General features: G+C 62.5%; 92 protein-coding genes and 1 riboswitch (1 of these 93 only partly in view). Of the genes, 50 read left to right on the top strand and 42 right to left on the bottom strand.

Annotated elements, in window-relative coordinates:
* The first annotated feature begins 90 nt into the window (after positions 1-90).
* Positions 91-348 carry a hypothetical protein gene (locus ISS99_RS16835; protein ID WP_204632792.1) on the top strand — a complete coding sequence of 86 codons (258 nt, stop codon included), beginning with the start codon at positions 91-93 and terminating at the stop codon, positions 346-348.
* A gap of 90 nt (positions 349-438) precedes the next feature.
* Here ISS99_RS16835 and ISS99_RS16830 read toward each other — a convergent pair whose 3' ends face one another.
* The 3 genes from ISS99_RS16830 to ISS99_RS16820 all read right to left on the bottom strand — a co-directional run bounded on the left by ISS99_RS16830 (position 439) and on the right by ISS99_RS16820 (position 3,798).
* A complete protein-coding gene (locus ISS99_RS16830) occupies positions 439-1,446 on the bottom strand; it encodes an NAD(P)H-quinone oxidoreductase (protein ID WP_239538135.1) in 1,008 nt (335 codons plus the stop codon).
* A gap of 91 nt (positions 1,447-1,537) precedes the next feature.
* Positions 1,538-2,239, bottom strand: a complete 702-nt coding sequence (locus tag ISS99_RS16825) for a pirin family protein (RefSeq protein ID WP_204632791.1) — start codon at positions 2,237-2,239, stop codon at positions 1,538-1,540.
* A 116-nt stretch (positions 2,240-2,355) separates the two neighbouring features.
* Positions 2,356-3,798, bottom strand: a complete 1,443-nt coding sequence (locus ISS99_RS16820; protein WP_284343801.1) for a DHA2 family efflux MFS transporter permease subunit — start codon at positions 3,796-3,798, stop codon at positions 2,356-2,358.
* A 315-nt stretch (positions 3,799-4,113) separates the two neighbouring features.
* Between ISS99_RS16820 and ISS99_RS16815 the strand changes: the two genes are divergently transcribed.
* A complete protein-coding gene (locus tag ISS99_RS16815; RefSeq protein ID WP_204632790.1) occupies positions 4,114-4,755 on the top strand; it encodes a hypothetical protein in 642 nt (213 codons plus the stop codon).
* Between the two features lie 64 nt (positions 4,756-4,819).
* On the opposite strand, the gene ISS99_RS16810 is transcribed toward ISS99_RS16815, so the two are convergent.
* The 3 genes from ISS99_RS16810 to ISS99_RS16800 form a co-directional block, all read right to left on the bottom strand.
* A complete protein-coding gene (locus tag ISS99_RS16810) occupies positions 4,820-6,025 on the bottom strand; it encodes an acetyl-CoA C-acyltransferase (protein WP_204632789.1) in 1,206 nt (401 codons plus the stop codon).
* A gap of 139 nt (positions 6,026-6,164) precedes the next feature.
* Positions 6,165-8,552, bottom strand: a complete 2,388-nt coding sequence (locus tag ISS99_RS16805; RefSeq protein WP_204632788.1) for a 3-hydroxyacyl-CoA dehydrogenase/enoyl-CoA hydratase family protein — start codon at positions 8,550-8,552, stop codon at positions 6,165-6,167.
* Positions 8,553-8,635: 83 nt separating this feature from the next.
* On the bottom strand, positions 8,636-9,292 hold the full coding sequence (locus ISS99_RS16800) for a TetR/AcrR family transcriptional regulator (RefSeq protein WP_204632787.1): 657 nt from the start codon (positions 9,290-9,292) through the stop codon (positions 8,636-8,638).
* Between the two features lie 231 nt (positions 9,293-9,523).
* Here ISS99_RS16800 and ndk point away from each other — a divergent pair, with 231 nt between their 5' ends.
* The 8 genes from ndk to moeB all read left to right on the top strand — a co-directional run bounded on the left by ndk (position 9,524) and on the right by moeB (position 17,541).
* Entirely contained in the window at positions 9,524-9,949 is a 426-nt protein-coding gene (gene ndk / locus ISS99_RS16795; protein WP_204632786.1) for a nucleoside-diphosphate kinase, read from the top strand.
* Positions 9,950-9,960: 11 nt separating this feature from the next.
* Complete coding sequence (gene rlmN / locus ISS99_RS16790) at positions 9,961-11,079, top strand: dual-specificity RNA methyltransferase RlmN (RefSeq protein ID WP_204632785.1); 1,119 nt, start codon at positions 9,961-9,963, stop codon at positions 11,077-11,079.
* The gene (pilW, locus tag ISS99_RS16785) at positions 11,069-11,863 is read left to right on the top strand and encodes a type IV pilus biogenesis/stability protein PilW (protein ID WP_204632784.1); all 795 of its coding nucleotides are present in this window, start codon (positions 11,069-11,071) and stop codon (positions 11,861-11,863) included. Before rlmN ends, pilW begins: the two co-directional genes overlap by 11 nt.
* The gene (locus ISS99_RS16780) at positions 11,860-12,891 is read left to right on the top strand and encodes a helix-turn-helix domain-containing protein (RefSeq protein ID WP_204632783.1); all 1,032 of its coding nucleotides are present in this window, start codon (positions 11,860-11,862) and stop codon (positions 12,889-12,891) included. Before pilW ends, ISS99_RS16780 begins: the two co-directional genes overlap by 4 nt.
* Before the next feature lie 156 nt (positions 12,892-13,047).
* The gene (locus ISS99_RS16775) at positions 13,048-13,698 is read left to right on the top strand and encodes a YfgM family protein (RefSeq protein ID WP_204632782.1); all 651 of its coding nucleotides are present in this window, start codon (positions 13,048-13,050) and stop codon (positions 13,696-13,698) included.
* On the top strand, positions 13,695-14,894 hold the full coding sequence (gene bamB, locus ISS99_RS16770; protein WP_204632781.1) for an outer membrane protein assembly factor BamB: 1,200 nt from the start codon (positions 13,695-13,697) through the stop codon (positions 14,892-14,894). The genes ISS99_RS16775 and bamB overlap by 4 nt, the downstream gene beginning before the upstream one ends.
* 17 nt (positions 14,895-14,911) lie before the next feature.
* On the top strand, positions 14,912-16,309 hold the full coding sequence (gene der / locus ISS99_RS16765; protein ID WP_204632780.1) for a ribosome biogenesis GTPase Der: 1,398 nt from the start codon (positions 14,912-14,914) through the stop codon (positions 16,307-16,309).
* A gap of 59 nt (positions 16,310-16,368) precedes the next feature.
* A complete protein-coding gene (gene moeB, locus ISS99_RS16760) occupies positions 16,369-17,541 on the top strand; it encodes a molybdopterin-synthase adenylyltransferase MoeB (protein WP_204632779.1) in 1,173 nt (390 codons plus the stop codon).
* Here moeB and ISS99_RS16755 read toward each other — a convergent pair.
* Positions 17,538-18,104, bottom strand: a complete 567-nt coding sequence (locus ISS99_RS16755) for a GNAT family N-acetyltransferase (RefSeq protein ID WP_204632778.1) — start codon at positions 18,102-18,104, stop codon at positions 17,538-17,540. The two genes, moeB and ISS99_RS16755, sit on opposite strands and share 4 nt — an antisense overlap.
* Before the next feature lie 69 nt (positions 18,105-18,173).
* Between ISS99_RS16755 and folD the strand changes: the two genes are divergently transcribed.
* The 5 genes from folD to ISS99_RS16730 all read left to right on the top strand — a co-directional run bounded on the left by folD (position 18,174) and on the right by ISS99_RS16730 (position 24,176).
* Positions 18,174-19,028: a bifunctional methylenetetrahydrofolate dehydrogenase/methenyltetrahydrofolate cyclohydrolase FolD gene (folD, locus tag ISS99_RS16750; protein ID WP_204632777.1), complete on the top strand. Its 855-nt coding sequence runs from the start codon at positions 18,174-18,176 to the stop codon at positions 19,026-19,028.
* 212 nt (positions 19,029-19,240) lie between these two features.
* Positions 19,241-20,698 carry an IMP dehydrogenase gene (gene guaB, locus ISS99_RS16745; RefSeq protein WP_204632776.1) on the top strand — a complete coding sequence of 486 codons (1,458 nt, stop codon included), beginning with the start codon at positions 19,241-19,243 and terminating at the stop codon, positions 20,696-20,698.
* Positions 20,699-20,826: 128 nt separating this feature from the next.
* Complete coding sequence (gene guaA / locus ISS99_RS16740) at positions 20,827-22,410, top strand: glutamine-hydrolyzing GMP synthase (protein WP_204632775.1); 1,584 nt, start codon at positions 20,827-20,829, stop codon at positions 22,408-22,410.
* A gap of 163 nt (positions 22,411-22,573) precedes the next feature.
* Positions 22,574-22,834, top strand: coding sequence for a helix-turn-helix domain-containing protein (locus ISS99_RS16735; protein WP_204632774.1), 261 nt, complete (start codon positions 22,574-22,576; stop codon positions 22,832-22,834).
* Positions 22,734-24,176 (top strand): type II toxin-antitoxin system HipA family toxin, encoded by a 1,443-nt coding sequence (locus ISS99_RS16730; protein ID WP_338081589.1) that lies wholly within the window; start codon positions 22,734-22,736, stop codon positions 24,174-24,176. Before ISS99_RS16735 ends, ISS99_RS16730 begins: the two co-directional genes overlap by 101 nt.
* Here ISS99_RS16730 and ISS99_RS16725 read toward each other — a convergent pair.
* Both ISS99_RS16725 and ISS99_RS16720 read right to left on the bottom strand, forming a co-directional pair.
* On the bottom strand, positions 24,171-24,809 hold the full coding sequence (locus tag ISS99_RS16725) for a Vgb family protein (RefSeq protein ID WP_204632773.1): 639 nt from the start codon (positions 24,807-24,809) through the stop codon (positions 24,171-24,173). The two genes, ISS99_RS16730 and ISS99_RS16725, sit on opposite strands and share 6 nt — an antisense overlap.
* A 33-nt stretch (positions 24,810-24,842) precedes the next feature.
* Positions 24,843-26,063, bottom strand: coding sequence for a helix-turn-helix domain-containing protein (locus tag ISS99_RS16720; protein WP_204632772.1), 1,221 nt, complete (start codon positions 26,061-26,063; stop codon positions 24,843-24,845).
* Positions 26,064-26,184: 121 nt separating this feature from the next.
* On the opposite strand from ISS99_RS16720, the gene ISS99_RS16715 reads away from it, so the two are divergent.
* The 3 genes from ISS99_RS16715 to tadA all read left to right on the top strand — a co-directional run bounded on the left by ISS99_RS16715 (position 26,185) and on the right by tadA (position 28,450).
* Complete coding sequence (locus tag ISS99_RS16715) at positions 26,185-26,961, top strand: DUF899 domain-containing protein (protein WP_204632771.1); 777 nt, start codon at positions 26,185-26,187, stop codon at positions 26,959-26,961.
* 17 nt (positions 26,962-26,978) lie between these two features.
* Positions 26,979-27,782 (top strand): DUF2182 domain-containing protein, encoded by an 804-nt coding sequence (locus tag ISS99_RS16710; protein ID WP_239538131.1) that lies wholly within the window; start codon positions 26,979-26,981, stop codon positions 27,780-27,782.
* 173 nt (positions 27,783-27,955) lie between these two features.
* Positions 27,956-28,450 carry a tRNA adenosine(34) deaminase TadA gene (tadA, locus tag ISS99_RS16705; RefSeq protein ID WP_204632769.1) on the top strand — a complete coding sequence of 165 codons (495 nt, stop codon included), beginning with the start codon at positions 27,956-27,958 and terminating at the stop codon, positions 28,448-28,450.
* Here the strand turns inward: tadA and ISS99_RS16700 are convergent.
* Positions 28,418-29,287, bottom strand: coding sequence for an NAD-dependent protein deacetylase (locus tag ISS99_RS16700; protein ID WP_204632768.1), 870 nt, complete (start codon positions 29,285-29,287; stop codon positions 28,418-28,420). The genes tadA and ISS99_RS16700 overlap by 33 nt on opposite strands.
* Before the next feature lie 340 nt (positions 29,288-29,627).
* On the opposite strand from ISS99_RS16700, the gene ISS99_RS16695 reads away from it, so the two are divergent.
* Complete coding sequence (locus tag ISS99_RS16695) at positions 29,628-30,065, top strand: universal stress protein (RefSeq protein ID WP_204632767.1); 438 nt, start codon at positions 29,628-29,630, stop codon at positions 30,063-30,065.
* A gap of 12 nt (positions 30,066-30,077) precedes the next feature.
* Here ISS99_RS16695 and ISS99_RS16690 read toward each other — a convergent pair whose 3' ends face one another.
* From ISS99_RS16690 to ISS99_RS16670, 5 genes are all read right to left on the bottom strand, one after another.
* Positions 30,078-30,950: a CHAD domain-containing protein gene (locus ISS99_RS16690; protein ID WP_204632766.1), complete on the bottom strand. Its 873-nt coding sequence runs from the start codon at positions 30,948-30,950 to the stop codon at positions 30,078-30,080.
* A gap of 39 nt (positions 30,951-30,989) precedes the next feature.
* Complete coding sequence (locus ISS99_RS16685) at positions 30,990-32,915, bottom strand: glycosyltransferase family 39 protein (protein ID WP_204632765.1); 1,926 nt, start codon at positions 32,913-32,915, stop codon at positions 30,990-30,992.
* Positions 32,912-34,069 carry a glycosyltransferase gene (locus ISS99_RS16680; RefSeq protein ID WP_204632764.1) on the bottom strand — a complete coding sequence of 386 codons (1,158 nt, stop codon included), beginning with the start codon at positions 34,067-34,069 and terminating at the stop codon, positions 32,912-32,914. Before ISS99_RS16680 ends, ISS99_RS16685 begins: the two co-directional genes overlap by 4 nt.
* Positions 34,070-34,415: 346 nt before the next feature.
* Positions 34,416-35,780: an alpha-L-fucosidase gene (locus tag ISS99_RS16675; protein WP_204632763.1), complete on the bottom strand. Its 1,365-nt coding sequence runs from the start codon at positions 35,778-35,780 to the stop codon at positions 34,416-34,418.
* A 49-nt stretch (positions 35,781-35,829) separates the two neighbouring features.
* Positions 35,830-36,606 carry an IclR family transcriptional regulator gene (locus ISS99_RS16670; protein ID WP_204632762.1) on the bottom strand — a complete coding sequence of 259 codons (777 nt, stop codon included), beginning with the start codon at positions 36,604-36,606 and terminating at the stop codon, positions 35,830-35,832.
* Positions 36,607-36,845: 239 nt separating this feature from the next.
* Here ISS99_RS16670 and fucP point away from each other — a divergent pair, with 239 nt between their 5' ends.
* On the top strand, positions 36,846-38,090 hold the full coding sequence (fucP, locus tag ISS99_RS16665) for an L-fucose:H+ symporter permease (RefSeq protein ID WP_204633940.1): 1,245 nt from the start codon (positions 36,846-36,848) through the stop codon (positions 38,088-38,090).
* Positions 38,090-38,425 (top strand): L-rhamnose mutarotase, encoded by a 336-nt coding sequence (locus tag ISS99_RS16660; RefSeq protein WP_204632761.1) that lies wholly within the window; start codon positions 38,090-38,092, stop codon positions 38,423-38,425. Before fucP ends, ISS99_RS16660 begins: the two co-directional genes overlap by 1 nt.
* Before the next feature lie 274 nt (positions 38,426-38,699).
* Here the strand turns inward: ISS99_RS16660 and ISS99_RS16655 are convergent, their stop codons facing one another.
* From ISS99_RS16655 to ISS99_RS16630, 6 genes are read right to left on the bottom strand one after another with little or no spacing between them, the layout of a single operon-like run.
* Positions 38,700-39,902 (bottom strand): alpha-hydroxy acid oxidase, encoded by a 1,203-nt coding sequence (locus ISS99_RS16655; protein WP_204632760.1) that lies wholly within the window; start codon positions 39,900-39,902, stop codon positions 38,700-38,702.
* Positions 39,902-41,218, bottom strand: coding sequence for an L-fuconate dehydratase (locus tag ISS99_RS16650; RefSeq protein ID WP_204632759.1), 1,317 nt, complete (start codon positions 41,216-41,218; stop codon positions 39,902-39,904). Before ISS99_RS16650 ends, ISS99_RS16655 begins: the two co-directional genes overlap by 1 nt.
* Positions 41,215-42,078, bottom strand: a complete 864-nt coding sequence (locus tag ISS99_RS16645; RefSeq protein WP_204632758.1) for a fumarylacetoacetate hydrolase family protein — start codon at positions 42,076-42,078, stop codon at positions 41,215-41,217. The genes ISS99_RS16650 and ISS99_RS16645 overlap by 4 nt, the downstream gene beginning before the upstream one ends.
* Positions 42,079-42,101: 23 nt before the next feature.
* On the bottom strand, positions 42,102-42,848 hold the full coding sequence (locus ISS99_RS16640) for an SDR family oxidoreductase (protein ID WP_204632757.1): 747 nt from the start codon (positions 42,846-42,848) through the stop codon (positions 42,102-42,104).
* A 49-nt stretch (positions 42,849-42,897) separates the two neighbouring features.
* Positions 42,898-43,770, bottom strand: a complete 873-nt coding sequence (locus ISS99_RS16635; protein WP_204632756.1) for an amidohydrolase family protein — start codon at positions 43,768-43,770, stop codon at positions 42,898-42,900.
* Positions 43,767-44,762 carry an aldo/keto reductase gene (locus ISS99_RS16630; protein ID WP_284343794.1) on the bottom strand — a complete coding sequence of 332 codons (996 nt, stop codon included), beginning with the start codon at positions 44,760-44,762 and terminating at the stop codon, positions 43,767-43,769. The genes ISS99_RS16635 and ISS99_RS16630 overlap by 4 nt, the downstream gene beginning before the upstream one ends.
* A gap of 466 nt (positions 44,763-45,228) precedes the next feature.
* Here ISS99_RS16630 and ISS99_RS16625 point away from each other — a divergent pair, with 466 nt between their 5' ends.
* From ISS99_RS16625 to ISS99_RS16565, 13 genes are all read left to right on the top strand, one after another.
* Positions 45,229-46,842, top strand: a complete 1,614-nt coding sequence (locus ISS99_RS16625) for an alpha-L-fucosidase (RefSeq protein ID WP_204632754.1) — start codon at positions 45,229-45,231, stop codon at positions 46,840-46,842.
* A gap of 10 nt (positions 46,843-46,852) precedes the next feature.
* Complete coding sequence (locus ISS99_RS16620; RefSeq protein WP_204632753.1) at positions 46,853-47,902, top strand: glycosyl hydrolase family 18 protein; 1,050 nt, start codon at positions 46,853-46,855, stop codon at positions 47,900-47,902.
* Positions 47,903-47,992: 90 nt separating this feature from the next.
* A complete protein-coding gene (locus ISS99_RS16615) occupies positions 47,993-50,554 on the top strand; it encodes a glycoside hydrolase family 3 protein (protein ID WP_239538341.1) in 2,562 nt (853 codons plus the stop codon).
* 472 nt (positions 50,555-51,026) lie between these two features.
* The gene (locus ISS99_RS16610; RefSeq protein WP_239538125.1) at positions 51,027-52,157 is read left to right on the top strand and encodes a glucokinase; all 1,131 of its coding nucleotides are present in this window, start codon (positions 51,027-51,029) and stop codon (positions 52,155-52,157) included.
* A 2-nt stretch (positions 52,158-52,159) separates the two neighbouring features.
* The gene (locus ISS99_RS16605) at positions 52,160-53,836 is read left to right on the top strand and encodes an alpha-L-fucosidase (RefSeq protein ID WP_239538123.1); all 1,677 of its coding nucleotides are present in this window, start codon (positions 52,160-52,162) and stop codon (positions 53,834-53,836) included.
* 142 nt (positions 53,837-53,978) lie between these two features.
* Positions 53,979-56,933 (top strand): TonB-dependent receptor plug domain-containing protein, encoded by a 2,955-nt coding sequence (locus tag ISS99_RS16600; protein ID WP_204632751.1) that lies wholly within the window; start codon positions 53,979-53,981, stop codon positions 56,931-56,933.
* 79 nt (positions 56,934-57,012) lie between these two features.
* Entirely contained in the window at positions 57,013-59,238 is a 2,226-nt protein-coding gene (locus tag ISS99_RS16595) for a glycoside hydrolase family 20 protein (protein ID WP_204632750.1), read from the top strand.
* A 117-nt stretch (positions 59,239-59,355) separates the two neighbouring features.
* Entirely contained in the window at positions 59,356-60,489 is a 1,134-nt protein-coding gene (locus tag ISS99_RS16590) for a sensor histidine kinase (RefSeq protein WP_204632749.1), read from the top strand.
* Positions 60,486-61,226: a LytR/AlgR family response regulator transcription factor gene (locus ISS99_RS23685; RefSeq protein WP_204632748.1), complete on the top strand. Its 741-nt coding sequence runs from the start codon at positions 60,486-60,488 to the stop codon at positions 61,224-61,226. Before ISS99_RS16590 ends, ISS99_RS23685 begins: the two co-directional genes overlap by 4 nt.
* A gap of 101 nt (positions 61,227-61,327) precedes the next feature.
* The gene (locus ISS99_RS16580) at positions 61,328-62,635 is read left to right on the top strand and encodes an ABC transporter permease (protein ID WP_204632747.1); all 1,308 of its coding nucleotides are present in this window, start codon (positions 61,328-61,330) and stop codon (positions 62,633-62,635) included.
* A 7-nt stretch (positions 62,636-62,642) separates the two neighbouring features.
* Positions 62,643-63,875 carry an ABC transporter permease gene (locus ISS99_RS16575; RefSeq protein ID WP_204632746.1) on the top strand — a complete coding sequence of 411 codons (1,233 nt, stop codon included), beginning with the start codon at positions 62,643-62,645 and terminating at the stop codon, positions 63,873-63,875.
* A 273-nt stretch (positions 63,876-64,148) separates the two neighbouring features.
* Positions 64,149-64,532: a hypothetical protein gene (locus tag ISS99_RS16570; RefSeq protein ID WP_204632745.1), complete on the top strand. Its 384-nt coding sequence runs from the start codon at positions 64,149-64,151 to the stop codon at positions 64,530-64,532.
* 409 nt (positions 64,533-64,941) lie between these two features.
* A complete protein-coding gene (locus ISS99_RS16565; protein WP_204632744.1) occupies positions 64,942-65,484 on the top strand; it encodes a hypothetical protein in 543 nt (180 codons plus the stop codon).
* Positions 65,485-65,567: 83 nt separating this feature from the next.
* On the opposite strand, the gene ISS99_RS16560 is transcribed toward ISS99_RS16565, so the two are convergent.
* On the bottom strand, positions 65,568-65,987 hold the full coding sequence (locus ISS99_RS16560; RefSeq protein WP_204632743.1) for a hypothetical protein: 420 nt from the start codon (positions 65,985-65,987) through the stop codon (positions 65,568-65,570).
* A 119-nt stretch (positions 65,988-66,106) separates the two neighbouring features.
* Between ISS99_RS16560 and ISS99_RS16555 the strand changes: the two genes are divergently transcribed.
* Complete coding sequence (locus ISS99_RS16555) at positions 66,107-66,775, top strand: hypothetical protein (protein WP_204632742.1); 669 nt, start codon at positions 66,107-66,109, stop codon at positions 66,773-66,775.
* 122 nt (positions 66,776-66,897) lie between these two features.
* Here ISS99_RS16555 and ISS99_RS16550 read toward each other — a convergent pair whose 3' ends face one another.
* The gene (locus ISS99_RS16550) at positions 66,898-67,974 is read right to left on the bottom strand and encodes a twin-arginine translocation signal domain-containing protein (RefSeq protein ID WP_204632741.1); all 1,077 of its coding nucleotides are present in this window, start codon (positions 67,972-67,974) and stop codon (positions 66,898-66,900) included.
* Between the two features lie 244 nt (positions 67,975-68,218).
* Here ISS99_RS16550 and ISS99_RS16545 point away from each other — a divergent pair, with 244 nt between their 5' ends.
* Positions 68,219-68,500 (top strand): hypothetical protein, encoded by a 282-nt coding sequence (locus ISS99_RS16545; protein ID WP_204632740.1) that lies wholly within the window; start codon positions 68,219-68,221, stop codon positions 68,498-68,500.
* A 350-nt stretch (positions 68,501-68,850) separates the two neighbouring features.
* Here ISS99_RS16545 and ISS99_RS16540 read toward each other — a convergent pair whose 3' ends face one another.
* The gene (locus ISS99_RS16540; RefSeq protein WP_239538121.1) at positions 68,851-69,399 is read right to left on the bottom strand and encodes a class I SAM-dependent methyltransferase; all 549 of its coding nucleotides are present in this window, start codon (positions 69,397-69,399) and stop codon (positions 68,851-68,853) included.
* A 379-nt stretch (positions 69,400-69,778) separates the two neighbouring features.
* On the opposite strand from ISS99_RS16540, the gene ISS99_RS16535 reads away from it, so the two are divergent.
* The 5 genes from ISS99_RS16535 (at position 69,779) to ISS99_RS16515 (ending at position 80,870) form a co-directional block, all read left to right on the top strand.
* On the top strand, positions 69,779-70,828 hold the full coding sequence (locus ISS99_RS16535) for a hypothetical protein (protein WP_204632738.1): 1,050 nt from the start codon (positions 69,779-69,781) through the stop codon (positions 70,826-70,828).
* A 536-nt stretch (positions 70,829-71,364) separates the two neighbouring features.
* Positions 71,365-74,313, top strand: coding sequence for a TonB-dependent receptor (locus ISS99_RS16530; RefSeq protein ID WP_204633937.1), 2,949 nt, complete (start codon positions 71,365-71,367; stop codon positions 74,311-74,313).
* Between the two features lie 116 nt (positions 74,314-74,429).
* Positions 74,430-76,655 carry a WD40/YVTN/BNR-like repeat-containing protein gene (locus ISS99_RS16525; protein ID WP_425490485.1) on the top strand — a complete coding sequence of 742 codons (2,226 nt, stop codon included), beginning with the start codon at positions 74,430-74,432 and terminating at the stop codon, positions 76,653-76,655.
* Positions 76,652-78,286, top strand: coding sequence for a DUF5597 domain-containing protein (locus tag ISS99_RS16520; protein WP_204632737.1), 1,635 nt, complete (start codon positions 76,652-76,654; stop codon positions 78,284-78,286). The genes ISS99_RS16525 and ISS99_RS16520 overlap by 4 nt, the downstream gene beginning before the upstream one ends.
* Positions 78,287-78,335: 49 nt before the next feature.
* Complete coding sequence (locus ISS99_RS16515; RefSeq protein WP_239538117.1) at positions 78,336-80,870, top strand: glycoside hydrolase family 3 C-terminal domain-containing protein; 2,535 nt, start codon at positions 78,336-78,338, stop codon at positions 80,868-80,870.
* A 46-nt stretch (positions 80,871-80,916) separates the two neighbouring features.
* On the opposite strand, the gene ISS99_RS16510 is transcribed toward ISS99_RS16515, so the two are convergent.
* From ISS99_RS16510 to ISS99_RS16470, 9 genes are all read right to left on the bottom strand, one after another.
* The gene (locus tag ISS99_RS16510) at positions 80,917-83,991 is read right to left on the bottom strand and encodes a TonB-dependent receptor (protein ID WP_204632736.1); all 3,075 of its coding nucleotides are present in this window, start codon (positions 83,989-83,991) and stop codon (positions 80,917-80,919) included.
* Positions 83,992-84,697: 706 nt separating this feature from the next.
* Positions 84,698-86,140: an amino acid permease gene (locus ISS99_RS16505; RefSeq protein WP_204632735.1), complete on the bottom strand. Its 1,443-nt coding sequence runs from the start codon at positions 86,138-86,140 to the stop codon at positions 84,698-84,700.
* Between the two features lie 64 nt (positions 86,141-86,204).
* Positions 86,205-88,001, bottom strand: coding sequence for a DUF885 domain-containing protein (locus tag ISS99_RS16500; protein ID WP_204632734.1), 1,797 nt, complete (start codon positions 87,999-88,001; stop codon positions 86,205-86,207).
* 32 nt (positions 88,002-88,033) lie between these two features.
* On the bottom strand, positions 88,034-89,614 hold the full coding sequence (locus tag ISS99_RS16495; RefSeq protein WP_204632733.1) for an aldehyde dehydrogenase family protein: 1,581 nt from the start codon (positions 89,612-89,614) through the stop codon (positions 88,034-88,036).
* Between the two features lie 132 nt (positions 89,615-89,746).
* Positions 89,747-90,652, bottom strand: a complete 906-nt coding sequence (locus ISS99_RS16490) for a dihydrodipicolinate synthase family protein (RefSeq protein WP_204632732.1) — start codon at positions 90,650-90,652, stop codon at positions 89,747-89,749.
* Positions 90,649-91,935: an NAD(P)/FAD-dependent oxidoreductase gene (locus ISS99_RS16485; RefSeq protein WP_204632731.1), complete on the bottom strand. Its 1,287-nt coding sequence runs from the start codon at positions 91,933-91,935 to the stop codon at positions 90,649-90,651. Before ISS99_RS16485 ends, ISS99_RS16490 begins: the two co-directional genes overlap by 4 nt.
* Entirely contained in the window at positions 91,928-92,176 is a 249-nt protein-coding gene (locus tag ISS99_RS16480; protein WP_284343796.1) for a (2Fe-2S)-binding protein, read from the bottom strand. The genes ISS99_RS16485 and ISS99_RS16480 overlap by 8 nt, the downstream gene beginning before the upstream one ends.
* A complete protein-coding gene (locus ISS99_RS16475) occupies positions 92,173-93,270 on the bottom strand; it encodes an NAD(P)/FAD-dependent oxidoreductase (RefSeq protein WP_204632730.1) in 1,098 nt (365 codons plus the stop codon). The genes ISS99_RS16480 and ISS99_RS16475 overlap by 4 nt, the downstream gene beginning before the upstream one ends.
* A 10-nt stretch (positions 93,271-93,280) precedes the next feature.
* Positions 93,281-94,225, bottom strand: coding sequence for a 4-hydroxyproline epimerase (locus tag ISS99_RS16470; RefSeq protein WP_204632729.1), 945 nt, complete (start codon positions 94,223-94,225; stop codon positions 93,281-93,283).
* A 193-nt stretch (positions 94,226-94,418) separates the two neighbouring features.
* Between ISS99_RS16470 and ISS99_RS16465 the strand changes: the two genes are divergently transcribed.
* From ISS99_RS16465 to ISS99_RS16455, 3 genes are all read left to right on the top strand, one after another.
* Positions 94,419-95,153 (top strand): AraC family transcriptional regulator, encoded by a 735-nt coding sequence (locus ISS99_RS16465; RefSeq protein WP_204632728.1) that lies wholly within the window; start codon positions 94,419-94,421, stop codon positions 95,151-95,153.
* 7 nt (positions 95,154-95,160) lie between these two features.
* Complete coding sequence (locus ISS99_RS16460; protein ID WP_204632727.1) at positions 95,161-95,757, top strand: DNA-3-methyladenine glycosylase; 597 nt, start codon at positions 95,161-95,163, stop codon at positions 95,755-95,757.
* A gap of 154 nt (positions 95,758-95,911) precedes the next feature.
* Positions 95,912-96,082, top strand: a complete 171-nt coding sequence (locus ISS99_RS16455) for a hypothetical protein (RefSeq protein WP_204632726.1) — start codon at positions 95,912-95,914, stop codon at positions 96,080-96,082.
* Positions 96,083-96,168: 86 nt separating this feature from the next.
* Here ISS99_RS16455 and thiE read toward each other — a convergent pair whose 3' ends face one another.
* Entirely contained in the window at positions 96,169-96,798 is a 630-nt protein-coding gene (gene thiE / locus ISS99_RS16450) for a thiamine phosphate synthase (RefSeq protein WP_204632725.1), read from the bottom strand.
* Entirely contained in the window at positions 96,795-97,616 is an 822-nt protein-coding gene (gene thiM / locus ISS99_RS16445; RefSeq protein WP_204632724.1) for a hydroxyethylthiazole kinase, read from the bottom strand. The genes thiE and thiM overlap by 4 nt, the downstream gene beginning before the upstream one ends.
* A 62-nt stretch (positions 97,617-97,678) precedes the next feature.
* Positions 97,679-97,782, bottom strand: a riboswitch (TPP riboswitch).
* A 153-nt stretch (positions 97,783-97,935) separates the two neighbouring features.
* Here thiM and ISS99_RS16440 point away from each other — a divergent pair.
* Together ISS99_RS16440 and ISS99_RS16435 are read left to right on the top strand one after the other, a co-directional pair.
* Positions 97,936-99,864 (top strand): AI-2E family transporter, encoded by a 1,929-nt coding sequence (locus ISS99_RS16440; RefSeq protein WP_204632723.1) that lies wholly within the window; start codon positions 97,936-97,938, stop codon positions 99,862-99,864.
* A 59-nt stretch (positions 99,865-99,923) separates the two neighbouring features.
* A complete protein-coding gene (locus tag ISS99_RS16435; RefSeq protein WP_204632722.1) occupies positions 99,924-100,670 on the top strand; it encodes a 3-keto-disaccharide hydrolase in 747 nt (248 codons plus the stop codon).
* A gap of 122 nt (positions 100,671-100,792) precedes the next feature.
* Here ISS99_RS16435 and ISS99_RS16430 read toward each other — a convergent pair whose 3' ends face one another.
* On the bottom strand, positions 100,793-102,805 hold the full coding sequence (locus ISS99_RS16430; RefSeq protein WP_204632721.1) for a tetratricopeptide repeat-containing sulfotransferase family protein: 2,013 nt from the start codon (positions 102,803-102,805) through the stop codon (positions 100,793-100,795).
* A gap of 408 nt (positions 102,806-103,213) precedes the next feature.
* Between ISS99_RS16430 and ISS99_RS16425 the strand changes: the two genes are divergently transcribed.
* A complete protein-coding gene (locus ISS99_RS16425) occupies positions 103,214-104,911 on the top strand; it encodes a S53 family peptidase (RefSeq protein ID WP_204632720.1) in 1,698 nt (565 codons plus the stop codon).
* Between the two features lie 44 nt (positions 104,912-104,955).
* Here the strand turns inward: ISS99_RS16425 and ISS99_RS16420 are convergent, their stop codons facing one another.
* Positions 104,956-105,276, bottom strand: coding sequence for a hypothetical protein (locus ISS99_RS16420; protein ID WP_204632719.1), 321 nt, complete (start codon positions 105,274-105,276; stop codon positions 104,956-104,958).
* Positions 105,277-105,543: 267 nt separating this feature from the next.
* On the opposite strand from ISS99_RS16420, the gene ISS99_RS16415 reads away from it, so the two are divergent.
* Positions 105,544-106,431 (top strand): hypothetical protein, encoded by an 888-nt coding sequence (locus ISS99_RS16415; RefSeq protein WP_204632718.1) that lies wholly within the window; start codon positions 105,544-105,546, stop codon positions 106,429-106,431.
* Positions 106,432-106,442: 11 nt separating this feature from the next.
* Here the strand turns inward: ISS99_RS16415 and ISS99_RS16410 are convergent, their stop codons facing one another.
* The gene (locus tag ISS99_RS16410; RefSeq protein ID WP_204632717.1) at positions 106,443-106,838 is read right to left on the bottom strand and encodes a VOC family protein; all 396 of its coding nucleotides are present in this window, start codon (positions 106,836-106,838) and stop codon (positions 106,443-106,445) included.
* Positions 106,839-107,095: 257 nt separating this feature from the next.
* On the opposite strand from ISS99_RS16410, the gene ISS99_RS16405 reads away from it, so the two are divergent.
* The gene (locus ISS99_RS16405) at positions 107,096-108,409 is read left to right on the top strand and encodes an ABC transporter permease (protein ID WP_204632716.1); all 1,314 of its coding nucleotides are present in this window, start codon (positions 107,096-107,098) and stop codon (positions 108,407-108,409) included.
* 4 nt (positions 108,410-108,413) lie between these two features.
* A complete protein-coding gene (locus ISS99_RS16400; protein ID WP_204632715.1) occupies positions 108,414-109,646 on the top strand; it encodes an ABC transporter permease in 1,233 nt (410 codons plus the stop codon).
* A gap of 5 nt (positions 109,647-109,651) precedes the next feature.
* Here ISS99_RS16400 and ISS99_RS16395 read toward each other — a convergent pair whose 3' ends face one another.
* The 4 genes from ISS99_RS16395 to ISS99_RS23545 form a co-directional block, all read right to left on the bottom strand.
* On the bottom strand, positions 109,652-110,347 hold the full coding sequence (locus ISS99_RS16395) for a 4'-phosphopantetheinyl transferase family protein (RefSeq protein WP_204632714.1): 696 nt from the start codon (positions 110,345-110,347) through the stop codon (positions 109,652-109,654).
* A gap of 101 nt (positions 110,348-110,448) precedes the next feature.
* Positions 110,449-110,655 carry an MbtH family protein gene (locus ISS99_RS16390; protein ID WP_204632713.1) on the bottom strand — a complete coding sequence of 69 codons (207 nt, stop codon included), beginning with the start codon at positions 110,653-110,655 and terminating at the stop codon, positions 110,449-110,451.
* Positions 110,656-110,695: 40 nt separating this feature from the next.
* On the bottom strand, positions 110,696-112,303 hold the full coding sequence (locus ISS99_RS16385) for an MBL fold metallo-hydrolase (protein ID WP_204632712.1): 1,608 nt from the start codon (positions 112,301-112,303) through the stop codon (positions 110,696-110,698).
* Positions 112,300-115,343, bottom strand: partial view of a non-ribosomal peptide synthase/polyketide synthase gene (locus ISS99_RS23545; RefSeq protein WP_204632711.1) — the 3' end only. 15,004 nt of this gene lie beyond the right edge of the window; 3,044 of the gene's 18,048 nt are visible here — the last part of the coding sequence; the start codon falls outside the window, past its right edge; the stop codon is at positions 112,300-112,302. Before ISS99_RS23545 ends, ISS99_RS16385 begins: the two co-directional genes overlap by 4 nt.

Raw genomic sequence — 115,343 nt, 5'->3', positions numbered from 1 at the left:
AACGTCCTATAGCGGATCGTTCTGTATGTAGATAGCCTTTGTTCAGTCGGGGCCTATCTCCAATTGGCGTTTTACGTACACAAGGGATTTATGGACGAGCCGCAAGACACCGCCGTCTCTACCGTGCTGCTCGGGTACAGCACGCTTAGCAAAACACAGCGCGACGTCTTCATGGATCAGCTCAATGACTTCATGTTCCAGTCGCCGCAACAGCAAAAGCGCACGGCGGAAGGCTGGTTGCGTTCTTGTGAGGGCTCGACTTATCCCTCGGCGCGCGCCGTTGCGGAATCGGCAGCCAAGTACGCAGTGGAGCGTGCCAAAGGCCCTAAAAAGAAGAGCGGTTCCTAGGGCCTTCCTGTGCTATTCGCGCAGCCCGTGCAGCACCGACGAGGCATTGGCCGGTTCGACCATCGGCGACATGCCGCGATGGTCGGCGATCTACCATCGCAGCATGATTTTCCCGATGTGTGTACTGCTTTCCATCAATGCGTGGGCGGCAGCGGCGTCGGCGGCAGGGAAAACTTCGTGGATGACCGGCCGAAGTTTGCGCTCGGCAAATAGCGGCCAGACGCGTTCGTAAAGCTCGTTGGCGATGGCTGCCTTGAAGGCTGTGGAACGCTTGCGCAACGTGGAGCCGGTGACAGTCTGGCGGCGATGCATCAGTTTGGCGGCATCAAAGGAGGCGTTCGCGCCGCCGAGCGTTGCGATGATGACAAGGCGTCCATCTTCGGCGAGCGATTCCAGCTCGCGTCCGATGTAGTCGCCAGCCACCATGTCCAGGATCACGTCTACGCCGCGGCCGTCGGTCCAGTTCTTGATGCGCTCGACAAAGTCTTCGGTGCGATAGTTGATGGCGCGTGCGCCGAGCGTTTCACATGCGCGGCATTTTTCATCGCTGCCGGCGGTGGCGAATACCGGATGCCCCAGAGCACGTGCCAATTGGATGGCCGTAACGCCGATGCCACTGGAGCCGCCCTGCACCAGCAGGCTCTCGGGCGAACCGTCTTCGCTTCGCCCCAGGCCGCCGCGGTCGAACACGTTGCTCCACACCGTAAAGTAGTTTTCCGGCAGCGAAGCCGCTTCAAGCACGCTCAACCCTTGTGGCACGGGCAGGCATTGGCCCAGCGGCACCACGGCGTACTCGGCGTAGCCGCCGCCGGCCAGCAACGCGCATACCGCGTCGCCGCGCTTGAGGCCAAACGGATTGCCGCTGCTGAAATCGCCGTCGATCAGCTCGCCCGCGACTTCCAGGCCGGGCAGGTCGGATGCTCCGGGAGGCGGCGCGTAATGGCCGGCGCGTTGAAATACGTCCGGGCGGTTGATGCCTGAAGCGGCAACCTTGATGAGCACTTCGCCTGGGCCGGGCTGCGGTACCGGCCGTTGCACCAGCCGCAATACTTCGGGTCCGCCGAAGTGGCTGATTTCGATCGCTTGCATGGATGTCATAGTCTTCAGTCCCTCGCAAGCCGCGTGCCGTTCCAGGGCACGCGGCGGATCGCCTGACTATGGGTGCGCACGCACCGAGTACAAGGGGCTGTCAGGGTGCCGTATCGACCAGCACCAGTTCGACGTCTTCCAGTGCTTTCACTTCCAGCACCGGCTCGTCGAGTATGGCGGCACCGTCGCGCTCGTTGATCTTCAAGCCGTTGAGCTCCACCGAGCCCTTGGCCGGCACCAGATACGCATAGCGACGCTTGCCCAAGGCATACGTGGCGGTTTCGCCGGCCTTGAGTGTGGCGCCGAGCACGCGCGCGTTGGTGCGCAAGGGCAGGGCGTCGGCGTCTTCCTTGAATCCGCTGGCCAGCGGTACGAAGCGTCCGGAACGTTCTCCCGTGGGAAAGGGTTTGGCACCCCACGACGGAGCCTGGCCGCGCTCGTCCGGAATGATCCATATCTGGAAGATGCGGGTAGTGTCCGATTCGAGGTTGTACTCGCTGTGCGTGATGCCGCTGCCGGCGCTCATCACCTGTACGTCTCCCGCCTCGGTACGGCCTTCATTGCCCAGGCTGTCGCGATGCGTGATGGCGCCTTCGCGTACATAGGTGATGATTTCCATGTCCGCATGCGGATGCGGCGGAAAGCCGGTGTTCGAGGCGATGCTGTCGTCATTCCACACACGCAGCGCACCCCAGCCCATGCGCAGGCCGTCGTGATAACTGGAAAAGGAAAAATGATGCTTGGCCTTGAGCCAACCGTGGTCGGCGCCGCCAAGGCTGTCGAAAGAGCGTCGTTCGATCATGAGAGCACCTGATGGACAGTTCGGATGCCGTACAAGATAAGCCTGCGCGCGGCGATGCAGAACTCTCGCCAGGGAAACAGTGTGTCCCTGGCCTTACTCCTCAGGCTGCCGCGCTTTTAGTGATCGCCTGCGCGGTGCCGATGTCCGCTCAACTCGTGTCCGGCATCGGGCGCAAAGGACCGGTGCCAGCGCGTGGAGCTGAGCGAAATGGCGGTGACAACCAGAAAGGCCACCGAAAAATTGATGCGACTGGGCTCGCTGTTGTGGCTGGTGGCCATGGCGATTTTTAGGATCAATGCGCCGCAACACACACCGATCGACAGCATCAATTGCTGCAAGGTGGAATAGAAGCTGTTGGCCGCGCTCATGCGATCGGTCGGCACGGCTTCGTAGGCAATGGTGTTGTATGCGGTGAACTGGATCGACATGACGACGCCGCAAATCATCAGCAGCCCGAACATCAGCCAGAACGGCCAGTCGGCCTGGAAAAAAGCGCAAACCGCATAGCTGAGGCTGGCCAGTACGCCGTTGTAGACCATCGCACGGCGAAAGCCGATCCAGCGCAACAGGCGGGTGGTGATGGCACGCGCTAGCAATGCCCCCAGCGAGATCGCCAGGATGAGCTGGCCGCTGTGCAGGGCAGAGAAACCCAGGCCGATTTGCAGCAACAGCGGCAGCAGGAATGGCTGGGCGCCCTGGGTGATGCGCATCAGCGAACCGGAGATGACTGACAACCGAAACGAATCGATCCGCAACAGGGTCAAGTCCACCGCCGGGTGAGCGCGTCGCTTCGCATGCCTGACATAGGCCACGCACGCCGCCGCGCCGATCGCCACGAGCATGAACGCGTTGCGCAGATCGGTGTTTTCGCCAAAGCTCTCCAACCCGAACAGCAGGCATCCCAGCCCGATACTGCACAGGGAAAAACCCAGCCAATCGAACGGCGCAGGCTTGCCGGTGCTGTGCACGACGGGAACGTATCGCCGCACCAGCCAGAAGCCGAGTACGCCGATCGGCAGGTTGATGTAGAAAATCCAGCGCCAGTCGAGGTATTGCACGATGAAGCCGCCAAGCGGCGGCCCGGCCATGGTGCCCAGCACCGCCGGGATCAGCGTCCACATCATGGAAGACACCAGGTGGCGGCGTTCCACCGTGCGCAGGATGATCAGCCGCCCCACCGGCGCCATCATCGCGCCGCCGGTACCTTGCAGCAGGCGTGCAGCCACCATGGCCGGCAGGCTGTGGGTGAGCGAGCACAGGATCGAGCCGATGATGAACACCACCATCGAACTGTTGAACACGCGCTTGGTGCCAAAGCGGTCTGAAATCGTGCCGCTCACCGGAATCAGAATGGCCAGCGCCAGCAGGTAACTGGTTACCGCCACGCTCATGGCCGGCGCGGTAACACCGAAATCGTGCGCCATGGTCGGCAGGGCGGTTGCCAGTACCGTACCGTCCATTTGCTCGAGGAAGATGGCGCAGCCGACGATCAGGGAAATGACGCGGTAATCGGGATACGCCGGTTGGGATGCCACCGGAGCGTCAACCTTTTCCTCGATCGGCACGGACACGCGGATTTCCTGGACGAGCGCAGCTCGCCTGCGTCAGGCTGACGCGAGGATCAACGAGAACGCTCGAAACGGCGGCACACTGGGGTTGTGCGCCGCAACATCTCTATTATTCGCCTGTTAGAAAGTTGTTACAAGAGCAGGTCGGCACGTTTGTCGACATTGATTCATCTGGCCCGGAACGGGAGGCGTGCGGGATAGCTAAAAGCGGCCGTCTTGCGATAATCGTCGACTTCAGGGAATCCGGTTTCCATGGGTGGATAAATGACTTCACGTCGGGTCGTTGGGCACATCGCACGTTTCAGAGTGCCCCTCCGCTTCTTGCTTGGCATATCCCTCGCGGTTTCGCTGTCTTCATGCCTCATCTTTACCAAGGCCATAACCCCTTATCCCAATGACTGGGGAAGCCTGCGCCCGACCTCCGATTGTTCTGAGCTGACGGGCAGATATAGCAATGCCGGAGTTGATGCGATCAAGCCACCCGAAGCGCGCGAGCCCGTCATCCTGTGGGCCGAGCAGCTTGGTCCCACGTTGGCCCGCTGGGCAAAGCACCCGATGCCCGATTCCGGCTCAAAGGGCATTCAATACGTTGAATTGAACGTTCCCAAAGGCGGCCAGGGCGTGGATGTCGCCATCTATTACCAGGATCACGTCGATCGTTTCGTGATGCCCTGGGGGGCGCAATTCCAGTGTGTCCAGGGCGTCGCACGCATGGTGGCCAAGTACAACGATGCCGGCGATCTTCCCGGGCGAAGCACCAATAAAATCGTGCGCGATTTCGCGCGAACTTCTCGCGGTGGGTTGGTTGTTAGCGAGCAAACCTCGACGTTGGAAGCCGGCGCCGTGCTATTCGTCGTCGAGGCGGGGGGGAGCAAGCAAAGCAGCTGGCATGGTTGGCCGGCGTACGGCGACACGCCTTTCCGGGTTACGGATGGACGAAGCTGGTAATGCAGGAAAACAAACGGCGCCTGGAAGCAGGCGCCGTTTTTCGTTACGCATCAGAATGCGCAGATCAGACTGCTTCGAAAATCCCTGCAGCGCCCATGCCGGTACCGATGCACATCGTTACCATGCCGTACTTCTGTTTGCGGCGGCGCAGGCCGTGCAGCAAGGTGGCGACGCGAACCGCACCAGTGGCGCCCAGCGGATGCCCGAGAGCAATGGCGCCACCCAGCGGATTGACCTTGGTCGGATCCAGCTTGAGGTCGCCCATCACGGCCAGTGCCTGCGCGGCAAAGGCCTCGTTGAGTTCGATCCAGTCGAGCTGGTCCTGGGTGATGCCGGTCTGCCTGAGCACCTTCGGAATCGCTTCCTTGGGACCGATGCCCATGATGTCCGGACGCACGCCGGCCACCGAGTAACCGACGAAGCGGGCCAGCGGGGTAAGGTTGTAATCCTTGATCGCCTGCTCGCTGGCCAGCAGCACAGCGCCGGCGCCGTCGGAGGTCTGTGAGGAGTTGCCGGCGGTAACGGTGCCGCCGAACTGGCCGTTGCGGAACACCGTCTTGAGCTTGCCCAGGACATCCGGCGTGCTGCCGGCGCGCGGGCCTTCGTCGGTGTCGATCACGCGGCTGTCGGCCTTGATGCCGCGGGTAGCCAGGTCGGGATAGTGATCGTCGAGCTGGAACGGGGTGATTTCGTCCTTGAACTCGCCGGCCTTGATTGCGGCCAGCGCGCGTTCGTGGCTTTGCGCGGCAAAGGCGTCCTGCGCGTCGCGCGACACCTTCCACTGCTTGGCCACGTTCTCGGCGGTGATGCCCATGCCGTAGGCGATGCCGATGTGCTCGTTGTCGAAGATGGCCGGATTCATCGCCACCTTGTGGCCCATCATCGGCACCATGCTCATGCTCTCGGTACCGCCGGCCAGCATCAGGTCGGCTTCGCCCAGACGGATGCGGTCGGCCGCCATCGCCACGGCCTGCAGGCCGGACGAGCAGAAGCGGTTGACGGTGACGCCGGGCACGGTGTCGGGCAGGCCGGCCAGCAGCAGGCCGATGCGCGCCACGTTCATGCCTTGCTCGGCTTCCGGCATGGCGCAACCGATGATCACGTCGCCGATGCGATGCGGATCGATGCCCGGCGCCTGCGCCATCACGGCGCGGATGACGTGGGCGAGCATGTCGTCGGGACGGGTGTTGCGGAATACGCCGCGCGGCGCTTTGCCTACCGGGGTGCGGGTGGCGGCGACGATGTAGGCGTCTTGCACTTGCTTGGTCATGGTCTTGGCTCCGTGGCGTCGCGCAGAGTGCAGCGACGCCGTTTGGTTTGTTCGTCGTCCCGGCGAAGGCCGGGAACCAGTGTCTTTGTGGTGCGTGCGAAAGTCGCTGGACCCCGGCCTTCGCCGGGGCGACGAGCGTTTAGTTCCTCAAGGGTTTGCCGGTGGTCATCGTGTGAGCGATGCGCGCCTGGGTCTTTTCGGTCTGCGCCAGCTCGACGAAATGCTTGCGCTCCAGTTCCAGCAGCCATTCCTCATCCACCAGCGAACCGCGCTCGATCGCGCCGCCGCACAGGGTGTCGGCGATGCGGGTGGCGATCGCGACGTCGTGTTCGGAAGCGAAATAACCGGCCTGCAAGTTGGCGAGCGATGCCTTGAACGTGGCGGTGCCGACATCGCCGGCCACCGGAACGTTGCGGTTGTACAGCGGCGGGCGGTAACCGCTCTCGGCCAGCGAGAGCGAAACCTTCTTGGCCACATAGAGCAGTTCGTAGGCGTTGAACACCACGATGTCGCTATCGCGCAGCAAGCCGAGCTGCTTGGCTTCCAGTGCGCTGGCGGAAACCTTGGCCATGGCGACCGTTTCGAACACCTTCTTCAGTGATTCGAACGGATCGGCCGGGTTGGCCTGCGCAGCGCGCACGGCCAGTTCATGCAGGCCGCCACCGGCCGGCAGTAGGCCCACGCCCGCTTCGACCAGGCCGATGTAGCTTTCCAGCGCCGCAACCGTGCGAGCCGAATGCATCTGGAATTCGCAGCCGCCACCCAGTGCAAGACCGCGCACCGCCGACACCACCGGTACCAGCGAGTGCTTGATGCACATGCTGGTGCGCTGGAAGTTGGCGACCATGGCTTCGAAGTCCTTGATCTTGCCGGCCTGCAGCAAGCCCAGTGCGCCCTTCAGGTCCGCGCCGGCAGAGAAGGGTTCGCTGTTCTGCCAGATCACCACAGCCTTGAGCTTTTCTTCGGCGATGCCGATGGCGTGCTGGATACCGTCGAGCACCTGGTCGTTGACCGTATTCATCTTGGTCTTGAACGAGATGATGCCGACGCCGTCGTCGCCCAGCGTCCATAGGCGCACGCCGTCGTTCTCCCACACCGTGCTGCCCTGGTCGAACTTCTCGCCGAGGATCGGATCGGGGAACAGCTGGCGCTGGTAGACCGGATGCTGCGAGCGCGGCTTATAGCTGCTGGACGCGGCGGACCAGGAACCTTCCTTGCCGTGCACGCCAGCGCGGCCATCGGTGACCCATGCCGGCAGCGGCGCCTTGCTCATGGCCTTGCCGGCGGCGATGTCTTCGGCGATCCAGCCGGCTACCTGCTGCCAGCCGGCAGCCTGCCAGGTTTCGAACGGGCCGAGCTTCCAGCCGTAGCCCCAGCGAATGGCGAAGTCGACATCGCGCGCGGTGTCGGCAATGTCGGCCAGGTGATAGGCGGTGTAGTGAAACAGGTCGCGGAAGGTCGCCCACAGGAACTGTGCCTGCGGATCGCTGGAAGCGCGCAGCTTGCCGAACTTCTCGGCGGGATCCTTGATGGCGAGGATCGCAGCCACTTCATCCGAAGCCTTCTGCTCGGACGCGCGGTAGTCGCGCTTGGCGACGTCGAGCACGACGATGTCCTTGCCCGCCTTGCGATAGAAGCCGGCGCCGGTCTTCTGGCCCAGCGCGCCCTGTTCGATCAGGCCGCTCAACCAGACCGGAGCTTTGAAGTATGCGTGCCACGGATCATCGGCCAGGGTGTCGGCCATGGTCTTGATCACGTGCGCCATGGTGTCCAGGCCGACCACGTCGGCGGTACGGTAGGTGGCGCTCTTCGGACGGCCCACGGCCGGGCCGGTCAGCGCATCCACCACGTCGAAGCCGAGCTTGAACTGCTCGGTGTGATGCATGGTGGCCAGCATCGAGAACACGCCGATACGGTTGCCGATGAAGTTCGGGGTGTCCTTGGCGTAGACCACGCCCTTGCCGACGGTGGTGGTGAGGAAGGCTTCCAGGCCCGCCAGCACATCTTTATTGGTGAGCCGGGTCGGGATCAGCTCGACCAGGTGCATGTAACGAGGCGGATTGAAGAAATGCACGCCGGTGAAGCGATGGCGCATTTCTTCCGGCAGGGCTTCGGCCAGGCCATTGATCGACAGGCCCGAGGTGTTGCTGGCCAGCACGGCGGTCTTGGAGACGTAGGGAGCGATCTTCTTGTAGAGATCCAGCTTCCAGTCCATCCGTTCGGCGATCGCTTCGATCACCAGATCGACGTCCTTCAGGTGCTCCAGGTCGTCCTCGTAGTTGGCCGGGATGATGGCGGCCGCGCGGGTGCTGTCGGCCAGCGGGGCCGGGGAGAGCTTCTTCAGGTTCTCGATCGCCTTCAGGGCGATGCCGCTCTTGGGGCCGTCCTTCGCGGGCAGGTCGAACAGCACGGTCTCGACGTTGGCGTTGGTCAGGTGCGCGGCGATCTGCGCGCCCATGACGCCGGCACCGAGCACCGCGGCCTTGCGGATGCGTAGCGCTGACGGGGATGAAGATGGAGCGGTCATTGGCTTCTCCGAGTACGAACGAAACAGGTAGGGAAAACAGGTTGCGGGACGACCGTGGCCGGCCGGTGACAGGAATCTGGGGGTCAGGGAGCGCGCAGGCCGGCCGCTGCGAAGCGGATCAGGTGCTCGGCGGTCTGTTCGCGGTGGGTGGTTTCGCTCACGTCGCTTTTGCGCTGGATGATGCCGAAGCCCGACATGGCGTGGGTCAGCGCGCCGGTGACTAGGTCGATCCGCCAGTAAAGCTCTTCTTTACTGAGTCCGGGCAGCAGTTTGGCGAATTCAGTGGTGAACTGGCGCATGACGTGGCCATAGTTGTCGGACAAGAACTTGCGCAGGCTGTCGTCGTGTTCAGCAAAGGCGCGCGCCAGCACGCGCATGAACAGGCCGCCGCCGCCGTCGTGGGAAAGATCCAGGGCAGGGCGGATAAACGCGCCCAGCACGTCTTCGAGGGTGGTCTCGGATTGTGCGGTCACCTGCTTCAGAGCGGCCAGGCGCCGGTTGTTGAGCTGGTCCAGGCGGCGCTTGAAGACCTCCTCGACCAGGTTGTCCTTGGAGCCGAAGTGGTAATTGACCGCAGCCAGGTTCACGCCGGCCGCGGCGGTCAGCTGGCGCAGCGAGGCGGCTTCGAAGCCGCGCTGGGCGAACAGCGCCTCGGCGGCGGTAAGGATGCGTTCCTTGGTGGAAGCGGAGCTGTTCACGGGTAGCGCCCATCCGATCGAATCAAACGATCGTTTGAGCATACGCGGGAGGCTCGGGACCAGTCAAACGATCGTTTTGTTTATCGGGGGTGTGGGCCTGTCGGACCTGTCCGGGCCGCGCTGCCAAGCCATTGGTGGGGTTGCTTATGGGCTAGAATCTGTCAAACTTTCGTGCGCTAAATCCGCATTTCGCGACGCATTTAGTTCTAAATTCACCTGGCTGAATAGTCGGGCCGCCCACCAAAAATAATCCGCATACCCGGAGCAGACCGTATGGCGCTGGAGCGCACCCTTTCCATCATCAAGCCCGATGCCGTCGCCAAGAACGTCGTCGGTGAAATCTACGCCCGCTTCGAAAAGGCCGGGTTGAAAGTCGTTGCCGCAAAGATGAAGCATCTGTCGCGCAAAGAAGCGGAAGGTTTTTACGCAGTGCACCGCGAGCGTCCGTTCTTCAATGCGCTGGTTGAATTCATGATTTCCGGTCCGGTCATGATCCAGGCGCTGCAGGGCGAGAACGCCATTCTGAAGAATCGCGAACTGATGGGCGCCACCAATCCGAAGGATGCCGCTCCGGGCACCATCCGCGCCGACTTCGCCGACTCGATCGATGCGAATGCCGTGCACGGTTCGGATGCCGCCGAAACGGCCGCCGTGGAAATCGCTTATTTCTTCGCTGCAACCGAAGTCTTCCCGCGCTGAGATGTGACGCCGTGAATCAGGTGGAAAAAGTCAATCTGCTCGACTTCGATCGCCAAGGGCTGCGCGACTTCTTCGCGCAGCTCGGCGAGAAGCCGTATCGCGCCGAGCAGGTGATGAAGTGGATCTACCACCACCTGGAAGACAACTTCGAAAACATGACCGACGTGGGCAAGGCGCTGCGCGCCAAGCTCGAAGCCGCGTGCTACATCGGCCCGCCCAAGACGATGTTCGACAAGGGCGCCGCCGACGGCACGCACAAGTGGCTGCTCGGCATGGACGGCGGCAACGCCGTCGAAGCGGTGTATATCCCCGAGCCCACACGCGGCACGTTGTGCGTGTCCTCGCAGGTGGGTTGCGGTTTGAACTGCCAGTTCTGTTCCACCGCCACCCAGGGCTTCAACCGCAATCTGGCCACGTCGGAAATCATCGGCCAGATGTGGGTCGCCGCCAAATACCTCGGCAACGTCACGCACCAGAACCGCCGCATCACCAACGTGGTGATGATGGGCATGGGCGAGCCGCTGCTGAACTTCGACAACGTCGTAAAGGCCATGAGCCTGATGCGCGACGATCTCGGCTTCGGCCTGGCTTCCAAGCGCGTGACCCTGTCGACGGCCGGCCTGGTGCCGATGATCGACAAGCTCTCCGAATCCATCGACGTGTCGCTGGCCGTGTCGCTGCACGCTGCGAACGATGAGCTTCGCACCGAACTGGTGCCGCTCAACAAGCGTTATCCGCTCGCCGAGCTCACCGCTGCCTGCCAGCGCTGGATCGCGCGCAAGCCGCGCACGTCCATTACCTTCGAATACACGCTGATGAAGGGCGTGAACGACCAGCCCGAGCACGCGCGCCAGTTGATCAAGTTCATGCGCCGCCTGCCGACCTGCAAGGTCAATCTGATTCCGTTCAATCCGTTCCCGGGCACGCGCTTCGAGCGCTCGGAAGCGGACGTGATCCGCGCTTTCCAGACGCAATTGCTCAACGCGAACATCCTGACCATGTTGCGCCGCACCCGCGGTGACGATATCGATGCCGCCTGCGGTCAATTGAAGGGGCAGGTGCTCGATCGCACGCGCCGTCAGGCCGAATTCCAGAAACGACTGGCTGAGGATGCAGCTCATGCGGCGTGATCGTGTCTTGGCCGGATTCTGCCTGACGCTCGTTTTGGCCGGATGTCACCGTGGCGCGAACATCCCGCCGCCGCCGAGGGACCCCGGGCTGCCGCCTGAAACCAAGGCGGAGAAAGCACAGAATGCGGCCGACGTGCATACGCGCCTTGCGCAGCATTACATCGATATCGGCAATCTCGGCGGAGCGCTGGACAAGGTGAAGATCGCTGTCAAGGACGATCCGACCTATGTCCCCGCGCAGACCGTGATGGCGTACATCTACGAGCGCATCAACGACCTGCCCAACGCGGAAATGCATTACCGCCGGGCGGTCGAATTGCAGCCGAAAAAGGGCGACACCAACAACAATCTTGGCCAATTCCTGTGTCGCGCGGGCAAGGTGCAGGAGTCGCTGACGTACTTCACCAAGGCACTGGCCGACCCGTTCTACCAGACGCCGGACGTGGCGCTTACCAATCAGGGTATCTGCCAACTGAAGCTCAACGATCGCGTGGCTGCCGAAGCCAGTCTGCGCGAGGCGGTGCACCGCAACCCGAGCAATGCATCGGCGTTGCTGCAGCTGACCAATCTGCTCTACCTCGAACAGCGTTATCTCGACGCCAGTGCGTTCCTGCAGCGTTTCGACATGCAGGGGCAGACCAGCGCCGATTCGCTGAAGCTTGGCTACGACATAGAAACTCGCCTGGGCAATACGGAAGCGGCCCAAAATTACAGTAAACGGCTACTCAGCCAGTTCCCGGATTCGGAACAGGCGCAGGCCCTCAATCAAACCGCACGCCCATGATTTCCGAGCAGTCCAATCCGGCCGGACAGGAGCAGCAAGCCTCCGATGTCCCCGCCGCGACCGCAGCGAACATGGATCAGAACGCTGCCGAATTCCGCTTCAACGAAGCTCCTGGTTTTGGTTCGCGCCTGCGTGCCGTGCGCGAAGCGCGTGGCCTGGACCTGGAGACTTGCGGCCACGCCCTGCGTCTGCCGGTGCGCGTGCTACGTCAGCTCGAGAACAACGAGTTCGATGGTATCGACTACCAGGTTTATATCGGTGGCTACATCCGCAAGTACGCGAGCTATCTGGAGATCGACGACGCCGAAGCCGAAGCGGCCGTTGCCCGCCTGAGGCCAAGCCAGCCGCCTCTGGTGGCAACCGGCGGCATCTCGCATTCGCGCTACCTGCTGGATCGCTACGCCACTGCCGCTACGTATGTGGTGTTGACCCTGGTCATTGCCGTGCCGATCGTTTGGCTCGGCATGCGTGGAACGCTCTCGCACGACATGAGCCATCTGGCGCCGCTCGATGCGGCTCCGGTTGCCCAGCAAGATGCGCCGCCGCAACCGGCGTCATCGGGTAGCGTGGCGGCGAAATTGCCGGCCAGCGCGTTGGCTCAGGCGACTTCGCCAGCTCCCGCTTCTGCTTCGTCGGCGCTACGCACCGCCGAGCAGCCGTTGCTGGCGTCGATGGTGCCGGTGCCGAATCTGGATAGCGATACCAGCATTGCACCGGCAACCGGCAATGCGGCCCAGCCTGCCACGGTGGGAAGCGGCAGCCACAGCCTTACGCTCGATCTGCCCAACAGCAGTTGGGTCGAAGTGGTTGGCAAAGATGGTTCGCGGCTCGAATACGGCCTGCTGCCCGCGGGCACCGCCAAGACCTATCACAGCGACCAGCCGCTGGAAGTGCGCATTGGCAACGCCACCGGGGCACAGGTCAGCCTGGATGGCCAGCCGGTGACGCTGGATCCTTACCGCCGCGCCAACGTGGCGCACTTCCGCGTCGACATTCAGGATGGCAAGGCTGCCCCCGCGGGAGCCTGAAGAGGCGGGGCGTTAGCCCCATCGATCATCCTCGATCGGTTATGCTTGCGCATTGTCCGCCCGATGGGCGGGCAATGCCGTCTGCCGCCGGAACGCGGCGGCTCCAAGAACACCCTTTCTGGCGCCTGATGGCGTCTCTAGCGACACGGTGACTGCATGGCATTTGATGCATACGACGACCACGAACAGAGCGAACGCGTACAAAAATGGCTGCGAGAGAACGGCCTGTCGATCGTCGTAGGCGTGGTTATCGGACTGATCGCCATTTTCGGGTACCAGAAATGGCGCGGTCACCGCACGGAACATCAATTGGCCGCTTCGGGCCTTTACCAGCAATTGCAAACAGTGATCGACACCGGCAACGCCAATGCCAGTGACGTGCTGATCCAGCAGTTGATGAACGATTACGCCGACACGCCGTATGCCATGTTTGCCGTCAGCGATCGCGCCCGCCGTCAGACCGAAGCCAAGCAATACGACAAGGCGCTGGACTCGCTGTCGTGGGCAGAACAGCACGCGACCAGCCCGGAGTTGAAAGCGCTGGTGGATCTGCGTATGGCGCACGTGCAATTGGCCAAGGGCGATGCCCAGGCCACGCTGAGTGCCTTGGATCGCATGCCGGCCGACAGCTACGCCGTCGTGAGCCAGGAACTACGCGGCGATGCGCTGGTCAAGCTTGGACGGCGCGACGATGCCCTCAAGGCCTATCAGGCCGCCGTGAAGGCCATGGGCCCGAATGCGCAGCAGGGCAATGAAGTGCAATTGAAAATCGACGATCTGGCCACGGCCGGGAAGCAGGGTGCATGAAACGTTTTGGGCTGATCGTATTGACCGCTTCGCTGGTGGCCCTGGCGGGCTGTCATTCCTTCAAGAAAGAAAACATCCAGCCGCCCACCCCGCTGGATAAGAACTTCAAGCCCACGGTGCAGGTGACGCGCGTGTGGAACACCCGCGTCGGTCACGGCGCCGGCGTCAGCGGCGTGCGCATGGAGCCGACCGTGGTCGGCAACGTCGTCTACGCCGCCAGCACCGACGGTGTGGTCGGCGCCTACGATGCGGCAACCGGCAAGTCCATCTGGGTGAACAAGTCGCGTACCCACGGCTGGTTCGGCTGGGGCGACAAGGACCGCAAGGACGCTTTCTATTCCGGCGGCCCGGCGGTTTCGGGCGACCTGCTGGTCATCGGTACCCTGGACGGCCACGTCTACGGCCTGAACGTGAAAGACGGCAGCCAGCGCTGGGTCAGCACTTTGCCGGCAGAAGTCATCGATTCTCCGGTCGTCGCCGGCGACCTGACCGTCGTGCGCACGCAGGATGACCGCGTGTACGGTCTGGACAGCAACACCGGTGAGCGTCGCTGGGTGAACGACCAGGGCAACGTGCCGCTGCTCAGCTTGCGCGGAAACGGTCCGCTGCTGGTGGCCAACGGTGTGGTGTTCTTCGGTAGCGACGACGGCAAATTGGTTGCGCTGCGACTGGATAATGGCGAAAAGCTGTGGGAACAGAAGCTCGCTACCGGCGAAGGCCGCACCGACATCGAACGCATGAATGACGCCGATGGCGCCGTTCTGCTCGACGGCAGCACCCTGTATGCCGCTGCCTATCACGGCAATCTCAGCGCCATTGATGGTCCCAGCGGTCGCCCGCTGTGGGCGCGTCCGTTCTCCACCTATACATCCTTGGCCGCCAGCGGCAACAACCTGTTCGGCGCGGACACCGACTCGCAAGTCTGGGCGTTCGACAAGAGCAGCGGCGCCGACGGCTGGAAGAACGCCAACCTCAAGTATCGCTGGGTCACGGCTCCGGCCGTGCAGGGCGATTACGTGGTGGTCGGCGATATCGAAGGCTACGTGCATTGGCTGCAGACCGGTGACGGTGCGTTGGCTGCGCGCGAACGCCTGTCCAAGAAGGCCATCCGCGCGCAACCGGTGGTGGCGGGCGACCTGGTGTACGTCGAAGACGTGCAGGGTCACCTCGCTGCTTATCGCCTCGGCGCCAAGTAACTCTGGAATCATGCTTCGTGCTGCCCGTCATCGCCCTGGTCGGTCGTCCCAACGTCGGTAAATCGACCCTTTTCAATGCAATGACGCGTAGCCGTGACGCTCTGGTAGCCGACATGCCAGGCGTCACTCGCGACCGTCACTATGGCGTTTGCCGTACCGGCGAACGCCCCTTCGTGGTGGTCGATACCGGCGGCTTGTCAGGTGTCGACGAAGGGCTGGATGCGCTGACCGCCCAGCAGGTGCGTCTCGCCATCGACGAGGCGCAGGTGCTGGTGTTCGTGGTCGATGCGCGCGACGGCCTGCTGCCGCAGGATCGCAGCATCCTCGACGAGCTGCGACGCAGCGGCAAGCCGATCATCGTCGCGGTCAACAAGACCGATGGCCTGGATCTGCAGGACGCTCTGGCCGAATTCACCGTCTTCGGCATCAGCCGCACCCTGCCGCTTTCCGCCGCCCACAATCGCGGTACGGAAGAGCTGATTGCCGCCGTCCTGCCGCTGCTGCCTGAAGATGCGCACGAAGAGCTGGGCCCCGAGGGCGACCAAGGTATCCGCGTCGCCATCGTCGGTCGCCCCAACGCCGGCAAATCGACCCTGATCAACCGCCTGCTTGGCGAGGATCGGCTGATCGTTTCCGATGTCGCCGGCACCACGCGCGATCCGATCCGCGTTCCGCTGGAGCGCGACGGCAAGCGCTATACATTGATCGATACGGCAGGCGTGCGGCGCAAGGCGCGCGTGGAAGAAGCCGTCGAGAAATTCAGCGTCATCAAGACGCTGCAGTCGATGGCCGCCGCGCAGGTCGTGGTGGTGATGATCGACGCACGCGAAAACCTGTCCGACCAGGATCTCACGCTCATCGGTCACGTGTTGGACGAGGGCAGGGCGCTGGTGATCGCCATCAACAAGTGGGATGGCATGGATACGTACCAGCGCGAGCAATGCCAGCGTGCGCTGGAACGCCGCCTGGTGTTCGTGGACTGGGCCAAGCAGGTGTTCATTTCCGCCTTGCATGGTTCGGGCCTGCGCGAGCTGATGCGTGCCATCGTGCGCGCACACACCGCGGCTACTCGCGAACTGGGCTCCTCGGATCTCACACGTACGCTCGAGCGTGCCTATGAGGGCTACCAGCCGCCGCTGGTGCGCGGTCATGCGCCCAAGCTGCGCTTCGCGCATCCGGGGGGCAGCAATCCGCCTACCATCGTGATCCACGGCAGCCGCACCAAGCACATTGCCCCGGCCTATCGGCGCTACCTGGAAAACTTTTTCCGCCAGCGCTACAAGCTGGAAGGCACGCCGATCCGCATCGATTTCCGTGATGGCGAAAACCCCTACGCCGGCAAGAAGAACGTGTTGACCGAAGCGCAACAGCGCAAGCGCCAACGCATGATCCGCGAGATGAAGCGCCGCAAGTGACCACGGCTCGTTGATGCAAGCTGGCTTGACGCCAGCTGCGGCGAGCTACACTACGTTGCATGAACAGCCCCCTCGATCGCGATTCCTGGCTGGCCGACCTGCGTCGGCGCGTGCCGGAAATTTCACCTGCCGAAGCGTTCACCCGGCAGGCCCAGGGTGCCCTGCTGATTGACGTGCGCGAAGACAGCGAGCGTGCCGCCGGTTCGCCGGCCGGCGCTTTGGGTTTGTCGCGCGGATTTCTTGAATTGCGCATCGAAGACAATGAGCCCGATCGCGAGCGCGCGATCCTTGCCGTGTGCGCCAGCGGCCGCCGCTCGTTGCTGGCCGCCGAGGCTCTGCAGCGCATGGGCTATCGCAACGTCGCTTCCGTTGCCGGCGGCTTCGAGCGATGGAAGACCGAAGGCCTGCCAGTGAGTGCGGGCAGCAGTCTCGATGCCGATGCCGCCGAACGCTACGCACGACAGTTGCGCCTGCCGCAGGTGGGCGAGGCCGGCCAGCTCAAGCTCGGCCAGGCCAAGGTGGCGTTGCTCGGCGCTGGCGGCCTGGGTGCGCCGGCAGCGCTTTATCTGGCGGCGGCGGGAGTGGGGCAGCTTACGTTGATCGACGACGATCGCGTCGAGCGCTCGAACCTGCATCGCCAAGTGATTCACGCCGATGCGCGTGTGGGCATGCCCAAGACCGAATCGGCACGCATCACGCTGGCGGCACTCAATCCGCGCATCCGCATAGAGTTGCGCCAAGAGCGTTTGCGCGCCGACAACGTCGAAAGTCTGTTGAGCGGACACGACCTGGTGATCGACGGCGCCGACAATTTCCCTGCGCGTTATCTGCTCGCTGCCGCAACCCGCCGCTTGAATGTGCCGATGGTCTACGGCGCGGTGGAACGTTTTACCGGGCAGGTCAGCGTGTTCGATCCCCGGCGTGCCGATTCGCCGTGTTACCGCTGCCTGTTTCCCGAGCCGCCCGATGCCGCCGATGCGCCCAATTGCAGCGAGGCCGGCGTGCTGGGTGTCTTGCCGGGCATGGTGGGTCTCTTGCAGGCCACCGAAGCCTTGAAGTTGATACTGGGCATTGGCGAGCCGTTGATCGGCCGACTGCTGTCCTTCGATGCGCTGGGCATGCACTTTCGCCAGACGCGGCTGCCGCGCGATCCGGCATGTCCCGGCTGCGGGCCGCAGGCAACCTTCAGCGGCTACGAAGACATCGCACAGTGGTGCGCAGCCGCCGGCTAGCCGGCGAGATCGCTGGGAATCAATCCATAGATGACGGCGTCGTGCGACAGCCCCTGCGTGCATATGCGCTGGCGGGCAATACCTTCGCGCCTGGCGCCGATCAGCTCGGCGCAGCGCTGGCTGGCGAGGTTGTTGACCGCGGCGACGATTTCAATGCGGCGCAAAGCCAGTGTTTCGAAGCCGAATGCCGCGGCCGCGCGACCGGCTCGCGCCGCGTAGCCGTTGCCGGTGGCGGAGCTGCGTATCCAATACCCCAGGTTGGCGCGCAGATCGCGCTCGTCGATCTGGTTGAGCCCCACGCCGCCGACCAGTCGATGGCGCGCGTCGAAGACGGCGAACGCATAGCGCTCACCCGTTTCCCAGCTCTGTACACAATGGGTGACGCGCGCGCGTGCGGCGTCCAGATCGTAGCCGGCCGTACACCAAGACAGCCAGCGTCCCAGGCTGTCCAGTGATTCCCGCACCGCTTCGTGCAGGGCCGGCACGTCATCGTCATGCCATGGGCGCAAGGATAAAGGCGGGGCATCTAGATGCTTCGACTCGGAACGGTGGGTAAGCGGCATGGGCGGCAAGGTTTGTGTGCTCAGGTTGGAGTCGGGATAATGTCGCGTTTGGCGGGACAGGAAAACACCATGAGCGCACGTATCCTCGACGGTAAACGCATCGCCCAGGAATTGCTGGAGCGCATCGGCAAACGCGTGAGCGAACGCAAGGCACAGGGCAGGGTCGAGCCCGGCCTGGCCGTGGTGCTGGTAGGGGACGATGCCGCCTCTTCGGTCTATGTGCGCAACAAGCGCAAGGCCTGCCACCAGGTAGGGTTTCGGTCCTTCGACTATGACCTGCCATCCAGCACCACCCAGGAAGAACTGTTTGCGCTGATCGACCGGCTCAACGCCGACCCGGCGGTGCACGGCATTCTGGTGCAGTCGCCATTGCCCGAACACATCAACGAGGATGCGCTGGTCGATCGCATCGATCCGGGCAAGGACGTGGACGGTTTCCAGGCCGTCAATGTCGGCCGCCTGGCGCTGCGCCGCTTTGGCCTGCGGCCGTGCACCCCCAAAGGTGTGATGACCCTGCTGGGCCACACCGATCGTCCCGTACGCGGCCAGCACGCGGTGGTGGTCGGCGTCTCCAATCACGTGGGGCGTCCGCTGGCCCTGGAACTGCTGATTGCCGGTTGCACCACCACGTGTTGCCATCGTTTCACGCGCGATCTGGAGCACTTCGTGCGCCAGGCCGACATTCTGGTGGTTGCCGTCGGCAAGCCGGGCCTGGTGAAGGGTGAATGGATCAAGCCCGGTGCGGTGGTGGTGGATGTTGGCATCAACCGTCTCGATGACGGGCGGCTGGTCGGCGATGTCGACTTCGAAGTGGCCTCGCAGCGTGCAAGCTGGATCACGCCGGTTCCCGGCGGTGTCGGCCCGATGACCGTGGCCACCCTGATGGAAAATACGCTGGAAGCCGCTGAGGCGCGCAAGGCTTGAGTTTTTTCCTCTCCCCTCCGGGGAGAGGGCAGGGTGATGGGACACGCTTGCGATGGAGTCAGTTCAAAGCGAACTTCGATGAACGTTTGCGCAAGCCCCGACCCCTCACCTCAATCCTCTCCCCAGAGGGGAGAGGAGGTGAACGCGAAAAGCAAATTCGCATCGGAACCCACTCCCGCGTATAATCTCCTCTTTGGAGCGAGACTTTTCGCATGCGTATCCTCGCCGAGGCCCTCACCTACGACGATGTCTACCTCGTCCCGGCCCACTCCCAGGTTCTCCCGCGCGACGTGGACACTTCCACGCGACTCACGCGGAATCTCCGGCTGAATATCCCCATCGTGTCCGCCGCCATGGACACCGTTACCGAAGCCCGGCTTGCCATCACCATGGCGCAGAACGGCGGCATCGGCATCATCCACAAGAACATGAGCGCCGAGCAGCAGGCTGCCGAAGTGCGCCTGGTGAAGAAGTTCGAAGCCGGCGTCATTCGCAGCCCGATCACGGTCGGTCCGCACACTTCGATCCGCGACGTGCTCAAGCTCACCCGCGCGCACAACATCTCCGGCGTGCCGGTGGTGGAAGGCGAGCAACTGGTCGGCATCGTCACCAGCCGCGATCTGCGCTTCGAGCGCAAGCACGATGATCCGGTGCGCAACATCATGACGCGCCAGGACAAGCTGGTCACCGTGCGCGAAGGCGCCAGCCAGGACGACGTGCTGCAGCTGCTGCACAAGAACCGCATCGAAAAAGTGCTGGTGGTGAACGACGCGTTTCAGTTGCGCGGCCTGATCACCGTGAAGGACATCCAGAAAGCTCGCGACAATCCTAACGCCGCCAAGGACGCACACGAGCGCCTGGTGGTTGGTGCGGCAGTCGGCGTGGGCGGCGACACCGAGCAACGCGTGGAAGCGCTGGTCGCTGCCGGCGTGGACGTGATCGTGGTCGATACGGCGCACGGCCATTCGCAAGGTGTGATCGAGCGCGCCGCATGGGTGAAGAAGCACTACCCGCAAGTGCAGGTGATCGCCGGCAACATCGTTACCGGCGAAGCCGCGCGTGCATTGCTTCACGCCGGCGTGGACGCGGTAAAGGTTGGCGTAGGCCCCGGTTCGATCTGCACCACGCGCGTGGTGGCAGGCGTAGGCGTACCGCAGATCACGGCGATCGACATGGTGGCAACGGCGCTGAAGGACGAGATCCCGCTGATCGCCGACGGTGGCATCCGTTATTCGGGCGATATCCCCAAGGCATTGGCTGCCGGCGCATCCACCGTGATGCTCGGTTCCATGTTTGCCGGCACTGAAGAATCCCCAGGTGAGGTGGAGCTGTTCCAGGGACGCTCCTACAAGAGCTACCGCGGCATGGGCTCGCTGGGTGCGATGGCCTTGGGTTCCAAGGATCGCTACTTCCAGGACGAAGCCGACGCCGACAAGCTGGTGCCCGAAGGCATCGAAGGTCGCGTGCCGTACCGCGGTCCGCTGCGCAACATCATTCACCAGCTGATCGGCGGCCTGCGCGCCTCGATGGGTTACCTCGGTGCGGCCACCATTGAAGACGTGCGCAACAAGGCGCAGTTCGTCAAGGTGACCTCGGCCGGTGTGACCGAAGCGCATCCGCACGATATCCAGATCACCAAGGAAGCGCCGAATTATCGGCTGAATTCCTGAAGGGCCGGGAATGGAGCATAGCGAATCGGGAATCGTCAATAACGATTCCCGGTTTCGTTTCCAGACCTGAAAAGATCAGAGCTTTTGCTTTTCCGATTCCCGACTTCCCATTCCCGATTCCCGGCTCTATGACCACCAACATCCATAGCGACAAGATTCTCATCCTCGACTTCGGCGCGCAGTACACGCAGCTGATCGCGCGGCGCATTCGCGAGATCGGCGTCTACTGCGAAATCTGGGCCTGGGACCACAACCCGGCCGAGATCGCCGCATTCGGCGCCAAGGGCATCATCCTGTCGGGCGGCCCGGAGTCGACCACGTTGCACGGTGCGCCGAAGGCGCCGCAGGAAGTATTCGATTCGGGTTTGCCGATTCTGGGCATCTGCTACGGCATGCAGACGCTGGCCGCGCAACTGGGCGGCGCCACCGAAGCGGCCGATGCACGCGAGTTCGGGCATGCGCGCGTCCAAATCATTACCTCGGATGCCTTGTTCGCCGGCCTTAGCGATCACGATGCCAGCCACTCGCTGGACGTGTGGATGAGCCATGGCGATCACGTCGCCAAGGCGCCGCCGGGCTTCACCGTTACCGGCGTCACCGACCGTATTCCGGTGGCGGCCATGTCCAACGAGGCCAAGCGCTGGTACGGCGTACAGTTCCATCCGGAAGTAACGCATACCAAGCAGGGCAATGCCTTGCTCAAGCGTTTCGTGGCGGATATCTGCGGCTGCCAGACGCTGTGGACCGCCGCGCACATCATCGACGACCAGATCGCCCGCGTGCGCGAGCAGGTCGGCCAGGATCACGTGCTGCTTGGTCTTTCCGGTGGCGTGGATTCCTCTGTCGTCGCCGCGCTGCTGCACCGTGCGATCGGCGACCAGCTCACCTGCGTGTTCGTCGACACCGGCCTGCTGCGCTGGCAGGAAGGCGACCAGGTGATGGCCACCATGGCCGAGCACATGGGCGTGAAGGTGATTCGCGTCAACGCCGCCGAGCGCTACTTCAAGGCGCTGGAAGGCGTGGCCGATCCGGAGGCCAAGCGCAAGATCATCGGCCGCCTGTTCGTGGAGATCTTCGACGAAGAATCCACCAAGGTCACCGCAGCCGGCCACGGCCAGGTGAAGTGGCTGGCCCAGGGCACCATCTATCCTGACGTGATCGAGTCGGCCGGCAGCAAGACCGGCAAGGCGCACGTCATCAAGAGCCACCACAACGTCGGCGGCCTGCCGGAGCACATGAAGCTCAAGCTGGTCGAACCCCTGCGCGAACTGTTCAAGGACGAAGTGCGCCGCATCGGTGTGGAACTCGGCCTGCCGCGCGAGATGGTCTACCGCCACCCGTTCCCGGGTCCCGGCCTGGGTGTGCGCATCCTGGGCGAAGTGAAGCGCGAATACGCCGAACTCCTGGCCCGCGCCGATGCGATCTTCATCGAAGAGCTGCGCAAGGCCGATCTCTACGATTCCGTCAGCCAGGCCTTTGCGGTGTTCCTGCCGGTGAAATCGGTGGGCGTGGTGGGCGACGCGCGCGCCTACGAATGGGTGATTGCGCTGCGTGCGGTCGAGACCATCGATTTCATGACTGCCCATTGGGCGCACTTGCCGTATGATTTCCTAGGCAGAGTTTCAAATAGAGTTATCAATGAGTTGCGCGGTGTTTCTCGTGTCGTTTATGACATAAGTGGCAAGCCGCCGGCGACGATCGAGTGGGAGTGAAATAGGGTCATCCAGGGCCAACGCCAGCTGTCAAAAACTACCGGTTTACGCTCGCCTTTCATCGAGCCGCTCCTCGGGTTTGCTAAATATCTGAAATTCGAATATTTGACGTATATCTTGTATTCGAATATTATTCGTTTATTCGGATTTCAGGTATTTTGATATGGCCTTGCCATCCCAGGTCCTGGTCACCGCACCGCAACTTGCATTGATGCTGCAGGCCGCCCGCAAGGCTCAGGGGCTTACTCAGGCGGCCTTGGCGGGCCGCATTGGCTTGAGCCAGTCGCGGGTGTCACATTTGGAAATGAATGCGCACGAGTTGAGTGTGGAGCAACTGTTGGCCTGGTGCTCCGCGCTCGGCTTGGAACTCGCTATCGGTCCGCGCTCCGGCAACCATTCGTCCAGCGTGCAAACGGACTGGTGACGTGGGCCGCAAATCGCATAGCCGCAGTCTTTCCATCTGGACCAACGGTATACGCGTGGGTCGATGGACTATACCCGCGCGCGGGGAGATGGCTTTGCACTACGACGCGGACTGGGTGAGCGCCGACGTCGGCCGCCCCCTTTCTCTGTCACTGCCTTTCAACCTGCAGAACCTGCCTTTGAAGGGTGAGAAGGTCGCCAACTATTTCGACAATCTCCTGCCTGACAGCGAAGCGATTCGCAGGCGTGCGGCTGAGCGCTTCAAGACGGGTTCGACTGATCCTTTCGATCTCCTCAAGGCCATCGGTCGCGATTGCGTGGGTGCGGTGCAGATATTGGATGAGGACGAGGCGCCGGAAGGGTTCGACCGTATCGAAGGAACGGTCCTATCCGAGGAGGGCATCGAACGGCATCTGATTGAAGCCACATCGCCGCGTGCCTTCGCACCTAACGGGGATCCGTACGCTGATTTTCGTATTTCGCTAGCGGGTGCCCAGGAAAAAACCGCTTTCCTGCGTTGGGAGGGAAAATGGTGCGTGCCTCATGGGGCGACGCCCACCAGTCACATCTTCAAGCTTCCTCTCGGTTTGGTGGGTGGACGGCAGGCAGATTTCACCACCTCGGTTGATAACGAATGGCTGTGTCTGCGGCTGTTGAAGGCCTACGGGTTTGGCGTTGCCGATGCCAGTATCGAAAGCTTCGGCAAGCAGCGGGTGCTGGTTGTTGAGCGCTTCGACCGGCGTGTCGCACCCAATGGACAATGGATCATGCGACTGCCACAGGAGGATTTCTGCCAGGTAGAAGCTTGCTCGCCGCTGCGCAAATATGAGAACGAAGGTGGACCGGGGCTCAAGGCCCTGTTCGCTACGCTACGGCACTCGGTCAACGCCGAGGCGGATATGAAGACGTTGATGGCCGCACAGGTTTTGTTCTGGCTCCTGCGTGCACCAGACGGACATGCCAAGAACTTCAGTATCCAGTTGCTGCCGCGCGGTCGTTTCCAGTTAACCCGCTTGTATGACGTGATGTCGGCCTACCCCGTGTTGGGTAACGGGCCGCGGCAGTGGTCGTCCCACGACATTAAACTGGCGATGGCCTTGCTAGGCAAGAACAGGCACTACGCCATGCAGCGCATTCAGCGCCGGCATTTCAACAGCACGGCGCAGCAGGTCGGCTACGCACCAACCGCTGAGCCGATCATCGAAGAGATTCTGGCGCGCACGCCGGCAGTCATCGCCGAGGTTCATGCTGATCTGCCGCAGAATTTCTCTCAGGTTGTCGCCGAAACTATTCTTGGCGGCCTAGCGCAGGCCGCCGGTGCGCTTGAGGCGGCGGGTTCATGAAGTACGAGGAGGCCGCCGTACTACCCGCACCTTGCCGCTGCCACCGCCTCCGCAAAAGAATCGCTCTCCGCCATCGGATTCCAGCCCCGACACAAACGTGCCAGTGGGCATCTCCAGGCGCTCCAGCACCTCGCCGTTGTGCGGATCGATGCGCCTGATCTCGCTTTGCTCGTCCTCCCAGGTGGCGTGCCACAGCTCGCCTTCCACCCAGGTGACGCCGGTGACGAAGCGGTTTGATTCGATGGTGCGCAGGATGGCGCCGGTGTCCGGGTCGACCTGATGGATCTTGCGGTTGCGGTACTGGCCCACCCATAGCGAGCCTTCCGCCCAGGCCATGCCGGAGCCGCCGCCCGCGGGTGCCGGAATGGTGGCCAGCACCTGGCCGGTGTTCGGGTCGATTTTGCGGATCTGCTCGTCGGCGAGCTGGTACAGATGCTTACCGTCAAAAGCCGTTCCCGCGTGCGCGGGCACCTGGATCGAGCGCACGCTGCTTCCATTGGCGGGATCGAAGGCTTGCAGTGTTTCGCCTGCGGCAAACCAGACGCGTTCGCCGTCGAAGCTGACGCCGCCGATTTTGTCGACGCCGGGAAATGGGCCGTATTCCCGCAGGATTTCAGCGGTTGAGTGTTTCACGTGGATACCCTGGTATGGGGGGACGCGGTCATCTTAGTCATCCGGCAGTGGTGCAGGGAGTAACAAGGTCGTCGCGAATCCCGGTACGGGCGGCGTCATCCAGCGGCGCGATCTGCCGTGGCCAAACGACTGCACTTTGCCTGCTTCGGCCAAGGCATCGAGTGCGCGCTGCACGCTGCGCTGGCTGGTGCCGAGTGCCAATGCCAGCGCAGAGCTCGCCCATGCTTCGCCGTCGGCAAGAAAGGCGAGCACGCCGGCGTGCTGGTCTTCCATCGGCCGTGTCAGCACCACTACTTCGCGTGCGCAGTGAGGCGCCAGGGTAAACCCTCGCTTGGTCGCTACGATATCGGCCAACGAGTGCAGTATGCGGCGCAGCCTGCCGATCTCCACGCGCAAGCGGGCGCGATGCGATTCGTCGATAAACGTCGTGCCGAATGCGCGGGTGATCAGTTCGTCTCTGGGTACATCGGCGGGCCATGCTTCGCCTAACGCACGCACCAGTGCAAACAATACTGGGCGGGTGACGAGCTCCGCGGTGTTTTGCGCGTCGCGCACGAGATAGCGGCAGGCATCGACGATCAGTTTTCCCGACGCCTGCAAAGCTTCGACGTCCTCCAGCGATACCTCGCGCCGTTGTCCGCGATCGAGCAGTCTTGCAGCTGGCGCCAACAGCACCTGTGTGGCGCTTTCGACTTCTGCGGCGAGTGCGGGAATGCGCGCGGCCAGGGCGGCCTTGGTGGCGCGTTCCAATGCGGCGCGCGCGGTCTTTATTCGCAGGCGGCGCATCGCGATGCCGGCCAGCACCAGTTCGTGGGAAGCCTGCAAGGCGGGAGGCTGGGCGGCAGGGTTCAGTTCGCTCAGCGTCATTTCGGCCTCATCCAGATGGCCGATCAAAAGCAGGCGCCGCGCTTCGAGGTAACGCGCATGTGCGGCGTTGACCCGGTCACCGTGTTGTTCCAGCGTGGTTCGCGCCGCATCGAGCGATTTCGCGGACCAGCCAAGGTCGCGCGAAACGAGTGCCACCTCCGCCTCGGCCACCACGCAGCGCGCCCGAGCAAGCGATTCCTTTGCGCCAAATGCGCGCGCGGCGCTGCGCAGCAAGGTGCGGGCGCGCACCAGGTCGCCAAGCTGGGCCATGGCAATGCCGCGCAGCGCAAGGGCAGGGGCGTCGTCGCGCAACGCCACCCGCTTCAGCGCGCCGAGCGGGTCACCCGCGGCGAGCGAGCGTGCCGCGGCCGTGATCAACGAATCCATCGGAATCCCGCCACATTTGTCACTCCCACCGTTGCGTGCCCGGTACCTAATCTAACCCAGCACCACCCACTAACTGTCGAAACGGGGCGAGCCGAACGTCGCACCCATGGGAGAAAAGGCAATGACTACGCATAGCACCGGAACACGCGAAGACTGGCTGGCCGCGAGAATCGAACTGCTCCAGGCGGAAAAAGCGCTGACTCGCCAGAGCGATGCGCTGGCCCGGCAACGGCAAGCGCTGCCGTGGGTACGGGTGGAAAAGGCCTACGCTTTCGATACCGAGCACGGTCGTGTCGGGCTGGCCGATCTTTTTCAAGGCCGTTCGCAGCTGCTCGTGTATCACTTCATGTACGGGCCTGACTACGAGGCGGGTTGCGCCTCCTGTTCCATGATTGCCGACGGCTTCAACGGGTTCGCCGCGCATCTGCCCCATCACGACGTCATGCTGTGGGCCGTTTCGCGAGCACCACTGCCGACGCTGCAAGCGTACGAGAAGCGCATGGGCTGGAGTTTTCCCTGGGCTTCGTCGTCCGCCAGCGATTTCAACAGTGATTTCGGTGTGTGGTTTACCGATGAGCAGGCGCACGGCGGCAGCGTCGAATACAACTATCGGCGCGAGCCTGCACGTGCATCGTGTTGCGTCGAGGGAGCGCGCGAAGAAGGTCCGGGTGCGCAGATGGCGGCGATGAGCGGCGTCGATCAGCCGACCTATCATCGCGACCGCCCAGGCATGAGTGCTTTCGTGCTCGAAGACGGCGTCATCTATCACACGTATTCCACGTTTTCCCGTGGTCTCGACGTGCTGTGGGGTTCCTACCAATGGCTGGACCGCGCGCCGAAGGGACGCAACGAAACCGGTGTCTGGTGGCGGCATCACGATCGATACGACAAACCTTGAACCACCTGGAGCGCGCCATGTCACGGCTATCCCAACGTGTTTCCAGCCAGGCCTTCTTTGCCGTCTTTGCGTTGCTCTTTGTTTCCAGCGCAGCGATGACGATCGTTTGGGGCGCACCCATGTCGTCGATGGACGAGATGCCGATGCCCGGCGGCTGGAGCATGTCGATGACGTGGATGCGCCTGCCGGGAGAAACCTGGTTCGCCGCCACGGCGTCTTTCGTCGGTATGTGGACCGCCATGATGATAGCGATGATGCTGCCATCACTGGTGCCGATGCTGTGGCGCTATCGCGCCGCTGTGGCCGGTTCCCTCGCGACAACGGCCACGTACTTGAGTGTGATCGCCGGTGCAGGATATTTCCTGGTGTGGGCGTTGCTGGGTGCGGCGATTTTCCCGATCGGTGCTGTGCTGATGGCCCTGGAGATGCAGCATCCTGCGCTGGCTCGCCTGACTCCGGCGGCGACGGGGATGGCGATGCTGGTCGGCGGCGGCCTGCAATTCACACTTTGGAAGGCGCGGCACCTTGCGTGCTGCCGCGCCGGGTCGGCGTGCTGCCGCCGTCTTCCGGCACGTGTCGGCACGGCGTGGCGATACGGCATGAGCCTCGGCATTCATTGTGTGCATTGCTGCGCTGGATTGACCGCCGTACTGCTGATCTCCGGAGTCATGGATCTACGCGCGATGGCGGTGGTGACGGCTGCCATCACGTTGGAGCGTCTCGCATCGGGTGGTGATCGGATGGCGCGCGTCATCGGCGCCGCGATGATCTGTGCAGGGCTGTTCTTGACGATACGGGCGGTCATTGCCGGACTCGCATAGCAAATGCTTCCTCAGGCCCACGCCGGGGCATTCGCCGGCTGATAATAGGCTAGAATTCAGCCTGTTATCATGATGCAAAGGCGGCGGCGAGCAGAAGGTATTCGAGCCCGCCGCGTTTTTCGCATCTTTCTTCATGCCGCCGACTTTCAGGCAGAGCCACCCAGACCGCCGACATGGCTGACGATCCGAACAGCACCACAACCTTGCCTGTATTCAGTGCCGAAGACGAGGCGTACATGCGACGGGCCCTGCAATTGGCTGCGCATGCCCGCGATGCGGAAAACGAAGTGCCGGTGGGCGCGGTACTGGTGCAGGACGACCAGATCGTCGGCCTGGGCTGGAACCGCAACATCACCTTGCACGATCCCACGGCGCATGCCGAAATCATGGCGCTGCGTGCGGCGGGGGAAAAGCTGGCCAACTATCGCATCGTCGGCGCGACGCTGTACGTGGCGCTGGAGCCTTGCGCGATGTGCGCCATGGCGTTGGTGCATGCACGCATCGGGCGTGTCGTCTACGGCACTACCGATCCGAAGACCGGTGCCGCCGGCAGCGTGTTCGATACGTTGATTTCCGACAAGCACAACCATCGCATCCAGGTGCAGGGCGGTTTGCTGGCGGAGGAATCGTCGGTGCTACTGCGCGAGTTCTTCCGCGCCCGTCGCTGAGGTGCCGCGCAGGAACGCCAGCGCCTGCGCGCAGGGTTGCTCAATCTTCAAGCTCAGCAGCGGATCGGCGCGTGTGCGCCCCAGGTTGACCGCGGCGATCGGTTTGCCGGCCTTCGCCGCCGCATGCGCGAAGCGATAGCCCGAAAACACCATCAGCGACGATCCCACCACCAGCATGGCATCGGCCGCTTCCAGTGCGTGCATGGCATGGGCTACCCGTTCGCGCGGCACGTTTTCGCCGAAGAACACCACGTCGGGCTTCAGCAAGCCCCCGCAATGCGGGCAGGGCGGAACGGCAAATGTTGCAAAATCGTGGCCTTCCAGATCGGCATCGCCGTCCGGAGCATCGGCGGCATCAAGCCGACCCCATGCAGGATTGAGCCGCAACAGTTCCTCCTGCAATGCCTGGCGCGGCGAGCGCCGCTCGCAGCCCATGCAGCGCACGGTATCCAGGCGGCCGTGCATGTCCACCACCTGCTGGCTGCCGGCGCGCTGATGCAGGCCGTCCACGTTCTGGGTGAGCAACAACTGCATCCTGCCGTGCCGCTCCAGTTGTGCCAGGGCATGGTGGGTATCGTTGGGTTGTGCAAGGCCAAAGCGGCGCCAACCCACCAGGCTGCGCGCCCAGTAGCGCTTGCGGATGTGTTCTTCGCCCATGAAGGCTTGGTAGGTCACCGGCTGTGCGCGTTTCCAGCTACCGTCGGTATCGCGGTAATCGGGGATGCCCGAGTCGGTGCTGCAACCGGCTCCGGTCAGCACGAACAGGCGGCGATGGCGATTTATGAAATCCTGCAGTGTTTCACTGTTCGCATCTGGAGTAGTCGCTTGGTCAAGCACCACGATTCACCTCTTGCCGACGGGTTTGCCTGCCGGCGGCGCGGCTCCGCTCGGCGGCGTTGAAATGCAAGGCATGCCCCGCCCGACTACCTGCGGAACGGCCGGAGACATCGTGCTATGTGGTGCCGGAATCGCGGTTGGACAAGGTTTGGACGGACCCTGCCAAAGCCGCCCCCTCAGGACACACCGCTCCGGCACGCGGTACCTGCGGTTCGACCTGCCTCGGGTGTAAAATTGCAGCAGATCCGGCAGCGCGAACTCAGGTTTTCGCGCCCGCCACGGACCTGTGACTGAGTGAGTGCGGTGCGTTCGAATGGGTTTGCGGACCTCTGGAGGCATCATGTTCTCGCACATACTGATACCCACCGACGGTTCCGACTATGCCTTGCATGCAGCGGAAATCGGTATCGCGCTGGCACGGAAGATGGAGGCGCGCATTTACGCGTTTCACGTGCTGACCCCGCTCGCCGCGGTCGCCTATTTCGCCGACGTGATCCGGCATATGGAAGACTCCTACACGAACAAGGCCATTGCCCGGGCTCAGGCGCACCTGGACGACATCCGGGCCATGGCCAGCACAGCCGGAGTGGAGGCGGATGCCGGCTACGCGTTTGACCGGCGTCCGTACGTGGCCATCATTGGCGCTGCCAAGCAGCAGCATTGCGATCTGATCGTCATGAGCACGCATGGTTACGCCACGCTCGACCGGATGTTCCTGGGCAGCGAAACGAACCGGGTGCTGAGCTGCTGCGACGTGCCCGTGCTCGTGTGTCATTGAGCGCGTAGCGCGTCAATGCATGGATGAGGGCGTCGCTTCGCGTGAATCGTCGCCGGCTCCGAGGGGCGGTTGCCTCGACGAAGGAACCGCTTTTTTCGCTAGCGCCTCGCGCAGGGTCTGCACGTCGGCGTGCGCCGGCAATTGATCCAACGCTTGCCGGAACACCTGAAAATCCTGGCGCCAGCCCAGGCGGTCGATACTCAGCCCAAGCCGCTTGATGCGCTTGGCGTAATGCCGTGCATAGCTTTTTTTTAAGCCGGCGGCGTGCCGCGCCTTGCGCAGGAATTCGAGTTGATAGCGAACTTCGCGACCGCGCCGTCGCAAACGGTGAAAGGCGTCATCGGTGCGCAGTTCCTGCGCGGCGCGACGGGCCTTCTTCATGCGTGCGATGTTGTGCCTCAAGCTTTGCTTGGCGCTTGCCAGGCTGATTGCCTGCCAGTCCAGCGAATTGATCGTCGAAACGATGTGTTGGGCTTTGTCGCTACGGCGTTGCCATCCGGGATCTTGCTCCAGTGCGGCATCCAGCAGGTTTGCGCAGCGTTGCTCGAGCAATTCCAGCAGGGCGGGCGTAAGGCCCGTTCCATCACTGCCAGCGAGCACTCGCGCGGTGCGTACCGCCACGTGGGCATCGCGCAATGTCGAAAAACTCCGAGTCAGTTTTTTGAGCGACCGGTCGAGTGCTTCAGCCTCGCGCTGCCCCCGTGCAGAGGCAACGAAGGCAAGCAGGCTGCGCAGGCGGCGGGATGCCCGGCGGGTTTCGTGGATACCGCCATGATGGCCCTGGTGCATACCGAGGGCTTGCACCAGCGCGTGACCTTCCTTGGCCGCCAGCGCCGCCAGCGCCGATCCGATGTTCAGTCCGCCGCCGCGCTTGGTTTTCTTCATACGCCCGGGCTACCCGACGTGGGCCTGGAAGTCACCGCATCATAGCTGACCGTCGATGTCGCCTGCGGAGGTGGGCAATGGGCGTTCGGTACAGCCGGGCGATGCCGGATTGGGCCATACCCCCCAGTTGGTCTTGGAGGTCGGCGGATTGCAGGTCAGGCGGTGCACGGCCAGGAAATCCTCCCTGGGCGGCTTGCCAGGGCTCCAGCGCTGAATCGAGTAGAGGTCCACCTGGTAAGGCGGACCGCTGGTGCCGGTGTAGCTGCTCAGGTAGTCCACCACGACGCGGTCGCCCACGGTGGCTGCGTCTTCCTGCGGCAGTTGCACGGCGGGAGACGGGGGCGGTTCGACCTGTGACGTGCCGGAAGCGCGTGGTATCGCAAGGTAGACATAGCCGTCCGCGCCCGGATCCCATTTTGCGTGGTACGGGTGATCGGCGTTGAACTCCTGCATCAGCACGCGGCGCGGCGCAACGCCGGGCTGGCGGGCCAGATCCAGGGCGATTTTCAGTGCGGCCGATTCGTCCAGGTCGTGCACGCCCCACGTCAGCAGGGTGCAACCGCTGCCGGTTTCGGCATGCTCGGCGCGCGCGGCCAGCAACTGCGGCAATCCGTCGACGGGCTTGCGGCCTGCCAGCTCAGCCGGCAGATAGGCCTTCGTCTGGGCATCCGCCGGCAAGTAGTAACCGAAGAAATCGCGCTCGGCGAGGGTGCGGAAGTGGTTGTCGGCATGGCCGAAGCGATAGGGCAGCACCACCGGCAACTCGACGTTGCCGCATCCAGGCAGGCGCTCCACATAGTGGGCCGAGGGGCGCCAGGTTTCGAGGTGCTGCAAATGGCGTCCAGGCAGCAGCCGGAGGTAGGAGCCGACCACCAGCATCACGGCAAGGGCCAGCACGACACTGATGCGCGTATCGCCGCGCGGCCCGGCCGCATCGTAGAGGCGGCCCATCAGGAACCAGGCGAACGGCGCGCAGGTGAGCAGGTTGCGGTCGGAGAACGACGGCGCCACCACGATCGACACGCCAATGCCGCAAAGAATGACGCCAGCCAGCACGAAAGCTGCGAGCTGGGTTGTCCAGCGCGTATCGTTTTCATCGAAAACAAAGAAGCGCTCGCCGGCCAGCCTGCGTTGGATGCCGAAAAGAAGTATCAGGCTGAGGACGGTCTGGATCCGGCCATGGATGAGGTCGCCGATCGCGTGACTGGTTTCCAGCCGGAAGAAATGCACACTGTTGGTGAACCACAGGTTCTGCAGATCCTGCTGGGACGAATGCAGCATCATCTTGTAGTACGCGACGTTGAACGCGAGCACCACCAGGCCTGTTGCGATCAATGCGATGCGCATGCGCCAGGACGGTGCGCCCAGCAGCAGGAACAGCAGCACCATGCCCAGCCCGAGCAACAGGTATGCGTGGGTAAGGCTGGCGATCAGCCCGACGACACTAAGCGCCAGCCAGTGTCCAGTGGGGAAATCCGCTTGCGTGCGCAAACGTCTGCGCAAGGCAATGGCCAGCGACAGCATGCCTGCGGCAAGCAGCATGCACAGGGAATAGCTGCGCGCGTTTTGCGATTGATTGAACCAGAACGTGGACAGGGCACCGGTGGCGCAGGCAAACGCTATTGCGGTGGGGCTGAGCACGCGCCGCGTTCCTGTCGCGAAAACCACGACGGCGAGCACGGCGAACACGGCGCTGGGAAGATGCAGCGCAAAATCCGACAGGCCGGTCAGCCGCGTCCATCCGTACAGGAAGAAATAATAAAGAGGCGGATGGGTGTCGGTCAGTGCGCGACGAAATACCTCGGCAAGACCACCGTTGTGGTGAATCACATATACCGTAAACAGTTCATCGATCCACAGGCCATTGGCCGACAGTCCGACGAAGGCGGCACCGCAGGTAATCAGCGCAATCAGCCCAAATACCCAAGCCTGCCAGCGGGCCGGAGCCCGGAGGGATACATTCACGCGCGAGCTCCTGCCTTGCCTGTCACCGAGTAACGAATCTCGGACAATAGCATTCCAGCCACGGCGGCGAGTAGCCATGGACAATGCCAGGCGCAAAGGATAATCGCCGTTCCCGCGTTCAGCGGCACGTCGCTCCAGCGATGTGCGAAAAACGCGAGCCATCGCCGCACGAATGCACCGGCGGTGCGCGGTCTCTGCGACCGCGAAGTCATCAGGTAGCCGATCCACCAACGCGTGGCGAGACCCAGGCCTACCGCCAGCAACACCGCCATCCACGACGGCACGGAAAATTTCAAAAGCAAGCCCAGCGACAGGCATTGCGCCGCGAGCGCGGTAAATACGGAGATGCCGTGCATCATCGCCTTGGCGGTGACGCGGCCGCGTGTGCGCTTTTCGATCAACAGGGTGATCAAGTCGACCACGACCCGCGTATCCAGTTTGGAGGCTCCGCCCGCGCGTGCGCGCAGCAAGGTGGGAATTTGTGCGGTCTTGGGACGCCGATGGCCGGAGGCGATCACGTCGATGAGGATCTTGAAGCCGAGTCCGGACAATCCGCCGCGCACCTGCGCATACCACTCGCGCGTCATGGCGAAGCAACCACTCAAGGGATCGGCCATGGGCACGCCCAGGGTGGCGTCAGTGAGCCAGGTGCCGGCGCGGCTCAGTCGATGGCGCATGCCGCCGAGCCCTGAGCGCGAATCGTCCAGGTAGCGACTGGCGACCGCGACGTCGGCATCCGATCCGGTCAACTGCTGCAACAGCGCTTTCATCAGCGAAGGATCGTGCTGGCCGTCGCCATCCATGATGGCAAGGATGGATCCGCGGGCGACATCCCAGCCGGCGATGGCGGCCGAAGACAAGCCGCTGGCGTTGTATCGGCGCAACAGGCGGATGCATGGGTCGCCCAGTGCATAGGCGTTGACGGCATCGCCGGTCCTTTCGTCGGCAGAATCGTCCACCACGATGATTTCGTGGGAAATGCCTTGCAGATGTTCGCCGAGCTCGCTCAATACGCCACGGATGGCTTCATGCTCGTCCAGCGTACAGATGACGATGGAAAGAACCGGTGGAGCAAGTGATTGCCCGGCGACGGACGAATCGTCAGCTCGTGGTGTTTCCACCACCCTGACCGCAGAAACTGGTGCTGTGTACACGTGCATTCCGCCATGACAAAAGTCATCCCCCTGCGGCAAACGCGCAGCTCAACCAAATGTTGACCATGCGAAGTCGCCACGCCCCCTGAGCTCCGTTTCACCCTTGCCGGCAGTACGGATTGTTTGTCCGCATTCTAGGGAAAGGCCAAGCGGGCTGCCTGCATCCGTGGCGGCAGCGTCGTCTTATTGTGACCTGGGTGCTTGCTTCGGGGGTGAAGGCTGGCGGTTTTTCACAAAGTATCCTCAATGCGGGCGGGCACTGAGACGCAAGAACATGCGGAAGGACTCCGGTCTCACCGGGCTTCGCGACCGGTTTCCCGGCCAGCGAGCGCCGAAGGGCCGGCGGTCAGGACTTCCCGCCGACCTGGAACAGCTGAAACTCGCGAATGCGTGCCGGGCAGGTGCTGGAAAGAATGTCGAGGCGCACCTTGTCGGTGGCGACCGGGGCAAAGCGATCGATTTTCAGGTGGCCGATCGCTTCGGCGGAGGCCACCGGCGTCCAGGCGCCGTGCGTCCACGCCTCGATGGCGTATTTCTGCACGCACTGGCCTTCGTTGAGCCATTCCATGCTGAGCGCGTGATCGATGGTGACCGGTGCGTTGAAATCCACCTCGAGCGTCGCGTGGTGCGAGCCGTCCGGAGCCGACCAGAAGGTATCGCGATCGCCGTCGAGCGCGGCATTGGTGTTGGCATCCTGGGTGTTGACGTGCTTGCGGGCCAGGTCTTTGTCGACGCCGTAGCGTGCCTGCAATGCTTCACCGAACGCTTTCAGGCGAGCCACGTCGGCATCGGGCAGCAGGCCATGGCGATTCGGTGCAATGCCAAGCATCAACTGGCCGCCGCGGCCCACGCTGTTTTCCCAGATATCGACCAGCTCGTCGACGCTCTTCAAGCTCTGGTCGCTATTGGGATGCCAGAACCATTGCAGTTTGTGTAGCGGCGTATCGACTTCCACCGGGCGCCAGCGCAACTGGCCGTGGCGATCGATCACGTTCCAGTTTTCGCCGCGGATGTGCCCGTCTTCCTCGCCCACCCAGCGGATGTCGCCGTAATCGAACAGGCCGACATCGGCGAAGACCATCGTATTGGATTGATAGGTGCGCAGTTCTTCCACGTATTTCTTGAAATCGTAGACGTGTCCGGCACTGCCGGCGCCATCGAGCCACCATTCCACCAGCGGTCCGTAGCCCTGGACGAGTTCGTCCATTTCCGCCAGATAGTATTTGTCGTACGCAGCGGGATCTTTGTAGCGTGGTTCGTGGCGATCCCACGGCGACAGATAGATGCCGAACCCCATGCCTTCCTTGCGGGTGGCTTCTTCGGTCATTCGCACCAGGTCGCCTTTGCCGCCCATCCACGGGCTTTGTTTCACCGAATAATCCGTTTGCCCGGTCGGCCACAATGCGAAACCGTCGTGATGCTTGGCAACCAGCACCAGGTATTTCGCACCGGCGGATTTGGCGGCACGCGCCCATTGATCCGGATCGACGTGGTCGGGATCGAACACCTTGGGATCGGCCGTGCCGTCACCCCATTCGCGATCGAGGAAGGTGTTGGTGCCGAAGTGCACGATCACGCCGAATTCCAGATCCTGCCAGTGCACTTGCTGCGGCGAAGGCTTCACGTCCACGAAATTCTGTGCCAGGGCGGCGCCGCTGGTCAGTGTGGCGAGCAGGGTGGCGGTACATAGAGCGCGTAGGGAAAAGGACACGTGAAAAGCCTGGCGGTGATGGACGGACGCAGCGCGTCCGATAAAAAAATCAGGGTACGCGAGCGGCCGCGCCGAACTGCAATGCGTCGGAAATCTCCGTCGTAGCCTGGAGCAGGGCGGCAGTGACGTCGTCCATGGTTTGCGTAGCGGTCTGTTGCTCGATATACGGAATGGTCAAGGCGCAGACGGCAATGCCGTGCTGCAGAACCGGTGCGGAGAGATCGGTAACCGCATCCACGACGTGGCTGGGTTCGCTCGAATAACCGCGCTCGCGCAATTGCGTCAGCAACTGGGTGAGCGCCTTTCGATCCAGCGCAGGCTCGTAGCGGGCGATCAGATCCAGCCAGCGTTCGCGTACCTGGTCATCCTGAAACGCCAGCAACACGTGCCCGGAAGTCGACTGCGACATCGGCCGGCGATGGCCCAGGCGCACCACCAGCGCGACTTCCCCCGGAGGGTCCACGCGCGCCACCACCACGATCTGTTCGCCCGAAGGCACCACCAGATGGCAGGCCTGGCCGCTGGTGTCGGCCAGCCGATGCATGATCGGCATGGCCGCTTCGATCATGCCTTTGACGGGAGGTTGTTCCATGCCCAGCCGAAACAGTCGCGGTGTCACGGAATAGCCGGTATCGCCTTCACCGCGCGCGATGTAGTCGCGCTCCTCCAGCACCTGCAACATGCGGAAGATTTCGCCGCGCGAGCGCCCGACACCTTCGGAAATTTCGGCAATGCTCAGCGGCCGCTTGGCGCCGGCCAGCAATTCGAGAATGTCCAGGCCTTTGTCCAGGGCGGGAGCGCGGTATTTGGGCGTGGCAGTGGGCATGGTGTGCGGTTCCCCTTCATGAGCTGATACTCACCGTAGCGGCACGCATAGAGGCCTTGCGTCCCGGCAGGCAGCGATTATGTTGCGGCGCAACTTGTAGTATCCATGAATAACGGTTTCATATTTGCACAATTGGGCGACGCCGTCACGCCCGTATCCGCGCCGGTCGACATCGGGGAAAGAGGGTGAATGTGCAATCCGTAACTGAAGAGCCTGCCACGTACGCCCAGGACGCCACCGTGGCTGAGCGACGCACCCCGTGGTTGCCGCTGGTGCTGATCGTCAGCCTGTTTTTCCTCTGGGGCGGTGCCAACAACCTCAACGACGTGTTGATCGCACAGTTCAAAAAAGCCTTCGTGCTAAGCGACTTCGGCGCGGGCCTGGTGCAAAGTGCGTTTTATCTGGGTTATTTCCTGGTCGCCATGCCCGCCGGCATGTTCATGCGCCGCTTCGGCTACAAGAGCGCGGTGGTGCTCGGCCTCGCGCTCTACGGCGCGGGGGCCTTGTTGTTCTGGCCGGCCGCATCACTGGCTGCGTACGACCTGTTCCTGGTTGCCCTGTTCGTGATCGCCAGCGGCCTCGCTTTCCTGGAAACCTCCGCCAATCCCTTCGTGACCTTGCTGGGGCCTAGAGAGACGGCAACGCGCCGGCTGAACCTGGCGCAGGCATTCAATCCGCTGGGTTCGATTGCCGGCATTTTGATCGGCCAGCATTTCATCTTTACCGGCGTGGAGCGCAGCTCCGCACAGATCGCCGCCATGAGTGCGATGCAGCGCACGGCGTTTTTCGAGAGCGAAACGCACGCGGTCCAATGGCCTTACCTGGTCATCGGCCTGGTGGTGCTCGCATGGGCGCTGCTGATCCTGCTCACGCGTTTCCCTGCCGTCGCCGGAGCAAGGCACGCCGGCACCGCGACCGAAGCCGGCGTGTTGCGACGATTGCTGCGCGACCGCCGTTTTGTCGGCGCTTTGTTTGCCCAGTTTTTCTACGTAGGCGCGCAGGTGGGCGTATGGAGCTACACCATCCGCTACGTGCAGGCGACCATGCCGGGCACCACCGCTCGTGACGCCGCCAATTTCCTCACGGCCGGACTGGTGTGCTTCATGGTCGGGCGTTTCGCCGGTGCCGCGTTGATGAAATACGTCGCACCGGTGCGTTTGCTGTTGACGTTTGCGGCGGTCAATATCGTGCTGACGCTATTTGCCGTGTTTCATCCTGGAAACCATGGCGCTTATGCCCTGGTGGCATCCAGCTTTTTCATGTCGGTGATGTATCCGACGGTCTTTGCGCTGGGTGTCGAAGGCCGCAACGACGACGAACGCAAGCTCGGCTCGGCCCTGCTGGTGATGACCATCATCGGCGGCGCGGTGCTGACCGCCCTGATGGGGGCGGTGTCGGATCATTCGACCATGGCCACGGCGATGAGCGTGCCGGCTTGCTGCTTCGTCATCATCCTGCTGTTCGCGTGGCGGCGCGGCCGCTGATGTCTCGCCACTATTACGCGCTGGACCTGCGCGACGATGCTGCCGCAATGGCCGAATACGAAAGCTGGCATCAGCCGGGGCAGGTGTGGCCTGAAATCATCGCCTCCATTCGCGCCTCGGGTGTCGAGGAGATGGAGATTTTCCGCACGGGCAACCGCCTGGTGATGGTGGTGCAGATGGCGGAAGGGCACGATGCGTCGCGCGAAGATGTGGAAAGTGCGAGGACGCGGGAGTGGGAGGCGTTGATGGATCGTTATCAGCAACGGTTGCCGTGGGCGGAGGTTGGGCAGAAGTGGGTGCCCATGAGACGCATTTTTTCGCTGGCGGAGCAGTAGCGTAGTGGGGCTTGGGTTGGCGCGGCGCAACCAGGCGGGTTTGGTTCTTCGCGTTGATGGTTTTGTCTTCAGTTTTAAGAGCTCAAGAGCGAAGAGCTTTCGGTCCTGAAAGGACCGAGTCACTTTCTCTTGCGTGCCCAAGAGAAAGTAACCAAAGAGAAGTAACTCGGGCCGAAAGGGCCGAAAGCTCTTTGCCTTTAGGCTCTCAAGCTTTGAGAGATATAAATCCAACACCCAGGCACAAAACCAAAACAGTTGAGTTGCGCTACGCAAATCACCGCCGACAAGGCACCCCATCAAACTGCGTGCTGATGATGCTCAGCGCGCCATCGTGCGGCTTGTGCCAGATCACGTCCGTCGACAAATGGCGCACATCCGTCTGCCCAGTCAGCGCCATGCTCACGCTCAACTCCCGACGGATCAATTCGATCGTGCGCGTCACACCTTCCTCGCCAAGGGCGCCCAGGCCATACAGAAAGGCCTTGCCGATCAGGCCTGCGCGGGCGCCGCTCGCCAGCGCCTTGAGCAGATCCTGGCCGCTGAGGATGCCGCCGTCGAACAACACCTCCAACCGGTCTCCCACCGCCTGCACGATCGATGGCAGCACCTCGATGGTGGCGGGTGCGCCATCAAGCTGGCGGCCGCCGTGATTGGATACCACGATCGCATCCACGCCCAGGTCGGCGGCGATGCGCGCGTCGCGCGGGTCGAGAATGCCTTTGATGATCAGCTTGCCGGGCCACAGTTCGCGGATCCATTCCAGGTCTTTCCATTCCAGGGTGGGATCGAACTGGTTGGCGATCCACTGCGCCAACGTGGTCAGGCTGTCGGTGTTGGCAATGCGTCCCTGCAGGTTGCCGAACGAGCGGCTTGGTGCCTGCAGCATGCCCCACGCCCAGCGCGGCTTGCTGGCAATGTCCAGCAGGTTGCGCAAGGTGAGGCGCGGCGGTACCGACAAGCCGTTCTTGATTTCGCGATGGCGCTGGCCTTGCACGGTGAGGTCGGCGGTCAGCATCAAGGCGCTGCATTGGGCGTCTTTTGCGCGCTGGATCAACTCACGGGTAAAGCCGCGGTCGCGCATCACATAGACCTGAAACCAGAACGGCGTTTCCACCGCCGCGCGCACTTGCTCGATCGAGCAGATCGACATGGTGCTCAGGCAGAACGGAATGCCTGCCTTGGCCGCCGCGCGTGCGCCGAGGATTTCGCCGCCGCCGCGCTGCATGCCGGTAAGGCCGGTTGGGGCGATCGCCATCGGCATCGACACCGGCTGCCCCACGATGCTGCTGGCCAGCGAACGATTGTCGACGTTGCACATCACCCGCTGCCGCAAGGCGATGCGTTCGAACGCCGTGCGGTTGGCGCGCAGGGTGGACTCGTCGTACGAGCCGCGATCGGCGTATTCGAAGAACGCACGCGGCACCCGGCGCTTGGCCAGGTTGCGCAGGTCGGCAACGTTGGTGATGGGAGTCGTCATCAGGCCTTCGCCGTATCGGCCGGTTCGCGCCACACCGGGCCATCGGGGTAACGATAACGCTCCACGCTGTCCTGGTGCATCTGGGCGGAAAACCCGGGGGCGCTGGGAGCCACGTAGGTGCCGCCGGAAATGACCACCGGGTCGGTGAAATGCTCGTGCAGGTGGTCGACGAATTCGATCGCGCGATCATCCTTCTTGCCGCTGATCGCGACGAAATCGGCCATCGCCAGGTGTTGCACGAGCTCGCACAGGCCTACGCCGCCGGCATGCGGGAAAACGCGCACGCCGTATTTGGCCGCCAGCAGCAGGATGGCCAGGTTTTCGTTCACGCCGCCAACACGGGCCGCGTCGATCTGCACCAGATCGACCGCGCCGGCCTGGAACAGCTGTTTGAACATGACGCGGTTGTGCGTGTGTTCGCCAGTCGAAATCGGCACCGGCGCCACGGCGCGGCGAATTGCGGCATGGCCGAGAATGTCGTCGGGGCTGGTCGGCTCTTCGACCCAGGCAAGCTGGAAATCCTTCAGGTGACGCAGCCAGCGGATAGCATCGGGCACGTCCCAGCGCTGGTTGGCGTCGACGGCGATGGCCACGCTCGGGCCGACCGCTGCACGCGCGAGCCGGCAGCGGCGCACGTCATCCTCCACGTTCATGCCGACCTTGAGCTTGATGGTGCGAAAGCCTTCGGCGACCGCTTCGCGGGCAAGGCGCTGCATCTTTTCGTCGCTGTAGCCGAGCCAACCGGGCGAGGTGGTGTAGGCGGGGTATCCCTCGGCCAGCAGTTGCGAGGTGCGCCGCAGCTTGGTGGGGGCGGCGGTGTGCAGCATGGTGAGCGCTTCGTCGGGCGTCAGTGCGTCGGTGAGGTAACGGAAGTCGATGGTGGCGACCAGTTGCTCCGGCGACATGTCGGCGATGAAGCGCCACAGCGGCTTGCCGGCGACACGCGCGGCAAGATCCCATGCGGCGTTGATCACGGCGCCGATCGCCATGTGCATCACGCCCTTTTCAGGGCCCAGCCAGCGCAGTTGCGAATCGCCGACCAACCGCTTGGCGAAACCGCCGAGGTCGTCGATGACTTCATCCAGGTCCAGGCCCGCCACGTGGTCGTTCAAGGTATCGATGGCGGCTTTCTGTACGTCGTTGCCGCGACCGATGGTGAAGGCCAGGCCGTAACCGGCCAAGCCCGGCTGGTCGGTGCGCATCACGACATAGGCGGCCGAATAGTCCGGGTCGGGATTCATGGCATCGGAGCCGTCCAACTGGCGCGAAGTCGGAAAGCGGACATCGTAAGTGTCCAGTGCCGCGATCTTGCTCATGCGGCGTTCCCATCGGCGGGATGCGCATGCACTGTCTGCCGTTGTTGCCCGAGTCCTTCGATACCCAGTTCGATCACGTCGCCGGCGCGCAGGTAAATCGGCGGCTTTTGGCCCAGGCCGACACCGGCCGGCGTACCGGTGCTGATCACATCGCCGGGTTGCAGGGTCATGTAGCGACTGATGTGGCTGACCAACTGGGCCACGCCGAAAATCATCGTGCGCGTGTGGCCGTTCTGGTAGCGATGGCCGTTCACTTCCAGCCACAGTCCGAGGTTTTGCGGGTCAGGCACTTCGTCGCGCGTGACCAGCCACGGGCCAAGCGGCCCGAAGGTGTCGCAGCTCTTGCCTTTCACCCATTGCCCGCCGTGCTCGAACTGGAAATCGCGCTCGGAAAGATCGTTCACCACCAGATAACCGGCGACGTGCGAAAGAGCATCTTCCACGCTGACGCTGCGCGCCGTGTCGCCGATCACCACGCCGAGTTCCACTTCCCAGTCGGTCTTGGTGGAACCTTGTGGAATGACCACGTCGTCGTTCGGCCCCATGATGGCGCTGGTGGCCTTCATGAAAAGCACCGGCATCTGCGGTACCGGCGCATTGGTTTCGGCGGCATGTTCGGCATAGTTCATGCCGACGCAGATCATCTTGCCTACGCGTGCTACGGGCGTGCCGTAGCGAGGGTGACCGTCGACCTGCGGCAACTGGCGCGGATCGATCTTGGCAAGCTTGGCCAATGCTTCGCTGACCAGCGTTTGCGAGTCGATGTCGGCAACGACGGAAGAAAGATCGCGAAGTACGCCTGCTCGGTCGATCATGCCGGGCTTTTCCTTGCCCGCGGTGCCGTAACGGACCAGTTTCATGCTTGCTTGCTCCTGCTCATCATTCAGTTGGACCAGCCGCCATCCACAACGTGGGTGGTGCCGGTGGTAAAGGCGGATTCGTCGGAGGCGAGATACAACGCCAAGGCGGCGATCTCTGCGGGCTCGCCCAGCCGGCCCATCGGCTGACGCGCAATGAAGCTCTGCCAGTGGGCGGTTTCGTCGCCGCCCAGTGCGCGCACGCGTTCGCCCAGCGAAGGCGTTTTCACCGTGCCGGGGCAGATGGCATTGCAGCGCACGCCGCGCGCGACGTAGTCGGCGGCGATCGAACGGGTCAGGCCGATCACCGCTGCCTTGGTCACGCTATAGGCGAAACGGTTCGGCACGCCCTTGATGCTCGATGCCACCGAGGACATGTTGATGATGCTGCCCTTGCCGCGCTCGAGCATGCCCGGCAGCACGGCCTTGCAAAGATGGAACATGCCATCGACGTTGATCGAGAACGAGCGCTGCCAGCTGGCATCATCGGTGTCCAGGATGGTGCCTGCATGCACGTAGCCGGCGCAGTTGAACAGCACGTCGAACGGTCCGGCCGCTTTCACCAGCGCCGCGGTCTCGTCGGCGCGCGTGACATCCAGCCGTTGCGTGGCGATCGCGCTGTGTTCGGCAGCAAGGCTGGCCAGCGCGCCTTCGTCGATATCCGTAGCCAGCACCTGCGCGCCTGCATGGGCGAAGGCGAGGGCGGTGGCGCGGCCGATGCCGGCGCCCGCCGCGGTGATCAAGGCCTTTTTGCCGGATAGGCGTTCGCTCATGGGTTACTCCTCGGTAAGCGATCTGAAAAGATGGGCAAGGTCGTTCACGTCACGCTGCCTGTGTAGGCGCGGCCCTGGTGCCGTCGATGCTCAGCGCGTAAAAACGCGCGGCATTGCCGGCAAAGACCTGCGCTCGCGATCCGGGCGCGTAGCGATCGGTAAGCTTCAGTGCCAGCGCCAGCCATTGGGCGAAGCTGGCGTGGGTGGTAAGCACCGGCCAGTCGCTACCCCACATCAGGCGTTCGGCGCCGAAGCGTGCGAAAAGGTGCGCGACATAGGGTTCGATGGCGTTTTCGTCCAGCGGTCGCTCGAGCAAGGTCAGCAGGCCGGACAACTTGCAATGCAAGACGGGGTGTTGCGACAGCTCGTCGATCCACGCCGCCCATGGGGCGAAACCCTTGCTCGCGATGGCCGGCTTGCCGGCGTGATCGAGGACCACGCGCAAATGCGGGTGCCGCTGCAAACGGCGTTCGAGCGCCGACCGATGCGCCATGCCGACGAGTGCGTCGAAGCTCAGTCCACGATCCTGGATGTGATCGAAAGCGCGATCGAGCGACGTGCGGGATAGCCAGTCGGGATCGGCAAGGTCCTGCACCATGGGGCGCAGGCCGCGCAGCAAGCCGCCACCGTCGCGAATCAGGGCATCGATGCGCTGGCCGACGTCATCGGCCTCCATATCCACCCAGCCGACCACGCCCACGGCGGTGTCATCCTGCCGCGCCAATTCGAACAGATAGTGCGTTTCGGCTTCGCTGGGGGCCGCTTGCACCAATACGCTGAAATCGACGCCGGCTGCTTTCCGTTCTGCGCCGAGATCCGTTGGCAGGAACGCACGGCGCAGGGATTCGGGCGCTTGCGCGAGCCAGCCGTAATCGCCGCGCGCCGGCTGCCAATAGTGCTGGTGCGCGTCGATGATGATCATGGCGTGGGAGTGCCTTCTTGCAGCAGTCCGGCCTCGCGCAAATGGCGCCAGGCGCCGGCGGGAATCTTTGCTTGCATGCGCTCGCTGGCCGCTTCCACTTCGGCGACGGAGCGCAAGCCGCAGACCACGCTCGCCACCGCAGGATGCGCCAGCGGAAATTGCAGTGCCGCCGCGCCGACATCGGTATGCGTCCGCGCCAGCGCGTCATAAAAGCGCTGCGCGCGTTGCAATACGGCATCGTCGGCGGGTGCGTAATTATAGAAACGTCCCGGCCCTTCCTTGGCGCCAAGCAGGCCGGAGTTGTAGGGGCCGGCGGCGAGAATGGCGACGTTGCGCAACTGCGCCTGCGCCATCACCGACGTGCTGTGTTGCTGCTCGAACAGCGTGTAGCGTCCCGCCAGCATGATTGCGTCGAGCGAAAACTTCGGCATCACGTCGAGACAGACGGCCTCCTCGTTGACCCCGAGCCCGATGGCGCGGCACACGCCTTGCGAGCGCAATGCCTCCATCGCCGGCAGGGCTTCGTCCAGGGCCTGTTTCAACGCCTCGGCGTGGCGGGCACCATGCGTCAGCGCACCGATGTCGTGCAACAGCAAGACATCCACGTAGTCGGTACGCAGGCGCCGCAGGCTCGCTTCGACCGAGCGCAGAACACCGTCGCGACTGTAATCGAAGCGGGCGCGATGGCCGTCGACGATAAAGCCGTCGGCATGCCGGGTTTGCTGCGCATCCGTCTCGATCAGCCGGCCCACTTTGGTCGAGAGGCTGTAGCTGTCGCGTGGCAGTTCGCTGAGGGTGGCGCCGAGTCGGCTTTCGCTGAGGCCGTAGCCGTAATAGGGCGCGGTATCGAAGTGGCGGATGCCGCGTTGCCACGCGCACGAGAGCGCGAGCGCGACGGTGTCTTCGTCCACCGATTCATACAGATTGCCGATCGGCGCGCCGCCAAAAGCCAACCGCGAGCGCAGCCAAGGGTGAGGCTGCTTGGAATCCACTGGCTTCGATCCCGGTTGGCTGGTCGCGGAAGTCATGCGTCCCCGTAATGGTTTTCTTCTTTCGGCGGGGCGGATAGCGCCGGCGCCATGGCTCCAGAGCATGATCGCGCATTCCCTGATCCGTGTATATATGAACTACAAATTTACAGGTGTTTTGGTGTCTGGGTGCCAGGAATGAAAAAAAGGGGTTGCATTTCGAATTAGCGCGATCTAAAACATATATAAATTCATGTTTCGCTAATGAACATATGCCCGCGTGGGGCGCTGTTCGCTCAAGGGAGCGGGGAGGCCATGCGGTTTTTGGGAGAAATGGTCGAGAAGTCGCTGTCTTGGCGCGCACGAGGCGCTGGCGCGACGAGCAGTACCCGTTTTTTCGCACCGGTCGCGGCCGTAAGACCTCCCCAGGACGGTCGCGACCGGTCTTTTCAAGGCAGCCGCTCGCGGTTGCCCAAAAGGGAAACCAGGCATGAAGCGAGCTTTCATTGCGGTCGGTCTTTGGACGGTCGGCACCCTGTTTGCCGTAGCGGGTGCGGTGCCGCCGACGGCACCGACCGCCACCACGCTGTCGCCGGAACAGGCCGACCTGGCGTGGCAAAAGGCGACGGCGAAATTCGAACCGGAGCGCAAGGCGATCCTGGCCCGCGTAGCGACGGGCATGGACCAGGGGCCGTTCCGCCCCGACTGGGTGTCATTGCAGCAATACCGTTCGCCGGCGTGGTACGACGACGCCAAGTTCGGCATCTTCATTCATTGGGGCGTGTATTCGGTGCCGGCCTTCGGCAGCGAGTGGTACTCGCGCCTGATGTATCAGCAGGGCACGCCGGAATTCAAACACCACGTGGCGACTTACGGGCCGCAGTCGAAGTTCGGCTACAAGGATTTCATTCCGCTGTTCAAGGCCGAGCACTTCGATCCCCAAGCCTGGGCCAAGCTGTTCCGCCAGGCTGGCGCGCGCTACGTGGTACCGGTGGCCGAGCATCACGACGGCTTCGCCATGTACGACTCCAAGTTGTCGGAATGGACGGCCGTGAAAATGGGGCCGCATCGTGACGTGATCGGCGAGCTGTCCAAGGCGATCCGCGCGCAGGGCATGCATTTTGGCGTGTCCTCGCACCGTGCCGAGCACGACTGGTTCTTCGACGGTGGGCGGAAGTTCGATTCCGACGTCAACGATCCCCGCTATGCCAGTCTTTACGGTCCGGCCGAAGCGCATCTGGCCAAGGACGACCAGGATCTCTACAACGACTGGACCTATGTTTCCCAGGCCTGGCTGGACGATTGGCTGGCGCGCACGGCCGAATTGATCGATGACTATCATCCCGACCTGATTTACTTCGACTGGTGGATTGGTCATCCCGCTTTCCGCACAACCCTGCCCAAGATGCTGGCCTACTACTACAACGAGGGCGCCAGCCGCGGCGGCGTGGTGGTCAACTACAAGATCGGCGACTTCGACGAGGGCGCCGGCACACTGGATGTCGAACGCGGTCAGCTCACCGGCATTCATCCCACGCATTGGCAGACCGACACCTCGATCAGCAACGCCTCGTGGGGTTATGTCGAGCACGACACCTACAAGACACCGAAGGAACTCATCCACCTGCTGGTGGACGTGGTCAGCAAAAACGGCAACCTGATGCTCAATGTCGGCCCGCGTGCCGATGGCACCATTCCCGAACCGGCGCAGCAGATATTGCTGGCCATGGGCGGGTGGTTGAAGGCCAACGGCGATGCGATCTATTCGACCCGGCCTTGGCGCGTTTATGGCGAAGGCCCCACCGAAGTCGTGGGCGGAACGTTCCAGGACACCAAAACCAAGCCCTATACGGCGCAAGATTTTCGCTTCACCACCAAGGATGGCGTGCTGTACGCCATCGAGCTTGGCTGGCCTGCTGACGGCAAGGCCATCATCCATTCGATCAAGCCCGGCGATCACGTACGTGCGGTAAGCCTGCTCGCCAACGGTCAACGCATCAACTGGCAGCAACAGGCCGACGGTTTGCATCTTTCGTTGCCGGCGCAACCGGTAGGCGACTATGCCTACGTCTATCGCATCGAATTGTCCCCATCTGCACCCTGATGAGATTGTCATGAAACGATTTGTTTGCCTGATCGCGGCCTTGTTTGCATGCAGCAGCGTGCTGGCCAAGCAGCCCGATGCGCTGTTCTATTTGATGGGGTCGCAGAAGTCGGTCCAGTCGTTCGAGACCCACGTCGACAAAATCGGCTTGCTGGTACCTACCTGGTATGGCGTGGACAACCAGGGACTGGTCAACGGTGCGCCCAATCTCTACGTGTTGAATATCGCCAGGCAACACGGTCTGCCGGTGGAGCCGATCATTTCCATGTCCGCCGGCCGCAATGGGTTTCACCAGTTGCTGCATGACGAGACCGCCAAGCAGCAGATGATCGCGTCGATGTTGCAGCAGGCGTCGGAGTACCGCTACGCGGGCTTCCAGTTCGATTTCGAAAGCATCTCCTGGACGGATCGCGACGCTTATACGTTGCTGGTCAAGCAGACGGCCGAAGCCTTGCACAAGCATGGCCTGAAGCTATCGATCGCCGTGGTCCCGAACGCGCCGGGCCACGCCGGGGAAGGGCGTTTCTCCAAATGGATGTGGCAATACTGGCGCGGCGTGTACGACCTTGCCGCGCTGGGCAAATACGCCGACCTGATCTGCCTGATGACCTACGACCAGCACACCCGCTGGACCACGCCGGGCCCGGTCGACGGTTTGCCGTGGATGCTTTCGCAACTGAAATACGCGCTGACCCTGGTGCCCAAGGAGAAGCTGTCGCTGGGCATCGCCTTGTACGGCTATCACTGGTACACCGGCGATCCGGTGCGCGATGACGGCACCGAAGCTTCCAATATCAAGGCCGACTACATCGACGCGGACGAGTCGATACCACTGGCGCAGCAACAGCAGGCCACCGTGCAATGGGATTCGGTGGAGCACGAATCCTGGTATTACTTCTATCGCGACGACATGCGCGAATGGGTGTTCATGCCCGACGCGCACAGCTTTCGCGACCGCTATGCACTGGTGAAACAATACGATCTGGAGGGCTTCTGTTCCTGGGTGCTTGGTGCGGAAGATCCCAAGGTGTGGGACGAGTTGCCCATCGTGCAACGCTGAACCTATTGTCAAAAGAAGCGATCGGACCTGATGAAGCTGTTTCGCTCGTGCTCGAACCCTGGCGTCTTGCTCGCGGCTATTGCGTTTGCGATGGCCGGCTCGGCCCGCACCCTGGCCGCCGAGCCGGATGGCCAGGCACAGTCCGCCGCCCTGGTGGCAAAGATGAGCCTTACCGAAAAGGTGGCGCAGCTCCAGAGCGGCGCACCTGCCGATCCACGGCTCGGTATCGCCGCGTATGACTGGTGGAGCGAAGGCCTGCATGGCATAGCGCGCAACGGCTACGCCACGGTGTTTCCGCAGGCGATCGGCCTTGCCGCAAGCTGGGATACCGCGCTGTTGCAGCAGGTTGGTACTGCGGTGTCGACCGAGGCGCGTGCGAAGTTCAATGCGATCGGCGCCGGCAAGGATCACCCACGTTACGCGGGGCTGAGCATCTGGTCGCCGAACATCAACATCTTCCGTGACCCTCGCTGGGGGCGCGGGCAGGAAACCTACGGAGAGGATCCGTATCTCACCGGGCGGCTGGCCGTAGGTTTTATCCAGGGCATTCAGGGCGACGATCCGGCGCATCCGCGCGCGATAGCCACGCCCAAGCATTTCGTGGTGCACAGCGGCCCGGAACCCGGTCGCCACGGTTTTGACGTGGATGTTTCTCCGCACGACCTGGAGGCCACCTATCTGCCGGCCTTCCGCGCCGCCATCACCGAAGGAAAGGCGGGCTCCGTCATGTGTGCCTACAACGCGCTGCACGGCACGCCGGTGTGTGCGGATGACGCGTTGCTGACCACGCTGCTGCGGCACGATTGGGGCTTTCAGGGCTATGTCGTTTCCGATTGCGATGCGATCGACGACATGACCCGGTTTCACTATTTCAAGTCGGACAACGCCCAATCGTCCGCGGCGGCCGTCCGCGCCGGCACGGACCTCGATTGCGGCACGGCCTATGCCGATCTGATCGATGCCGTGCACAAGGGCTATGTTGACGAGCCGGTACTCGATACCTCGTTGACGCGCTTGTTCGCGGCACGCTATCGGCTGGGCGAATGGGGCGGTGCAACGGACGCTTACGCGCGCATCGGCATGGATCAGGTAGACAGCCCGGCGCACCAGCAACTCGCCTTGCAGGCAGCCATCGAATCGATGGTGCTGTTGAAGAACGACCACGACGTGTTGCCTCTGCACAAAGGCATGCGGCTGGCGGTGATTGGCCCGAATGCCGACACGGTGGAAACGCTGGAAGCCAATTATCACGGCACCGCCAGTGCGCCCATCACTCCCTTGCAGGGCCTGCGCGAACGTTTCGGTGCGCAGTACATCAGTTATGCGCAAGGTGCACCGATTGCGCAGGGCGTACCGGTGCCGATTCCGGAAACGGCCTTGCGCAACGATGCTTCATCGCTAGCCGGTTTGCGTGGCGAATACTTCGATCGCACCGACTTCAACGGATCTCCGGCCGCCACCCGCACCGATCGCGTCATCGATTTCGACTGGGATAGCGTACCGCCCATCCATGGTCTGACCGCCAACAAGTACGCCGTGCGGTGGACCGGACAACTGGTGCCGCCCGGGCCGGGTGATTACACCCTCGCCATACACGTGGATCGCTGTTTCGATTGCGCCGGCCATGATCCGGTTCGCTTGTATGTCGACGGCCGCAAGGTGATCGACGATAGCGGCGACGACACGCATCTGCAGGCATCCCTACATTTTGCCGATACGCATCCACGTGCCATCCGGCTGGAGCTCGTGCACAGCGGGCAGGACCAGGGCATACGCTTGCAATGGCTGGCGCCGTCTCAGGCGCAATGGGCGGCCGCCGATGCCGCGGCGAAGCAGGCCGATGCGATCGTCGCTTTTGTCGGTTTGTCGCCTGATGTCGAAGGCGAAGAGCTGAAGGTGGAGGTGCCCGGCTTCAACGGCGGCGATCGCACCGATATCGGCCTGCCGTCGACGCAGCAGGCGCTGCTCGAACATCTGGCCGGCGGCGGCAAGCCGCTGATCGTGGTGTTGATGTCCGGCAGTGCGGTGGCGCTGAACTGGGCGCACGATCACGCCGATGCGATTCTCGCCGCGTGGTATCCGGGGCAGTCCGGCGGCGAAGCCATCGCGCGCGTGCTGGCCGGCGACGACGATCCAGGTGGCCGCCTGCCGGTCACCTTTTATCATTCCGTGCGGGACCTGCCGCCGTTCGTCAGCTACGCGATGCAAGGTCGCACCTACCGCTACTTTGCCGGAACGCCGCTGTATGCCTTCGGCTACGGCATGAGCTACACCCACTTCGCTTATGCCGATCCAGCCTTGTCGTCTACCCAGATCAAAGCGGGCGACCCGCTGCAAATCAGCGCGACCGTTCGCAACGACGGCAAGCGCGACGGCGATGAGGTGGTGCAGGTCTATCTCGATGCACCCGGTCAGCCGCTTGCCCCGTGTCACGCATTGGTGGGTTTTCAACGCGTGCACCTGGCTGCGGGCGAAAGCAGGCGCGTCCGCTTCGAGCTGTCGCCGCGCTTGCTCAGCAGTGTGGATGCGCAAGGGCAGCGAGCCGTCGAGGCGGGACATTACCGTCTGTTTGTCGGTGGTGGCCAGCCCGGATACGGCGTCGGCGTCAACGCGGACTTCACCGTCACGGGCCATCAGGCATTGCCGCGCTGACCATGATTACGCTCATGGCCATCCACGGATTCTTCGCGATGACAGTCATGGTGACCGGTTCGTTTCAAGCGTCCTGGGTGGCTGGCTTGAGTAGTGCTGTCTTTCCAAAACACGGACAGCGAAATCAGCTTCGGCCCACGCGTTGGCGGCCGGACGCGCCGAGCCTTCTTTGCAAACTGAACTACCGCCTCGGCAGGTGGTTTCAGGCAGGCCCATAAAACAACCACTTACGGAGGCCCGTCGTGACCTGGCGGCAAATGCAAAAAATCTGTTGCGGTGCGACTTGCCTCGATCTAAATTCGGCCTATAAGCTTTTACGCGTAAATATAAATTTGAAGTTCGCATGTGAAATGCGGCGCCATTTCCACCAACGATCTGGCGCAATGGTCGCAACCACCGGAGGGGAGATGCAGGGCTCGATCCAGTTGGCTGGCGGTGTAACGACGTCACTGATCGCGCTTGCGTGTTGCCTATGAAAGCCGAATTCCAAATTTACGGGGCTGCGGAAAGTACCGGCGAGTCGCCGGATACGCCACACGCCCACCCGTTGCAGGAAGATGCCATGCCGTCCGGAGCAGTGAGCACGCTTTCCGCGGAGCAGAGCACGTTTCTTGCCGCCGATGTTGGCGGCACGCATGCGCGCATCGGATTGGTCGCCTTCCGGGCTGGCCAGAACATTCCCACCGTGCTGGCGTACCGCGTATATAAGTGCGCGGAATACGCCGGCCTGGACGCGATCCTCCGCGCGTTCTGCGACAGCTTCGCCGTAAGGCCGCGCCGGCTGGCCTTGGCCTGCGCCGGCTTCCTGCTCGAAGGCCGGGTGGTCAACAACAATTTGCTGTGGCCGGTGGTGCCGGCCGACCTGAAGCACTCGGCCGGGCTGGACGACGTCGAAGTGCTGAATGATTTCGAGGCGCTGGCCTACGGCACTGCCTATCTCGATGCGGACAACGTGCATCTGCTGCATCGTCCTGCTTCGCACGGTACCGCCGGCAAAGAACCTGCGGCATCACGCGGACCTGTCGTCATCGTCGGTCCCGGTACCGGGCTTGGCGTTGCCGTGCGACTGCCGGATGCGCAGCCCAAGGTACTCGCCACCGAAGCGGGGCACATCCAGTTGGCCGCGAGGGTTGGGCGCGAGCAGCAAGTGCTGGGCGAATTGGCGCCTGCCGACACGCACGTTCCTTATGACTACATCCTGTCGGGTCCCGGCTTGTTGCGGCTGTATCAGGCGGTCTGCCGGTTGGAAAAGGTCTCGCCCGAGTTGCAGGACCCGGCCGCGATCACCGCCGCCGCGTGTGCAGGCACGAATGCGCAAGCGCTGGAAACCCTGCAACTGTTCTGCGGCTGGCTGGGCTCCTACACCGGCGACCTGGCGATGCTGTACGGCGCCACCGGCGGCGTCTATCTCGCCGGCGGCTTCCTTTCGCGCATCACTGATTTCATGGCGCGCAGCCGTTTTATCGAGCGCTTCCTCGACAAGGGCGTGGTGCGCCCGTTCCAGCAGACCGTTCCCGTCTACGTGGTCGATCACGCCCAACTGGCCGTCATCGGCGCGGCGAGCTGGCTGATGGATCGCCCACCTTCGCGCGTGCAACCGTAACGATGGCGACACTGGCCTCCACGCTACGGCATACCGGTGTTTGGATCGTGACGATGATCGCGCTGCACGGCGCGTGCGCCGTTGCGGCCGACACCACGCACAGCGTCACCCCTCCCGACCCCGGCACCATCGAACAGCAATGGGTGGCTGCCAACAAACCCTATGACGCGGCGCGCAAGGCGATTCTGGCGCAGACCGAGAAAACCGCCTGGCACGGCCCGTTCCAGCCGGATTGGCAAAGTCTTACCGGCTACACCACGCCGGAGTGGTACCGGGATGCCAAGTTCGGCATCTTCATTCATTGGGGCGTGTATTCCGTCGCCGCCTACAAGGGCGAATGGTATCCGCGCCACGCGTATGAGCGCACCGGGCAATACGCCAATTACTACCAGCATCAGATCGCCACGTACGGCCCGATGCCGCAGGTCGGATACAAAGACCTGATCCCGCTGTTCAAGGCCGAGCACTTCGATCCGAATGCGTGGGCGGCGTTGTTCCGTGAAGCGGGCGCACGTTATGTGGTGCCAGTGGCCGAGCATCACGACGGCTTTGCCATGTACGACTCGAAGCTGTCGGACTGGACGGCGGTGAAGATGGGGCCGCATCGCGACGTGATCGGCGAGCTGGCCAAGGCGATTCGTGCGCAAGGCATGAAGCTCGGCCTGTCTTCGCATCGCGCCGAGCACGACTGGTTCTACGAATACGGCCGCACTTTCAATTCCGACGTCAACGATCCGCGTTATGCCGCCTTCTATGGGCCGGCGCATCCGTCGATCTCTGCCAAGGGCGAAGACGGCCAGGAAGTAGATTGGACCTTCGTCTCCGATGCCTATCTCAACGACTGGCTCGCGCGTTCCTCCGAAATCGTCGACGACTACCACCCCGACCTGATGTATTTCGACTGGTGGGTAGGGCAGCCGCGCTTCCGCCAGGCCTTGGCCGATTTTGCCGCGTTCTACTACAACCAGGCCGCGCCGCGCGGGCAGGGCGTGGTGCTCAACTACAAGTTGAACGACATGCGACCCGGCACCGGCACCATGAATATCGAGCGCGGCCAGGCTGCCGATATCCGCACGCAGCCCTGGCAGACCGAAACCTCGATCAGCCCCGACTCGTGGGGTTATGCCGAAGGCGACACCTACAAGTCGCCGGATGAAATCGTGCAACTGCTTGCCGACGTAGTGAGCAAGAACGGCAACCTGCTGCTCAACATCGGCCCCAAGGCCGATGGCACCATTCCCGACCAGGCGCAAAGCATCCTCAAGGCTATCGGGCAGTGGATGCACGCCAACGGCGAGGCTATCTACGGCACGCGTCCGTGGCACCGTTTCGGCGAAGGTCCCACCCAGGTCGCCGCCGGCACCATGCAGGACACCAAGACCAAGCCTTACACCCCGGAAGATTTTCGTTTCACCACCAAGGACGGTCAGCTTTACGCGATCGAAATGGCGTGGCCCGCGTCCGGGCACGCGCTGATCCATTCGATCGAACCGTCCACGAAGGTGACTGCCGTAACGCAGCTGGCAAGCGGCAAGGCCGTTGCGTTCAAGCAGGGACCTGATGGCCTGCATCTCACTTTGCCTGCGCAGCCTGCAGGCGTGCACGTGTATGCCTATCGCATCGCCATGACACAGGGTCCGACGAAAACGACAGAGGAGGGCAGTTCGCCTAAACCATAAATCGTTGCCGGTCTAGAAAAGCAAAAACACCGGTTCGTGACATCCAGCGAATCGGAAACAGGCAAGCCAAAAAAACGTCGTTCCGACTTAATAGGGGGTCGGGCACGACAACTACACCGACTTTCACCGGGAGGGGAGAAACATGAAAACCATCCAAGTTCGCCGTGGCGTACTGGCCAGTTCGCTGGCTCTTGCGCTGTTTGCGCCTTGTGCTTTTGCGCAGACGTCCACCACGTCTTCAAACGGCCAGCAGACCGCTCCGCAGGGCGCAGCTGCGGCCAATCAGCAAGCTCCGGCTGCGCAGAACGCGCAGACCCTGCAAAAGATCGTCGTTACCGGTTCGCGTATTCCGCGTTCCACCATCGAAGGTCCGGCACCGGTCGAAATCGTCACCGGCGCGCAGATCAAGGCACAGGGTTTCACCACGCTGTGGGAATTCCTCAATTCGATGCCGGAAATGTCCGCGCCGGACTTCCAGAACCGCATCTCCACCTGGGGCAATAGCGCCGTCAATGCGCGCGTCGTGAACCTGCGCAACCTCGGTCCCGATCACACCCTGCTGCTGGTCGACGGTCACCGCGTGACCGACTACCCGATGCCAGGCAACGGCGGCACGACGTCCTTCCAGAACTACAACAACATTCCGGTTGGCATGGTCGACCACGTTGAAGTGCTGGGTTCGGGCGCATCCTCGATCTACGGTTCGGATGCCGTGGCCGGCGTGATCAACGTGATCCTCAAGAAGAACTATGTCGGCGACGAGATCAGTGTAACCGCCGGCGGCGCAACCCGCGGTGGCCGCCGCTATGGCGACTTCCTCTACAAGGGTGGCCGTTCGGGCGACAAGTGGCACCTGATGTACACCTACGAGCACACCAATCGCTCACCGTTGTGGGGCAGCGACCGCAGCTATACCGATGCTGATGCCGATGCCGGCTGGGGTGCCTATAACCCCATCGATCGCATGTTCGGCTATCCGCGTGCCCAGGGTATTTTCATGAACGGTCCGACGGTCGGTCAGGTCAACCCCAGCGGCTCGAACTTCGTCAGCCCGCCGGCAGGGTCTTGCGGCAAATTCGGCAACAACTTCAGCCAGAACAACTATCGCTCGGTCAATACCAGCGGCAACCAGGTGCTGCCGGGTGTCACCAACTGGGGTTCGTACTGCCAGGAAAACGCCGTGTACCAGGACTGGGTGCTGTCACCTGGCTACCGCGCCGACAACTTCTTCGTATCCGGCGAGTACGACTTCAACGATGCTGTGCAGGCTTACGGCTCCGTCGGCCTGTACACCGATACGGGTACCACCAATACGCAGCTGCCGTTCTTCGGTCCGTCGATCGCGGGCGTGCCGAACAATTTCTACGATCAGACCTCCGGTCAGATCATCAGCAATTACGGTCGCCAGATCACCCAGCAGGAAATGGGCAGCATGGGTAATACCCATGACTACGAAACCAACTGGGACATCCATGCCGGCTTGAAGGGCACCGTGTTCGACAACTGGGACTGGGATTTCAACCTGGGTTCCAGCAAGTACATCGTGCACGAGGACTATACGGCCCTTAACTTGATGGCCATGTCCAACTTCTTCTTCGGCCCGCAGTTGGGCACGACCACCATTGGCGGAAGCAGCTATCCGGTCTACGCGGTCAACAATCAACGTTTCTGGAACCCGATCACCCCGTCGCAATACGCGAGCTTCGCTGCGGGTGGCGAAAACAGCGCCGTCAGCTGGATGAACCAGGCAACCTTGAACCTGACCAACGCCAGCCTGTTCAACACCTGGGCCGGTGCGGTGGGTGCATCGTGGGTCTTCGAAGCGAACCACGAGGGCTACTCGCTGGCCCCCGACCCGCGTGGGTTCACCAATACCTTCGCCGATCCGTTCTACAACAGCTTCACTGGCGGCGGTACGCGTACGCGCTTCTCCACGGCAACCGAATTCCGTGTGCCGCTGGCCGATTCGCTGACCTGGACCATCTCCGGGCGCATCGACAAATACGACGACCACAGCAGCGCCGATATCGCCAAGACCTGGGGCACCGGCATTGAGTGGCGTCCGCTCGACGGTCTGCTGGTCCGCGGCTCGTACGGCACCAACTTCCATGCACCGGACATGCAGGCGATCTACCTGCAGGACTCGACCACCACCAACGGCGATTACGCCGATCCGCTGGAGTGCATCAAGGTCGGCGACCGCACTTGTGCGCAGTACCAGCACTCGACGTACTTCTCGCAGTACCAGGGAGGCAGCTACAACTTGCTGCCTGAAACGGGCCATTCCTGGACCTACGGTTTCGTGTGGGATATCCCGGGCGTACAGGGGCTGTCCTTCTCGACCGACTATTGGCACATGGGCGTCAACAATGCCGTGCAGTGGATCGGCCTGGGCCAGGCGCTGACCGACGAAGCAGGCTGCCTGACCGGCTTGCAGGTGAGCGGTGCGCCGTATATCGCACATCCGCTGGGTTCGCAGTATTGCCAGGAAGCGATCAATAACGTAGTTCGCGATGCGAACGGCGACATCATCAGCGTCCATACCGGCCCGATCAACATCGCCGAAGAGTACGTAAGCGGCATCGACAGTTCGTTGCAATACAAGCTTCCCACGGACAACTGGGGCAACTTCAACTTCAGCTTGAATTACACCAACAATCTGTCGTTCAAGAATCGTACGGACAATTCGGATCCGCTGCTCAATACGCGCTACAACTACCCGGCAACCAAGACCGTGGCCAACGTCACCTGGCATTACAACCAGTGGGACGTGACGCTGCATGGCGAGCGTACCGGCGGTATGCGTGCGGCCAACTACGGTGGTTGCGAAGTGTTGGCGAACGGCATCCAGCCGGGCATCGGCGATCCCGATTGCGTGATCTACAAGGGCAATGTGCCGAACTGGGTGATCTTCAGCACGGGCATCAACTACACCTTCAATGACAAGGTGAAGCTGGGCCTGAATATCTCCAACATCTTCAACAAGGTCGGTACGATCACGAACTACGCAGGTGGCTTCGAGTTCATCCCGACCCAGCAAGGTGCCGACTATACTGGTCGTGAGGTATTCCTGAACCTGGATTACAAGATCGACTAACCCAAGCAGCAAAGCGAGCCCGGCCAAAACCGGGCTCGCTCGTTTTCCGCGTTACGTTTTTGCAGATGGAGTCTGTCCCATGCTGAAATCCCTTGCGACCTGGTGTTTTGCCGCGTCGGTCCTGTTGGCCAGTACCTGCGCCATCGCCGAGATCACCATCATTCCGGAGCCGCAGCATCTTCAGGCCGGTGAGGGCAGCTACTCGCTGGATGCCAATACCGGCATTGACGCGCCGAACGACTCGCGCGCGCGCGAAATCTCCTCCTTTCTTCGCGATGCAGTGCTTGAGCAGACCGGCATTCACCTTGCCACTGGCCCGCATGCGCACGGCATCGAGCTGGCGATCGATCCTTCGGTCAAGGGCGAAGAAGCCTATCGCCTGTCCGTCACGACGCGTGGCGTGATCATCCAGGCTTCCACCGACAAGGGCCTGTTCTGGGGTGTACAGACGCTGCGCCAGCTGCTGCCGCTGCAGCACGGCTCGCCTGCGCTGATACCTGTTGTGCAGATCGACGACGCACCGGCTTTTGCCTATCGCGGCTTCATGCTCGACGTGGGCCGGCACTTCTATCCGGTTTCGTTCATCAAGAAACAGATCGACTTGTTGAGCTACTACAAGATCAACGTTTTCCATTGGCACCTTACGGAGGACCAAGGCTGGCGCCTGCAGATCAAGCGCTATCCCAAGCTCACCAGTGTCGGCGGATGGCGCACCGAGGCGGATGGCAGCCGCTACGGAGGTTTCTACACCCAGGCCCAGGCGCGCGACGTCGTGGAATACGCGCGCAAGCGCAACATCACGGTCATTCCGGAGATCGAGATGCCGGGTCACAGCGTGGCCGCGCTGGCCTCGTATCCGGAACTGTCCTGCACCAAGGAACCGGTCCACGTCGCGACTACCTGGGGTGTGTTCAAGGATATCGACTGTGTCGGCAAGCCCGAGACCTTCACCTTCCTCGAGCACGTCCTGGATGAGGTGATGACCGTCTTCCCGTCGCCGTATATCCACATTGGCGGCGATGAAACGCCCAAGGATCGCTGGAAAGATTGCGACACCTGCCAGGCGCTGATGCATCAGCAGGGCCTGAAAGACGAAGAAGGGCTGCAGAGCTACTTCATCAAGAAGATCCAGGCTTATCTCGCCAGCAAGGGCAAGACCCTGGTCGGCTGGGATGAAATTCTCGAAGGCGGCGCCGACAAGAACGCCATCATCGAAATCTGGCGCGGCGACGACGAAGCACGCAAAGCCCTGGCCAATGGCAACCGCATCATCGTGGCCGGGCCGTTTTACCTGGATTCGCCTTCCGAGCGCCTGACCGTCAAGAGTATCTACCAGACCGATTTTGCCGGTGCCGGCAACGATCCCGTCTTCGCCGAGCATCGCGCGCAGATCCTTGGGGCCGAAGCGCCGCTGTGGAGCGAGCGGGCCAATCCTTATAACGCGGAGTCGAAGATCTATCCGCGCATGCTCGCCTTCGCCGAGCGACTCTGGAGCGACCAGGACCGCGACGATGCCGCCTACGCCTCGTTCGAGCACCGCCTGCAGGCGCAATATCCGTGGCTGGACGAACAGCAGGTGGCCTACGGCGCGGAAGACCGCCCGGTGGTGCAATACACGATCGCCGTCAACGCGCAGCACGACGGCTGGCAGCTGCAAGCCAAGCGCGGCTTCGACGACGTGCAGAATCACTACACCACCGACGGCTCGGAGCCGTCGGCGCAGTCGCCCTCGTTCGGCGATGCCGTGGACATCAAGCAGCCCGGCACGCTCAAGGTGATCCCGTTCCGCCACGGCCTGCGCTATGACAACGCCACCAGCTTCATGCTGGTGAACAGCGAGGCGATGGGGCACCCGATCCAATTGTCGCAAGATGCATCCAGCGACTATGCACCCGCCAGCTCGCTGGTCGACGGCGTGCTCGGCAGCAGCGACTTCCACGACGGCCGCTGGGTAGGCTGGAACGACAACGACGTGGACGCCATCATCGACCTGCAACAGGACACCAGCTTTCACACCATCAAAATGAATTTCCTGTCGGCACCGCAATCAAGAATCGTCTTTCCCCAGCAGATGACGTTCTCGACATCGCTGGACGGCGTGCATTGGACGAAAGTGTATGGCGTGACCCCAGAGGTGGACGTAACCTCGCCGTCGCGCATTCAAACCATCGAATTCAAATCGGACAAGCCCATTACGGCTCGCTGTATCCGCATCGAAGCGCAGCGGCCGTCGAACTTGCCTGCGCCGTTTCCCGGTGGCGCCAAGAACATCTGGTTGTTCGCCGACGAAGTTCTGGTGCAATAACGGCCATGCTGCGAAATCGGCGTTAGCCCTCCCCGCACGCCGGGGAGGGCTAACGCGCTTTGCTCCTTTGTCCGCTTCGCCCCGCCAAAGTCCCGCTCGCCCCATGGCCCCGTCCCGTTGCCACGGCTGCCGCTACACTCGATCGCCATGAACCCGCGATCCTTCCCACCTTCGGCGGCCGTCCACGGCGAACACGCGCCGTTTCCACCGAAAGCATTCGCCACATTGTGGGCGGCATTCTGGTTGCTCATGATCAGCATTGCCGTGGAGGACGCACTGCGCAATCCGCTCACCCGCTGGTGGGAGCCGGTCTTGTGGGAAGGCAGTTCCCTGCTCGTTGGAACAGCCTGGATGCTGCTGGCTCTGCGCGTTCGTGGATGCTATGCACGGTATTTGGACAAACCCCTCGTCTGGTTCGCTTGCTACGTGCGCTGGTTGCCGCTGGTGGACGTCACCTTTATTGCGGCGGTTTACGCGATACGTTTCGGCATCTACGCCGCCGCGGGTCTCACCTACGAGCACCCGAGCTGGCACTTCGTCTTCGTCTACGAAAGCGTCCGGTTGCTGCTTTTTGCAAGCCTGTGGCTCGGCATACTGTTCGGCATCGATTCCTTCGGGCAGTGGCAGCTCCAGCGACAACGCCTGTTGAAAACCCAGAAGGCGCTGGCCGAGGCGCAGCTTGCGCAACTTCAGGGGCAACTGCGCCCGCATTTTCTGTTCAATGCGCTCAACACTGTCTCCGCCCTGATGCATACGGATGTGGAACGGGCCGATCGTCTGGTGGCCGCGCTCGGTGATCTCCTGCGCATCAGTCTGCGCTCGACCGAGAATGAGATGACGCCGCTTGCCGAAGAACTTCGCACCCTGGAGCTCTACGCGGACATCATGCGCGCGCGATTCCGCGATCGCGTTGCGCTGACCTGGCAGACCCACCAGGCGCCGCTCGGCACCCCCGTTCCGACCCTGTTGTTGCAGCCCCTGCTTGAAAACGTGTTCAAGCATGGCGTCGAAAACACCGTCGCGCACGTACGCATCCACATCAGTGCACGTGACGAAAATGGCTTGCTCGAAATCGTCGTGAGCAACTCCGGGTCCACACTGGTCCCGGACCATCGTGATGGCGTGGGATTCCGCAACTGCCGGGAACGCCTGAACATCATCTATGGCCAGGCCGCATCGTTGCAGGTTCGCAATGAGGGCGACGGTGTTGCCGCGCGCGTCCTGATCCCGATGACGGAGGCGATGCCGTGATTCGCGTGGTGATCGCCGACGACGAAGCGCCGGCACGCGAGAAGCTCGCATGCTGGCTGGCGGAGCAGGCGGACGTGGCCGTGGTGGGTGCGGTCGAAGACGGTTTGTCCGCAGCGCAGTGCATCGAGCAGCTCAAGCCGGACGTGGCTTTTCTGGATGTCCAGATGCCGACGTTGTCCGGCCTGCAGGTGGCCGCACAGTTGGAGCCATCGACCGCACCGCTGGTCGTCTTCGTCACCGCGTACGACGAGCATGCCGTGAAGGCCTTCGACCTCAATGCGGCCGACTACCTGCTCAAGCCTTATGACCGGGATCGCTTCGCACGCACCATGCAGCGTGTGCGGGACAGGGTACGTGCGCACGACACCGGCGCTGCTGCCGTAGCGATCGGGCGGGCAGGGGCGCCGGGCTGCGAACGCCTGCTGGTGCCGGACCGCGAGCGGCTGCAGCTCATCGACACGGGATCGGTCGAATGGCTCGAAGCCGACGACAATTACGTCCACGTGCATACGGCGGGGCGCTCTTACCTCATGCGCAGGACGTTGCAGGATCTTCTTTCCCAATTGGGCGAGCAGCGCTTCATCCGGATACACCGATCGGCGGCGGTAAACCTTGCTTACATCGGATCGCTCACTCCGCTGTTCAAGGGCGACTACGAACTCCATCTGCACAACGGCCGCGTTTTGCGGCTTAGCCGACGCTATAGCGAAGCGCTGTTCGCGCGCATAGGGCGATAACGCCCGTCTCGCCACGCCAGCGTCTCCGGCTGCCCCAAATCGGCTGTCGGCCGAGTGCCAAGGGATCAAGCTGTCGATTCTGGCCTCGGGAGCGGGAACCCATGTTCGGCTACTACCTCGATCTGGCTCTGCGCAGCCTGAAGCGCAGCAAGGCGCTCACCGCGTTGATGGTGCTGTCCATCGCATTGGGCATCGGCGCGTCGATCACCACGCTTACGGTATTGCACTTGCTCTCCGGCGATCCACTGCCTGGGCGCAGCGACACGCTGTACCACCCGCAGATCGATCCGCGCGACGACAGCGGCATGGTGCCGGGCAAGGAGCCGCCTGACGAGCTCACCGTTATCGACGGTTTCAACCTGCTGAAGGCGAAGCGGGCGGACCGGCAGGCGCTGATGACCGGCGGCGTGGTGCCGGTCCAATCGGATGCCGCGACGGTAGATCCGTTTTACGTGGAGGCGCGTTACACCACGGCGGATTTCTTCGCGATGTTCGGCGCGCCTTTTCGTTACGGCCACGGTTGGGCTGCGGCCGATGACGAGGCGAAAACGCGGGACGTAGTCATCAGCAGCACGCTGAACCAGCGACTGTTCGGCGATGCCAACAGTGTAGGGCGCACGCTGCGCATCGCAGACAACCTGTTTCGTATCGTGGGCGTGGTCGGCGATTGGGCGCCAAGTCCGCATTTCTATGATCTCAATACGGGCACCTACGGCTATGCGGAGCAAGTGTTCCTGCCCCTGCAAACCGCGCTGGACATTCACCTGGATCACAACGGCAGCGTCGATTGCTGGGGTAACGGCACCGGCGGCGTAGGCCGGATCTATCCCTCGCCGACCTGTGTGTGGATGCAGCTCTGGGTACAACTGGATACACCGGCCAAGGCCGCCGATTACCGGAATTTCTTGATCCACTACTCGGAACAGCAAAAAGTCCTGGGCCGTTTCATCAAGACACCGAACGTGCGCCTGCGCAGCCTGATGCAGTGGCTGGCGTACCAGCAGGTGGTGCCCGATGACGTGCGTCTGCAGGCCGGGCTGGCTTTCGGTTTCCTGTTGGTGTGTCTCGTCAATACCGTAGGTTTGATGCTGGCGAAATTCCTGCGTCGCGCTGCCGAACTCAGCGTGCGTCGCGCGCTGGGCGCAGCGAGGCGCGCGCTGTTTGCGCAACTGCTGATCGAGTCCGGCGTGGTCGGCGTGGCAGGCGGAGCAGGCGGCTTGCTGCTGGCGCTGATCGGCTTGTGGGTGGTGCGGCACCGTCCCTCCGACTATGCCTCGATGGCACACCTCGATTTCGAAATGCTTTTGATCACGTTCCTGCTGGCATTGGGCGCGAGCCTGCTGGCCGGCCTGCTGCCCGCCTGGCGAGCCTGCCAGGTGGCACCCGCGCTGCACCTGAAAAGCCATTGAGGGCATCATGGAATTGCGACCGATACTTTCCGCGCTGCTGCGGCACAAGATCACTGCTTGCTTGTTGATCCTGGAGATCGCGTTGACCTGCGCGATCGTGTGCAATGCGGTGTTCATGATCAGCCATCGTTTGCAGCACGTACAAATGACCAGCGGCATCGACGAGCATGCACTGCTGCAGATTCAACTGGCCGCGATCGCGCCCACACCCGACATCTATGCGCGGGCGAGGGAAGACCTGGCCGTGTTGCGGCAGGTACCAGGCGTGCAGGCCGTGGCCTTGACCAACCAACTGCCGATGGGCGGTGTCTCGTCGGACTCCAGCCTCAAGCTGGATCCGGCCCAGCGCGAACCCACGCTGCACGCCGCCAGTTACTTCGGCGAAAACCTGCCGCAGACCATGGGCGTGCGGCTGGTCGCGGGGCGCGATCTGGCGCCGGACGAGTTCGTGAATGCGGACGTGGTGATCCATGCGCTGGCTGCCGGTTCCTCGAAGGGGCTGCCCGCCGTCATCGTGATCACGCAGGCGCTGGCCGAGCACTTGTGGCCGGGACAGAATCCGCTGGGTAAGACGATTTACCTCACCGATCAGCTGGGCGTGCGGGTGGTCGGCGTGCTCGCCGACCTGGCGCGTGCGAACCCCTACGACGATGCCACCGCGCATGACTCGTTCATCCTGCCGATCTTCATGGGCACGGACAAGAATCAGAGTTACATCATCCGCACCCGCCCGCAGGATCGCCAGGCCGTGCTCAAGGCCGCCGTGGCTGCGCTGAAGAAGGCCGATCCAAGGCGGGTGGTGACCCAGCAACGCACCTACGACGACGTACGCGAGAAATACTTCAGCAACGACCGCGCGATGGCTGGCATCCTGTTTGGCGTGATCGTGATGTTGCTGACCGTTACCGCGCTGGGCATCGTCGGCCTGGCGAGCTTCTGGGTGGCGCAGCGGAACCGCAGCATCGGTGTCCGCCGCGCGTTGGGTGCCACCCGACGCGATATCCTGCGCTACTTCCACACCGAGAACTTCCTGCTCGCCACCATTGGCATCGTACTCGGCATGGCCCTGGCCTATGGGATCAACCTGCTGCTGATGACGCATTACGAGCTGCCAAGGCTGCCGGTCGTTTACTTGCCGGCCGGATCGCTGGCGCTGTGGATCATCGGCCAGCTGGCCGTGCTCGGTCCCGCGTTGCGCGCCGCCGCGGTGCCGCCGGTGACGGCTACGCGATCCGGATGAGACGGCAGGCCCCGGCCCCGCAGCTATCGGAAGGACGGGATATACTCCGGCACTGGGGCCAGGGGGCGTCACGCGCGACCCTCCCGCCAGACCCGGGGGCCGGCTGTCGTGAGCATGCAAAGCATCAGCAGTACGCCATTACTGCCTTTGGGCGGTCCCGTCGTCGTCCATGGCAGAAAGCGGCCACATCAGGCTCCTCCGCCGCCACCGGCGGTTTCGACGGATGCTTCGTCCCCCGGTACTGAGCCCTTCGCCTCCGCCATTGCGGCCGCGTTGAGCCAGCTTGGACTGGCACCTGCAACCAGCGCGTCCACCCAGGCTGGCGCGAGCGGCATGCCGGCCAAATCGTCGTTGCAGCAGCAAACGACGACACCGCAAATTCAGCAGTACCGAAGTGTGGCGGCAACGTCGTCCGCACTCGCGCAAGCATTGAGCAACGGCTCGATCAACCTGCCATCGGCCACCGGGGCGAGCAGCAACCTGACCGGCGCGCTGCAAGGCGTCTGGTCGTCGCTGGGGGCGTCGTCCGGCGCGGATCGGGAATCTTCAAGCAATACGACGCCAAGCTTTCAATCTTTCCTCACCACACTGGCGCGCAACGTCAGCGAAAGCGGGCTTACCGGCTTGCGTGGCGTATTTGTGGATATGGTGGCCTGACGTCTCAGGGTGAACTCGAGCGGCCTGGAATCAGATTACAGCCCACAACGGTCATTGTCTGATTCAACTGGATGCCGCATTGGGCTCACCCAGTAAATTGGAAGACAATCTTCAGGGGGAAGACGTGTCGACACTCAATGGTTTCGGAATAATGCTTTACGGCTGGAAGCATCACGCTGGCGAGCATCACCTCTGATGCTCCCGCTTTCTGAGTAACCGCACGGCGTCGCTCCGTCATTGTCAATGTCATCCACGTCAGGGTCCCCGGCGATGGAGTACCGCGAGCAATCTATTCCCAGATCGGCCGGCGAACTTCGGGACTGGATTTCCGACATGATGCTCAGCGCGCCTGCGCACCGGAGAAGATGCCGGGTATGTCGACCATTAATTTGAAGATGACGTTATGCACGTGGCTGACGCGAACCGAGGACTGGCGTTGGAGCGACTACACCTGAGTAGTCGCTCCCTGCGTTTCGTCAAATTACTGGACGCCCCGGAAGCGCTGCGCTATCTCTTCAACCAGCCGACCTCATTCTATGTCCGCGGATATCCGCTCAATCCTGGGCAATGGGAAGAGCTGCATCCGAGGGTGGTATTGCCCACGTGGGAACACTCCGGAGCCATCTACGGGGTCGATATCGCAGCCGATCCGCCCGTGTTTATCAGCTTCTATCGTGAGCTTCCCGGGGACGTCGAAATTCACGGAACGAGCATCTTTCACGCTCTCATGCACGTGCTTTGCCTCCACGTTTGGGAGTATGGAGGCGGTGTTGCAGAGGCCGAACAGGCCATTGGCTTTGCCAAAGAGTTGGCATTTCCAGCGGTGGACAGGTTAGCGGCGTTATTCCGGAATCAGAGAGCCAGTGCTGAGGAGATTGCAGGATACGTATCCGAACTGGATTGCTTTTTATCGAGCCGCTTGGATGAGGCGCATCCGCCATCAGACGCCTAAAAGTGTGTGTTGACCAGGGTCCAAAGTCCTTTAATCCGTGCTTGTCGTGCAAGGTCATGCAATGGTCATCGCATGACACCGCCTCATCCACTTGCAGGAATGGCCTTTAGCGCAATATTGAGATAAGTGATTTCAGACAGCTCGTTAAAGTTGATGATCAGCTTCAGGCCGGCTTCGATGTCTTCGTATCGACTGTCAAATTTGTCGGAAGCAGCAGGGTTGCCAAGCAGTCGATGCAGTTCATCCTGCTTCACGTTCGCGTGAAGGCCGTAGGGGATCTCGAATGGAAATGCCGAAAAGCCTTGCACGGCTTTTACAAAAATCTGCACGGCAATCACACGTTCCCACTCGACAAGAAGATCTATTCCCGTTTTTTTCGATCCTATGTAGCGCCTGGACGGTGGGTCCTCTTCGATATCGTGAAGTTCAAGCCGGTCAATGGCCTCCCGCACCTGCGGCGAGCCGGCGGTCATGCCCAGTAGGCCGGGAAGGTAGGTGGGCATGGAGATGGGTTCCTTCAGGCGGCGATAGCTCATGATCGCAGTTTGGCTTCCGGTTGGCACCAGCGGGTGCAATTTGCCAGAATCGGGCCGGGAATCTATTCGCACGATAGGGGCGCGCGATGGACGGAAACGAGGATCTGAAGAGCTACTTCGCCGAGAAAAGCCGGGCGGAGTCCCAGACGCATTGGCAAACATATAAGGGCTATCTCGACGGCCCGATCTTGATGCTGGCCTTCATAGTGTGCGTGTTGCTCTGGATGTACTCGCTCTATTTTTTGCCGGTGGTCGTTCGATCATCCCAGCTCGTTCCATGGCGGGTGGGGCTGGCGCTCTTCTGGTTCATTTGCACACTGATCGTGGCGTCCAGAACGCGCCCAAACGGCAGCAATGGATGGCGTCGCGCGTATCAGGGCGAATTATTTCCGAACTTGAAGGGCGCGTCGGCCGTTGTTGTGACAGTTGCCGTCGTTTGTGTGTGGTGCGCAGCGTGCGGTCTGCCTGGCGCGATCATCGCTGCCATTCCCGCAAGCGTTTTTGGGGCGGATGGCGGATCGATGCAGTTGAGCGTGGCCAAGGTCAGCGTTTGGGCGCCGCACAATAGAAATACGGGCAAATTGATGATCACGACGGACGGGCCAGCCTACTCGGGAAGTTTTCTATGGGATAGGTATGATCTGGCGCTGCGCGCGTTTGATGAAGTAGGGCCAAGTTCCATTTCTTGCTTGAGTATTGATTATCGCAAGTGGCTCGGTATTGCCGTCATCAACGGCATACATTCTTGTCGGTAGGTGGGTGACGGTAGGGGCAAGGTGACTGTGTTGAGCCGGCTATTGCATCGAAACAAAGAGGCTCTTGGTCTTTCCTTTCGTCGCTTGAGCGCTTGCGAGAAGAACGCGAGGAAATTTGTTCTTCAAGACAATCCGTTGATCTGCATCGCCAGCGAAACGACACCCACGCTCGAAGTGAGATTGTCGATATAGACGATGTTCGGAAAGGTCTGCGCACTGCATGCCGGAAGCAACTGCGACGACAACTGGGCGTTGGCTTGGTTGGCAAGAGTAAGGATGCCGTCGGCCAGGCCCGCGTCGCAGAACACCGCTTCGTCGCTGCTCTGCGTGAGCGTCCACGACAGAAGGAAATAGGAAGCCTGCGGATTCGGGCGTTGCGCAGCCATTTTGGCCAGTTGGTCGCTGACCATGCTGCTGAGGTCGTTGGTGTCGGAATACTGGTTGTAGACCGGGAAATTGGCGGGTAGATAGAACCCCTCGCCGGCAAAACTGCCCAGGCTGATGCCGCTGGCAGACGGGTCGACCACCACGATTACGGCGGGCGAATCGTTGCCGATGAAGGTGCCCAACGTCAGCGTCGTCAGGTCGGCACCGATCGGGGCGTCCGTGTACAGGTTGTCGAGACCCTGCTGCAACATTTGCAGCAGGCTGTCCCACTGTGCCTGCGTGAGGGCGGCGTAGGAACTGTTTCCCAGGTCCGTATCCAGGTCGTGCGACAGGTACAGGATCACCAGCTCGTCATTGCTGGCTGTAAATGTGTTGACGTCGTCGATGATCGACGCGATCGACTGGCCGTTGCCGCCTTGCCAGGAATTCAGCTGGCTGATTTCCGAGTAGTGGCCTGTGACGTATTGGCCGCCGCTGATGACCGGGCGGATATCGAAGTAGCGCGAGCCGTTCTGCAACTGGCCCAGTATCCCGTTGGTCTGGGTCACGGTGTTGCAGGTGTAGGCGAATGCCGTGCCCGAGTTGAGCGCACTCATGCCGGCGTCGTGCGTGCCGGGCATGCACAGCTCGCGGAGCGTGCGCGAACCGAGTTGCGCGATGTTGTTCTGCATCCACGCCGTGCCGGATACGGCGTTTTTTGCTGCGCGGGAAGGGAACGGGCGAGCGCTGGTCGGCAGGCCGACGAGGGCGGCCGCACCGGCTGCCTTGATGGTGTGCCCCAGAAAGTCGCGGCGAGACATTGGCTGACGCATGCGCATCACTCCTCGTTGGATGTGTGACGGATTCGTGTCGATCCATGCGCCGCGCGTGGGTTGGTGCGGCGCGCGAAGCCTAAATACGAAACGGTGATGGGTGAGTGACGGTGCCTGCGTGGCGTCGCGCTCCTTGGTTGTGCGCACGCCGAAATGTCGTTTTTGACCGATCCTGAGTTGATCAATATGCTTTCAATTTTAGTAACGTTACGATAAAATGCTCTAAGAACTCAGGAGGAAACCCATGGTCGACCCACGCGATCCCGGCACCATTGCCATGTCTTTTCCCTTCAAGCCGCGGCGCGGCAGGCCGCCCACGGGCAGGGCCAAAAGCGCGGCGGAACGCATGCGCGCATATCGCAAGCGCAACGTGATGGTCAGTGCGGATGTGCTGCGCGCCGTCGTGGCGCAGTGCGAACAGATTCAGCAGCTGATGGATGCGAACCAGGCGCTACGCCGCGAGCTGGATACGGTGTATGCGGATATCGCCCGGTTGCGGGTGACGCTGGCCAGCGATCAGGAGTAATGCCCGCTGCTGCACCGTGCCCGCGGAATTTCCGCGGCTGAAAATAAAACGAGCCGCCTTGGCGGCGGCTCGGTCGGGCATCGGTCATCCATGGTGAGGAGGGGCCCCTCCTCGGCGCCTGACTTCCCGGCGGGGAAGTTATCGCATATCGCGGGCGCAATGTCTTATGTCGATGCAGGTAATTTCGGGCGGCGTGAAACTATTTCTTTAAAGCGTGGCAAGGATTGTCAAAAAAGAGTGATGGCGTTGAGCTCGTCCTCGTGATGACAGCCGATGATTGAGATGGCTTCTCATTACACGTGGGCGCAAATACGGCTGAACTACGCGACTGTGCAACCCGGTTGCAGGCCTTATCGCCAGGCCGTCAATCCGTAGTGGTATGGGCAGCCGCTGCCAAGGTCGACGTGCTCGATGCGTGAGAATCCTGCTTCCGTCAGCCACGCTGCGCAAGCCTGCGGAGCAGGGCGAATGGCCAGTGGCGGACCGCGCGGCGTCGGCACATCGGAACGCCAATGCATCACCGATAGCGTGCCGCCGGTTTCGAGCGCGGCGTACGCTTTGCGCAGCAGAGGCACCGGTTCTTCCAGGTGCAGCAGGTTGTAGATCATCACGTGCGTCTGGCTGCCGGGCGCCACCGCGAGATCGCCGGCGATGAAGTCGTGTTCCAAGGCGCGGATGCGGGATAGCGCCTGCGCCTGCGCCTTCAATCGCACTGCTGCGACCATCTCCGCATCGATATCGAGCGCAGTAATGATGCCGTCGCTGCGCCGGGCGGCCGCCAGGGTGAAGGTGCCGAAGCCGCAACCCAGTTCAACCGCGTCGCCAAGGGGAGCCGGCCATAGCCGGTCCAGGGCATCTTCCGGGTCGAAGAAGGTGGCCCATAGCGCCTCTTCGGGCATTCCGCTTTCCCGGCATTTCAAGGGTATGGCTCCTGCGTGGCGATGAAGAAAATGTGCAGGCGCGATGGCACCCGGCACTTGGATCCACCGTAGCGCTTTCGCGCGCAACGAGGGTAGGGAATCGGCATGGCGGCCCGTCGTTATATCAGTAACCGAGGCGTGTATCGGCCATGAGGGGATGGACGATACCAGGCAGCCTTGGCGGCGCCTTCAGGGAGAAGGCGCGATCGGGCTCTCTGTTTTGCAGGGACCGTGGAGCAGAGGCAACCGCACCGCATCCAATGGCGATGCCACGTGCGAACGAAACGATCCGGAGTACGCACGTCCACGGAGCGGGCACCCACACCTCTAGCCGTTCATCTGATGGGGAGAAATGCCAATGCAACAGAAATTGAAGTTCGCGCTCCTGGCCGGTCTCGTCGGCGCTGCCTGCATGCCGGCCTTGGTCGCCGCGCAAGATGCCAGTGCCTATGCACAATCCGGCGACGAAGCCGTAGGGCCGATCGAATCCGTGGCACGCGAGGCCTGGCGCGAAGACGTGGCGGCCATCGCCACGCCGGCCGAAGGCTGCTTTCATGCCACCTATCCCAGCATCGTCTGGCGCCAGGTGGGTTGCAACGTAGTGACTCCGCGCGAACATCCCGTGTTGAGAAGGGCCGCGTTCGGTGCGGCACAGACCACCGGCAATGGCGCCGACTACGCCTTGAAGGCGGCGGGGCACATCAGCCAGACCGTCGGCACCTTCCCGTCGGTAAAGGGCGTGACTTCCGAAAAGGGCGTGGGTGTGGCCGCCTTTGGCGGCGGCGGTATTCTCGGGCCGAACGAATACACCCTGCAGATCAACTCGAACGCGGATTCGAGCACCGCAGCCTGCAAAGGCCATTCGGGTTGCGTGATCTGGCAGCAGTTCATTTACTCGCCGGACTACAGCGTGCAGGGCGAGGCCGCGGTGTTCATGCAGTATTGGCTGATCAATTACGGCGGCAGCAGTTGCCCGAGCGGGTGGGGTAGCGATGGCCAGGGCGATTGCTATCGCAACAGCGCCGCGACCACGGCTCCCGATGTGCCGATCACCAAGCTGGCCAGCCTGAAGCTGTCGGGCTCGGTGGTATCGGGCGGCAAAGACACCGTGATTTTCACCGACGGTACCGAGGCTTATAGCTCCAGCGGCAAGGACAGCGTGACAGACCTGGCCGGCGTGTGGAACGAGTCGGAATTCAACGTCGTGGGTAACGCGGGCGGATCGGAAGCGGATTTCAACAGCGGTTCGTCGGTAGGTGTGAAGGTGGCGGTAAGCGACGGCTCCAAGACCGCTCCGACCTGCGCCAAGGACGCCGGTACCACCGGCGAGACCAACAACTTGAATCTCGGCAGCTGCACCACGGCGAGCGGCACCACACCTTCGATTCAATTCACCGAATCGAACTGACGGCTCGTTTCGCCAATTGATGGTTCGTATCACGGAAGCCGAGGGGCAATCCCTCGGCTTTTATGTTTTATGCGGGGCGGGCAGGGCCGCCGGGGGCAATGCCTGCCGGGGATGGTAAGTTCTGTGCAGGTGGGAGCGGCGCCTGGCCGGTCGGCGGGAGACGTCGTTTTGCCCGGTTTTCAGCGTTATTGGCGGCTTTCCGGGTCATTCGCCGCCGCGCAGGAGCGTGAATTTAAATCGATTCATTGTGGCAACCGCAAATGAAGAAACATTACCCGGCACCATCAATTTCGTAATTGTATGATGATTAGCCAAGTCCCAGCATCATCACTGCCAAGCATCGCAAGGCCGGCGAGCAAGACGTTGTAAGGGGAACGCCGCTCGATGCATCTGCCGGGCCAGTGGCCCGAAATGACAACAACAACTGGCAGGCCCCAGGCCTGCCGGCACAGTGAACTGCGGGGAGAACGTCGGTCATGAGTGGAAAAGTGCATGCCTTGGGTCTGCATGGCGATACGTGTGCGTCATCGCCAACAATGGTTTCCAGCGCCAGACTGGCGGCTGCCATCGCGATAGGGTTGGCATTGATGTACGCGCCCGTGCGGGGCCATGCCCAGGATGCCGGCACGACGCCAGCGGGCAACGGTACGACCGCCGCTTCGACAAACGCTTCGGCAAACGCGATCAAGAAAGCCGCCGACGGCGCCGCCGACAAGAAGAACGCGAAGAACCTCGCCCAGGTCACCGTGACCGGCATTCGCGCCAGCCTGGAGTCGGCGCAGGCGCTGAAGGAGAACGCCACCCAGATCGTCGATTCGATCACCGCGGTGGACATCAATGCCTTGCCCGACCGCAGCGTCACCGAAACGCTGCAACGAATCAGCGGCGTCACCATCGACCGCTTCGTCTCCCCCTCCGATGCCGACCATCCCGCGGGCGAGGGCAGCGGTGTGATGATCCGCGGCCTGACCCAGGTGGCGAGCCAGTTGAACGGGCGCGATACGTTTTCCGCCAATAGCGGCCGCGGCTTGAGCTTCGAAGACATCCCGGCTGAATTGATGTCCGGTGTCGACGTGTACAAAAACCCCTCGGCAGACATCATCGAGGGCGGCATTGGCGGCACGGTGAACCTGCGCACGCGCATGCCGTTTGATGCGCCGGGGCAGCAGATCGGCTTCTCCACCGGCGTCAATGAGGGCGACATCTCCAAGAAGAGCAAGCCGTCGGCATCCTTCCTCTACAGCAATCGCTGGAAGAGCGAGAGCCTCGGCGAATTCGGTGCCTTGCTCGATGTGTCCTACTCGGAACTGGCCAGCCAGACTGACGGTATCCAGCTCGAACCGTTCACCCGGCGTACCGATGCGGCGGCGCTTGCGGGCACCAATTTCAAGCAGGTGTACGTACCCGGCGGTGCAGACTGGCGCACGCTGGATTTCCAGCGCCGGCGCATGGGCATCGCCGGTGCGTTCCAATGGCGACCGACCGATAACCTGGAACTGTATTCCCAGTTCATACGCTCGTCCTATCGCATGAGCTGGCTCGAGCACGGTGCCATCTTTGCCGACAGCAATTTCGACATCACGCCGGCGAGCGGCACCGACTTCAACTACAACGGCCAGGGTATTTTTCAGAGCGGCTGGCTGAACTCCGATACCTGGCGCGGCAATTACCCGGGCAGTCAGAATGGCGTGGGTTTCAACGGCGATACCCGCTATCAGGTGCAGACCACCACCACCACCGACTGGTCGAACGGCTTCAAGTACAACGTCAACGATCACGTGATTTTGAGCGGCGATTTGCAGTTGGTGAAATCCAACAGCAACGAAACCGATTTCACCATTTTCAGCGAGACATACCTGCCGGGCGTGTTCCTCAGCACCAACGGCAGCCACGGCATGCCCAGCGTCACGGTCAGCCCGGCGGGCTACGTCAACAATCCCGCCAATTATTTCTGGTCCGCCGCGATGGACCACGTCGAGGACGAGCGTGGCATGGAGCGCGCTGCACGCCTCGACCTCGAATACGATTTCGAAGACAGCAAGTGGCTGCAATACGTGAAATTCGGCATTCGCGCCACCGATCGCGATGAAGACAACGTAAGCAGCCCGTACAACTGGGGCGCGATCACCCAACCGTGGGCGACGATCGATACGCCAAGCGGCCTTGCTACGCTCAACAGCAGCCTGCCCAATTACTCGTCGCTGTACTCGTTCGCGAACTTCTTCCGCGGGCAGGTCAATGTGCCGTCGCTGTACTTCCCCAACGGCACGCTGGCTACCAACTATTCGCAGGCCTATTCGATCCTGAAGACCATCGAGGCGTCCGGCGGTTGGAAGCCGGTGCAGATCACGCCGGCCGATCTCAACAATCAGGGCGAGAAGACCAAGGCCGCATACGGCATCCTGTACTTCGGCAATGACGATGCGCTGGGCATTCCGGTCGACGGCAACATCGGCGTGCGCCTGGTGCGCACCAGCGAAAATGCCGCTGGACAAGGCCAATACCCGACGCTGGCCGGCAACGACCTTCCTCCCGCGGTCATGGCCATGTACAACGGCCAATATTTTCCGGTGGACGGCCGCGGCAGTTATCAGAATGCGCTGCCGAGCTTCAATTTGCGCTTCAAGCTGACCGACGACCTGCAGTGGCGACTGGCCGCTTCCAAGGCCATGACGCGCCCGGATTTCAGCCAGATGCAGCCGTTCCTGCTGTTGGGTGCCACGCTCAATCCCGACAAGACCGCCATCACGCAATGGACGGGCACGGCCGGCAATCCCGACCTGAAGCCGATGATCGCCAAGCAGTACGACACCGCGCTGGAGTGGTATTTCTCGCCGACCGGCCTGCTGTACACCACGGCTTTCTTCAAGGACATCGGCAACTACATCGCCGAAGAAACCGAGACCGAGGTGTACAACAACCAGCAGTGGTCGGTGACCCGTCCGTACAACATCGGCACCGGCATGGTTCGCGGCGCGGAGTTCGGTTACAACCAGTTCTTCGATTTCCTGCCGGGCTGGATGAAAGGCTTTGGCGTGCAGGCCAACTACACCTATGTGCACAGCCAGGGCGGCGTGAATACGGCGACCAACCCGTACAGCGGCGCGGTGGTTACCGGCTTTCCGCTGCCGATGGTCGGCTTGTCGCCGCACAGCTTCAACCTTGCCGGCATGTATCAGTACGGCAACTGGCAGGCGCGCCTGGCCTACAGCTGGCGTTCGCGCTACCTGCTCAGTACCAGCGATGCCAACACGCATTTGCCGATGTGGTCGGACAACTACGGCCAGCTCGATGCGTCGGTGTTCTACAAGGTCAACGCGAACATCCAGGTCGGCCTGACCATGAACAACCTCACCAACGCAACAGTGAAGACCTTGATGGGACCGACCAGCTACGGCAATGGCGTCGTCGACTACAACTTGTACCCGCGCGGCTGGTTCGTCACCGACCGCCGCTACGAGCTGGTGCTGCGGGCCAATTTCTGATGCGGCGGCTCGTTGCGCCCTCTCCCCTGCGGGGAGAGGGCTGGGGTGAGGGGCCAATCTTGCGGCAGTTTCCGGTTTCGCTCCTCTCGCTGCGCACGAAAACAAAACCCCTACTCATGCTCAGGCACATTTGCACGGTCGCGTGCACTTGGCTCTTGTTCGCCAATGTGCACGCTGCAGAACCCGCTTCCATTCCCTATCGTTTCACCAACGTACGCATCGGCGGCGGTGGCTTCGTCAGCGGTCTGGTGTATCAGCCCACGGCGCAGGGCTTGCTGTATGCGCGCACCGACGTCGGCGGTGCGTACCGCTGGGATCAGGCCAGCGGTCGCTGGACGCCATTGACCGACTGGCTCGGCGCTGCAGACGACAATCTGTTCGGCATCGACAGTCTTGCTATCGACCCTGCCGATCCTGGCAAGGTTTATCTCGCCGCCGGCACCTACACCACGGCTCAGGCCGGTAATGCCGCGGTGCTGCGCTCGAATGATCGCGGCGCGCATTTCCAGCGCACCGACCTGCCATTCAAACTGGGTGGCAACGAACTGGGGCGGGGCAACGGCGAGCGCCTTGCGGTCGATCCCAACGATGGACGCATCCTGTTTCTCGGCTCGCGCGACGCGGGCTTGTGGCGCAGTGACGATGCCGGCGCGCACTGGGCGCGCGTGGCGAGTTTCCCAGCGGTAGCCACGTCACTGTCGGCGACGGCGGAGAATCATTGGCGGCGTCAGGCGATCGGCATCGTGTTCGTGGTGTTCGATCCGTCCAGCGGTGCGCCAGGCAAGGCATCGCAGACGCTTTATGCGGGTGTTTCCACGCGCAACACCAGCCTGTTTCGTTCCACCGACGGCGGTCATAGCTGGAGCGCCGTGCCGGGACAGCCGCTCGGCTTGCGTCCCAATCACCTGGTGCGCGCCGGCGATGGCACGTATTACTTGAGCTACGGCGACGAGCCGGGGCCTGACAGCATGCATGACGGCGCGGTGTGGAAATACCAGTCGGTCGAAGGGCGCTGGACCGATGTCACGCCGTTGCCGCACTTGGCTGGCCAGCCCAGTGGCTATGGCTGGGGCACGGTGGCGGTCGACCCTGAAAATCCCAAGGTGGTGATGGCGTCGACCTTTGCGCACTACACACCCAAGGACGAGCTTTTTCGCAGCATTGACGGCGGTGCGCATTGGCAGGAGATTTTTGCCCGCTCGCAATTCGATTTCAGCGAAGCGCACTGGACGCGGGAACATACGCCGCACTGGATCGCTTCGATCGCCATCGATCCGCACGACCCGGATCGCGCGTGGTTTGTTACCGGCTATGGCGTGTGGATGTCTACCGACATGCGCCAGGCCGACCGTGGCGGCCAGGTGCATTGGCAGTTCCAGGATGCCGGCCTGGAGGAAACCGTTGCGCTGGGCCTGGTCAGTCCGGCGCAGGGCGCGCATCTGTTGAGTGCGCTAGGCGACCTGGACGGCTATCGCCACGATGACCTGAGCGTCGCGCCCCTGCAATTCTCGGCGCCGCCGCGCTATGCCAATTCCGAAAGTATCGACAATGCCGGACTGAAGCCTGAGCTGATCGTGCGCAGCGGATATCTGCGTTATCCGTTTGGTTCGGCGATCCGGGCGGCATATTCCGAAGATGGCGGCAACCACTGGCAGGCGTTCGCCAGCGAGCCGTCCCAAGGGCAGGGCGCCGGCAGCATCGCCATCGCCGCCGATGGCAAGACCGTGTTGTGGTTTGCAGCGGACGCACAAACGGCTTATCTCACGCGGGATTTCGGCAAGCACTGGCGTGCGAGCGAAGGGCTGCCGGCCGGTGCGCGCGTGCTGAGTGACCGGCGCGATCCGCAACGCTTCTATGCCTATGTCGCCGGTACGGGAAGGGTATTTGCCAGCCACGATGGCGGCGCGCACTTCCACGTCATCGGAGGTGTGCTGACCGGTACGTCGGCGCCGCGCGCCATTTCCGAAGTACAGGCAGCACCCGATTCGGCCGGCACGTTGTATGTCGCCAGCCACGACCTTGGGCTGATGCGGATCGGCGACGATGGCAGCCTACGTGCACGCGCGGGCGGATTATCCGAGGTCAGCTCTTTCGGCTTTGGCCGAGCGGCGCCGGGCAAGCAAACGCTCACGCTGTTCGCCGCCGGGGTGCGCAATGGTTTGCAGGCGCTTTATCGGTCGACGGATGGCGGCGCGCAATGGCTGCGCATCGATGACGATGCCCACCGCTACGGCAAGATCCGTTTAGTCACCGGCGACCCGCGGATTTTCGGGCGCGTGTATTTCGCCAGCAGCGGACGCGGCATCGTGTATGGCGATAGCCTGGGACCCGAGCATCCATGAAAAAACGTTCATCGCAACCGGCCCTGCGCAGTCGCGTGGTGGCGTTGTTGGCAAGCCTGGCCATCGCATCCGCATCCGCCATGGATGCAGGCGGTGGCATACCGCGCATCGTGAGCGAGCAAGGTCGCCACGAACTGCTGGTCGACGGCAAGCCGTTCCTGTTGCTGGGCGCGCAAGTCAACAATTCCAGCAATTGGCCGGCGATGCTCGACCAGGTCTGGCCGGCCATCGAAAAAATCCAGGCCAACACGGTGGCTGTGCCGATCGCGTGGGAGCAGATCGAGCCGACCGAAGGGCAGTTCGATTTCAGCTTTCTCGACACCCTGCTTGCGCAGGCACGCCAGCACCGCGTGCATCTGGTGTTGCTGTGGTTCGGCACCTGGAAGAACACCGGGCCGAGCTATGCGCCCTCGTGGGTGAAGCTGGACAATCGGCGTTTCCCACGCGTGCAGACGCGCGACGGCAAGCTGCTGGATTCGCTCTCGCCGCTCGCCGGGGCCACGCTCGATGCCGATCGAACGGCCTTCGTGCAGTTCATGACCCATTTGCGCCAGGTCGACGGTGCACGGCACACCACCATCCTGGTGCAGGTGGAAAACGAGTCGGGCAGCTACGGCACCGATCGCGATTATTCGTCGGCGGCGAACGCGCAATTCGCCGCACAGGTGCCGGCTGTCTTGCTGCAGGCGTCGGGCAAGCAAGGCGGCAGCTGGAGCCAGGTATTCGGCAACGACGCGGCCGAATACTTCGAAGCCTGGTCGATCGCCCACTTCATCGGACAGGTGGCAGCCGCAGGCAAGGCGGTTTATCCCGTGCCCATGTATGTCAACTCCGCCTTGCGCGATCCGCTGCATCCCGGCCCTGCCGGCAGCTATCCCAGCGGCGGTCCCAGCGACAACGTGATGTTCATCTGGAAAGCAGCGGCACCTGCGCTGGATCTGCTGGCGCCGGATATCTATCACTCCGACGATGCGTACTACACCGCCGTGCTCGACCGCTACTCGAAGTCGGACAACCCGTTGATGGTCGCGGAGACCGGCAACGGCCAACCCTATGCGCGCTATATCTTCGCTGCCCTTGGCCGGCAGGCGATAGGCTTCATGCCATTCGGCATCGACTACACCGGCGACAACAATTGGCCGCTTGGCGCCTGCAAGGTGGATGCAGATGCGCTGGAGCCGTTCGCAATGAACTATCGCCTGCTGCAACCGTTGGGCGGTTTGATTGCCGACCTCAGCTATGCCGGCAAAGTGTGGGGCGCTTCGGAGCCGGACCACGTGCATCGGCAGACGCTCGATCTCGGTGCGTGGCAGGCGACGGTTTCCTACGGATTGCCGCAATTCGGCAGCGGTACGCCGCCGCCGGGCAACACGCCGCCCAAAGGCGGTGTGCTGATCGCCCAATTGGGCAAGGACGAGTACCTGGTTACCGGCTATTTCGCGCGGGTCGAATTTGCGCCGGGCAAAGGCGGCGAACACCGGCACTTCATGATGGAGCGCGTGGAAGAGGGTACCTACGACAGCCAGGGTCAATGGCATTTCCTGCGCAGGTGGAACGGCGACCAGACCGACTACGGCGTGAATTTCAGCGATCGCCCGCAGGTGTTGCACGTCAAGCTGGCGACCTATTGAAGCGTTTCGCCAGATGGCAGTTGTTTTGAGTACGAGCAGAGGATCGAGGATGCAATATCGCCCGTTGAAACATTTGATGCTTCCGCTGTGCCTGGCATTCGCCGTGAGTGGCGCGGCCCGTGCCGATACCGTGCCTGCGCCGGACAGCGCGGCGATCGAGCAGCGCGTGGACAGTCTGCTTGCGCGCCTCACCTTGGCGCAGAAGATCGAACTGCTTGGCGGCGTCGACAATTTTTCCACCCACGCCGAGCCGCAGATCGGCCTGCCTGCACTGACCATGTCCGACGGTCCCTATGGCGTGCGCGGCGCGGGCCCCTCGACCGCTTACGCCGCCGGTATCGGCCTGGCGGCCTCGTGGGATCCGGCGTTGGCCGAAAAAGTCGGCGAAGCGATGGGGCGCGATGCGCGCGCGCGCGGCATCAACTTTCTGCTCGGTCCCGGCGTGAACATCTATCGGGCACCGCAGAACGGCCGCAACGTGGAATATTACGGCGAGGATCCGTGGCTGGCGGGCAATATCGCCGTCGGCTTCATCGATGGCGTACAAAGCCAGGGCGTGGTTGCCACGGTCAAGCATTTCGCCGCAAACAACTCCGAATACGACCGGCGCCATCTGGATACGCACATCGATGAGCGGACCCTGCGCGAAATCTATTTGCCCGCGTTCGAAATGGCGGTCAAGCAGGCCCACGTCGGCGCCGTGATGAGCAGCTACAACCTGGTCAATGGTGACTATCCGGCCGAAAACCAGGAACTGGGCCTGGATATCCTGCAAAAGGATTGGGGCTTCCAGGGCATCTTCATGTCCGACTGGGGCGCCACGTCCGGCCCCGGGCACGATTGGAAAAAAGCTTTCGACGCCGGGCTGGATCTGGAGATGCCGGCCGCCGACGCGTTTGCGCCGCAACGCCTGTTGTCGGCCCTGCACGACGGTACGCTGTCGCAGGCCACGCTCGACGACAAGGTGCGGCGCATCCTGCGCACAGCCGTGCGCTTCGGTTTCCTGGATCGCCCGCAGAAAGACCTGTCGATCCCCAGGTTCAGCCTGCAAAACGATCGGGTTGCGCTGCAAGGCGCACTGGAAGGCCTGGTGCTGCTGAAGAACGAGCATCAGCTGTTGCCGCTGGATGCCTCGCAGCTGAAGACGATCGCCGTGATCGGGCCGAATGCCGAACCGGCCATCACCAGTGCGGGCGGCAGTTCGCACGTGGATACCTTTCAGTCGCACAGCCTGTTGTCCGGCATCACACACGTGGCAGGCGAGCAAGTGCGCGTGCTATACAGCCGCGGTTTGCCCACAGCGATGGAAGTCTTCAAGCAGACCGCGTTCCGCGGACCGAGCGGGCAGGCGGGATTGCTGAAGGAGACATTTGCCAACGACGATTTCAACGGCAAGCCGGCGACCAGTACGGTCGATCCCCAGGTGGATCAATGGAAGCCGGAGCTCTGGACCACGCCTGCCGTGCATCGGCAAAGCATTCGCTGGAGCGGCAGCTTCGTGCCTACTCACGATGGTCAGTATCTGTTCCTGACCGCCGCGGCCAGCGAGGATACCTACACGCTCTACGTCGATGGCAAGCCGGTCATTGCGCAACCGCATCGCGAAGGCCAGGCGCCGCTATACGCCACCTTGTCGTTGCATGCCAACCAGCCGGTGAGTATCCGCCTCGATTACAAGCCCGATGTCGATTACAGCCGCATGGGGCTGGGGGTGATCGCCGTCGACGACCTGATTGCACCCGACGCCAGGAAGATGGCCGCCATGGCCGATGCCGCCGTCGTGGCGGTGGGTTTCGATCCCAGCTCCGAAAGCGAAGCCTACGATCGCACCTTCGTGTTGCCGTGGGGCCAGGAAGCGCTGATCGATGCGGTCGCGGCGGCCAATCCCAAGACGGTGGTGACCGTAACTTCCGGCGGTGCCTACGCCACCCAGCGCTGGCTGGATAAGGTGCCGGCGCTGTTGCAAAACTGGTATCCGGGGCAGGAGGGCGGCCTGGCGATTGCCGAGGTGCTGTTCGGCAAGCGCTCGCCGGAAGGCAAGCTGCCGATCAGCTTCGAGCGCGAACCGACGGACAACCCCACGCACGACTGGTACGACGCTGCGCCGCATCCGGCCGGCACGCACCCGAGCGTCACCTACGGCGAAGGCGTATTCCTCGGCTATCGCTGGTACACCAGCCACCCCGACAAGCCGCAGCCCTTGTTCGCGTTCGGCTATGGGCTCTCATATACCGGGTTCCGGTTCGCTCACGTTGCGGTGAAAGCGCTGCCTGGCGATGAAGCCGAGGTGTCGTTCGATGTCGTCAATACCGGCAAGCGTGAAGGCGCCGAGGTGGCGCAGGTGTATGTCGGCGATCCTTCCGCGAAAGTGGCGCGTCCCGAACGCGAGCTCAAGGCCTTCCGCAAAGTGCGCCTGCAGCCGGGCCAGACGCAGCATCTGGTCTTGCATCTGGATCGCCGGTCTTTCGCTTATTACGACGTGCAGTCGAAGAACTGGAGGGTCGATCCGGGCCAATTCAAGGTGTATGTCGGGGATGCATCCAACAACACGCCTTTGGAAGCGGATCTGACGCTTTCTCACTGAACCAGCATCGCTTTCGGCCCCGAAGGGCCGAAAGCGGTCCGGCTGTTTAGAACGAGTAGCGCACGCTCACCGTGGTCGAACGCGGCAACTGCAGACTGTTGATGGCATAGTAGTAAGGATTGGGCACAGGCAGGTTGGTGGCCTGGCTGAATACGCCGGTATCCGTTTGCATGACGCGGCTGGTTACGCTCTGGCGATTGGTCACGTTGCTGACGTTGAGATCGAAACTCAGCTTGTGTCCGTGCAGATTCAGGTCGTAGCCAAGGTCCAGATCCAGCTGCCAGAAGAATGGCGCCCGCCAGGTGCTTCCCTCCGGCACCAGCTTGCCGCTGCAATAATGGCTCCACGCGCCCCACGACAGCGTCACCAGATTGTTCGGGTCGGGCACGGTGCCGACGCAGCTGAAAGGCTCACCGGTATGCGCGTTGAAAACCGAGCCGAGGCGCAATCCGTTGTTCCAGTAATACACGCCGCTGACTTTCAGCGCATTGCGGATGTCGCCGGTGAGCGGGCCGGTAAAGCCGGCCGTGAAAGGCTGTAATCCCCATACACCTGAATAACCGGGCCATACCGAGCCGGAGACGTTGCCGCCATATGCACCGCCCGCTTCGGTCAGGTTGGTGTAGCCGTCGACGTTGCCGTACAGGTGTGTCCAGGTGTAGTTGACGGTAATCACGTACGGTTCGTCCTGCGTGCGCGAATGCTGCAGCGAGAACGTAAAGTCGTAATAGCGCCGCTTCGGCGGTGGCATGTTGAGATAGGAATTGGGAATGGTGATGTCTTCCATCGTGCCGTTGCCCAACAGGTTGTCTTCCAACACGATCGAGCGCCCAGGGTTGAACTGGATGCGTCCGGCCAGCAAGCCGGGGTAGTTCGGATAGCCGTGCGTGCGTACGTAGTCGGTGATCGTGCCGCTCTGGTCGTCCGTTTGCTCCACGATGTCCTTGAGTTCGTGCACGTCCGTCTGCGCCAGCAACGACCAGCTCGAGGTGAGCTGCTGCTGCAGGTAAAGCTGCAGCTCGTATTGATGGGTGTTCTTGAGATTGCGGCTGGCCAGGCTCACCGGGTTGGGCATAGCGCCATCGGTGACCACTTCGACCGGACCCACTTGCTGCAAACCGGTGGGCACGGAGGTGGTGGGGTTCATGCCGGTGTAGCTGTAGTACGTTGCCGTGTTGACCACCGAAGTAGCCACTTTGTAGGCGAGAAACGAAGGCATCGGCAAAGTGTAGTTGCCGAGATTGGCCCCGATCTTCATCGTACTGTCGCCGTGCACGTCCCAGGCTGCTCCCAGTCGCGGCGACAACGTATTCAATTGCAGGAAGGAAGCGCCTGTGCTTGCATCGTTGCGCATCTGGTCCAGGCGTGCGCCGGCCTGGATCACCAGGTGCGGCAACGCCTGCCAGGTGTCGAACAAGTAATAGCCCTTCTGGAAGGTGCGGAAATTTCCGCCCGCCGAGAAGTCGCCGCTTATCACGTATTGGCCGTTGGCCGGCACCGGCGAGCCGTTGCCCATCTCCTGGTCCTGGGCACCGTATTCGTACACCCAGTTGCCGTTCGGATTGGTCATGGGCTCGTAGTGATAGCTGTTTTCGTATTTCTCGCCGCCGAAGGTCAACTGGTGATCGCCGAGGTTCCAGTTGAACTCGAGCTTGATGCCTTGCTTTTGGTAGGTGGTATCAGTGGGTGCGTAGTAATCGTTGACGCCGCCATAGAGCATGGAGCAGATATATGTGGTGGCGCTGCAGTTTTCCACGAATGGATCGCCGCTTTTCGCATCTACGTAATACGCATCCTGGCGCATGTCGCCGGCCATCGCGCGCATGCTCAGGTCGTCGGTGATCTGCCAGTGGTAGTTGCCGATCAACATCTTGTACGGGCCGGAATAGCCGTTCCAGGCGCCTTGGCTCGACGCCGTCGAAGGCTCGTACGGATTGGTCATGTTGTAGGTATAGGTGGAGCTGGTGTTCCAGTTCTTGTAGCCGGCCACGTTCAACGACTGATTCTTGGTGATATCCCAGGTGATATTGACCAGCGCGTCCTTGCCGCGCGCAGAGGTGCGCGTCACATCGGAGTTGCCTGGGGAGTATTGCTTGTAGCTGTACGGCGGCTGGTCGCCAAGCAACAGGTAGAAGAACAATTTGTCCTTCACGATGGGACCCGACAGCCAGGCGTATTGCTGGGTATAGGCGCCGGTGCTGTTGGCGTGCTCGAAGAGCTCGTAATTGCCCTGGCTGTTGTAGGTGTCCACGGCGCGTGCGTTGAGCAAGGTGGACGTGCCTGGGTAATAGTAGACGTCGTAGCCGAAGTGGAACGTATTGGTGCCTTGGCGCAAAGTGGCCGAGGTGACGCCGCCGGTGGTGCTGGTCCACGACAGATTGCCGCTGCCGGGAATGAACTGGGTGCTTTGTACGGCTTCCTGCGGGAAGCCGGTCTTGCCCAGTCCGGTTACGTCGTAGGTGGTATCGAATTCGTTGTAGTAGTAGCGATTCTCGGACGGACTGTTGCCGGCCACCTGCGGATAGCCGCCGGCGCTGCGCACATTGGAGTTGAGCAGGGCGACAGCGTCGATATTGGTCTGATTGACGGGAAGGTCGTGCAGCAACTCGGCGCTGTAGACGGTGGAAAGTTCAGGCGTGCTGACGTCGATCGGGTTGGTCACCGTATCGAGATAGTGCGAATCCACCGTCACCGTGGCCAAGGTCTTGGCAGACGCGTTGGAGGTGGCCTGCGGTGTCGGTACGTTGACCGAGGTGTTGGCCACCACCTGTACGGTGTATTGGCCAAGCGTCGTTCCATTCTGCGCAATGTTTACCTGATAAAGCCCGGGATTGAGGTAGTCGAGGCTGTAGCGTCCGTCCTTGACGGGCACAGCCTTGGCGAAACCGATGTCGGCGCGCGTGACCTGCACACTTACGCCGGCCGTGGCGGGTACCTGGCCATGCAGTCCGCCGGTAATGGATTGCGCCTGTGCGTGACAGCCGTACGCGATGGCCGTGGCGAGCACGCCAAGCTTCAGCCCCGAGCCGATGGCGTGGCGCAATGCCAATCGCTGCCCGGCATTGGATTCGCGTTTGACGAAATTTGCGCGCGCGGTGGCCTTACACGGATCTTGAACCATGTTTCTCCCCTTTTGATTTTTTTGGATGCAAGCCACCCTGCCGCGTATCGGCCATGGGCCCGCGTTTCATCTACCGCTTTTGTTTGATGTGCCCCAACGGCTGCGTCTGGCCCGGATTCGTGGACGCGATCCGCAGGATTCCCAGTCCCACGTCGAAGGTCCTTCGCCTATCCGGCAAAAGAGCGCAGCAGAATGAAGCATGCGCAATCTCGCATCGTTTCGTCTTGAGCAATAAAGACGTTGTCGATGTCAAATTCCGCACAATTGTTTTTGCGCTTGGCGGTTCGCGCCGTGCGTGCTGCAAAAACGAACGCGCTATGCACGCTCAAAAGTGCAGAAGGTTGGCAGGCTTTTCTCCCTCTCCCCTTTGGGGAGAGGGCCGGGGTGAGGGGCGGGTCTTGCGCGGTGTTGCATTCGGAGCTGGCGCTTTAATGTTGCTCATCACGAGTGGCGCCTTGGCTCAATTCTCTCCTTGGAGGAGAGCGGAGACAGGGCTAGCTTCGATGCTGCTTTTCACGAGCGTGACCCCTCACCTCAATCCTCTCCCCGGAGGGGAGAGGAGGCGAAGGCGGCGAGCGCTTTATTGGATAGAAGATGACGGCCCGTGTACGAAGGGGTAATGCCGTCTATGCGGGCGGCGAGGGTGGCGGCGTACACGGGCCTTGTCGTGATGGTGGGATAGGCAGTTGACATCGTCTTGGCGAAATCACGCGTCATCGGTGCGGATTCGAGCACAATCACTGGCGAGCGCCGAAGCGTTCAGATGGCTGTGGCGCCTGCCATAGCCGAAATACACCAGCAATCCCAACAATAGCCACAAGACGAAACGCCAATAGGTAATAGTGGGCAAGCCCCAGATCAGCCAACAGGAAAAACCCACGCCGATCAGCGGCACCCAGGGCACCAGCGGCGTGCGGAACGGGCGCGGCAGGTCCGGCTGGCGCCAACGCAACACCGCCACGGCGGTGCAGATCACGATAAAGGCGGACAGCACGCCGATATTGACCAGCTTGGCCAACTCCTCGAGCGGAAAAATACCCGCGGCGATCGCCGTGACAGTACCCAGCAGGAACGTGGTGCGGTATGGCGTATGCCAGCGCGGATGCACCTTGGCAAACCAGCCGGGCAGCAGGCCGTCGCGTGACAACGCAAACCAGATGCGGGCACCGGCCAGCAGGTTGGCGAAGATCACGCTGGTGATGCCGCAGATCGACGCCAACGAAATGATCACCATGATCCGCGGCAGGCCGATGGCGACAAACGCGCCGGCGACCGGCGCAGGATTGTCCAGTGTGGCGTAGGGAACCATGCCGGTCAGCACCATGCAGATGGCGAAATACAGCGCCATCGCGATACCCAGCGACAACAGCACGGCGCGCGGCAGATCGCGCTGCGGGTTTTTGGATTCTTCCGCCGCGGTGGTCAGCATGTCGTAGCCGAACACCGCAAAGAACACCACGGCAGCGCCCGTCACCACGCCATGCATGCCGAAGGGCATGAAGGGATGCCAGCGTTCCGGTTTTACGTAAGCCACGCCGGCGACGACGATCAAGGCCGCGGCGGCGATCTTGATTGACACGATCAACGTGTTGAAACGCGCGCCCCATTGCATGCGCATCGCCAACAATCCGGTGATACCCACGGAAACGATCACTGCAGGCAAATTGATCACGTAGCCGGGCGCGCTGCCGTAGGCGCCTTGCGCCCAGACCGGCAGCGGCAGGCCCGCCGCGTTGAGCAAGGCTTGCACATAGCCGGACCAGCCTACTGCGACCACGGCGGCGATCAAGGCGTATTCCAGCAACAAGTCCCAACCGATGATCCAGCCGGCGAATTCGCCAAGCACCGCATAACCGTAGGTATAGGCGCTGCCCGAGACGGGAATGAGGCCGGAGAATTCCGCATAACACAGTGCCGCCGCCGCGCTTGCGATGCCGGCCAGCAGGAACGACAGCACCACCGCGGGGCCCGCCTGCGTGGCGGCGACCGTGCCGGTAAGCACGAAGATGCCCACGCCGATGATGCCGCCAAGGCCGATGGCCGTGAGCTGCCACAGGCCTAGCACGCGCTGCAGGCCGCTGGGCGCTTCCGCTTCTCGCTGCATGGCCGCGACGGATTTGCGGCGGGTCATCTCCTGGATCATTCCCATGCTTTGCTCCCGGGCAATGAAAGCGTTGCCCATTCCTTGCGGAGCAGGGAATGGGCCGAGCGTATCAATGTTTTGCCGCTATCGACGCGGCAATCCACGCGTTGGTGCGTGCGTCGAGCATGTCCAGCGGCATCGCGCCGCCGGAAAGCATTTCATCGTGGAAAGCACGGATATCGAACTTCGCACCCAGTTCCTTTTTTGCGCGGGCGCGCAACTGCAGGAATTTGAGTTCGCCTAGCTTGTAGCCCAGCGCCTGCGCCGGCCAGGCGATGTAGCGGTCGGTCTCTGCCTGCATGTCCGGTTCGTCGTCGGCCGGATGTGCGTGGAAGAAATCGATCATCTGCTGGCGATTCCAGTGCAGATAGTGCACGCCGGTGTCCAATACGAGGCGATCGGCTCGGAGCAGTTCCTCGTCCAGATGGCCGTAGTCGTTATATGGGTCTTTGTAGAACCCGATTTCCTTGGCCAACTGCTCGGCATACAGCGCCCAGCCCTCCACGAAAGCGTTGTACGCAGCCTGCTGCCGGAACGGCGGCAGTGGCAGCGTCTGGGCAATGGAGATTTGCAAATGATGGCCCGGCACACCTTCGTGATAAGCCGTGTCTTCAATGGCGTACAGCGTGCGCTGTGCATAGTCGCTGGTGTTGACGAAGACGATGCCCGGGCGCGAGCCGTCAGGCGTGCCCTGATGGTATTCCGCGCCGGCGGCGTCTTTTTCGCGGAACGGCTCCACCGGGCGCACTTCGAGCGCGGTGTGCGGCAAATGGCCGAACAGTTTGGGCAATTGCGGTTGCATGCCGGCGATATAGGCCCGGTATTGGTCCACGATCTGCTCACGCGAGGTGGCATAGAGCTTGGGGTTCTTCGCTACCGCTGCGCGCAAGCTGGCGAGATCTGCGTAACCGAGCTCATGCGCAATCTTCAGCATCTCGCCTTCGATGCGGGCGACTTCATTCAAGCCAATCTGATGGATCTGTGCCGGGCTGAGATCGGTGGTGGTCTGTTGATGGATTGCAAAGCGGTAACGCTCGTCGCCATCGGGCAGCGCCCAGAGGCCTTCCTGGCTGCGGCCGTGCGGTGCGTAGTCTTTGGCCACGAACTCGGCGAGCCGGCGATAGGCTGGCCGCACCTTTTCGTCCACGGCGGCCAGAATGGCCTTGCGCAGGCGTTGCTGGTCGGCGACGGGCACGCCAGCGGGGAAATGCATCACCGGCTGGCCGAAGGCGTTGGCTTCACCGGCAGGTGCGGCAATCTGCCCGCATTGTACGGCCACTTTCTCCAGCAGGTAGCGAGGTTGGATCAAGCCATCCTTCAGTCCCTGCCGCGACGCAGCCGTGATGTCGTCCAGTTCCTTGGGGATCGCCAGCAAGCGTTGAAGGTAATCCTCGTAATCCTTGGTGGTATTGAACGGAATGGAGGAGACGAATTCGGGAAACTGCAGTTGCTGACCTTCGATCTGGTCCAGCGGCATCTCATAGTTTTTCAGGCGAATAGCTTCGAGATTGTCCTGCAGCTGGCGCACCATCATTTTCTGGCTGAGTAGCTCCTGTTCGCTCAAGCCGGCGAGGTCGAGCGCCTGAAATCGTTTCAGAAAATTTTCCGTCGCCGCGCGTTCGACGGCGACGTGCGCCAATGAAAAATCGGTCCAGCGATCGTTGTAGCGATCATCGCCGATGGTGGTGGCCAGTTCCGGTGTGTCCTTGAGCTGGTATTGCCACTGCTCGTCCAATAACTGGCTGAGCGCGCGGCTGTTGGCGGATGCCAGCGATGGTGCCGGCGCATCCGCCGGCCATGCCACGGCCGGGCCGTAACCGAGCAGGCAGAACAGGCCAAGGCGGCAAATCCACGGATTGGCTTTCATCGAATACCCCTGTGATGAACGTGTAGGCGGAGCTATGCCTGGATATCCGCCTCGCTCCAGCGCCCATCGATCAGGCGTTGCAGCCGCTGCGGATTGTGATTGCGCAATTCTGGAGGCAGCAAGGCATCGGCCACGCCGTCGTAGCAATGCAGGGCGGTGAAGCGATGGATGGCGGCAGGCATGCCCACGGCGGTGAAGCCAGGATGCCCGGTGCTGGGATAGGGACCGCCATGATTCATGGCGGGGCTGACCGCAACGCCGGTAGGCATTTTGTTGGCAATCAAGCGACCGACGCGCGCGCGCAACGGCGCTGCCACGGCATGCCAGCCATCGTCATCGCTGCCGTTGTCGGCACGATAGATGGTGCCGGTAAGGTTGCCCTCGAACGCTGCAGCGATAGCTGCCATCTCTGTTACGTCTTCGACGCGGATGATCAGGCTCAGCGGACCAAACGCTTCGGCTTGCAAGGCCTGCGCATGGGATAGGAACGTCTTGCCTTCCACACTGAGCAACGTGGCGTCGAAGCGGAAGCCATCGCCGCTACCGCCGACCAGCAATTCGGCACCGGCCAGCAACAAGCCCTCCAGTGCACGTGCCAGATTTTGTTGCACGCCGTGCGAGAACAGCACCTTTGAGGAGGTTTCGGCGAACAGCTTCGTCGAGGCAGCGACAAACGCGTCGCCGTGCCTTCCCCTGGGAACAATCACGATGCCTGGGTTGGTGCAGAACTGGCCGCTGCCCATCGTGCAGGAGGTAAAGAACTCCTGCGCCAGCGCGTCACCGCGTTCAGCCAGTGCACCTGGCAGCAGGAACACGGGATTGACGCTGGAAAGCTCCGCATACATCGGTACGCCTGCTTTGTCCGCGGCGGCTTTCAATGCAAGCCCGCCGGTGCGGCTGCCGGTAAAACCGATGGCGCCCAGGCGGGTGTCGCCGGCCAAGTGCAACCCAAGTGCGTTGTCGAAGTGATACAACATTTGTACGCTGGCCGCAGGAAGTCCTGCGGCCAGCAATGCTTCGTGCGCGCGTTGCGCCAGTCGTTGACTGGTGGCCGGATGCGATGAATGGGCCTTGGCGAGAACCGGATTGCGTGCCGCGATTGCCGATGCAAAATCGCTGCCGGCGATGGCGTTGAAGGCGAACGGAAAGTTATTGGGGCCAAACACCAGCACTGGCTTGTTCAGCGGCGCGCGATGCGCGCGCAGTCCAAGGCGCGTATCAATCACCGGATCGGTCCAGGCGTTGTCGCACACGGCCTTGGCGGCCAACCGCAACTGGTTGCTGGTGCGCGGCAGTTCCACCGAGCGCAAGCGCGGTTCGGCGGGCAGGGCGGTTTCGGCATGCGCAAGCGCCACCAACTGGTCCGCATCGGCTTCGATGGCGTCAGCGTAGCGCTCCAGAAAATCGGCAATGCGCTCGGGCGATGCCGAACTCAGCGCATCGGCCGCTGCGACGGCCGCGCACAATGCAGCTTCGATATCGGCCTGGCCGCTGATGGGAAAGGCCGGTCCGATGGTTTCGGCGCGCGCGGGGTCGTCCGCACGAAAGCTGCCTTGAGGATCGAGCGGAGCGCGCCAGTTGCCTGCGATCAAAACGGGTTCAAACGTGCTCATGGGTTGTTGCCTCGCTGTAGTGCTCGAGTATCGATCTCAATGTTGCGACAAAGTGCTCCCTCCCCTGCGAAGTAGGGGAGGGATGGGGCGGGGTCAGGCTCTTGCACGCAAGCATAGGGACAAATGCGTGTATCAAACCGCAGGCCGGTTCGCCATCGCCGTATCAATCACCTTCAATGCATGCTCGCGTTCCGTGCCAGCCACCGGCAACCGCGGTGCGCGTACGCGTTCGCTGCCCATGCCGGTCTTTTCCTGCACCAGTTTGATCAGCTGCACGAAGGTGGGCACGGTGTCCAGGCGCAGCAACGGCAGGAACCACGCATACAGCGATTGTGCTGCCTTGGGGCCGCCGTCGCGCGCCAGTTCGAACAGCCTCACCGACTCCTCGGGATAGGCATTGACCAGCCCCGCGATCCAGCCCACGGCTCCCATGGCGACGCCTTCGACGATCGCATCGTCCATGCCGACCAGCAATTGCAGGCGATCTCCCAGCAGGGCGCGGATGCCGGCAAAGCGGCGCACGTCGCCGGAAGATTCCTTTACCGCTTGCAGGTTGGAGAATTCGCCGGCCAGCTCGGCGATTTGCGCTGGGCTGAAATCGGTCTTGTAGGCGACCGGATTGTTGTACAGCATGCACGGAAGATTCGTCGCGCTCATCACCGCGCGCACGTGCGCGCCCATTTCGCGCCAGTCGGTGGAATACACATAAGGCGGCAATACCATCAGGCCGCCGCATCCGATCGCTTGGGCTTCCTTGGCCAGGCGCACGGCTTCATCGGTGGACAAGGCGGCAATACCGGGAATGACCGGCGCGCGGCCCGCCAGGGCTTTCACCAGGGTACGGAGAATCTCCAGCTTCTCCTCGAACGACAGCGTGGCGGCCTCGCCCAGCGAACCCAGCGGCACGATGCCTTTGCAACCGGCATCGATGAGCTGCACGGAGTGCTTGGCCAGAAACGCGTGATCGACCTTGCCATCGGCGGTGAATGGAGTGGTGATGGCTGGCAGCACGCCGTGCCACATCGTTGCGTGACTCATGAGCAGGATCCTTGGTGAGGGTTGGAAATCGGGTCGCCGAGCGTGGATAGCCGCACGGGAAAAAGGGGCGGGCGTGATCCGCCGCGAGGAAAGATGCCGAGCTCGGCCAAGGCGCTGCCGCAGATGCGCCCTTGGCAGGCGCCCATGCCGCAGCGCGTGGCGAGTTTGGCGCTGCGTGCATCGGCATGGCCGCGTAGCGCTTGCAGAGGCACATCCTCGCAGCGGCAGACCAGGGTGTCGGGCCGGGCCATTGCACGAACTCGCGTCGAGAGTTTGAAATGGTGCTGCAGACTTTCGGCGAATTCGCGCGCGTGGCGCTGCCGGCGCAGCCAGCGCGCCTGGACTTTTGCACCGACTGCAGCATGGCCAGCGATGAGGCCTTCGATCCAGGCGCTGTCGCGGCCGCCGATGCCGCAAAGTTCTCCCACGGCATACACCCCCGGGACACTGCTGCGTTGCATGGTGTCGACTTCGACGCGTCCGTGCACGCCGGCTTCGTTCAAGCGACAGCCCAGCATTTGCGCCAGTTCGATATTGGGTACCAGGCCGAAGCCGATCGCCAGCAGGTCGCACGACAACGGCTCGCTGCCGCGCGGGGTTTCCACCTCGATGGCTTGCAGCGTATCGGTACCCAGCGCTTCACGCACGACACTGCCGCAGTGATAGGGAATGCCGGCAAGTTGTCCGCGCAACGACACCGCCTGCAAGGCTTTGCCTGGCCAGCGCCACAGGCCGCGCGCAAAACGATGCACGCTGGCTGCGTCGGCCTGTTCGTAGATGCCTAACACCTGTGCGCCGTGCCGCTTTGCCGTGACCGCAGCGGCAAGCAACAACGGACCGCTGCCGGCGATCACCGCGCGCCGCCCGTGCAGCGGCCAGCCCTGCTTGGCCAGTGCCTGCAATCCGCCGGCACCGGTAACACCAGGCAGCGTCCAACCCGGGAATGGCAGCAACAATTCGCGTGCGCCATTGGCCAGGATCAATGTGTCGTAGGCCACCCGCCAGGCCTGCGTTTCGTTCTCCAGCAGCAAGGCGCCTGCATCGGCGTGGACCACCTGGGTCTGCGCCAGCCAATGAATGCGCGGGTGCTCGACGATGCGCGGTATGCACGCTTGAGCACGGCGCGGCCAGCCGTGCTCGATATCCTTGCGCCACACCTGTCCGCCGGCATGGGCTTGTGCATCGATCAAGGCGACGCGTGCGCCCTGGCTGGCCGCTGCGCGTGCGGCGGCCAGTCCGCCGGGACCGGCGCCGACGATGGCGACATCGTAGCGCTCAGTCATCGGTGCACACCTGCATGCCTTCGCGCACCGTCGTCATGCAGCCACGCCGCTGCGCGATGCCGTCGATTTGCACGCGGCATTCGAAACACGCGCCCATGCCGCAAACCGGTGCGCGCCGTTGTCCGCCTACCGAGCGACGGAAGGGCAGGCCCAGTTGCGCCATGGCGGCTGCCACGCTGATGCCCGCCGGCACTTCGACCGATCGACCGTCGACCTGGATGCGGATGCCTGCGGTTTTCACGCGGCGATCCTCGCCGGATCGTAAGGACTGGCATCGATCGCGGTGGATTGGCTCAGCAGTTGGTCGATGACCAGGCGCGCGCTGCCCAGCGAGGTAGTAATGCCCAAGCCTTCATGCCCGGCCGCCACCCACACGTTCTGCGCGCCGGGCACTCGCCCGAGATAAGGCCTGCCGTCTGCGCTGACCGGGCGGAAGCCGGTCCAGATGCGCAGTGCCTGGAGGTCGCGCAGGCCGGGAAGATAGTGGAAGCAACGTTCCAGCATCCGCTGCACCATCGGCATCGACACGGCGCTATCGTCGCTGCCGTATTCGCGCGACGAGCCGATCAGAATCTGTCCGGTCGGCCGCGGCTGCACATTGAAGGCGACGCTGCTGTCGGCGTCGCCGTGCGCGCTGTCGGCATAACCCAGTTCAAGCAATTGATGATGCACGATGCCCGGGTGGCGGTCGGTGATTACCAGATGTCCCTTGCGCTGCCGCATCGGCAGTTGTGGCAGCAGGCGCGGCAGCGCGGCGCCGGTGGCGACCAATACCGGGCCGCTGAGCATGCTGCGGTCGTCCAGTTCCACGCCGTTGCGCGTCAAGGCCGTTGCCTGGCGGGGATACAACGTTGCTCCTCGCGCCAGCGCGCGATCCAGGAGGTGGCGCGCCGCGCCGGGCGGGTAGACCACCGCCTCGCGCAGCACGCGCATGCCGCCGGCGAGGCCGGGAGCGAGTGCGGGTTCCAATTGGTACAGGCGTTGGCGTTCGATCAGTTCCGCATGCACACCCACGGCCGCGAGGCGCGCCAGTTTGGCCGGAATGCTTGCCAGTTCGTTCTCGTTGCTCGCTACCCACAAGGTGCCGCACCGGCTGTATTCGATCTGCGCGACATCGGTGAATGCTTCCCACAGCTGCAGCGAGTAGTGCGACAGCGCGAGCTCGGCCGGGTCGTCGTCCATCGCCACCAGGTGCCCCATCGCTGCCGCAGTGGCGCCGCCGCCGATGGCTTGCGGTTCGACGATGGCGAGCTTCAGGCCAGCCGCGCTGGCGACATCTGCACACGCCGTGCCGATGATGCCGGCGCCGACAATGATGAGGTCGTACGACTTCATGCCGCGAACTTCATGCCGCGCCGATGCCCCAGGCCAGCGGATCGTTTTCGTCGTCGATCAGCAGGCGGCCTTGCGCGGTGATGTGCGCACTGCCCGTGATGCGCGGCAGGATGCCTCGCTCGCCAGGCGTGTAGCTGGCCTCGAACACGCTGTCCAGGATGCCTGCCTGGCGCCATACCTGGCCAGGCGCAAGTTTGCCGTCCGCGGCAAGGCAGGCGAGCTTCGCGCTGGTGCCGGTGCCGCAGGGCGAGCGGTCGTAGGCCAGCCCCGGGCACAGCACGAAGTTGCGCGCATCGGCGTCGGCTTGCGTCGATGCGGCGTTGAGTTCCACGTGGTCGATTTCCGCGCCGTCGGCGCCACGTACGTGCGCCGCTTCCAGTGCAATGCGGATGGCTTCGGTGTAAGCGGTCAAGGCGCGCTGGTTGGCCAGGGTCAGCGGCAACGGGCTGTCGTTGCTGATGAAGAACCAGTTGCCACCCCAGGCGACGTCGCCTACCACGCTGCCGTAGCCGGGTACGTCCAGCCGCACGTCTTTGCGGTAGCGATAGCTCTCCACGTTGTCGACCGCCACGCGGCCATCCGGATGGAGCTCGATGCCGACGGTGCCCACGGGCGTCTCGAGTCGATGCCGGCCCGGCGCGATGCGGCCGAGGTAGTGCAGGGTGCGGATCACGCCGATCGTGCCGTGGCCGCACATGCTCAGATAGTTGGCGTTGTTGAAGTAGATGACTCCGGCGCAGGCCTGCGGATCGCGGGGCGGCACCAGCAGGGCGCCGACCATCGTGTCCGAGCCGCGCGGCTCGCAGGCGATCGCCTGGCGCCAGCGGTCGTAGCGGTCGTGAAAAAGCCGGCGCCGCTCGGCCAGGGTGCCGGTGCCCAGGTCGGGAAAGCCGCTGAGGACCACCCGGGTGGGTTCGCCGCCGGTATGCGAGTCAACGAAGTCGATGGTATGCATGCGAGCATGGTCGGCCAGGCACGTCCCGGCGTCTAGAAAGGCTTGTCGAGCCTGTATGCGGAATTCGGCACAAAAAAATTCCAGGCTCATGCGGCTTTGACGGCCAGCACTTGCGCTTTGGAATGAAATAGCCCTTAAGTTGCGCTAGAAATCGCATACGCCGCTCCGGCTACTGCTGCACGAGCAACCACGGGTGAACGCCATTGCCATGAAGATTTCCGCCGATGAAATGGAACCTTTGTTCGACGTTCTGCCTGACGTCGTGTTCTTCGTAAAGGATGCGGCGGGGCGTTACACGCATGCCAATCTCACCTTGGTTCGCCGGCTTGGCTTGAAGCAGCGCAGCGACGTTATCGGCAAGGACGTTACCGAATTGTTCCCCGGCACCATGGGCGGCTCCTATGCGGCGCAGGACAAGCGCGTGCTTGCCGGCGAGATCATCGAAAACCAGTTGGAGGTGCACATATTCGCCAACCGCGCCCCCGGCTGGTGCCTGACCTGCAAGCGCCCGTTGCGGTCGCGCGGACGGATTCTCGGAGTGATCGGGATTTCGCGCGACCTTGGCCTGCCGGACGGAAAACACCCTACCTACGACCGGCTCAAGCGCGTGTTCGCCTATATGCACGAAAACTATGCCGAAGGCGTCCGCGTGCAGGCCCTGGCCGAATTGGCACAGCTTTCCATTGCCCAGTTGGAGCGGCACTTTCGCCGCGTGTTCCAGCTCACGCCGCAACAGGTGTTGACCAAGCTTCGCATCGAAGCGGCGATGCGTCTGCTGCACACGGACGACAGCGTGGCATCGATCGGCATGGCATGCGGCTTCGTGGACCAGAGCGCCTTCGCGCGGCAGTTCAAGGCCACGGTTGGCATGACGCCCAGGGCATACCGCACGCTTGCGCGCGCCGATGCGGAGCGCGGCGACGCGTGAGTGGCCGATGAAAGCGTCTGCAAAAGGTATTCGCCGGTTATCGCTCACGTTCTACCGGCGCGATCCGCTGGTGCTTGCGCCGGAGCTGCTGAACAAGCTGCTCTGGTGTCACGACGGCCGCGCCGGCCGCATCGTGGAGGTGGAGGCGTATCACGGTGCGGACGACCCCGCCGCGCACTCCTATCGAGGCAAGACCCTGCGCAATGCCGCGATGTTCGGGCCGCCGGGGCATCTGTACGTTTATTTCACCTACGGCATGCATTGGTGCGCCAACGTGGTATGCGGCGAGACACGCGAAGGGTTTGCCGTGTTGATCCGTGCCCTGCAACCGGTCGCCGGGGTCGAGCTGATGCATGCCGCCCGCCCGCGGGCGAAGACCGATCGGCAACTGTGCAACGGACCCGCACGCCTCGCGCAGGCGATGGGCATTGCCAAGCAGCAGGACGGTGTCGATCTGGTGAACGGAGAGGCTTATGCCTTGCTCGACGATGGCATGCCGCCGCCCGATCATCCGGTGCAGACCACGCGCATCGGTCTCAGCAAGGCGGCGGATTATCCCTGGCGCTGGTACGTGGCCGATAGCGCTTACATTTCAAAGAAATGACATTCAGCCACGTCGCGATGGCGTGATGATCCAAGCGCGCGTTGACTTCATGCTTCATGAATTTCGCGTTGGCGCCTGTCGCCCTTCCGCTTAACCGTCTACGAACACGCCGCCCGATAGGCTCAATCCTCACGACGAAGAACCAGGAGCGCCCATGAATGCCATGAACCTCGATTCGCCGTTGGATCAACTTGGTGGGGATGTGCGCCGCACATCGCCTGATCCGCGCGAAGGATATGTGCTGAACCCTTGGTCGGGGATGTATCAGGAAACCGAAGCCACCTATCACGACCGCCTGCACGTGGCCGAAGCGTTGCCTGCATAGCCTCCACGGGAAGAGGTTGTGCAAAACCCCGCCAAGCGCGGGGTTTTTGATTTTTACCGGGTCGAGAATATTTCTTTGCAGTCGGATCAGGGCTTGCGCATTTGCTCGCGCAGCTCTCGAGCGGCCTGTCGCGGGTCCGCTGTGCCGCAAATGGCCGACACCACCGCGACGCCGTCGGCACCGGCGGAAAATGCGCGGCGTACGTGTTCCTTTTTCAAGCCGCCGATCGCCACGGTGGGTACCGGGCTGGCGGCGACGATCTGGCTCAGTCCGGCGAAGCCGAGCGGTTTTTCGTGGTCGGGTTTGGTTGGTGTGGCAAATACCGGCCCTATGCCGATGTAGTCGACGATGGCTGGGTCCACCAGATGTGCGGCACCCTCGGTATTGATCGACAGGCCGAGGATCACGTCCGGCCCGATGCGTGCACGCGCCAGAGCCGGCGAGGTGTCGCCCTGTCCGATGTGCAGGGCATCGACTCCCGCTTCGATGGCGGCGGCGACATCATCGTTCATCACGACGGTGGCGCCGGTACCGCGCAAGGCTTCCATCAAGGCCACACCCAGCGCGATGCGTTCCCTGGTGGAAGCATGTTTGTGCCGCAACTGCACCATGGTCGCGCCGCCCGCAACGGCTTCGCGCGCCGTTTCGATCATCGAGTGCTGCGTGCACAGATCGGGGTCGAGTACCAGATAGAGCGAAAGATCAAACGATTTCATGCGATGACTATGCGCGCTTGTGCTCGAAGAGTTTGTGCATCGAGCGCGGCAAGGGCATCGATGAAGCGGTAGGCGAAAGAACCTGGGCCAGAGGACTGTGCTTCGGCATGCTCGCCCGCCACGCTGAAGCAGGCGAGGGCACTGATCGTAGCGAGGAAGCTGTCCTGCGGATGGACGGCGGCAAAGGCGCCGATCAGTCCGGTGAGCGCGCAACCCATCGCCGTTACCTGCGGCATCCACGTCGAGCCGCCACGGATGTGCACGGCATGGCTGCCGTCGGTCACGAAATCCACCGCGCCGGTAACGGCGACCACCGCGTGCGAACTGCGCGCCAGGGACGTGGCGGCAGCCTGTGCCTGTTCGACGCTGTCACCGGCATCCACGCCGCGGCCGGCGCTGACCTGACCGGCAAGCGCCATGATTTCCGAGGCGTTGCCGCGGATCACCGCAGGGTGGAGCGCAAGCAGTTCCTTAATCGCCTTGCGTCGATAGGCGGTGGCGAAATGGGCAACGGGATCGAGGATCCAGGGTCGGCCCGCATCCGTGGCAGCCTTGGCGGCGGCAAGCATGCCCTCGAGCCATTCGGAGGAAGGCGTGCCGATATTGATCGTGACCGCACCGGCGAGCCGTGCGAATTCGCCAGCTTCTTCCGGCGCGTGCACCATGGCCGGCGACGCGCCCGCGGCAAGCAGTACGTTGGCGGCGTAGTTCATCGCCACGAAATTGGTGATGCATTGGACCAGCGGCGAGGCGTGGCGCACGTCGGTGAGCAGGTCGCCGCACGCGGCGGAAGCAGATGAAACGGTATCGGTAGCCATGAAGCACACTCGCCTTGGTTTTACTGCTCACTGGCGGGCTCGGGGCGGCGTGGCGAACGCAACGGCGGACATCCGCACCATCCCTACGCCAGCATGAACTGGATCAGGTTCGACGGGTTGGCCGACGGCCTCTCAGCCTCTCGTCGAGGCGCCCCGGGTGAGCGGGCAAAGTGCCGGCCGGAGGCTGGCTTGTCAAGCGAAAGCTGCGGCTCGTTCGTGTTATTTCGCGCCGGAAAGCATGTCATTCGTGCGCGGGAAAGCGTAAGTTAGCAAGCGCGGCGCATTTGAGCGCCGCAGCTGTCACCGATCGGGATGCATCATGCCAGACGAATCAGCGCCGCCGCCGATGGTGGTCATGAACCAGCGCGCGGTGACCATCATTGCCACGGCCACGATTCTGGCCCTGCTGTATTTTGGCAAGGACGTGCTGGTTCCGGTCACGCTCGCGCTGATCCTCGGCCTGTTGATGGCACCGGCCGTGCGCATACTGCGGCGGATCGGTTTGGGCCATGCCTTGTCCGTGTTGATTGCGGTGCTGATGCTGGCTTTTCTGCTGGGCGGGTTGATCGCCATCATCGGTTCCCAGGTGGTGCACTTGGCGCGAAGCCTGCCGCAATACGAAGCGACCATCCACGCCAAATTGCAGGTGATGCACGACGCCACCCTGGGGCGGATGGAAGCAGTGTCCGGCGAGGCGGGCAGGGTGATCGGCCTGGATGACGAAAGCGGCGGATCGCCTGGCGTGCAGGGTGTGATGGCGGTGTCCACCAATGCTGCGCCGGTAGCTGCGGCTGGCACGGCCAATTCCTTGAAGGCGGTGAGCAAGGTGCTGTCTTCGATCTGGATGCCGCTGGAAACCGGCGGCATCGTGCTGGTGGTGCTGATTTTCGTCTTGCTGGAATACGAATCGCTGCGCGACCGTTTCATCCGCCTGATCGGTGGCAAAGACCTGCGCGCCACCACGGCCGCCATCAACGATGCGGGCGAGCGCCTGTCGCGTTTCTTTGTGTCGCAATTCTCGGTGAACTTCGGCGTCGGCGTGCTGATCTGGCTCGGCCTGATGGTGATCGGGCTGCCGAATGCGCTGCTGTGGGGAGCGTGCACGGCGGTGTTGCGCTTCGTGCCATACGTCGGCGTGTGGCTGGCGGCCATCCTTGCCGGATTGTTGGCCGCGGCGGTGGATCCGGGCTGGTCGATGCTGTTGCTTACGCTGAGTCTTTTTGCGGTGGTGGAAGTGGTGGTCAGCCAGATGGTCGAACCGCACCTTTACGGGCACACCACCGGCTTGTCGCCGCTTGCCGTGGTGGTGGCCGCCATCTTCTGGAGCTGGTTGTGGGGCGCCGCGGGACTGATCCTTTCGACGCCGCTCACGCTTTGCCTGGTGGTGGCGGGAAGGCACGTCAAGGCGCTGTCGCTGCTGGAGATATTGCTGGGCGACCGGCCCGCCTTGAGCCTGCCGGAACGGTTCTATCAGCGCATGCTCTCGGGCGATTCGCAGGAAGTGATCACCGCGGCGCGCGATTTTCTCAAGCGCAAGTCTTTTGCCAAATATTGCGACGTGGTGCTGCTGCCGGCACTGCAACTGGCGCACATCGATCTGGCGCAAGGTGCCATTGGGCCCGAGCAGCGGCTCAAGGCCAGGCGGTCGATCGTGCGAGTGATCGAGACGCTGGCGGGCGAACCGCACCTGCGCTTCAGCTGGCGGCGAAATGCCTCGATCCGCAGCGACGGCAGTCTGGCGCTCAGCCTGCGCGAGCGGCGCGAGAACGTAAGCGGGCGCTGGCAGGGTCCCCTGGCGGTGGCGCCGAAATCGATCGCGCTGTGCGTGGAGGCCGGCCCGCAGGACGACGACTTCGTGACCGAGATACTGGTGCGCGTATTGCGCGACCTGAATGTCGATGCGCGCCACTTTACGCTGGACGACATCAAGGCCTTTGAATCGGAAGAACACCCGGAGGCGACGCCCGATGCGGTGTCGATGATCTGCATCGTCAGTGGCGCGCCGGCCGAAGAAGAAGCGCAGATCAACGCCATGGCGAAGGAGCTGCGTCACCGCATCCAGGGAGTATGCATCGTTGCCGTGTTGTTGCCGGATTTGCTGGAAGCGCCGCGACAGATCACGGTCGGCGCCTGTGTCGACCGCGTGGCCAATTCGTTCGAAGAAGCCGCGCAGATTGCCATCGCCACCGTGCCGGCACCCTCGGCCGGCAAGCGCACGCCCAAGCGCGGCAAGCCGGCGGCGGCCTGATGCTGCAACGAAGGCCTGGGCCAATATCCGATTGAGTGAATCCGACCAAGAGCATTCTCATGTTCAAAACGGTGATCGTGTCGTGTGCGTTTCTCGTAAGCACTCTCATTGCGTCCGCGGCGCTTGCGCAAGAAGCCAATACCCTCAGCCCCCAGGAAAAGAGCCAGGGCTGGCAGCTTCTGTTCAATGGCAGAAATCTCGACGGCTGGCACTCGTATCTGCAGAATGCGCCGGGCAGGGACTGGAAGGTCGATGACGGTGCGATCGTGCTCGAGCGCTCGCGCACCGGCAACGAAAAGGATTTTGCCGATCTCGTCACCAACGCGGAGTACGAGAATTTCGACCTGAAGCTGGAATGGAAAATGACGCCTTGCGCCGATAGCGGGGTCATGTTCTACGTGCACGAATCGCCCAAATACTCGCAAACCTATGAAACCGGTCCGGAAATGCAGATCGCCGACCTGGTCTGTACCAAGCCGGACAGCCAGGTGCTGTACGAACGTTCCGGCGATCTGTTCGACCTGATGTCTTCCGATGTCGAGCGCGTGCACGAAGCCGGCAACTGGAACCGGTTCGAGATCGTCGCCGATCACGGTCACATTCAGTTTTTCCAGAACGGCTACAAGGTGATCGACACCTATTTCTGGAATGACGATTGGCGAAAGCTCGTCGCCCGCACCAAGTTCGCCCAGTGGCCCGATTTCGGCACGTTCAAGCGCGGCCACATTTCGCTGCAGGGCACCGAGAACAAGGGCGAGCTGCCGATCCGCATCAGGTTCAGGAATATCAAGATTCGGCAGCTTTAGAGGCAATCCGCGCACACTGGAGATAAGATGATTTGCTCCCTCCCCTGTGCGCAGGGGAGGGTTGGGGTGGGGTCAGGCTTTTACTCTGGAGTCATGCACCCGGATATCAGCAAAACCCGGAACTATCGATAGTTCTTCACGATATCCAGCAGCGGCGCCAGGTGCGATTCAAAATGCTTCCAGCGCGCCACGGACGATTTGTAGATGGGGCGCCGGACTTGCGCCGCGCTTGCCGTCTTTACGATGCGCCGGTTCTCGTGGAAGCTCAGGCAGCGTGGGTCCCACGTCAGTTCCAGATAATCGAGCAGCCGGCGTGCTTGGCCCTCGGTATCGGCAACCACGTCTTCATAGCGCAGCTCGAGTATCGAGCCCGGCGGCAGTACCTGTTGCCAGTGTGCCATCAGCTGGATGTAGCGTACGTAATAGCGCCCGAGGCTGCCGAGGTCGTAGCTGAAGTCGAGATTGTTCTTGGCGAACAGCGTGGCGTAGCAGGAAAAGCACGAGTCCATCGGATCGCGCATCGCGTGGATGATCTTCGCGTTGGGAAACATCTGGCGGATCATCCCGACGTGGGCAAAATTGGACATCATCTTGTCGGTGATGCGCGCGGCTTCGGGAGCCTGTGTCCACACGCGATCGATATACGCGTTGCCGAGCCGCAGCAACTCCTCGGCCGACAGGCGTGCAGCGATTTCGGGGTAGGTTTCTACCGGCCTGCCGGCATCCTTGGCGAGCGCGAACACGATGTCTTCCAGTTCGGTCAGTTCGCCGGCTCCGTGGATGTCGGGATGGCTGGAAAGAATCTGTTCAATCAAAGAGGTGCCCGAGCGCGGCATGCCGACGATGAAGATCGGCGACCTGCCATTGCCCCGCGGTGCCGGCCGGCTGTCGAAGTAATGCTGGTTGAAGGTCGAGCGGATGTTTTCAATGAGCGCGATTCTGCTCGCCTCATCGGGCCCGAGCTGGGAGTGCTTCAGACGGTTGCCTTCGGCATACGCGTTGAAGGCGTCGTCGTAGCGACCCAGGTCGGTGCGCATCTTGCCCATGGCGAACCAATAACGGATGCGTGAGTTCTCAGGCAAGAACGGCAGCTTGAAGACAAGCTTTTCCAATTGTGCCGGCTCCGGGTCGGGTGCGCTGAAAGTGCGCAGCGACGCCAGGTTGTAATACGTTTCCACCGTTTCCGGATCGATGGACGCCGCCTTTTCGAAGCATTCGCGCGCTTCATCCAGGCGGCCCTGGCGGCGGATGCTTCTTCCCAGGTTGTTGCACGCCTCCACGTAGTCGGGCTTCAGTTCCAGCGCGCGGCGGTAGCCTCGTTCGGCATCGGCGTAGCGCTCCTGCAGGTAATGCAGACTGGCCAGGTCGAAGTGCGCCCTGGCGAAGCGTTCATTGAGTGCGATGGCGCGGCGATATTGCACTTCGGCTTCATCGTGCGCGCCGAGCTCGCGTAGCGCGTTGCCGAGGTTGGCATGACCTTCCGCTTCGTTGGGTGCCAGCCTGACTACCTCGCGGAAGTGGTCCGCTGCTTCGGTCAGTTGCTTCTGGCCATACAGCACCACGCCCAGCGCGTTGTGCAGCGGCATGCTGGTCGGGTGTTTTACCAAAGCCTGCCGCAGATGCGTTTCCGCTTCGGGATAACGCTCCGCGGTCATCAAGGTGAAGCCGAGATTGGCGTGTGCTTCGGCGAATTGCGGCGCGATTTCCACTACGCGCAGATAGGCATCGATCGCTTCGCCCAGGCGTTGCTGCATGGCCAGTGCGTTGCCGAGCTTGAAGTGCGCATCGACGAAGTCGGGTTTGATGGTGCGCGCGCAGTGATAGCTCTCCGCTGCCATGGCCGGCTGCTGGACCGCCATCAGGCTTTCGCCCAATGCGTAGTGGCCCAATGCATCCCATGGCGAAAGCGCGACGGCATGGCGTTGGGCGTCGATGGCTTCCGCATGTCGCTGCTGCGATTTGAGCGATGCTCCCAGCGCCTGCCACGCCAGTCCGCTGGAAGGGCATTCCTCGGTCAACTTGCGCGCAAGGCTTTCGGCCTCGGCGTGGCGCTTTTCGTGAATGAGGCCGACCAGGGCTTCGATATCGCGCTTGTCGGGTGCTTGGTTAGCGCTTGGCGTTGCATTCTGTGACATGGATCTAGGCACCGTCTTGATGATGGTTGTAGCCGGCGTGGATCGAACATCAACTGTACACGTGCGTGATGATTTAGTACCCGAGGCGTGAAACGAGTGTGTAATTTCGCGCCTTTTCTTGCGCCTTGCTTACGTTGCGACGTGGCGCGTCAGCGTGCTGAAAGTATCGCAAATTCAGCTGTTTTGCCTCATCAAACTTTCACAGGTGCCCTCTGTATAAGTTCCGGGCCGCGCAGGAGTGGGAGCCGGAAACGGGCTACAGGGGGGCTCAACCTCATGGCACGGAACCCATTCATCGTTTCCGGAATGGCGTGGCATGCAACACGTTCTCGTGCCCAACTTTTTGATCGAAGTATTTAGGGAGATTGGAACATGCATTTGTCGTCTTCTGTTTCCAAGATGTCTTCAGTGAGCAAGCTTTCGCGTCTCAGGCGCGCTTTGCCTGCGCTGGTCATTGCCGGCGCCTTGAGCCTGGGAGCCCAGGGGAGTTATGCAAGCGCCACGCACGGCGCTTTTTCTTTGTTGACGCAGGACCACGTGCCGACTGCCGTGCGCTATGGCCAGGCGGTCAGCACGCAGACGCTTGATGCCACCCGGCAACTCAAGCTTGGTCTGGTGCTGCCGCTGCGCAACGAAACCGAACTCGATGGCCTGATCGGCCAGTTGTACGATCCGAGCAGCCCGCTCTATCACCATTACCTCAGCTCGAAGGAATTCACCGCCCGTTTCGAGCCAAGCCAGGCCGACTACCAGAAAGTGGTGGTGTGGGCCAAGGCCAATAACCTGAAAATTACCGCGACCACGGCCAATCGCCACATCGTGGACGTGCAGGGCAGCGTGAACGACATCAATCGCGCCTTGCACGTCACCATGCGTCAATATCAGCACCCCACGGAAAACCGTAAATTCTTCGCGCCGGACCGCGAACCTACGCTGGATCTCGGCGTGCAATTGCTGCACATCAACGGACTGGACAACTACGTGCGTCCGTTCAATCACATGCGCCATCGCCCGGCTTCGCAACAAGGCATGGTTGCCCGCGCTTCCGGCGGCTCCGGCCCCAGCGGCAACTTCCTGCCCAGCGACATTCGCGCGGCGTATTACGGCTCGGGTTCGCTCGACGGTACCGGCGTGACCGCAGCTATCTTCTCGTATGACGGTTATCAAACGTCCGACCTGAGCGGCTATTACACCGCTACCGGCGCCACCGATCCCGGCGTGCCGGTCAACAACGTGCTGGTGAATGGCTACAGCGGCGCCTGCACCAACCCGAGCACCGGCGCCAGTTCGTCGTGCAGCGACGGCGAGCAAATTCTGGATATCGCCAATCTTGCCGGCATGGCACCGGGCCTCACGCAGATTCTGTTCTATGAAGGCACCAGCGCCGGCGACATCCTCAACCAGATGGCCAGCGATAATAAAGCCTCGGTGATTACCAGCTCGTGGGGCGGCGGCGATTTCGGCAGCAGCGACGATTCCATCTACAAGGAATTCCAGGCGCAAGGCCAGACTTTCGTCAACGCCAGCGGCGATGCGGGCTCCTACACCACCAGCAACTGGGCTGCGCCCTCGCTGGATCCGTATATCACCGACGTGGGCGCCACCGATCTCACCACCAGCGGCCCCGGCGGCTCGTGGGTATCGGAAACCGCCTGGTCCGACAGCAGCGGCGGTTTTCTGTCGTCGGCCGGTTACGCCATTCCCAGCTATCAGCAGCTGGCCGGCGTGATCAACAGCAGCAACGGCGGATCGACGCAGTATCGCAACGATCCGGATATCGCACTCGAAGGCAACTTCGACAATCCGACCTATAGCAACGGCCAGCTTGAAACCGGCGTGGGTGGCACCAGCTATGCCGCACCGCGCCTGGCAGGTGTGATCGCACTTGCCAACCAGCAGGCGGCGGCCGATGGCAAGGGCAATATCGGCTTCCTCAACACCGCGCTGTACAACTTCGGCACGGGCTCGAACTACCACAGCTATTTCCACGACATCACCAGCGGCAGCAACGGCGGCTTCAACGCCGTGGCCGGCTACGACCTGGTGACGGGTTGGGGCAGCCCGGTGGGGCCGGCCTTTATCTCGGCCCTGGTAGGTACCAAGTAAGTTGCGTTTGAAAGGCGCTTCCCCACGCTGGTGGGGAAGCGTTTTTATTTGCGCCGCCGCCACGTGCGGCGCGCGAGCGTGGCGAGCAGCAATACCGCTGCAAAAGCGCCATAACCCCAAAGCGCAGGCATCACCTGCTTCCAGATACCGCCACTCTTGCGGCCGAAGTCGCCGACACTCTGAAGAGCCACGTCGTCATAGGCCATCAAGGCAAAACCGGCGGCGGCCGCCAGGGCCAAGGCAACGACGACCACGTCGTAGACGCGGTGCGATCGCTGCGGATGCGAATGCCTCGACCAGGCCCAGTATGCCCAGGCCAGGACGATCAGCCAGGGGCCGAGCAGCAACAGGGACAGGTAGCGCATGGTGGCGTGCCAGGCAGGGTGTTGCCGGCATCTAAGCATTCGACTTTGTCTCGCGTATAGCCGCTGCGGCCATTGACCGCTGGCGCATCGGCCAGGGCTTGCGAAATGACAGGGGTCAATGAAACCGGTTTTTATGGATGACCGGATGTGGATGGGGCCCATTGGATACACCGGCATGCGCTACGGGGGCTGCGTATCCGATTGCCATCCGTCGCATCCCTGAAATACGATGGCAAAAGGAATTCGCAGAAAATCGACGCAGAGGGCATGCTTTTTCTGCCCGCGGCCATTCGCCAAGGACGCAGCCGTGCCGGATCCCGCTTCAGCCGCCACCGCAGGTGGCAAACCCAATATCGTGGTATTGCCTGGCAAGAAGCCGGCGGGCGGCTTCGTCGTGAAAGGGAAGGTGATGCATCAGTTCGGCTCCTTTCCCATGGCCATGTCGACCTCACTGATAGCGTGGCCCGGCGCAATCAGCGACGATATGAAAACTGTGCGCGATGCATGGGCCGACAGAGATTGGAAGCGCGTCACCTTCTGGACGCCGCAATGAAACTCGACGCAAGCCTGGCATTGGTTCTCTTTCTGGCGATGGCCGCAACGAGCGCAAGAGGCAGCGAACAGGTATCTGTCGATCCCAAGGCCTGTGGCAAGGTGCCCGATCGGCTCGTGGACGCCGCTGCAAAGATTGTCGGATCCGACTGGCCCCAGTATCGGCCTTTTATGTGCCTTTATCCGGTGCGATCACCCAAAGGCGACGTGCCGTTGTTCCTGCTCGCGCTGGATGTCGATCGGGCCGACGAAGCGAATTCCGCCACGTTCCTGCACGGCAAGCCGATGGATCCGCACGATACGCTGGAACAGATCGATCCGATTCCGATGCCCGCCATCATGGGAGCCAACGGCGCTCTGCTAGGCACCTTGCCGGTGGCTTTTCCTGAAGATCCGCCCGCGACGACGGCAGTGTATGTCTCCGACTGGCGCGACGATTTCCCGCATCGCATAGCCTTGCGAGTGGATGATCCGACCCAGGACACCGCCGTGCGGCCGCCTTACTGTCCGCCGTCATGGATCTGGAATGCTGCAAAAAAGAAGTTCATCCAGCAGGCCGGCGAGTTTTATGTGGCATGCCGCAAGGGAAACGCGGAACGCTGATTTCCGGGTTCTCAGGCGCAGTTCAACTGCCACGACACGCCAAAGCGATCGCTCACCCACGTAAACAGCGTGCTGAAGCCGTAATGGTCGACGGGCATCAACTCGGCGCCGCCTTCCTTGAGAAGGCTGCCGAGCCTGCGGACTTCATCCTGCGATGCGCATTCGACGAAAAATGAAAACGATGGCGTGAAAGAGAAGGCATGCTTGATCGGACTGTCGGTGCACAGTACCGATTGCTCGCCGAGGGTGAAGCGGGCCAGCTTGATCGAGCCTTCCGCGCCGCTGTCGCCGGCTTGATAGCGCTCGATGTGTTCGATTTTCGAGTGGGGGAAGACGAAGAGGTAAAAGTCCAGCGCGTCGGAGCCCTGACCCTGAAACATCAGGAAGGGCAGTACGGATGTGGGCATGGCTTGGTCCTCCTAACGATGATCGCACGGCCCGGATTTAACCAGACCGGAGGCGTCGGGTGATGCGCGTTGTCGTCCGGTAGATCGTCCGGCTGTCCGATGACACTGTCCGCGGACAGCCGCCTCGTCATGCTTGCCGCCAGTAAGCGATTGAATTTCAATCGTCAAAAGAATCCTCGGAGATGGCACGTCGATTGCATCGATGCTCCCGGTGGCCTCGCCATGGCCGGCTTTGACGACTGAAGGGGATGCAAGGAATGTTCGCCTATTACCTGCGACTGGGTTTGCGCAGCCTGCGACGCAACCCGTTGCTTACATTGCTGATGGTGGTGGCGATCGGCTTTGGCGTGGCGGCATCGATGACGGCGTATGCGGTGCTTCGTGCGACGTCGAACAACCCGATTCCGCAGAAGTCGTCGCAGCTTTTTGCGCCGCAGATCGACAATGCGGGGCCGCCATTTACCGCCGAGAACGATGGCGAGCCGTCGGATCTGATGAGCTACATCGACACGATGGCGCTGATGCAGGCGCATCGCGCGCAGAGGCAGACCGCCCTGTATTCGATCGGCGTATCGATCATGCCTGCCGATGCGGCGCAGCTGCCGTTCCAGGTGCCCAGCTATGCCGGGTACGCCGACACGTTCGCCATGTTCGATATCCCGTTTCTTTACGGCAGCGGCTGGTCGGCTGCGGAAGACCAGTCGCGCGCCGCCGTGGCGGTGATCGGGCGCCAACTGAACGATGAACTGTTCCACGGCGCGAACAGCGTTGGACGCAACATCGTGCTGGACGGTCACAGCTACCGCATCGTCGGTGTGATGAACGATTGGAACCCGCAACCTGTGTTTTACGACGTGCACAGCACCAAGGGTTTCACCGATGCGACCCAGTTGTTCATTCCCTTTACGCACGCGATCGACCTTAAGATTCCCGCCGCCGGCGTCGATTTGTGCAATGTCACCGCGGATGCGGGCTGGGACGCGTGGCTGCACTCCGAATGCACGTGGATCAACTATTGGGTCGAGTTGCCTGACCGGTCCAGCGTGACGGCATATCGCAACTATCTGCAAGGCTATGCCGCCGAGCAACAGCGGGCAGGGCGCTTCAAATGGGCGCCGAATATCCGCCTGCGCAACGTGACGCAGTGGCTCGATTATGAGCAGGTGGTGCCGCCGGAATCGAAGATTTCGCTGCTCATTTCGCTCGGCTTCTTCGTCATCTGCCTGGTCAATACGGTGGGCCTGCTGCTGGCCAAGTTCATGCGGCGTGCGCCGGAGATCGGCGTTCGTCGCGCGCTGGGTGCATCGCGTCGGTCCATCTATGCACAGTTTCTGGTTGAGGCTGGCGCGATAGGTTTGTCGGGCGGCGTACTGGGCGTGTTGATGACAGGCGCCGGGGTACTGGGTATCGGCCTGGTGTTCGATCCTTCCATCGCCCGGCTGGCCACGCTGGATCTGTCGCTGGCGGGCCTGACCTTGGGTGTCGCGGTGTTCGCTACGGTATTGGCGGCGTTTTATCCCGCCTGGCGTGCAGCGCGAGTGCAGCCGTCATGGCAACTGAAATCCAGCTGAGGCGATGAACGTGCTACAGATCAAGCCCATTCTCGCGGCGCTCAAGCGCCACAAGGCCGGCACCATCCTGATCGTGCTGCAGATCGCGTTGACGCTGGCGATCGTCTGCAACGCGCTGTTCATCATCCAGCAGCGGCTAGCGAGCATGTCGCGCCCAACCGGCATGGTGGAAAGCAATCTGCTGACCATTCAAAATCACTGGGCAGGTGTCGATACGGCGGCCATTCCATCGCTGGCCAAAGCGGACCTGCTGGCATTGCGACAACTGCCCGGCGTGGTGGATGCGACGCAGAGCGAGGCGTTTCCCCTGGGAGGGGGCGGAGAGTCGGAAGGCATACGCCTGGACCCGCTGGCGAAGCCGCGAATCACGCTGGCCACGGAATACTTCGTTGACGACCACGCACTCGCCACTATGGGCGTGCGGCTGATCGCCGGCCGCAATTTCCGCGCGGATGAAGTGCATGCGCTCGATCCTACGGCAAATACGTCGCTGCCCGAGGTGATCGTCACCAAGGCGCTTGCGGACGTGGCGTATCCGGATGGCTCGGCACTGGGCCGGCCGATCTACATTGGCAACGACCATCCTTCGCCGAGCACCATCATCGGCATCGTCGACCAGTTGCAGGGTACGTGGCACACACTCAGCTTTCTCGACCGCACGGTATTGCTGCCCGCGCAAATGGCGGACAGCGATGGCAGCTATCTGATCCGCAGCAAGCCGGGTCAGCTTGCCGAAGTGGCCAAGGCGGCGCCGGCAGCCTTGCTGAAGCTCGACCGCATGCGGGTGTTTCCGCCCGTGAAAGGTATCCGCACCTTCGACGTCGTACGCGAACAGGCCTACAAAACCGACCGCGGCATGGCGATCTTGCTGGGTGCGATCTGCCTGATACTGTTGATCGTCACCGGCGCAGGCATCGTCGGCCTTACCAGTTTCTGGGTGGGCCAGCGACGCAAGCAGATTGGCGTGCGGCGTGCGCTGGGGGCTACGCGCAACGACATCCTTGCGTACTTTCTCACCGAGAATTTCATGATCAGCCTCGGTGGCGTAGTGATCGGCACCGTGCTGGCGATCAGTCTCAGCGAGTGGCTGGTGCTTCGATTCGCGATGCCGCCGCTGTCGTTCGTCTATCTATTGTTGAGCGCGGCCGCCTTGCTGCTGCTGGGGCAGGGTGCCACGCTGGCGCCTGCGCTGAAGGCATCTCGCGTGCCGCCGGTGGAGGCGACGCGTTCGGTGTAGATGCATCAACACGCAGGCAGCCACAGCGCGGTGAACACGCCATCGGGCCGCTCGACATAGCGCACGTCTAACACCGTGCCGCGCGGCCAGTCCTCGCCCCAAGCTTCGCTCAGCGTAAGTTCCAGTCGATCGGCACGTGCTGCGGTTACGCGCGCGGCACTGAAGTCGCGAAAGTGCCGGGTCAGCGGATACAGCGCCTTGTACAGCGTTTCCTTGGCGGAAAAAAGCAAAGTCATTGCGTGTTGCAAAGGGCGGTCCTGCAGCAGTGCCAGCTCGTCCGGCGTGACGATCTGCTGTTGCACGTCATTAGCCACCCGCCTGTCCATCCATTTTTCCGCGTCGACACCCAGCGCCACGCACGGCGGGCTTGCGGCGGCGACAGCTACGGCCACGTGCGCGGTGTGACTGATGCAGCCCAGCCAGCCGTCGGGCCAGCAAGGTAGCCGGTCCGCACCGATATCGAGCAAGCCCGGCGTCTGGCAGCCGGCCTGGCGCAGCGCTTGCGCGGCGCAATGGCGTCCCGCCAGAAATTCGCGGCGGCGCTTCTTGCTGGCGTTGGTCAGTGTTGCCGGAAGCTGCGGCCACGTGTTGACGGGATCGCCGTGCGGATCGATGTCCGTTTCGAACAGCGCGACGCACGTGGGCAGCCCTAGCGCATCGCGCAGGGCGGGCAGTGATTGGGTAGATGGCGGCTCGATCACGGCGTGCCTCGCGGATAAGCATTCGGTGCAGCATATCCGGTTGCCTGGGTGACGCGGTGTCCTGCCGGTGCGATCCGGCAGGACACGATGCCGGTGGTGGCTCAGGCGTCCAGCGCGGCCAGACTGGCCGGACGCATGTCGGTCCAGTTTTGTTCGACGTAATCCAGCGCTTCCTGTCGCGGTGAGGGTCCGTGCACGGCTTTCCAGCCGGCCGGCACTTCGGCGAATTCAGGCCACAGGGAGTGCTGGTTTTCGTGGTTCACCAGCACCAGGAAGCTGCCGTTGGCGTCTTCGAAGGGATTGCTCATGGTAATGCTCCAGCTAGTTTGTCAGGAAGAGATTGGGGAGTTACAGGGTGATGGTTCGGCATCCATGCAGCCGCTCGGCGTCAAGGCCGGCACTGCGGCAGCGTTCCAGCAATTTGTTGGATTCGACGATCTGCTTGCTCTCGGGCGTGTATTCCAGTCCGGTGACGAAGCGCATCCACGGTTCCTGGCCCATCGCGTAGACGTAGACCTGGCGACAACCGAATTCTTCGACGATCGACCACGCGCGCTCGCTGTCCGAGCCGGACAGGCGGCGCGAATCGTCGTCCTTGCGATTGACCGGGTTGGTCAGGTAAGGGCTGTACAGCCAGGTCAGCGGCGCGCCGTCGCATTCCATACCGACGAACAGGTGATCGATCTTGCCAAGCCGCTGCGCCAGGCGTCGATAGAGCATGCGATCCTTGCCATCGGAGTCGGCCAGGAACATCAGCCGGCGGCCTTTCAGTTCGATGCACAGGCCGTGCTTGCTGGTGATGTTGAGATCGGCATGCTCGCCATAGAACGGCAGGCTGACGATCCAGCCGTCGGGCAATTCGATGCGGTCCATCGGATCCATCACCGTTACGTTGCGATGGCCAAGCTGGCGCAGCACCAGCTTCATCGACGGGTCGACCACGCTGGTGACGTTGTTGCGTGGAATCAGGAACGCGCCTACGCGATTGCGCAGTTGCAGCAGCACCTCGATGCTGAAGTGGTCCTGGTGATTGTGGGTGAAGAAGACATAGTCGATGTGATCGGGCAGGTCGTGGAAGGTCAAGCGGCCTTCGGCATCGTCGTGGTCCCAGGTCAGGAAGGGATCGACCAGCACGCTCACTTCGGAACTCTGCACCAGTACGCAGGCGTGGCCGAAATAGCGCACGCGCACACCGTCGCCGTCGTAATCCGGGGTGTTGCGCGGTGTGGGCCCGTCGCTGAAATAACTGCGCAGGCGCGCCCTGGCTGCGTCGTCGCGAATGCCGAATGCATCGGCCACGCCTTGAAAACTCACCGGCCGGATGCGGCTGGCCGAGATCAGGTCGAAGCGCTCGTCGCCGAACGGCGAAGGCAGGATCATGCGTTCGGCGCTAGGCAGGCGCGGCGTGTTCAAAAAGAAGTTGCGCGCGGTGTCGGCGCCTTTGCTGAAAGCCAGCTCCTGCGGCGGCACCTGGAAAAATGCGTCGTCGCAGGCGAGTTCTTCCAGCAGGCGCAGCGATACGTGATTGTTGGGGTCGTACGTGGCTTCCACGTAGCCGGCCAGCGATTCCGGCAGCTTGGCGTAGAGATGATCCAGGCTGAAGCCGGTTTCGCTCTTCTGCAACTGGCGATCCAGCTTGATCAGGTCGTCGGCAAAACCAAGCAGGCCGGCGCCGCGTTGCAGCGTGTCCTGCAACAGGCTGCGTACGCCGCCTACGTCGCTCTGTTTCAATTCGAGGAACGAGCCGCCCAGCATCTTGGGGTTTTTCGAAGCGGCTTCGTGCACGCCGGGATTGGCAATGAACGAGCGCAGCATCGGCAGCTGCCGGTAGGCGAGATTGAGCGCCTGCTGCATCGGCGATACCAGGTGGCTCCAGGCATACCAGCCGAACACCAGCGGTTCGAGCTTGGTATCGCTGGCAAGAAACACGGGGTCTTTCAGGTCGGGCGCGTTCACGTCGTCTCCAGGCTCGCGTTGGAATTCAGGTTCTCGCTCAACACGCAACCGATGGACGCACGGTATTGCTGGTTGAGCATATTGAAGTGGGTCGTGGTGATATCGTGAACGTGCAACGTGCCCGTCACGTGGGCGGACCAGGTGTCGACCGGCGGCGTGTGCATGGCCTCGATCACCTCGGTGGCGCGGAAGAACAGCACGTCGCCACGGAATGTGTCTGGCCGGAAGGCACGTGCCAATGCTTCGCCGCGGCCGAAGGCGCGCAACATGCGTGCGATCGTCTGGCGGTCGGTGCCGGAAAGCCTTCCACCCGCGTGCAGTGCTTCCAATACGTCGAAGGGATCGTCGCCCTGCGGCAGATCGGCAGCATCGTCCACGCCGAAGCTGCCGAGTATTTCCTGGAACAGCGAGTGTCCCAGTTGCTGCAGCTCGGCCTGTTCGCTTGCCTTCATCGGCGCGGCAGTGAAGTGCGCGTCGCGCGGATAGGCATCGATCATCGCCAGCAGGCTGACTTCTTCGCCTTCGGCTTGCAGGCGCGTGGCGATGGCGTGAGCCATCAATCCGCCCAGCGACCAGCCCATCAGCCGATATGGCCCCTGCGGCTGGATCTTGCGCATGTCGGCCACGTGCCGTTCGATCACTGCGTCGAGCGAGGGCGATTCGCCTTCGCCGTCCTGCAGATCGGAGGCATGTAGGCCGTAGACCGGGCAGTCGGCGTCGATGTGGCTGACCAGGCCCGCATACGTCCATGCAAGGTTGCCGCCCGGCGGTACGCAGAACAACGGTGGCTGGTCGCCGCCGCTGCGCAAGGGCAGCAAGGACGGGCGTTGTTGCGGATCACTGAAGCGTGCCGCCAGGGCAGCCACGTTCGGTGTTTCGAACAAAGCGTGGATCGGCATGTCGTTGTGCATGGTCTGGCGGATGCGCCCGGCCAGCTTGATCGCCAACAAGGAATGCCCGCCGAGCTCGAAGAAGTTGTCGTCGATGCCCACGCGCTCCAAACCGAGCACCTCGGCAAACAGCTGCGCCAATACCGATTCTTCCGGCGTGCGTGGCGCCCGCTGCGTCATCGGCTGGAACGACGGCGCCGGCAGTGCCTTGCGGTCGAGCTTGCCGTTGGCATTCAGCGGCAAGGCATCCAGCGCCACGAAGGCGGCGGGAATCATGTAGTCGGGCAGGCGTTGCGCCAGTTGCGTGCGTAACGTTGCGCTGTCCAGTTGCGGTGCGACCACATAGGCCACCAACTGCATGGCACCGTCGCGATCGGCGCGCGCCACCACCACGTTGGGCGTATGCCCCAACTGCGCCAGCGCTGCTTCGATCTCGCCCAGTTCGATGCGCAGGCCGCGCAGCTTCACCTGATGATCGGTGCGGCCCAGGTAGTCCAGCTGTCCGTCGCTGCGCCAGCGCGCCAGGTCGCCGGTGCGATACATCCGTTCGCCCTGCGCGAACGGGTTGGCGATAAAGCGCTCCGCACTCAAGCCCGGGCGACGCAGATAACCGCGCGCCAGGCCGGTACCGGCCAGATACAGCTCGCCCGGCACGCCCGCCGGCACCGGTTGCAAGCGCGCATCCAGTACATAGGTCTGGGTGTTCCAGATCGGTGCGCCGATCGGCACGGCACTGCCGGCGGTTTCGTCGCGGCAGGTCCAGGCGGTGACGTCGATGGCCGCTTCGGTGGGACCGTAGAGATTGTGCAGCGGACGATCCAGTGTCGTGCGCACGCGTTCGCGCAAGGCGCCGGACAGCGCCTCGCCGCTGCACACGATGCGGCGGATGCTGGTGCAGCGTGCGCTGGCCGGATCATCCAGGAACGCTTCCAGCATCGAGGGCACGAAGTGCAGGGTGGTGACGCCTTGTGCTTGGATCAGCTCGGCCAGATAGGCCGGGTTGCGATGCCCGCCCGGCTGCGCCAGGACCAGCCGCGCACCGTGCAGCAGCGGCCAGAAGAACTCCCATACCGAGACGTCGAAGCTGAAGGGTGTCTTCTGCACCACTACGTCGTCGGTTTGAAGGCCGTAGGCGTGCTGCATCCAGGCCAGGCGGTTGACCAGGCCGGCGTGGGTATTGGGCGCCCCCTTGGGCGTACCGGTGGAGCCGGAGGTATAGATCACATAAGCCGGATGCAACGGTGCGAGTGCCGGCGCCGGGTTGGTGTCTGCGGCCGCCGCCAGCATCACGCGCACGGCGGTGTCGTCCAGGTGCCAGCACGGCACGTCGCTGGTGGGAAGGTCGATATCGCTGCGTGAAATCACGCGTCGCGGCTGTGCATCGGCGAGCATGAAGGCGAGGCGTTCGGCCGGGTAATCGCTATCGAGCGGCAAATAGGCGGCACCGACTTTCAACACAGCCAGCAGGGCGACGACCAAGTCCAGCGAACGGGGCAGGGCGATGGCGACGAGGCATTCGGGGCCGGCGCCGTCGGCGATCAGGGCATGGGCGAGGCGGTTGGCGCGAGTGTTGAGTTCGGCGTAGCTGAGCGATGCGTGTTCGAAGGTGGCGGCGATGGCGTCGGGCGTGCGTGCGACTTGTTGTTCGAACAGGGCGGGCACGGTGGCCGACGACACCGTGTGCGCGGTGTCGTTCCAGTCGTGCAGCAGTTGCTGGCGTTCCGTCGTGTCGAGCAGGTCGATGGCCTCGATACGCGTTGACGGATCGTCAGCTACCGCTGCCAGCAAGCGAACCAGGCGCTGACCAAGTTGCTGCGCAGTCGCGTGATCGAACAAATCGATCGCATACATCAAATCCAACTGCATGCCGGCTGCACCGCCATCGGCCCCGTAACGTTCGCCCACGTTGAGGCTGAGGTCGAACTTGGCCATATCCAGTTCGAACGGCTGCATGCTGCACCGGATACCGGGAATTTCCAGCGACGCGGCGGCGTTGTTCTGCATCAGCAGCATCACCTGGAACAAGGGATGGCGCGACGGCGAGCGCGGCGGATTGAGCACGTCCACCAACTGTTCGAATGGCAAATCCTGGTGCTCGTAGGCGGCCAGATCGGTGCGGCGCACGCGAGCCAACAGATCGGTGAAGCGCG

The organism is Dyella mobilis (assembly GCF_016904945.1).
Classification (GTDB): Bacteria; Pseudomonadota; Gammaproteobacteria; order Xanthomonadales; family Rhodanobacteraceae; genus Dyella_B; species Dyella_B mobilis.
This window is presented reverse-complemented; position numbering and strand designations above follow the sequence as displayed.

Bases quoted from the DNA above. Each gene is read 5' to 3' on its own strand.
- ISS99_RS16835 (WP_204632792.1), top strand. From the start codon at position 91: ATGGACGAGCCGCAAGACACCGCCGTCTCTACCGTGCTGCTCGGGTAC.
- ISS99_RS16830 (WP_239538135.1), bottom strand. From the start codon at position 1,446: ATGACATCCATGCAAGCGATCGAAATCAGCCACTTCGGCGGACCCGAA.
- ISS99_RS16825 (WP_204632791.1), bottom strand. From the start codon at position 2,239: ATGATCGAACGACGCTCTTTCGACAGCCTTGGCGGCGCCGACCACGGT.
- ISS99_RS16810 (WP_204632789.1), bottom strand. From the start codon at position 6,025: ATGACCAAGCAAGTGCAAGACGCCTACATCGTCGCCGCCACCCGCACC.
- ISS99_RS16805 (WP_204632788.1), bottom strand. From the start codon at position 8,552: ATGACCGCTCCATCTTCATCCCCGTCAGCGCTACGCATCCGCAAGGCC.
- ISS99_RS16800 (WP_204632787.1), bottom strand. From the start codon at position 9,292: ATGCTCAAACGATCGTTTGATTCGATCGGATGGGCGCTACCCGTGAAC.
- ndk (WP_204632786.1), top strand. From the start codon at position 9,524: ATGGCGCTGGAGCGCACCCTTTCCATCATCAAGCCCGATGCCGTCGCC.
- pilW (WP_204632784.1), top strand. From the start codon at position 11,069: ATGCGGCGTGATCGTGTCTTGGCCGGATTCTGCCTGACGCTCGTTTTG.
- ISS99_RS16780 (WP_204632783.1), top strand. From the start codon at position 11,860: ATGATTTCCGAGCAGTCCAATCCGGCCGGACAGGAGCAGCAAGCCTCC.
- ISS99_RS16775 (WP_204632782.1), top strand. From the start codon at position 13,048: ATGGCATTTGATGCATACGACGACCACGAACAGAGCGAACGCGTACAA.
- bamB (WP_204632781.1), top strand. From the start codon at position 13,695: ATGAAACGTTTTGGGCTGATCGTATTGACCGCTTCGCTGGTGGCCCTG.
- moeB (WP_204632779.1), top strand. From the start codon at position 16,369: ATGAACAGCCCCCTCGATCGCGATTCCTGGCTGGCCGACCTGCGTCGG.
- ISS99_RS16755 (WP_204632778.1), bottom strand. From the start codon at position 18,104: ATGCCGCTTACCCACCGTTCCGAGTCGAAGCATCTAGATGCCCCGCCT.
- folD (WP_204632777.1), top strand. From the start codon at position 18,174: ATGAGCGCACGTATCCTCGACGGTAAACGCATCGCCCAGGAATTGCTG.
- guaB (WP_204632776.1), top strand. From the start codon at position 19,241: ATGCGTATCCTCGCCGAGGCCCTCACCTACGACGATGTCTACCTCGTC.
- guaA (WP_204632775.1), top strand. From the start codon at position 20,827: ATGACCACCAACATCCATAGCGACAAGATTCTCATCCTCGACTTCGGC.
- ISS99_RS16735 (WP_204632774.1), top strand. From the start codon at position 22,574: ATGGCCTTGCCATCCCAGGTCCTGGTCACCGCACCGCAACTTGCATTG.
- ISS99_RS16720 (WP_204632772.1), bottom strand. From the start codon at position 26,063: ATGGATTCGTTGATCACGGCCGCGGCACGCTCGCTCGCCGCGGGTGAC.
- ISS99_RS16715 (WP_204632771.1), top strand. From the start codon at position 26,185: ATGACTACGCATAGCACCGGAACACGCGAAGACTGGCTGGCCGCGAGA.
- ISS99_RS16710 (WP_239538131.1), top strand. From the start codon at position 26,979: ATGTCACGGCTATCCCAACGTGTTTCCAGCCAGGCCTTCTTTGCCGTC.
- tadA (WP_204632769.1), top strand. From the start codon at position 27,956: ATGGCTGACGATCCGAACAGCACCACAACCTTGCCTGTATTCAGTGCC.
- ISS99_RS16695 (WP_204632767.1), top strand. From the start codon at position 29,628: ATGTTCTCGCACATACTGATACCCACCGACGGTTCCGACTATGCCTTG.
- ISS99_RS16690 (WP_204632766.1), bottom strand. From the start codon at position 30,950: ATGAAGAAAACCAAGCGCGGCGGCGGACTGAACATCGGATCGGCGCTG.
- ISS99_RS16670 (WP_204632762.1), bottom strand. From the start codon at position 36,606: ATGCCCACTGCCACGCCCAAATACCGCGCTCCCGCCCTGGACAAAGGC.
- ISS99_RS16660 (WP_204632761.1), top strand. From the start codon at position 38,090: ATGTCTCGCCACTATTACGCGCTGGACCTGCGCGACGATGCTGCCGCA.
- ISS99_RS16655 (WP_204632760.1), bottom strand. From the start codon at position 39,902: ATGACGACTCCCATCACCAACGTTGCCGACCTGCGCAACCTGGCCAAG.
- ISS99_RS16650 (WP_204632759.1), bottom strand. From the start codon at position 41,218: ATGAGCAAGATCGCGGCACTGGACACTTACGATGTCCGCTTTCCGACT.
- ISS99_RS16645 (WP_204632758.1), bottom strand. From the start codon at position 42,078: ATGAAACTGGTCCGTTACGGCACCGCGGGCAAGGAAAAGCCCGGCATG.
- ISS99_RS16640 (WP_204632757.1), bottom strand. From the start codon at position 42,848: ATGAGCGAACGCCTATCCGGCAAAAAGGCCTTGATCACCGCGGCGGGC.
- ISS99_RS16635 (WP_204632756.1), bottom strand. From the start codon at position 43,770: ATGATCATCATCGACGCGCACCAGCACTATTGGCAGCCGGCGCGCGGC.
- ISS99_RS16625 (WP_204632754.1), top strand. From the start codon at position 45,229: ATGAAGCGAGCTTTCATTGCGGTCGGTCTTTGGACGGTCGGCACCCTG.
- ISS99_RS16620 (WP_204632753.1), top strand. From the start codon at position 46,853: ATGAAACGATTTGTTTGCCTGATCGCGGCCTTGTTTGCATGCAGCAGC.
- ISS99_RS16615 (WP_239538341.1), top strand. From the start codon at position 47,993: ATGGCCGGCTCGGCCCGCACCCTGGCCGCCGAGCCGGATGGCCAGGCA.
- ISS99_RS16610 (WP_239538125.1), top strand. From the start codon at position 51,027: ATGAAAGCCGAATTCCAAATTTACGGGGCTGCGGAAAGTACCGGCGAG.
- ISS99_RS16605 (WP_239538123.1), top strand. From the start codon at position 52,160: ATGGCGACACTGGCCTCCACGCTACGGCATACCGGTGTTTGGATCGTG.
- ISS99_RS16600 (WP_204632751.1), top strand. From the start codon at position 53,979: ATGAAAACCATCCAAGTTCGCCGTGGCGTACTGGCCAGTTCGCTGGCT.
- ISS99_RS16595 (WP_204632750.1), top strand. From the start codon at position 57,013: ATGCTGAAATCCCTTGCGACCTGGTGTTTTGCCGCGTCGGTCCTGTTG.
- ISS99_RS16580 (WP_204632747.1), top strand. From the start codon at position 61,328: ATGTTCGGCTACTACCTCGATCTGGCTCTGCGCAGCCTGAAGCGCAGC.
- ISS99_RS16575 (WP_204632746.1), top strand. From the start codon at position 62,643: ATGGAATTGCGACCGATACTTTCCGCGCTGCTGCGGCACAAGATCACT.
- ISS99_RS16560 (WP_204632743.1), bottom strand. From the start codon at position 65,987: ATGCCCACCTACCTTCCCGGCCTACTGGGCATGACCGCCGGCTCGCCG.
- ISS99_RS16555 (WP_204632742.1), top strand. From the start codon at position 66,107: ATGGACGGAAACGAGGATCTGAAGAGCTACTTCGCCGAGAAAAGCCGG.
- ISS99_RS16550 (WP_204632741.1), bottom strand. From the start codon at position 67,974: ATGCGTCAGCCAATGTCTCGCCGCGACTTTCTGGGGCACACCATCAAG.
- ISS99_RS16545 (WP_204632740.1), top strand. From the start codon at position 68,219: ATGGTCGACCCACGCGATCCCGGCACCATTGCCATGTCTTTTCCCTTC.
- ISS99_RS16540 (WP_239538121.1), bottom strand. From the start codon at position 69,399: ATGCCCGAAGAGGCGCTATGGGCCACCTTCTTCGACCCGGAAGATGCC.
- ISS99_RS16535 (WP_204632738.1), top strand. From the start codon at position 69,779: ATGCAACAGAAATTGAAGTTCGCGCTCCTGGCCGGTCTCGTCGGCGCT.
- ISS99_RS16530 (WP_204633937.1), top strand. From the start codon at position 71,365: ATGGTTTCCAGCGCCAGACTGGCGGCTGCCATCGCGATAGGGTTGGCA.
- ISS99_RS16525 (WP_425490485.1), top strand. From the start codon at position 74,430: ATGCTCAGGCACATTTGCACGGTCGCGTGCACTTGGCTCTTGTTCGCC.
- ISS99_RS16520 (WP_204632737.1), top strand. From the start codon at position 76,652: ATGAAAAAACGTTCATCGCAACCGGCCCTGCGCAGTCGCGTGGTGGCG.
- ISS99_RS16515 (WP_239538117.1), top strand. From the start codon at position 78,336: ATGCAATATCGCCCGTTGAAACATTTGATGCTTCCGCTGTGCCTGGCA.
- ISS99_RS16510 (WP_204632736.1), bottom strand. From the start codon at position 83,991: ATGGTTCAAGATCCGTGTAAGGCCACCGCGCGCGCAAATTTCGTCAAA.
- ISS99_RS16505 (WP_204632735.1), bottom strand. From the start codon at position 86,140: ATGGGAATGATCCAGGAGATGACCCGCCGCAAATCCGTCGCGGCCATG.
- ISS99_RS16500 (WP_204632734.1), bottom strand. From the start codon at position 88,001: ATGAAAGCCAATCCGTGGATTTGCCGCCTTGGCCTGTTCTGCCTGCTC.
- ISS99_RS16495 (WP_204632733.1), bottom strand. From the start codon at position 89,614: ATGAGCACGTTTGAACCCGTTTTGATCGCAGGCAACTGGCGCGCTCCG.
- ISS99_RS16490 (WP_204632732.1), bottom strand. From the start codon at position 90,652: ATGAGTCACGCAACGATGTGGCACGGCGTGCTGCCAGCCATCACCACT.
- ISS99_RS16485 (WP_204632731.1), bottom strand. From the start codon at position 91,935: ATGACTGAGCGCTACGATGTCGCCATCGTCGGCGCCGGTCCCGGCGGA.
- ISS99_RS16475 (WP_204632730.1), bottom strand. From the start codon at position 93,270: ATGAAGTCGTACGACCTCATCATTGTCGGCGCCGGCATCATCGGCACG.
- ISS99_RS16470 (WP_204632729.1), bottom strand. From the start codon at position 94,225: ATGCATACCATCGACTTCGTTGACTCGCATACCGGCGGCGAACCCACC.
- ISS99_RS16460 (WP_204632727.1), top strand. From the start codon at position 95,161: ATGAAAGCGTCTGCAAAAGGTATTCGCCGGTTATCGCTCACGTTCTAC.
- ISS99_RS16455 (WP_204632726.1), top strand. From the start codon at position 95,912: ATGAATGCCATGAACCTCGATTCGCCGTTGGATCAACTTGGTGGGGAT.
- thiE (WP_204632725.1), bottom strand. From the start codon at position 96,798: ATGAAATCGTTTGATCTTTCGCTCTATCTGGTACTCGACCCCGATCTG.
- thiM (WP_204632724.1), bottom strand. From the start codon at position 97,616: ATGGCTACCGATACCGTTTCATCTGCTTCCGCCGCGTGCGGCGACCTG.
- ISS99_RS16440 (WP_204632723.1), top strand. From the start codon at position 97,936: ATGCCAGACGAATCAGCGCCGCCGCCGATGGTGGTCATGAACCAGCGC.
- ISS99_RS16435 (WP_204632722.1), top strand. From the start codon at position 99,924: ATGTTCAAAACGGTGATCGTGTCGTGTGCGTTTCTCGTAAGCACTCTC.
- ISS99_RS16430 (WP_204632721.1), bottom strand. From the start codon at position 102,805: ATGTCACAGAATGCAACGCCAAGCGCTAACCAAGCACCCGACAAGCGC.
- ISS99_RS16420 (WP_204632719.1), bottom strand. From the start codon at position 105,276: ATGCGCTACCTGTCCCTGTTGCTGCTCGGCCCCTGGCTGATCGTCCTG.
- ISS99_RS16415 (WP_204632718.1), top strand. From the start codon at position 105,544: ATGCTTTTTCTGCCCGCGGCCATTCGCCAAGGACGCAGCCGTGCCGGA.
- ISS99_RS16410 (WP_204632717.1), bottom strand. From the start codon at position 106,838: ATGCCCACATCCGTACTGCCCTTCCTGATGTTTCAGGGTCAGGGCTCC.
- ISS99_RS16405 (WP_204632716.1), top strand. From the start codon at position 107,096: ATGTTCGCCTATTACCTGCGACTGGGTTTGCGCAGCCTGCGACGCAAC.
- ISS99_RS16400 (WP_204632715.1), top strand. From the start codon at position 108,414: ATGAACGTGCTACAGATCAAGCCCATTCTCGCGGCGCTCAAGCGCCAC.
- ISS99_RS16390 (WP_204632713.1), bottom strand. From the start codon at position 110,655: ATGAGCAATCCCTTCGAAGACGCCAACGGCAGCTTCCTGGTGCTGGTG.